The organism is Vibrio sp. YT-18 (assembly GCF_033337345.1).
In the GTDB taxonomy this organism is placed as follows: domain Bacteria; phylum Pseudomonadota; class Gammaproteobacteria; order Enterobacterales; family Vibrionaceae; genus Vibrio; species Vibrio alginolyticus.
Genome location: NZ_JAWOQO010000018.1, coordinates 1 through 89,562 on the forward strand (window position 1 = coordinate 1; position 89,562 = coordinate 89,562).

The window sequence follows — 89,562 nt, forward strand, 5'->3', positions numbered from 1 at the left end:
TGGGTGTTTTTTATTCTAAAAGGCGAGTTTTCACTACTATTCTACCTCCATACACCCTGTAATCGCCCTGAATAAGGAAAAAAGATGAGCTCAATGAGAAGCTACAAAGGTATAAAGCCTGAACTTGGTGAGCGTGTTTACGTTGACCCAACCTCTGTTTTAGTCGGTGATATCCGAATTGGCGATGATTCTAGCATTTGGCCACTGGTAGCAGCGCGAGGTGATGTAAACCACATTCACATTGGTGATCGAACGAATATTCAAGATGGCAGTGTTTTGCATGTCACCCATAAGAACGCCGAAAACCCAAACGGCTACCCATTGATTATTGGTAATGACGTTACGATTGGCCACAAAGTGATGCTGCACGGTTGTGAGATCCACGATCGTGTTTTGGTTGGTATGGGAGCTATTGTTTTAGATGCTGTTGTAATTGAGTCAGAGGTGATGATCGGAGCAGGCAGTTTAGTGCCACCTGGGAAAGTATTAGAAAGTGGCTACTTATATGTTGGAAGCCCAGTAAAACAAGCTCGCCCTCTATCAGAAAAAGAACGAGCTTTCTTGCAAAAGTCTGCCAATAACTATGTGCAGAACAAAAACGACTACTTAAATGAAGTAAAAGACTTGAACTAAAACCCTGTTAACCGATGATGATATGGCCTTCTTCGTTGAAGGCTTCATCTTCTATTAGCTCTTCAGCCATTTCTTCTAGGTCGAATCTGTAATCAGTAAACACTTTAATTGCCGCTTGCTCAGTTTCAATCAGTGAACCACTGAGCTTTTCTAACTTTTGTTTCGTCACAAAGCACTCTATTAGTGCGCCTGATTGTTGCGCCGAAAAGTTTACCGATTGTGATACTTCATCCCATGATTGAATATCTGGGAATAAGATGGATTGATTCATCGCTTATTGACCTTCAAGATTCTTTCTTAGTTCTCTGAGAACTTGTTTAGCACCAGGACGTAAGCCACGCCAAAGCATAAAGCTTTCCGCAGCCTGCCCAACTAACATTCCAAGACCGTCATACGCATGAGCGGCACCATTCTCTTTTGCCCATAAGTTAAAGCTCGTCACCCCTTTGCCATAAATCATGTCATAGCTTGTACTGTTAGCGGCAAAGATGGAGGATGAAATAGTCGGCAGTTCACCACTTAGAGAAGCGGATGTGGAGTTAATGATGACATCATACTCTTCATCAATACTTGCCATCTCTTTGGCGCGGATAGGACCGTGAGAGACAAACAGCTCTGCAAGCTCCTGTGCTTTACTAAAGGTACGGTTGGTAATGGTTAAAGAGGTCGGCTTTTGATCGAGTAGTGGCTTAATAACACCACGAGCTGCACCACCAGCGCCAATAATTAGGATTCGCGCGCCTTCCAATACAACCTGATGCTGAAGCAGATCTTGCACTAAACCTGCACCATCAGTGTTGTCACCGATGATTTCACCATCGTCTAACTTCTTGAGGGTATTTACCGCGCCTGCTAACTGAGCCCGTTCTGTCAATCGACTAGCAAATTGATAAGCATCTTCTTTAAATGGCATAGTGATGTTGCACCCCTTGCCACCTTCAGCAAAAAACACCTTCGCCGCGTCAATAAAACCATCAACAGGTGCACTTTCTGCGGTATACACCAAAGATTGATTAGTTTGACGAGCAAACAAGGTGTGAATGAATGGCGACTTACTGTGTCCGATAGGATTACCAAACACGGCATAGCGATCGATTTGCTGGGTCATTTCCTTACCTTTGTTCCTTACTTAGATATAGAGAAAACAGGGCCACCTGATTACAGATGACCCTATCACTATCTATCTATATAGAAAAGGAGATTCCGTGCTTACCACTCTCGGGGCGTTAGGTATCGCTCGTAAAGTTCAGCTTCTGGCGATCCCGCTTCTGGCTCGTAGCAGTACTCCCAGCGAGCGAGCGGCGGCATTGACATCAGAATCGACTCAGTACGCCCACCACTTTGTAAACCAAATAAGGTGCCACGGTCATACACTAAGTTGAACTCTACGTAACGGCCGCGACGATATAGTTGGAATTCACGCTCACGCTCACCATACTTGATCTCTTTACGACGAGAAACGATCGGCAAGTAAGCCTGGCAATAGCCTTCACCCACTGCTTTGATGTAAGCAAAACACTTATCAAATTCCCACTGGTTTAGATCATCAAAGAACAAACCGCCAACACCGCGAGTTTCATTACGATGTGGTAGGAAGAAGTATTTGTCACACCATGCTTTATGCTCTTGGTAAACATCGTCACCAAATGGTGCACAAAGCTGTTTTGCAGTGTCGTGCCATGATTGGCAATCTTCTTCAAATGGGTAGAACGGTGTTAGGTCAAAACCACCACCAAACCACCAAATTGGGTCTTCGCCATCTTTTTCTGCAATAAAGAAGCGGACATTGGCGTGTGAAGTCGGTACGTAAGGGTTTTTAGGGTGAATAACCAAAGAAACACCCATCGCTTCAAAACGACGACCCGCTAGCTCTGGGCGATGCGCTGTCGCAGATGCTGGCATTTCTTTCCCTTCCACATGCGAGAAGTTCACGCCTCCCTGCTCGAAAACAAGGCCATCACGCAAAACACGTGAGCGACCACCGCCACCCAGACGCTCTCCTTTTTCACGTTGCCATGCATCTTCGACAAAGACGGCCTTTCCATCTTCTTGTTCTAACTGCTGACAAATGGAGTCCTGAAGTGACATCAAGAACTGCTTTACGGCGTGCTTATCGATCGCTGACATACGTTATTACCTATTACGTGAAACCTAATGATGGCTGGCTAGCAGGGTTAACCCTGTCTTAATATTTGTGAAGTTTTGGCGTCACGAATCTCGCTGGGTTTATCACGACCGCTGGTCTCGCCACGAAGAATGGCGACCAGCTTATCACCCAACTGCTCTTCGACTTCTTCCGTGGTCATACACGGTGGTAAGCCGGAAAGATTCGCGCTGGTAGAGGTTAACGGCTTTCCGAATGCATTACACATTTTTTGCACCAAAGGATGATCAGTCACACGAACCGCAATTGAATCAAACTGCCCTGAAACCCAGTTGGATACTTTATCGCTCGCTGGCATGATCCAGGTGTATGGGCCTGGCCAAGTGGCATGAACAGTCTGTAATTGTTCTTCAGTCAACTGAGATTCATCAATATAAGGCAAGAGCTGATCATAACTTGCCGCGATGAGAATCAGCCCTTTTTCTACCGGACGCTGCTTGAGCTCTAATAGCTTTTGAATTGCTTCTGGGTTATCTGGATCACATCCGACACCAAAAACCCCTTCTGTTGGATAGGCAATCACTTCGCCTTGCTTGAGTGCGTTGAGCACTTGTTCAAAGTTATCCACCGATTACTTCCTATTTGTTTGACTGTGTTGTTTTCACTAAGTGTACAAATATTCATTCTCAGACACTAAAGCAATTTTTTTATAAAATGTATCAATAGCGCCAACAACAAGACGCAAACGTTTGCTTGAGATAAAAATCCCCGTATAATGCGCACAAATTTATAGCTCACCTAATTTTTGCAGCTTAAAGGAGTTTGAGATGAAAGTCGGTATCATCATGGGTTCTAAATCCGATTGGCCAACCATGAAACTAGCAGCGGACATGCTAGACCAATTTGGCGTGCCTTACGAAACAAAAGTCGTGTCAGCACACCGAACTCCTCAATTACTGGCTGACTACGCTAGTGGCGCAAAAGAACGCGGCATCAAAGTTATCATCGCAGGCGCAGGTGGTGCAGCCCACCTACCAGGTATGGCGGCGGCGTTTACTAGTTTGCCAGTGCTTGGGGTTCCCGTTCAGTCTCGTGCACTGAAAGGTATGGATTCACTGCTTTCTATTGTACAGATGCCAAAGGGAATTGCGGTTGGTACATTGGCGATTGGCGAAGCGGGCGCAGCAAACGCCGGTATCCTAGCAGCGCAAATCCTAGGCACTCATGATGAAAACATCATGGCGAAGGTAGAAGCATTCCGTAATGAGCAAACGGAAACAGTTCTCGCAAATCCAAACCCTGCAGAGGATTAATCAGATGCATGTACTGGTTCTTGGTGCGGGTCAGTTGGCTCGTATGATGTCTCTGGCTGGTGCGCCACTGAATATTCAAATTTCAGCTTACGATATCAGCAGCGGTGATGTCGTTCACCCTTTAACTCAACAGGTACTTGGCCATGGCTTGGAAAATGCGATTACGCAAGTTGATGTGATTACTGCCGAGTTCGAGCATATTCCACATGACGTGCTCAAGGTTTGCGAAGCGAGCGGCAAGTTTCTACCAAGTACGCAAGCCATCAAAGCAGGTGGTGATCGCCGTATTGAAAAAGCACTGCTTGATGATGCTGGCGTGCGCAACGCGAAATACTACGTCATTGAAACTCGTGAAGACTTTGACCGCGCAATTGAACACGTTGGTATGCCAATGGTTCTGAAAAGTGCATTAGGTGGTTACGATGGTAAAGGCCAATGGCGCTTAAAAGAAGCTTCTCAAGTCGACGACATTTGGACTGAGATGGCAGAGTGCATCGCGGCAACACCAACTCAAGCGATTGTTGCTGAAGAGTTTGTTCCTTTTAACCGCGAAGTATCACTGGTTGGTGCTCGAAGCAAAGATGGCAGTGTGGAAGTGTATCCTCTGGCAGAGAACGTCCACACCAACGGTGTATTGAGTCTTTCTACTGCGATTGATGCGCCAGGGTTACAGGAACAAGCAAAGCAAATGTTCACGGCAGTCGCAGATAGCCTAGATTACGTTGGCGTATTAGCGCTTGAGTTCTTTGATGTCGATGGGGCACTTTTAGTGAATGAGATTGCTCCACGCGTGCACAACTCTGGTCACTGGACACAGCAAGGTGCAGAAACGTGTCAGTTTGAAAACCATCTGCGCGCAGTGTGCGGCTTACCATTAGGCAGTACGAAATTGGTTCGTGAAACCTCAATGATTAATATTCTTGGTGAAGACACACTACCAGAAGCATTGTTATTAATGGATGGTTGCCACATTCATTGGTATGGCAAAGAGAAACGTGCAGGTCGCAAGATGGGACACATCAACGTGTGTGGCGACTACCCAGGAGAATTGCACCGTAGGTTGTGCGCTCTGGCAGACATCTTAGACCCAATAGCTTTCCCAGCCGTGCAAGCGTTCGCTAAACAGCCTCAACACTAACGTTTGGCAGCAAAAAATAAAAAAAGGGTCGCACGATGCGACCCTTTTTAATTCCTTTGATGTATTTACCCTTGTTGGGTGTGCTGGCACTTACGGTTGGCACATTGCAATTTCACACCACTGGCGAGTTTCTTCTCCACCAACAAAGTAAAACCACATTCTTCGCATCGCCCCTTGACCGGAGCAAGGTTCACAGCAAATTTGCATTTAGGGTAGTTATCACACGCGTAGAATGTTTTGCCAAATCGGGTTTTACGCTCAACCAAATGTCCTTTGCCACATTCAGGGCAAGCGTGTTGCTCTTGTGACTGCGCCTCTGGCTCTGGTTGATTAATCGACTCAATATGATGACAAGCCGGGTAATGGCTACAACCAACGAACATACCGTAGCGCCCTTGGCGGAGAACCAACTCATTGCCACACTCAGGACAAGGCACACCCAACTCTTTCACGATGTGACCATCATTGCTGTGTAGCGGTTTAATGTAATCACAGCTTGGGTAATGGTTACAGCCGAGAAATGGGCCATGTTTTCCGTGCTTGAGAGTCAGCTCACCACCACATTTTGGACACGGCTCGTGCTCCAAAGCGTGTTCATGGGCAGAGAAAAGGGTGTTGTCGATTTTACTACTCATACTTACCGTTTCGTGAAAAACACACAAAAAGACAAGCTCGCGTTTATTCTGGCTAAACTCGAACTTGCCCAGATGGTTAGTGAAGAATCCCTTGTTCCTTGGTGTACAACAGCTCTTCCATTAGCGTGTAAGCGTTTTCGTTGCCAGGCACATTAAACAGCACCATCAGAATGATCCATTTGAGGTCTTCAAGCTCAAACTCACTCGTTTCTAATCCCATCACTCGGTCAATCACCATTTCGCGAGTTTCTGTGGTTAACACATTGATTTGCTCGAGAAACAATAGAAATCCTCGGCATTCCAAATCTAAACGCTGCATCTCTTTCGCTGTGTAGATACGAGTTGATGACGAAGCCATGCAAGTCGAGATTGCAGAAGAGGTGTCACTTTGCTGCAATGCGGCAAGCTCTTCTAACCAGACAAGGGCTTTGTAGATATCTTTTTGTTGGAAGCCTGCACGGAGCAATTCTTCTTCCAACTCGTCTTGTTCGACCTGTAACTCTGCATCGCTATGGATGTAGGTTTCGAATAGATACATCAGTATATCCATCATCATAGCTAGCCCCTCCCCTTTCGAATATAGCCACCTGAAACCGCAACGACATGCCCAGAGAGTTCTAACTCTAAGAGCTGCATCATGACTTCTTGGACAGGTATATTGGTCCTGTTTGCAAGAATATCAACCGGTGTAGCTTCACTTCCTACGTTAGCTAACAGCTGAGGAAATGGCAATTCTTCTTCATCATTTAACGTAGAAAATAAATCGGTACTCTGATTAATAGACCAATCAAGCAAGGACTGTATTTCATCTAAGACATCTTTCGTCTTTTCTACGAGGCAAGCACCATGACGTATCAACTGGTTTCCACCGCAGGCATTGGGGGCATTGATTGACGCTGGCAGCGCAAATACTTCTCGACCTTGCTCAAGCGCGTAACGAGCTGTAATTAACGAGCCGCTCTTTTTCGCCGCCTCGACGACCAGTACACCAAGCGATAATCCACTAATAATACGATTACGACGCGGGAAGTTTTCTGGGCGCGGCTTGGCATTAGGCCGAAACTCAGACACCAAAGCCCCGTGTTCAATAACACGTTGCGCTAAACTACGATGACGTGCTGGATAAATATTTGCTAAACCAGATCCTAGCACCGCAATCGTCTTACCACCCGCTTGCAACGCACCATCATGCGCATGACCATCAATGCCTAAAGCGAGACCACTGGTGACAATAAAATCGTGCTGAACAAACTCTGCAGCAAACTGACGTGCATGCTGTAATCCATCAATACTCGCATTTCGACTGCCAACCATCGCGATTTGTGGCTGAGAGAGACAAGTAGGGTTTCCTTGAACAAAAAGTAGAGGTGGCGGTGCAACGATTTGTTTGAGTTGAGGTGGATAACACGGGTCAGTCAGTGTCAGGATATGATGATTTGTAGAAGCCTCAAGCCAGCTTAAACAAGCATCGACTTCTTTATCTGTTGAAGCCCAAGCTTGAATTTGCTTAGTTGTTAACCCAAGTTGTTGTAGCTGTTCAGGAGAGAAGTTTACGATGTTACGTGGCGTGTCTCTTGCCAGTAGCTTATTCATTTTGACGCCGCCAATGCCTGGTAAACAACTCAGTTTTAACCAGGCAGCGAGATCATCGTTATTTCGTCGATTCATCGATGGTTAATTCGTCCGCCAACGGTGACACCACCGAAATATCTTGGTTAATGGGTTTCGTACTGTTAGTGATCAGTGCCAAGCTAAAGTACTCATAAGGGCGAATGACCAGCAACTCACCAACTTTGCTTTGAGGCAAAGTAATTTTCTTATCAAGCACGCCAAACTCTTTCTTGAACTCATCGCCATCTTTGTAAACTGGGTGCGCGTCTTCTTTTAAATCAAACACACTGCCTTGCTTGAGATTATCTGACGTGCCTTTATCAATCACCACGACTTGGTTAGTTGAACTAAAGCGAATACCTTCGATATTACCTAGCAACTTTGCAGAACTGCCTTGTGGCGACGGCAGCGGATAGAACGTAGTCGTGAAGTCAGTATTCTCAACCGATTGATTTGGCAACGCGATATCGTTACGTAGGATTTCTTGCATTTGCGATGTAAGCTTCAAACCTGAATAATCACTCGAAGCTTCAACGAGCTCGCCTTTGGCAATCAAACGCAGCGCGGTAATCTCTTCGGACACATCGTCACGCGAAAAGGTAGCTACTGGTCGGTAAATAGCCCAACCTGTCGCGGTCTGATTGCCATTGATATACAGCACATCTTCTGTAGTCAGATACTTACTGCCTTTGCTGCTACCCATCACTTTTGCAGCATTGTTCAACGAATCTTTATCTAGCAACCGATCCGATTTGAGGTAAGGCATCACCAAACCTTCCGCGACCGTTGGTACGGCTTTCTTTTCTGTGATGCGAGCTTTCGGGCTCAGCTTCTTAACCGGTTTTAGGCTCAACACGGGCTGACCGTTAATCCATACCAAAGACAGCTTGTCTCCGGGATAAATTAAATGAGGGTTATCGATTTCCGGGTTTACTTGCCATAAACGAGGCCACAACCACGGGCTATCCAAGTACATGGCCGAAATATCCCATAGCGTATCGCCCTTCACAACTACATATGTTTGTGGCGCATCATCTTTAACAGTCAGTGGGTTCGCATCCACATTTGCTACAGCGTTGAAAGAGAAAAGTAACGGCAACGTAACACTGGCAACGTTGCGGAAAATTCGATTCATGACCCTCGTCCTTGGTCTATTAAGCAGGAACCAGAATGGAAATTGGTGCAAGGATGCTGTCATTTAGGCTATAAAATGTCTAGAATTGAGCCAACAAGGTTTGTGCTGTTTCGGCACAGTTCAATATTTCGAGTGAATATGTCTGTATTACAAGTATTAACATTCCCGGATGATCGCCTGCGCACAGTCGCAAAGCCTGTTGAAGCGGTGACACCTGAGATTCAAAAAATCGTCGATGACATGATTGAAACCATGTACGACGAAGAAGGTATTGGCCTTGCTGCAACGCAGGTTGATATTCACAAACGTATCGTAGTGATTGATATTTCAGAAACTCGCGATGAGCCGATGGTGCTAATCAACCCTGAGATTCTGGAAAAGCGTGGCGAAGATGGCATCGAAGAAGGCTGTCTGTCGGTACCAGGTGCGCGCGCACTTGTGCCTCGCGCTGCAGAAGTTACCGTTAAAGCACTGGATCGTGATGGCAAAGAGTTCACCTTTGAAGCCGACGACCTGCTAGCGATTTGTGTTCAACACGAGCTTGATCACCTACAAGGTAAGCTGTTCGTGGATTACCTATCGCCACTGAAACGCAAACGCATTCAGGACAAGCTAGCGAAAATCAAACGCTTTAACGAGAAGCAGCAAAACGCTTAATCTCGAACCATACCAATTAGAAGGAAGTCTACCTTGAGTCAGTCTTTACGAATTGTCTTTGCAGGTACTCCGGATTTCGCCGCCCGTCACTTGGCGGCGTTGTTGTCTTCGGAGCATGAAGTCATCGCGGTTTACACAAACCCAGATCGTCCAGCGGGTCGTGGCAAAAAATTGGCTGCGCCACCGGTAAAACAACTGGCGCTAGAACACAACATCCCGGTTTACCAACCTGAAAGCTTTAAGTCCGACGAAGCGAAACAAGAACTTGCCGATCTGAACGCCGATCTCATGGTTGTCGTGGCGTACGGTATGCTGCTGCCACAAGCGGTTCTTGATACCCCTAAACTGGGTTGTATCAACGTACATGGTTCTATCCTACCTCGTTGGCGTGGTGCGGCTCCAATCCAACGCTCTATTTGGGCGGGCGATGCAGAAACTGGCGTGACCATCATGCAGATGGACATCGGTCTCGACACTGGTGATATGCTGAAGATTGCAACTCTGCCAATCGAAGCGACAGATACCAGCGCTTCAATGTACGAAAAATTGGCTGAGCTTGGTCCAGAAGCCCTGATTGACTGCCTAGTAGACATTGCTGCGGGTAAAGCAGTGCCAGTGAAGCAAGACGATGAGCTAGCGAACTATGCGAAAAAGCTCAGCAAAGAAGAAGCACGCATCAACTGGAACGACGATGCGGCGCACATTGAGCGCTGCGTTCGTGCATTTAACCCATGGCCAATGAGCCACTTTGAGGCGGCAGAAAACAGCATCAAAGTATGGCAAAGCCGTGTGGCAGAGCAAACCAGTGACAAGCCAGCCGGCACCATCGTACAAGCAGATAAAACCGGTATTTATGTTGCGACAGGCAACGGCGTACTGGTGCTAGAGCAACTGCAAGTTCCTGGCAAAAAAGCCATGTCAGTTCAGGATATTCTGAACTCGCGTGCGGCTTGGTTTGAAGTCGGCACTCTGCTGGTTTAAGCCATACTAGGGGTTATTATCCCCAATTATACGAACTTTTAGAGGGCAGAGATGCCCTCCTTTACTTTAAGGTACTCATCATGAATGTTCGCGCTGCGGCTGCTAACGTCCTGTATCTTGTCGTCGACAAGGGCCACTCACTTTCAAGCGCTCTTCCAGCGGCTCAACAAACGGTACGACCTCGTGACCACGCTCTGTTACAAGAGATCTGTTACGGTGCGCTACGTTACCTCCCTCGCCTAGAAATGATCGCAAACCAGTTGATGGATAAGCCGCTCAAAGGCAAACAACGTGTATTCCATCACCTAATTCTGGTTGGTATTTACCAACTGAGCTTCATGCGTATTCCTGCGCACGCAGCAGTCGGTGAAACGGTTGAAGGCACTAAAGAGCTGAAAGGTCCTCGTCTGCGTGGTTTGATTAACGCGGTATTGCGTAACTACCAGCGCAACCAAGAAGAACTCGACCAAATGGTCGTCAGCAACAACGCTGGCAAGTACGGTCACCCAAGCTGGTTACTAAAACTGCTGCAAGAGGCCTACCCACAGCAATGGGAAAGCATTGTTGATGCGAACAACCAAAAAGCACCAATGTGGCTGCGTGTGAACCATCAACACCACACTCGTGATGAATACCTTGCGCTGCTCAAAAATGAAAACATTGATAGCACGCCACACACAGAAGCAATGGACGCCATAAAATTGGCCGCACCATGTGATGTGATGAAGCTACCTGGTTTTGAAAAAGGTTGGGTTTCGGTCCAAGATGCGGCGGCGCAGCTCTCGATCAACTACCTAAAACCACAAGACGGCGAACTGATTTTAGATTGCTGTGCTGCGCCAGGTGGCAAGACTGCGCATATTCTAGAGCGCACGTCGGGCAGTGAAGTGGTCGCGATTGACTGCGACGACACACGCCTGAAACGTGTGCATGAAAACCTGAAGCGTCTCAACCTTCAGGCAAAAGTGGTTTGCGGTGATGCGCGTAATCCACAAGAATGGTGGCAAGGCGAGCAATTTGATCGCATTTTGCTGGATGCCCCATGTTCTGCGACTGGCGTGATTCGTCGTCACCCAGACATCAAATGGCTACGTCGTGCAGACGACATCGCCGCATTAGCAGAGCTACAGAGTGAAATTTTTGATGCCATGTGGACGCAACTGAAACCCGGCGGCACAATGGTTTACGCGACTTGTTCAATCACACCGCAAGAAAACGTGGAGCAAGTAAAAGCGTTTTTAGCACGTACCGCGGATGCGCAACTGCTGGATTCTGATCCCGACCAGCCTGGTCGTCAAATTCTACCAGGCGAAGAAGATATGGATGGTTTCTACTACGCAGTGCTAACTAAAACACACGCGTAACAGCATGCTAAATAGGGCGATTGGAGTGATTTCAATCGCCTTTTTCAGATACGAGAAAAGAGTATGAAGATCATTATTCTTGGTGCAGGTCAGGTTGGCGGCACACTGGCAGAAAACCTAGTGGGTGAAAACAACGACATCACCATCGTCGACAATAATGCCGACCGACTGCGTGAATTGCAGGACAAATACGACCTACGTGTGGTCAATGGCCATGCGAGCCATCCAGACGTGCTACACGAAGCTGGCGCGCAAGACGCCGATATGCTCGTCGCAGTAACCAACACTGATGAAACCAACATGGCCGCCTGTCAGGTCGCGTTCACTCTATTCAATACCCCAAACCGCGTTGCGCGTATTCGCTCTCCAGAATATCTGGCCGAAAAAGAAGCCCTGTTTAAATCTGGTGCTATTCCTGTTGATCACCTTATCGCACCAGAAGAACTCGTCACGAGCTACATCGAACGTCTGATCCAATACCCAGGCGCGCTGCAAGTGGTGAGCTTTGCTGAACAGAAAGTCAGCCTAGTGGCGGTGAAAGCCTACTATGGTGGCCCGCTGGTGGGTAATGCGCTGTCTGCTTTGCGTGAGCACATGCCGCACATCGATACCCGTGTGGCGGCTATTTTCCGCCAGGGTCGCCCGATTCGCCCACAAGGCACCACGATTATTGAAGCCGACGATGAAGTGTTCTTCGTTGCAGCAAGTAATCATATTCGCTCAGTGATGAGTGAGCTTCAGCGTCTAGAAAAACCGTACCGCCGCATCATGATTGTTGGCGGGGGTAACATCGGCGCAAGCTTGGCTAAACGCCTAGAGCAAACTTACAGCGTGAAGCTGATTGAGCGTAACTACCAGCGTGCAGAAAAGCTCTCTGAGCAACTAGAAAACACCATCGTGTTCTGCGGTGATGCGGCAGACCAAGAGCTTCTCTCGGAAGAGAACATCGACCAAGTCGACGTCTTCATCGCGCTGACCAACGAAGATGAAACCAACATCATGTCTGCAATGTTGGCAAAACGCATGGGCGCTAAAAAAGTGATGGTGCTGATCCAACGTGGCGCTTATGTAGACCTGGTACAAGGCGGCGTAATTGATGTAGCAATCTCACCTCAGCAAGCCACTATTTCAGCCTTGCTAACGCACGTTCGTCGCGCTGATATCGTAAACGTATCCTCACTTCGCCGCGGCGCTGCGGAAGCGATTGAAGCCGTCGCTCACGGTGATGAAAGTACATCTAAAGTGGTTGGACGTGCGATTGGAGATATAAAGCTTCCACCTGGGACCACCATTGGTGCTATCGTTCGTGGCGAAGAAGTTCTTATTGCCCACGACCGTACGGTCATCGAGCAGGATGACCATGTGGTGATGTTCCTGGTCAACAAAAAATACGTATCAGACGTCGAAGCGCTATTCCAGCCGAGTCCATTCTTCCTCTAGGATTTTCCTATGGTCAACTTACGTCCCGTACTGTTTGTTATCGGGCTGGTTTTATCCAAACTGGCCCTGTTTATGTACGTGCCGACTTTGGTCGCTTTCTTTACCGGTACGGGGGGATTCCTCGATTTCGCCCAAGCCGTTGTGATCACGCACCTTGCCGCCTTCATCTGCCTAACGATAGGTCGAACCGCCAAGTTCAAACTCAGCGTACGCGATATGTTCCTCATCACCAGTTTGGTTTGGACCATCGCGAGTGCGTTTGCCGCCTTGCCATTTGTGTTTATCAACCACATCAGCTTCACCGACGCCTACTTCGAAACGATGTCGGGTATCACCACGACGGGCTCAACGGTGCTCAGTGGCCTAGACAACATGGCGCCGAGCATATTGCTGTGGCGCTCTATTTTACAATGGCTTGGTGGCATTGGTTTTATCGTGATGGCGGTAGCAGTGTTACCTATGCTGAATGTCGGTGGTATGAAGCTATTCCAAACCGAATCATCAGATTGGTCGGATAAAAGTAGTCCAAGAGCGAAAACGGTCGCCAAAAACATCGTAGCGGTATATTTAATGCTAACGGGCCTATGTATTTTGGGCTACTTGATCACCGGCATGAACCTGTTCGAAGCAATCAACCATGCCTTTACTACGCTATCGACGGGTGGATACTCTACATCTGATGGGTCAATGAACCACTTCTCTAATGGCGCACACTGGGTGGCCACTACCTTTATGTTCTTAGGTGGTTTGCCGTTTTTGCTCTTTATCGCCGCGTTACGTAAACGCCGTATTGATGTGTTGGTTAACGACGCTCAAGTTAGAGGATTTGCGTACCTGTTCGTATTCTCAAGCTTAGTGATTTCAGCTTGGTTAGTGATTCGAGATGGGTACACCATTTTGGATGCCCTGCGAGTGTCGATGTTTAATATTGTCTCTGTCGTCACCACAACTGGCTTTGGCTTAGAAGACTTCACCGCATGGGGCGCATTACCCACCACTCTTTTCGCATTCTTAATGATGGCGGGGGCATGCTCAGGATCAACGTCTGGCGGGATCAAAATCTTCCGCTTCCAAATTGCAATGACGCTGCTAAACAAACAAATGATGAAGTTGATTCACCCTTCAGGAGTGTTTGTACAGCGTTATAACCAGCGACCGGTGAATGATGATATTGTTCGCTCAGTGGTGGCATTTGGCTTGATGTTTTTTATCACTATTATCTTTATCGCGGGTTGTTTAAGTGCACTAGGCCTCGACCCTGTGACCAGTATTTCTGGCTCAATCACCGCCGTTGCCAATGTTGGCCCTGGTATGGGCAGTGTGATTGGCCCAACAGGCAACTTCGCGCCTCTGCCCGATACTGCCAAATGGCTCTTAAGCTTTGGGATGTTAATGGGCCGCTTGGAAATTCTGACTATTCTTGTACTGTTCTTTCCTGCGTTTTGGCGCCGCTAAGCAGACTCTAATTAAAAGGTATAACAATGAAAACATGGATTACTCTGGCGACCCTACTTGCCGCCTCATCCACATACGCCGCCGAGGTCATCACTTTAGCTGATGGTCGAGAAGTGAAGTTGAACGATGACTTTACCTGGGAATACGTCATGAAAAAACCGGCGCAGCAAGCGACGGAGACACAAACAACAGCAAGCGTAGTTGAAACAATCGCAGCTCCTGCGATTGCGACAATTCCAGTGGTAACGAAAACCGTTGGCACGACCGTGGTGGTAAACGCCAAAAAGCCAACCATGCAGCTATCAGATTCAGGTGTGGATGTATTGATTGGTTCAGCAAGCTATCAAAGCGGTGAGCTTATTTTACCTACATCAATCACTAACCAAAGCTCTCAATCTGTCATTCAAGTGGAAGTTGAGGTGCAAGTGTTTGATATGTCTGGTCAGCAACTGGCAAAAGAAAACGTGACGGTTTGGCAATCCATCAAGCGCATGGCGGATACCTACCTGCGACCACAGCAAGCGGAACAAGGTAAGAGCATTAAATTGGCTGTACCGCAATCACAGCAATACCAGTTTTCTGCCAAAGTGCTAGAGGTAAAAACTCGCTAATACGTGTTTAATATTCTTTGTTGAGCCTATCGGCTAGATAGGCTCAACAAAGTAATAAATCGCAAAGAAATGGCACACGCAGCCAGCCAAAACAAAGCCGTGCCAAATCGCATGGTTAAAGGGAATGCGCTTCGCGACGTAGAAAATTACCCCTAGTGAATACACAATTCCACCAGCAGCAAGCAGTGTAAGTCCGCCGACATCCAAGTTAATAGCTAATTGATAAATCACAATCAACGATAACCATCCCATCACCAAGTACGTCATCAAAGAAAGCTTTTTAAATCGATAGACGAACGCAACTTTCATGATGATGCCGATCAACGCAATGCTCCAAATAACGATCATCAACCCAAATGCTAGAGGTGTTCTTAAGCTGACTAACAAGAAAGGGGTATAGCTGCCTGCTATCAAAAGATAAATAGCACAGTGGTCGAAGGTTTTTAGCCAACGTTTCGCTTTGGGATAAGGGATCGCATGATAGAGCGTCGAGGCCAAAAATAGCACGATAATACTCGCACCATAAATCGCCATACTGGTAAGCGTTAAAGTGTCAGCTTGATGGTCTATGGCTTTAACTAACAGCAGTATCAAGCCAACAATACCAAAAATCATCCCTATACCGTGGGTGATGGTATTGGCCAGTTCTTCACGTTGACTGTATTGAGGTTTCTGCAGCTCGGACATCAATGCGCCTATACTAGAGTTTGAAATTTGCTCTAGTATGGCACATTAGGCTTACACGTGTAAGCTTAAATTAAGACTCATGAACGGCAGTAGTTTGATCGAGATAATTGAGTACCAGTTCGCCAACTTGATCTGGCTTAGTCGTGGCAGGGATGGTCAGCTCTCGCTTGAGTTTGCCACTACCCAGTAAGCTCGCGAGCATGCCACCTTGCCCCTTGCGTGTGCGGTCAACTTCAAACCATAACTTGAGTTCTTGCTCACTTCGGTGGGCAACAAATTCTAATTCGCGCCACACGCCGTGGTAAGGTCCGTCGGTTGGCACCAGTTCAAACTCTTGCACAAATGGTAGATCGAATCCTTTCACTTCCTCGCATTCCACCTGGCGAATTCGTAAACCTTGCGCTTCAAATGCAGATAGTACCGCATCCATCAGTGGATCAGGTCGAACGGTGAGGATGTCTTTATCAGTCGGATCCAAAGCAGCGGCAACGTCTAAGCCGGTTTCTAACCATACTTTGGCATCACCAATGGTGATAGGCGTGTTCCAAGGCACATCGAGCTTAACATCGAAGGTACGCTCTTCGCCGGAATGGATGGTAAATGCGTAAGGGAGACTCCACTTAGCAAGCACATGAGTTTGAGGTACTCGGCGCATGCTGTGTCCTTCTCGCGCACCACGGTCATCAGGGGCTTCTGCGATGTAGCGGCAACAGAGTTTTAAATCAATGTTGTCGATCGCTTGTTCAGTCGCACCACCATATACATGGATAGACACATCCACACTTTGACCTGGGTATAGCACGTCTTGGTTTAAGATTGAGTCGACGTTCGCGCTCCCAATCCCAAAACTGGCAAGTGTCTTCTTCAAAAATGACATAGGCACCTCCTTCATCGAGATCTCATACTACTACTGCTGATCGTGGGATCAAACAAAAATTGCCTCGAACATCGCGACAAAATGACAAAATCTAAACAATTCAATTGCTCAACTATCGACCAATTATTACAAGGATGCTAATCTTACACTTGATATGCATGCATATCGGTATTCCTGACTCATTAACTGGATTGGCGAGAGCCAGAAGAGTGATTCTTCAATCTTGTTGGAGCCTAGCTCATAATGATTCAGGCCATTACATCGGCAATGGATATGCCTGACAGTTAGGTAAATTAATGCGCCCAACAACAGTCAGGTTCGCACACACTAATACTAGTGCAATGCGCCGCCGCAGTGGCTTTACTACTGCACCAAAGGCAAAGCAAGTTGCGCCAGCAATGACATTGGTTGAGAAGACAGCAATGATGTCGAGTGTTCCGGCCAAAGTTATCAAAGCAGCTTAATCAAAAGCGCGGCGCCAGCTGCGCTTTTTTCTTTGCACGCAACTCATAAAACTTCAAAGACTTAGAACAAACCACGGTGAAAGAGATCGTTTTTCCTATTTGGTCTTAGCAAAGCAATTTGGTACCTTTACTGCTAATTACACCTATAAATTCTGTGGAGAAAGAAATGAAGTGTCATCGCATTGAAGAGCTGCTTGAGCTACTAGAGCCTGAATGGCATAAAGAGCAAGAGCTGAACCTATTGCAGTTCATCGTTAAGCTGGCAAAAGAAGCAGGCTATGAAGGAAAGCTAGAAGATCTGACCGACGATGTACTGATCTACCACCTTAAAATGCGTAATAGCAGCAAAGATGAAATGATCCCTGGACTCAAAAAAGACCAAGAGGACGATTTTAAAACGGCGATCCTACGCGCTCGTGGCATCATCAAATAACCAGCTCAACAGCCAGTATTCTTTAAGCGACTCTCCTGTGAGTCGCTTTTTTATAACCAAAGTTTTTAGTCCCACAATTGGTTATAACTGTTCAGCCAATTATCAGGTTAACTGTACTGATTTTTGTTGTTAAACATTGACTGCGTTAAAGAAACGGAATTGTTATTGATTGTATAATCGCCGTTCATCAGTATTTACTAAAATAATTATGTTCGGTCATCTTTATGACGGAACGAGCAGCAATGTCATCGAGCGACATCAATAGAAATGACGCCGTACATTATAAAAGCCTAAGAAGGATGAGTGCATGAGTCAGGACAAGATCGATATCAAAGATGTGACTCCTAAAACCTATAATCCCAAAACCCATAAAGGAAACGGGGATCGGTTCAACCCAAGTAATCGCATCTATGTACGCGAAAGCAAAGGGACTTACCAGAAACTGCGTCGTTACGGTGGTTGGTTCTTACTGCTTCTCTTCGCTTTGATACCGTGGATCCCTTACGGTGAACGTCAAGCGATCTTGCTTGATATTGGCAACCAGCAGTTCAACTTTTTCGGTACCACCCTGTACCCACAAGATCTTACCCTACTCGCCTTGCTGTTTGTGATCGCGGCGTTTGGGTTGTTCTTTATTACCACCTTCTTGGGTCGGGTTTGGTGTGGCTATCTCTGCCCACAAACCGTCTGGACCTTCATGTATATCTGGTTTGAAGAGAAGCTGGAAGGTAGTGCCAATAAACGCCGCAAACAAGACTCCAATAAGCTGACGGCGAATTTAGCGATGCGTAAAACCGTCAAACATATAGCTTGGTTTGCCATTGCACTCGCCACTGGTTTTACTTTTGTTGGCTACTTCGTACCAATGAAGCAATTGGTTATCGACTTTTTCACCTTTAACGCCAACTTCTGGCCCGTCTTTTGGGTAATGTTCTTTGCCATTTGTACTTATGGTAATGCTGGTTGGATGCGTTCCATCATGTGTATTCACATGTGTCCTTACGCGCGCTTCCAGTCTGCCATGTTTGATAAAGACACCTTCATCGTTGGCTACGATGCAAAACGTGGGGAAAAACGTGGCCCACGTCCGCGTAAAGCCGATCCAAAGCAGCTTGGTTTGGGTGATTGTATTGATTGTGATTTGTGTGTGCAGGTGTGCCCAACAGGTATCGATATTCGTGACGGCTTGCAGTATGAATGTATCAACTGTGGCGCCTGTATTGATGCGTGTGACAACACCATGGATCGCATGGGCTACGAGAAAGGCCTAATTAGTTACACTACCGAGCATCGCTTATCGGGTAAGAGTACCAAAGTCATGCGTCCGAAGCTGCTAGGCTATGGTGCCGTACTACTCGTCATGGTCGGTCTTTTCTTTGCCCAAATTGCAGCGGTAGACCCAGCCGGCATGAGTGTTATTCGCGACCGTAACCAACTGTTCCGCGTTAATAGCTCGGGAGAAGTAGAAAACACCTACACCCTCAAAGTGATCAACAAAACTCAGCAAGTGCAAGAGTACTCGTTGGATGTTGAAGGGCTATCCAATGTAAGCTGGTATGGTAAGCAGACAATTCAGGTCCAGCCAGGTGAGGTATTGAACCTGCCAATGAGTCTTGGTGCCGATCCTGACAAGCTAAACTCTGCGATTACGACAATTCAGTTTATACTCACCGATAAGAGCAACGAATTCACCATTGAAGTAGAAAGCCGTTTTATTAAAAAACTATAGCGCTACTTCAGTGACTAACGGAAAAAGGCTCAGTAATGAGCCTTTTTGTTTATATGTCCCAAAGTATGTTTAACTTTGACGCCCTTACCCCAGACTTTATGTGGTACGCGTTAGAAAGCATCGGCGTTCGCGCAGAATCAGGCTTTCTTCCCCTCAATAGCTACGAAAACCGTGTTTATCAATTTACTGACGAAGAGCGTCGTCGTTATGTCGTCAAGTTTTACCGTCCTGAACGTTGGAGCAATGAACAGATCCAAGAGGAGCACGACTTTACTTTAGAGCTGATTGGCAATGAGATACCCGTCGCACCACCTGTGCGCATCAACGGTGAAACCCTGCATCACTATCAAGGCTATGCTTTTGCGCTGTTTGATAGCGTGGGTGGTCGCCAATACGAGGTTGACAATTTAGATCAGCTCGAAGGTGTAGGGCGTTTCCTTGGCCGAATCCATAAAGTCGGCAGCCGCCAAGCCTTCCAACATCGCCCTACGATCGGCTTACAAGAATACCTGTATCAACCAAGAGAGATTCTGCAAAACGCCAATATGATTCCAATGCACTTGGAGAACAGCTTCTTCAATGACTTGGATATGCTGATCAAATCAATTGAAAGCCACTGGCACGAAGGCTTCAATATCATTCGTTTGCATGGCGATTGCCACCCAGGCAATATTTTGTGGCGAGATGGCCCTATGTTTGTTGATTTGGATGACGCTCGTAACGGCCCTGCAGTACAAGACTTATGGATGCTACTGAACGGTGAACGCCAAGACAAACTGATGCAGTTGGATATTGTTTTAGAGGCTTACCAAGAGTTTTGCGACTTTAATCCTGCAGAATTGAAACTAATCGAGCCACTTCGCGGTCTACGAATGGTGCACTATATGGCATGGCTAGCAAAACGTTGGCATGACCCTGCATTTCCTCTCGCTTTTCCATGGTTTAATGAGCCAAAATACTGGGAAGGTCAGGTCCTTGCATTTAAAGAGCAGATCGCCGCTTTAGAAGAAGCACCGCTGTCTTTAATGCCTCAATGGTAAGTCAGGCCAAAAATTCAAAAATGGAGATATTTCGATGAAAAAACTGTTCGCACTGTTTTCTATGCTGATGTTAAGCCTGTCGGCACATGCAGCGCAATTCAAAGAAGGTGAACATTACAAAGTATTGGATCTTGAGGCATCAAAAAAACCTCTTGTGACGGAGTTTTTCTCTTTCTACTGCCCGCACTGTAATAGCTTTGAACCAGTTATCCAGCAACTGAAAAAACAGTTGCCAGAAGGTACTAAGCTATTAAAAAACCACGTTTCTTTCATGGGTGGCAACATGGGCCCATCAATGAGCAAAGCCTACGCAACGATGGTTGCATTAAAAGTGGAAGACAAAATGGTGCCAGTGATGTTTAACCGCATCCACAATCTAAAGAAAGCACCACGTAATGATGAAGAACTTCGTCAAATCTTCCTTGATGAAGGTGTAGACGCGAAAAAGTTCGATTCTGCATTCAAAGGCTTCGCGGTTGATTCAATGGTTCGCCGTATGGACAAGCAATTTGAAAACAGCGGTCTAACCGGCGTTCCTGCGGTTATCGTTAACAACAAATACCTAGTTCAAGCACAAAGCATCAAAACGATGGATGAGTACTTCTCTCTGGTGAACTACTTGCTGACACTAAAATAAGCACATCGATATCAATCAAAAGGGGAGCACGTCGCTCCCCTTTTGTTTATTTGTAAATCTCTTGTAGTAACCGATCTTTTTCTTGCCACACATCACCCAGCCATTGCTGAAATTGCCGCTTATAGGGCTTATCGTTGAAGTAATCACCGAGCACTCGTTCATCAACGGGTAACACATTCACACGCACAACCACCTTGCCCATTCGACCCATCAATAAATCCTTGAACGGTTTATGCGTATTTTTTGGGTACGCCAACGTCACGTCGATAATGCTCTCGAACTGTTCCCCCATCGCCGCTAACGTGTACGCAATCCCGCCCGATTTTGGTTGCAGCAAATATTGATAGTTTGCTTTACTCTTACGCTGCTTTTCTTCGGTAAATCGGGTTCCTTCGACATAGTTAACCACTGTGGTTGGAGTGTGTTTGAATTTAGCGCACGAGCGACGTGTCGTCTCTAAATCTTGACCTCGCTTATGAGGGTTGCGGATCAGATACTCTCGCGAATAGCGACGCATAAATGGCATGTCGAGCGCCCAACACGCCATCCCGATGAAAGGCACATACAGCAGTTGTTGCTTGAGAAAAAACTTCGGCATGGGAATACGGTCTTTAAACACGCAGCAAAGCACAACAATATCTGTCCAACTGAGATGGTTACTGATCAGCAGATACCACCCGTCTTTTTTAAGCGCTTCACCGCCCTGAACATCCCACTCAACACGGTTAGATACCGCCAGAATGCACGCATTAACGGTAGCCCATAACCACATCACCTTATTGGCACAAGCGGTCGCTATCGCTTTTAGCTTTACGCCAGGAAGCAATATTTTAAATACAGCGATAACACAAATTGCGAGTGAACAAACCGCAGAATTGAGAATCACAAAAGAAGCGTTAAAAAAAAATAACAAATATGCCAACATGATAGTCAAACAACAGTAATAATGTGTGAAGAATAAAACAGCGTGTAATTATACTGCGCCTTTGCCACATTGGAACATGCGTGGGAATGGTCAGATTTGTTACCGCAACCAATATGTGCACCACTCATTCGACAACAAGGAGATAACGAATGAAACCAAGGCTACTTCTCTTGCCTTTGGCCTTTGTCGTCAGTTCTGCTCAGGCTCAACTCGCTGAAACCGCAGGTTTTGGCGGTGAAATTTCGCTGAATGCCGGATTCATATCATCAGAATCCAATTTCAATACAGAAAATAGTAACACCATCGATTCTCTCGATAAGCGTGCCGATAGTGACAGTTCCGTTATCGCTGCACCGCTAGGGAGTGTGACATACACCTTTGGTAGCCGACTCAACCACCAAGTTTACGCCGGTACCACACGCTCAGATGTCGCGGTAGGTACACTCGCTTTTCAGTTGGGCTATCAACACGAGCTACAATCTGGCACCGTGCTCGATGTTTCCTATCTGCCGACGGTACTCAAAGGCGAAACTTGGCGCAACCCTTATCAAGTAGGAACCGCACGTAAAGAGACGGATGTTGACGGCAATGCATATCGCTTTCAGATCAAAGGGTTAATTGATAAGAACTTCAACCTTGATCTTGCTTATGCTGATAAAGACATCGAGCAGGAGGAAGTGACAGACCGCTCACTTGCTCGCGATGCTAACCTTTACTATGTCAAAGGCGACTATCGCATTCCACTCAACCAAACGTCTATGTTGCAACCCGCTTTCACCTACATCAATCAAGATGCCGACGGTAAGGCGGAATCATTTGATTCGTACGGGTTTGACATCAGCTGGTTTAAATTTATCAATCGCCATCGATTGGCTCTCACCGCGGGTTACGCATGGAAAGACTATCAAGCCGCTAGCCAAACTTTTGCTAAAACACGAAATGACGACACCATCAGCCTATTTGCGGCCTACGAATATCAAAACGTATTTGACTGGCAAGACTGGTCGTTCATTTCTTTAGCCGGCTATAGCCAAACTGACTCGAATATCACGTTTTATGAGGAGAAAGAGTACCTATTGTCGCTTGGTCTCAACTACACCTTCTAACGTCCTTCATCGCAACAAGGCGCTCACAACACTTGTTGCGATGACATTTTGCATGTCTCTATACCGCTTGCGCCGTAAGCTGTTTCAGTAAACGGTCCATCGCTCGATACCCAAGCGCCTCGGCCAAGTGCGTTCGTTCAATTTGCTCCGCCCCATCCAGATCGGCGATTGTTCGCGCCACTTTGATAATACGATGATATGCACGAATCGAGAGCCCTAAACGGTGCAAAGCGGTTTCAAGAAACTCAGCATCACTCTTGTGCAAGGGACAAAACGCCTCAATTTCTCGACTACCTAGCAGTGCATTGACCTTACCACTGCGGTTTAGCATATTGTTACGCGCATGGCTCACACGCGCTTTTACGATAGCAGTCGGCTCACCGCGATCACCACCTTCTGCTAATGTCCCTTTGGGCAAAGCTGGGATTTCTAAAGACATATCAAAGCGATCTAACAGTGGTCCAGATAATCGACCAAGGTAGCGCAAAATAGCTTGTGGATTGGTGCGCGCTTGATTGCCTTCGTAATATCCTGTCGGGCTTGGGTTCAATGCTCCAACTAATTGGAAACGAGCCGGAAAGCGTGTTTTACCTTGCGCTCGAGAGATAATGATCTCGCCAGATTCGAGCGGTTCGCGTAACGAGTCCAGAACTTTACGATCAAATTCGGGCATTTCATCGAGAAACAATAACCCGTTGTGGGCTAAAGAGATCTCCCCTGGTCTGGGTACCGAACCACCGCCGACTAATGCCGCCATTGAACTTGAATGATGCGGAGAACGAAACGGACGCGACTTCCAGTTATGCTCATTAATTTCACTCTGAGTCAACGATGCCACCGAAGCGGTTTCCATTGCTTCTTCGTCACTCATTTCCGGTAATAAGTCACACAAACGCGAAGCCAACATCGTTTTTCCAGTACCTGGCGGGCCAAGGAAAAGGAATCTTAGATATAATAGACCCACGTTATTTTTAGGAGTAAATAAGTTAGTTTTTTAGTAATGACAAAAGCATACAGTTACATTCGTTTCAGTACTAAAGGGCAAATAGAAGGTCGTAGCTTACAGAGACAGTTAGAAACTGCTCGGAAGTACGCAGAGGAAAATGGGCTAGAATTGCAGAGCCTTTCTTTTCAAGATTTGGGTGTTAGTGGGTTTAAAGGGCGTAATAGTGAACAAGGGGCTCTTTCCCAGTTTATAGAAGCGGTTAAAGAAGGGACTATTCCTGAAGGAAGTTGGTTACTCCTAGAAAGCTTTGACCGTATGAGCCGTCAACCAGTCGAAAAGTCCATGCGTCTTCTCATGGAGCTTGTCGAGCTTGGTATCACCGTCGTAACTCTCATGGATAAACAGGTATATAGAAGAGGTCAGCTTGATATGACAAAGTTGATTATTTCACTTGTAATCATGAGCAGAGCACATGAGGAATCGGCTGCGAAAAGTAAACGCCTAGCTGATGTATGGCATGCAAAGCAAGCAGTTGCTCATCTAAAGCCACTGGGAACTCACCTACCTGCATGGCTCGAATACAACGAAGACAAAACTAAAATACAGATTAACTATGAGAAAGCAGTGGTTGTTCGTTATATCTTTGAGCTTTCAGCAAATGGGTATGGACGGTCTGCTTTAATAAGAAAGCTAAATTCGCAGGGGATTGCTCCTATAGGCTCAAGAGCTAAACGCTGGCACCTCTCTTATGTGACTAAGCTACTCAATAATACTGCTGTTCTAGGCGAATACATCCCACATGTTACAGACAAGCTTGGTCAAAGAGTTCCTACAGGGGAAGTCATAGAAAACTACTATCCTCCTATTATAGAAAAAGACTTATGGCTCAGAGCTAAGGCAGCGGCTCAAAGTAGAAAAATTAGAGGGACTGGAGCAATTCGTAGAGGTCACACACGCAATATTCTATCAGGGATGGTTTCTTGTGAATGTGGTTCTTCGATGCAATTTGTTAACAAGGGCTCTTCAGACAAAGGAGGTTATTACCTTGTTTGTAGTACTGCGAGACACGGTGCTGGATGTCAGTATATAGGTCATCGTTATTATTCTGTTCAGTGGGTTGTTCTAATAGCTCTTCAAAAGCTTCTCCATACATTTGCAAACAAAGCAGATAACCACGAAAAAGAAATGCAGCTAGAGGGTGAGCTTGTCGAGCTAGACAGGAAACTAAACAACCTTATCAATGATTTAGAAGAAAATGGGTCTAGTAATTACATTAGCGCAGCTATACGTAAAACTGAGCAGCGTATGGATATAGTTAAGAACGAGCTGTTGATTCTTCAAAGTTCTAAGGCAGTAGAAAATGATGAGGTTGACTTACAAGAGATAACGCTACGCCTTAATGAAAACTTCGAACGCCTGCGTTTACACCAATACTTGAAGAGACATATTGCCAACATAGTGGTCTACAAAAATAAAGAACGTTTGGAGATAAGCCTAAAGACTGGGGAAGATATTACACTGACCTTCAATACTTCAGATAGCTTATGGCAGACTAATACCGGAATATCTTTTAGAGTTACTTTTGATACACGCTGGGGTTAGATATAGATTCAGATCTGGTAGGGTGAGCTATCAGATCTGAACATAGTTAATATTAGATAGCTATAAGATCACCCTTGATATTTGTTCAACTCTATCGTTGTTGTTTTCAACAAGTGCTATGTAACTAGCATTACCATTTTCTAGATAACCAATATGAATTTCTTCAAGAGACTTTTGATATGCTTCATCATCGACTCGCATACCATCAACCTGAATTTTAAAATTGTCCGACCTTTTTGATAAAAATATATAATCAAAACTGAACAAGCTAGCTTTTCCAAGCTCTTCTAGTTTACGAATATAGAGTTCATCATCATTGCTACTTTTAGTGAGGATTTTTGTATGGGCTATAATATCCGGAATACCTCGATCAAAAATCACGTAGTCATAATCATGATTTTCTTTTGAAAACAAAATCTCATTTTCTATTTGAGCCATAACAAGCCATGATGTTGAAATCATTGTTTGTTCTTTATTTAAATTAAATGGACAGATCCTAGCAACCTCACTGACAACCTTAACTCTCTTACCTAGGCTATTAAGTTTATTGCTTAACTGTTCAATAAGAGATGTTTTACCTGTACCAAACACGCCCGTAATTAAAATTCTTTTCACTTTACCCTCTAAGCAACTCTTACAGTATCTTTACTTTTCCATATGCTATTAAAGTAGTCACTATAATATTTAAACCCTAAACCTTTCTTTTCATATTGATAAGCCATAGTTGTTTGACTGCCTTTATAAACCATAAATGGCCCTGTAAAGATCTGGTCATCAATTCGCATTATAGATTCAATAGGGAGATTAGGATATTCTCTCACCTCAATACATTCCTGCGCGAGGTTTAACTCATTTTTTGTGTTTTCAACCCAGGAAATTAAATCCTCAATAGCTTTGGTAATTGAACCAGAGTGAGCATTTTCATCAAGTTCACGTTGTGCTATATATTCAGAGTCTTTTTGGGGAACTAAAAATCTAATTTTCAATCCTTTCTTTAACCCCTCTTTCAGTACTTCTCCTTGAAAGTCTATTAATCCTCTAGATCCTAAAGCTGCAATATCTAACTCTCGAGCATCTTTAATTAATTTGTTTGTGGTAGCATTCATTTCTTGTCGAGTTTCAAAAATAGAAACCAACCTCCAAGAATTAACAACCTTTATAAGATTAACTTCAGGCAAAGTTATATGGTATTCAACAAAATTTATAATAACAACTGCGATAATAGAACAGCCTATACTTAAAAATATTGTATTGAGATTCATATTATAAGAACCGTCTTCAGTAACTTCTGGGGAATAAATGATAGCCCCTAGAATTAAAATTACACCAACAGCCAATATTAGAATTTGTACGATTTTTTGCCTTTTCATTTTTACCCTTTGATATGATGGTTAAACTAGGTTTAAAGTCCCTTCAGCTTAACTACTGTATAATAGGTTGAAGTTTATGTATCTTCTTCACCAACTCACGCTATAAAAGCTAATAACCTATGATTATTAACATTAATAGTTTAGTCAAGTTTTTAATATATTCAATAAGTTAAATGAATACATACTCACAATTCTTTAAGTAAAAAATAAATTAGAAATGAGTATAAGTCACCTCTGCCTAAACACTCTTGTTTTGTAGCCTCAGATTACAAACTGTACGTATGCATACCTGTGTAAAATGAAGTATACTGCCCACCTTAACTTGTGTGTTTTCTTAGAGGATTGTGGTTGTGCATGTATACGGCACTGATAAGAGGCTGTTTTTAAACTCGACTTTGGGATGTAGATCTAAGTGCTCATACTGTTATCTCCCTTCTCTAGATTACCAAATAGATGCTCCTAGCTTGGTAACGGTTCCCAGTGAGGAGATAATCCAAACGGTAGCGTCGAGAGCTGACTACATCCCGGGGAAGCATGGAACAATCATTTCTCTGGGTTGTTACTCAGAATGCTGGGATGAGTCTGTTAGGAGTTTAACTATTGAGTTAATTGAACATTTTTTAAGAAGTGGAAACCCTGTTCAGTTTGCTACCAAACGCGAAGTTAAATACGAGGACTTAGAAGAGATTAGAAATTATATTTCTTGGTATGGTCAGCTGTCTATTTTTGTATCGTCAACTACGTTAACACACTGGAATAAAATTGAAAAAAACACTGACTCGCCGATTATGAGGTTTAATAACTTTAAACTGACAAAAAAACTTGGAATACCAGTATATCTCTACATTAAGCCTGTTTTAGAATCTATTACAATTAAAGATTTAGATAATTATTTAAATTTGATTGAAGAACGCGATATTTCTGGAGTAGTCGTTGGTCGAAAGTTTGTAAAAGATAGTCAGAAAAATACTAATGATTATGCACCTATTAGCAATAAAGCACTAAAGTATTCTAATACAAACAAAGAAGTAAATCTTATCTATAATACTTTTAATAAAAAATTACCCACCTTTACCGAAAGTGTACAGGCCATTGAATTCTGGAGGAATCATGTTGAAAAGTAAAATTGATGAGTTAAAGTTATTTATTGAAAGTTCTGATTTTTTAAGCAAATCTTTTAATGACATTTTAACATCTAAAAATAATTTCAAATTAATTGAAGACCTAATATTTCTAATCGGTTATAATTATATAAGCGTTGAAAGAAAACAAGGCGATGAATTTATATTTAAAGCTGGAATGTTTCCTAGTTCATTAGAAGAAGTCTTGACTCTGAAATGCAATATTATAACTGGCTCTCTTGTTGATGCTGTTCAAATAACTTTCAACACTATATTAGACATTAATCGTCAATCTAATATACTAGAGTTATATCCAAGAGAAATGAGAAAAAGCATTAATGATGAAATAATAAAGAAGAATAATATTGACTCAAATTTTTTAAATCAATTGAATTCTCGCCTTAATTATTGAAAAATTAATGAGATTAATATTGACGCTAATAAATTATCTAGTTCAACATATAATATATGTTTTTTTAAAATTTATAGAAACTCGAGTAATTAATAGAGAATATTAAGAATGATTATAGCAATTGAAGGGATTGATGGTAGTGGTAAAAACACACAAGCTAGTCTTTTGGCAAGAAACTTGTCAGAGCGGGGCTATAATGTCGTCCTTATGGGTTTCCCTTGCTATTCTGAGACCTTTTTTGGTAAAGAGGTAGGGCACTATTTAAATGGCAACTTTGGCGGTCTTAACGAAGTTGATCCTAAGTTAGCATCCATTCTATATGCTGGTGATAGATATGAGAAGAAAAGTGACATTCTACAAGCACTGAGAAATGGCTCTGTCGTTATTATCGATAGATATGTTTCGTCAAATGTAGCACATCAATCAGCTAAGGTTTCGGATGAAACGCAAGAAGAACTGCAACGATGGATTGAAAAATTAGAGTATGATGTTTTTGGACTACCGAGAGCAACAATAAATATCCTACTAAACCTAGATGCTTCTCACTCAGCAGAATTAGTTCAAAAGAAAAATACTAGAGATTACACGACCAAAAGCCATGATCTGCATGAAGAAGATTCAAGCTACTTGGAAAAAGTTGCTAAGGTATATTACTCATTAGCACGCAATTCTAATAACTGGACACTAGTTGATTGCCTAGATAATAATATACTGAGAACTATTGATGACATATCAGAGGATGTACTAGCCGCAGCACTTAAGGCAATGTAAAACACAATGAGTTTGTACTAAATTTAGACTTTAAGATACGTTAGCATATATGAAAGCTAACGTTCTCTTCTCGTAGAGAATACAGCTTATTGTGTTACTAATCTTACTACGAATACTTAAAATAAAGTATTGATAAATAATAAAAAAAACAAACAGCCTTGTGTATTTCTCCTCTGGGGTGACCACCTAGAGTTCCAAGCGGTCACGGGTGACCACGCTAGCGAGTTCTCAAAGATTTCAACTATCTTGCGGCTACTGCTAAGACTTCTCTGTAGAGTTTCTGCTGTAGCCGCTAAGCGTTCATTATGAGTCGTTAGAATAGCTCTTCTTCAGTAGCACCACCTTCACAGTATTTAAGTACTACTTTGTCTTCGTCCCACTTACGTTTAACCGCTATTCCTAAAGCTTTCTTATCTAGAGTGCTTAAAGCTTTCCTAAAGGCTATAGGATTTCTTTTGATTAGCTCCATAAGGGTACTTTGCTGGTGCAATATTTCTCTAAGCTCTAGTTCTTCTTCAGATAAATCAGCATCAAACCTATTACCCTTATAAGCTTTTGATAATCTGCTGATAATTGGGAATCCGTCCTTATCGAAATCGTCAGGTGTTACCTCAAACCTCTTCAATAGCTTTTTTCTAAGCTTTTCTGCTGCCTTTTGATAATCACCCAACCACTCTTTCACACTAGGTAAACCAACTTCTGTACAGGCTTTCTGAGCGTTCACAATGTGTAGTCCTTGAGAATGGCTACAATCAAATAACTTAGCGGTTTCTCTCTTCGAAAGAATCTTTAGGTTCTCCCCCTGCATCAAAGATTGCTTAAACTTGTTTTGCCACATTTCAGACTGATCTAAGGCTGTACCGTGTTCTAAGTTCTTAGTGAGAGAATCCAGATAGGCTTCGGCTTCTGTATAACCTCGATAGACCTTTACTGGCACTGAAAGGATTTTGCTTGGGTTGTCTTTAAGGAACTTGTGGCATGCCTCTGTGCGGTGGAAGCCACTCACTACATACAACTCACCGTAAATATCATAGGCTTCTATTGGTTCCCTAATGCCATTACCATTCTCTAGGCTTGTAAGAATATTCCTGAGTTGCCTTTGTCTACTGTTTTCTGAAGCTGCTCTATCTGCTCTTTTAGCTATTAACTGTGTTTGTCTACTTTGAAACCTTTCATCGAGAACAAGCTGTCTAGGGTCAATTTGCTCTAAAGTGCACTGTTTCATCATCGTTTACTACTGGTGTAACTCTATCTTGTGGTTGGTTAGTATGATTGAACCTCACAAACACTCTACCACCTGATAATCATGGGTAGGCGGGGAGGGGTTGGACGATATGGTTTTTCCTTCGATTGCACCGCCTAGTTACGTACACACAAAGTGTGTTCTATTTTTGGCTGAATTTGTGGGTGGAAAATAACCAAATAACGGTAAAAAAAATTAATTGAATTTTTTATGTGTGCTTGCTGTTTCATTTTTTTAATAGCAAAGCAATCTCAGAGAGGTCTAAAGCTTCTTAGCTTCTGCTGTTAGCCTCTTAACTGTCGAAATAGAAACATTAAGCTTTTCCGCTGTTTTCGAAATAGAAAGTCCTTGAGAGCGTATTTCAGCTACTCTTTGAGGTGTAGCCTTAACAGGGCGTCCTATCGTTTTTCCTTGTGATCTAGCTCTAGCCTGCCCTTCAATTGTTCTTTCTCTGATTCGGTCTCGCTCAAACTCAGCAAAAGCCGTGAACATTCTCAACATAAGCTTACCTTCAGAAGTCGTTAGATCTTTTGTAGGTAAGTCTAGGCTATGAACATTAACCCCTTTCTCACACAGAAGTTTTATTGTCTGCTGCACATCAATGTTGTCACGCCCTAAACGGTCAAGCTTTAAGACAACTAATGTGTCCCCTTTCATCAGCTTATGCTCTACCATCGTCTTAAAGCCTTTACGCTCCATTGCGCATACGGCTCCTGAAACAGTCTCTTCCACTACAAATGCTTCATCGACTTCATAGCCTCTGTCTTTAAATGCTTGCACTTGGTTTTCTGTGGTCTGTTCAGTTTTGGATACACGGCAGTAGAAGTACGTTCTGCAACTCACCTTGCCTTACTCCTAAAGATTCAAAAGTAGGGGTATTTTATAGGCTAGGCTTAAATCAATCAACACCCTACTTTTAAAACAATCCAGATTGAGTTCATCTTAGGTGGTCTAAAAACGAATGTTTTTGAGCCTATGTGCTCTTGTGGGCTTATGGTTCTCTCGTGTGAAAAGTCTTCATATCGATGCTCAGCTTGTACTTTGAGTTTAGCCGTATGTATCGTGTATAACTAATGACCACAAGGTTATCTACTGGGTATCCTGTTTTCTCCAGTTGATTTAAAAACCAGCGCATAACATTAGGTACGTCCGCACCTCTCCAGTCACCGTTTGCTGGCATTGAACTTTTCCTGTTGTATTCAGCGTCAAATTCTACATCTGCGTGGAGTGCCAGAGGCTCGTCATAGTTCAACTTCCATCTCCTCTCTTCATCAAAGCAGTCAGGATATCGCTTTGTTAGATAGTCTAGAGTGATAGGTTGGCGTAGATCTTTGACTTGTATATCAACTAGTTTCATTACCATGATTAACTCTCCGTAGTAACAAGAACTCATTAAGATTAGTGTTCAATATTGAAGGATTTATTAATAGGTCTTTTAGGTTCCAAAAGTAGTAAGTTGTGGTTTCCAGCGGCAGCAATCTCCAGTGCTCGCTTACCTTGTTGTTGGCCAATAATATCTTGTAAGTCTCGACCATGTTTTTCGATCGTTTTTCGCTTAGGCGTTTGAAAAAGATTCAGTCGATGTTGACCACAAAGCTCGGCACATACTTCCAGTAATGATTGGGCCGATTTATGTTGTTCCTTCCCCACCAGCGCCGCCTGATCGCCATTCACATGTGGGACGACCAAATGACGTTCAATCTTACTGGCTTCCAGCGCAGCAGGCAGCACACCTTTTACAGGTCTCAGACCACCAGATAACGCTAACTCACCAACAAATTCGTAGTTTTTGAGCTTATCTGTCGCGATTTGCTCCGAAGCGGCCAAAATTCCCAATGCAATAGGAAGATCAAAACGCCCTCCCTCCTTGGGTAGATCTGCCGGAGCCAAGTTCACGGTGATCCGCTTAGCAGGAAATTGAAAGTTAGAATTAATGATCGCACTGCGTACGCGATCTTTGGACTCTTTTACCGTTGTCTCTGGCAAGCCTACTAAGGTAAACCCTGGCATGCCGTTGCTGATATGAACTTCTACACTAACCGATGGCGCTTGCACCCCGACGCTTGCTCGACTATGAATGATTGCCAGCCCCATACGTTCCTCAATTTTTTTGAACACTCTGTAAACAAATGTTTTATCTAGTTGGTTATGTTATATACCGCGTCCCAATTGAGAGTTAATGTGAAAAAAGAATGACTTTTTGCTTGTCATGCAGCGGAATTGTGTGATACCACTAATGACGCAAACAATTTCGTAGAACATTACACAACATTTTTTAACGAAAAAAGAACGACAGACAGATGAACCTTTTCGCTAATATCAACGCACTGCTAGCCCTGATTATCGTGGTCATTATTGGCACCGCGCGGGGTATTGTGGGCGAAAGGTAACCACAAATTACAAAAAACCCCCGCACTGAAAAGTCCGGGGGTTTTTTTACAACTACAAGTTGTCATCTGTCTAACCCTCGGACAGTTTAACGGGAAGAATGGGAGTGCACATGAAGTGCAATAAATATGGCAATCGCTACGAGCCACAACGTAGCAAAGGAGGTTTACGATGACTGGTGCACAACTTGTCGTAGCCGCTTTAAGACAGCAAGGCATCGAAACCGTTTTTGGCTACCCCGGCGGGGCCATCATGCCAATCTATGATGCTTTGTATGACGGTGGGGTGGAACACATCCTATGCCGTCACGAGCAAGGGGCCGCTATGGCAGCTATCGGGATGGCTCGTTCCACTCAAGACGTTGCTGTGTGCATGGCAACTTCTGGCCCAGGAGCCACTAACCTTGTTACCGGCCTTGCCGACGCTTTCCTTGACTCCGTACCTCTAGTTGCCATCACAGGCCAGGTTGCTAGCTCTCATATCGGTACCGATGCATTCCAAGAAATGGATGTGATCGGAATGTCCCTAGCCTGTACTAAGCACAGCTATCTCGTGACCGAAATTGAAGATCTAGCTCCGACACTTGCCGAAGCCTTTGAGGTCGCAAAAACCGGTCGTCCGGGTCCTGTCATTGTCGATATCGCCAAAGACGTTCAACTCGCTCAAGCACCTACAGACCTTCTTCCTCCATACATAGCACCAGCAATCGAAGATGTCAGCGCTGAAGATATCAAACGTGCGCAAGATGTGCTGGCAGCATCTACTCGCCCAGTGTTGTATGTTGGTGGTGGCGTGCAACTTGCGAAAGCAACCGATGCAGTACGCGAATTTCTTCGCTTAAACCCAATGCCTGCAGTTAGCACATTAAAAGGCCTCGGTACCATTGAACGCCATGATCCTCACTATCTTGGTATGTTGGGTATGCATGGCACCAAAGCCGCCAACCTAGTGGTTCAAGAAGCCGATCTATTGATCGTGGTTGGCGCGCGTTTTGATGACCGTGTGACGGGTAAGCTCGATACGTTTGCACCAAATGCGAAAGTGATTCACATCGACATTGATGCTGCGGAGATTCATAAACTGCGCCACGCCAACGCACCATTACGTGGCGACATCAACACCATTCTTCCTCAGCTAGAGCTGACTCAAGATATCTCACCGTGGGTTCATCACAGTGAAAGTCTGCGCAGCGGCTTTAAGTGGCGTTACGACCACCCAGGCGAGTTAATCTACGCACCGCTATTGCTTAAACAACTGTCTGACATGATGCCAGATAGCTCAATTGTCTCGACCGACGTCGGTCAGCATCAGATGTGGGCAGCGCAACATATCCAGCCACGCGAACCACAAAATTTTATCACTTCTGCTGGCCTTGGCACCATGGGCTTTGGCTTGCCAGCAGCGATGGGCGCTGCAGTCGCACGTCCTGATGATCAGTCTATCCTTATTACAGGTGACGGTTCATTTATGATGAACGTTCAGGAATTGGGCACGCTGAAGCGTCGGCAGATTCCAGTGAAGATTGTCCTTCTTAATAACCAACGTCTTGGCATGGTTCGCCAATGGCAGTCATTGTTCTTTGACGGTCGCCATAGTGAAACCATTCTTGATGACAACCCAGATTTCGTGATGTTAGCAAAAGCGTTCGATATCCCGGGCAAAACCATCACCAAGAAAGAAGAAGTCGAACCTGCTCTCAAAGAGATGCTAGCGAGTGAAACTTCTTACATGCTTCACGTTTTGATTGATGAAGAAGAAAACGTGTGGCCATTGGTGCCACCTGGCGCATCAAACAGTGATATGTTGGAAAATACATAGGAGACAATCGCATGGACAGATATTTACTCGACATCAAAGCCGATGACAAACCGGTACTGTTGGAGCGCGTTCTACGTGTGATTCGTCACCGAGGCTTCGTGATCAAACAAGTCGCTGCTACGCAAAACCACGAAAGCAAAGTAGCTAGCGTCGAGATCATCGTCGACAGCGATCGACCAATCTCGTTTTTGATCAATCAAATAGAGAAGTTGTGGGACGTTCGTAAGGTTGAGGTGCTAAAAATCCGCAACGATGAACTGCCAAATCACAACTTACAACAACACGTAAGTGCATAAGGAAGGCAACAAATGGCAACGAAAACTGCAGATTTCATTTGGTTTAATGGTGAGATGGTTCCATGGGCAGAGGCGAACGTTCACGTTCTGACTCACGCAATGCACTATGGTACATCCGTGTTTGAAGGCGTGCGCTGTTACAACACACCAAAAGGCCCAATTGTCTTCCGTCACCGTGAGCATGCACAACGTCTAAAAGATTCTGCCAAGATTTACCGCTTTCCGATCCCTTTCTCTGTAGAAGAAATCATGGAAGCGACCCGCGAAACGCTGCGCCAAAACAAACTCGACAGCGCTTACATTCGTCCATTGGGTTTTGTCGGTAATGTTGGCTTAGGCGTATGTCCACCAGTTGGCACTGAGATGGATCTAATCATTGCAGCATTTCCTTGGGGCTCTTACTTAGGCGAAGAAGCGCTAGAAAAAGGTGTCGATGCGATGATTTCAAGCTGGAATCGCGCTGCGCCAAACACCATCCCAACAGCGGCTAAAGCAGGCGGTAACTACCTATCTTCACTACTGGTTGGGGGTGAAGCGCGTCGTCACGGTTACGACGAAGGTATTGCGCTAAGCGTAGATGGTTACCTATCGGAAGGGGCTGGTGAAAACATCTTCGTTATCAAAGATGGCGTGCTCACCACACCACCAGCAACTAGCGCGATTCTACCGGGCATCACTCGTGACTCGATCATGACAATTGCTCGCGATAAAGGCTACGAAGTACGTGAAGCGAACATTGCTCGTGAAGCCCTTTACCTTGCGGATGAAGTATTCATGACCGGTACCGCAGCAGAAGTTGTGCCTGTGGCAACCATCGACAAGATTGAAGTGGGCACTGGTAAGCGCGGCCCTATCACTAAAGAACTACAAGCAGCCTACTTTGGCCTATTTGACGGCACCACGGAAGATAAGTGGGGCTGGTTAGACTATGTGTACCCAGAACAGAAGTAAGAAGGATTAGGAAATGCCAAAATATAGATCAGCTACCACCACACATGGTCGTAACATGGCGGGTGCACGAGCACTGTGGCGTGCAACGGGTGTGAAAGAAGAAGACTTCGGTAAACCAATCATCGCCGTTGTAAACTCGTTTACTCAATTTGTTCCGGGTCACGTACACCTGAAAGACATGGGCCAGCTTGTAGCGCGTGAAATCGAAAAAGCCGGCGGCATCGCAAAAGAATTCAACACCATCGCGGTTGATGATGGTATCGCAATGGGTCACGGCGGCATGCTGTACTCACTGCCTTCACGCGAACTGATCGCAGACTCTGTGGAGTACATGGTCAACGCGCACTGTGCCGATGCCATGGTATGTATCTCTAACTGTGACAAAATCACTCCGGGAATGTTGATGGCATCTATGCGCCTCAACATCCCGGTTATCTTTGTTTCTGGTGGTCCAATGGAAGCGGGTAAAACCAAGCTTTCTGATCAGATCATCAAACTAGACCTTGTAGATGCGATGATCCAAGGCGCGGACCCAAAAGTGTCTGATGAGCAAAGCGAGCAGATCGAACGCAGCGCATGTCCAACGTGTGGATCGTGTTCAGGCATGTTCACTGCAAACTCGATGAACTGTCTAACAGAAGCACTGGGTCTTTCTCAGCCGGGCAACGGTTCTATGCTGGCAACGCACGCTGACCGTGAACAACTGTTCCTTAATGCAGGCCGTCGTATCGTTGAACTGACTCGTCGTTACTACGAGCAAGATGACGAATCAGCACTGCCGCGCAACATCGCTACGTTTGATGCGTTCGAAAACGCAATGGCATTGGACATCGCAATGGGCGGTTCAACCAACACCATTCTGCACCTACTTGCCGCGGCGCAAGAAGGTGAAGTGGATTTCGATATGGAAGATATCGATCGCCTATCACGTCAAGTACCACACCTATGTAAAGTGGCACCATCTACCCAGAAATATCACATGGAAGACGTACACCGCGCAGGTGGCGTCATGGCGATTCTTGGTGAGTTAGATCGTGCAGGTCTTCTACACAATGATGCGCGCACCGTGCTTGGCCTTTCGATGAAAGAGCAGCTGGCGAAATACGACATCATCCAAACTGAAGACGAAGAAGTACTTAAGTTCTACCGCGCAGGTCCTGCGGGTATTCGTACTACTCAAGCGTTCTCACAAGATTGCCGCTGGGATCGCCTTGATGACGACCGTGCGGAAGGTTGTATTCGTACTATCGATCATGCCTTTAGCCAAGAAGGTGGCCTAGCCGTTCTATCAGGCAACATCGCATTAGATGGTTGTATCGTTAAGACTGCTGGTGTGGATGAGAGCATTCATAAATTCACTGGCCCAGCCGTAGTTTTCGAAAGCCAAGAAGACGCCGTAGAAGGCATCTTAGGCGGCAAAGTAAAAGCAGGCGACGTGGTTGTTATCCGTTACGAAGGCCCTAAAGGTGGTCCGGGCATGCAAGAAATGCTTTACCCAACCACTTATCTAAAATCGATGGGCCTTGGCAAAGAGTGTGCACTTCTAACTGACGGCCGTTTCTCTGGCGGCACATCAGGTCTTTCTATCGGCCACGCCTCTCCTGAAGCAGCAAACGGCGGTGCAATTGGTCTGGTAAAAGAAGGTGATATGATCGCAATTGATATTCCAAACCGTTCAATTTCACTCCAAGTGTCTGAACAAGAACTTGCTGAGCGCCGTGCAAAACAAGACGAACTAGGCTGGAAACCAGTTGACCGCCAACGTGAAGTTTCATTTGCACTCAAAGCGTACGCGAGTATGGCAACCAGTGCTGACAAGGGTGCAGTACGAGACAAGTCGAAGCTAGAGGGCTAGCAATGATGGAAGCTCAACCCGAAAAACAAGTGAACCAAACTGGCGCAGATTATCTGCGCCAGATCTTGCGTGCTCCTGTGTATGAAGTCGCGACTGTCACACCTTTGCAAGAGATGCCTCGCCTTGCTGCTCGTATTGGCAACAATGTGCAAATCAAGCGTGAAGATCGCCAACCCGTACACTCGTTCAAATTGCGCGGTGCATACAACATGGTGGCGAGTTTATCTGAAGCACAAAAAGCCGCTGGTGTCATTGCAGCATCGGCAGGTAACCACGCACAAGGCATGGCGCTTTCTGGTACTAAGCTTGGCATTAAGACCACTATCGTGATGCCAAAAACCACACCAGACATCAAAGTCGATGCGGTACGCAGCTTTGGTGGCAATGTGGTGCTGCACGGCAGTAACTTTGATGAGGCCAAAGCCGAGGCAGAGCGTCTATCCGAGTTAAACGGGTACACCTTTGTCCCACCGTTCGATCATCCACTGGTGATTGCTGGTCAAGGCACCATCGGCATGGAAATGCTGCAACAAAATGGTCACCTTGACTACATCTTCGTTCCTGTCGGTGGTGGCGGTTTGGCTGCGGGTGTTGCAGTACTCGTGAAGCAGCTCATGCCAGAAATCAAAGTGATTGCGGTCGAGCCAGAAGATTCTTCATGCCTCAAAGCGGCATTGGATGCAGGTGAACCAGTAGTATTAGACCAGGTCAGCATGTTTGCCGATGGCGTTGCAGTAAAACGCATTGGTGAAGAGACGTTTCGTCTATGCCAAAAGTACATTGATGGCCATATTGCAGTCTCTAGCGATGAAATCTGCGCAGCAGTAAAAGACATCTTTGAAGACACCCGTGCGATTGCAGAGCCTTCTGGCGCGCTTGCTCTGGCGGGCTTGAAGAAGTTTGCTGAACAGAACAAGCTGAAAGACAAAAACCTAGGTACGGTATTGTCTGGCGCAAACACCAACTTCCACGGTCTGCGTTATGTTTCTGAACGCTGCGAGCTTGGTGAAAAACGTGAAGGTCTGCTTGCCGTCACCATCCCTGAGCGTCAAGGTGCTTTCTTTGAGTTCTGTAATCTCATTGGCGGCCGTGCCGTGACAGAGTTTAACTACCGCTACAACGATGACTCATTGGCAAATATCTTTGTCGGTGTGCGTTTGCAAGGCGGTCAGGAAGAGCTAGAACATATCATTCGCGACTTACGTGATGGTGGCTACCCAGTGGTTGATTTGTCTGATGATGAAATGGCGAAGCTGCACGTGCGCTACATGATTGGTGGTAAGCCGTCTAAGCCGCTTAAAGAGCGCCTCTACAGCTTTGAATTCCCAGAGTATCCTGGAGCGCTACTTAAGTTCTTAAGCACACTCGGTACTCATTGGAATATCAGCTTGTTCAACTACCGTAACCACGGCGCTGACTACGGACGCGTTTTATGTGGTTTCGAGTTAGATGAAAGCGATTTAGCTCAGTTTTCTGCACATTTACGTGAACTTGGCTATCAATGCAAAGACGAGACAGACAACCCATCGTATAAGTTTTTCTTGTCATAAAACGCCACATTTTAAACATATCAATGAAAACACCTCGCTAATGCGAGGTGTTTTTTATGACTGTAACCAATCTTTATGTAGCTGATTAGGCGACCCAAGATAGTCCACCATCCACTGGATCAATTTATGATTATCATCTTTGCGCCATACTAAGCAGCAGTGACTGAGCGGTTTATCATCCGGCATGACCTTCTCCACCAGCACACCATCATTGATTAAGGGTGTTGCAATATGACGTGGCATGTAACCCACGCCCACCCCATTTTTTAAACATTCAATCGCACTATACCAATTGGGCAATAATAATCGGCGCTGTTGCGGATAATGGCCAGTATGGCGTTTTGGCAGCACGTTCGAAGTATCATCAAGACAGATCGCCGGAAATTGACTCACAAACGCTTCAGTAAGCACTTGTTGTCGAACGCAAGGATGAGCGGGTGACATTACAAATGCCCAATCTAATACGCCCATATCTTTGACTTCAAAATCTCCCCCAACGGGAACCGCAGATGTCGCGCCAACGACAATGTCGGCTCGACCTTGTGCTATGGCTTCCCAAGAACCATTGAAGACCTCCATATTGATCTGCAATTCAGCAAATTCAAACTCGCGATAGAAATCTTCCACCAAAGGTTTGAGTTTTTCTAACTTCACCACGTTATCTAAGGTCAGCTTTAACGTGCTTTTCCATCCTTGAGCCGCTCGCCGCGTTTGTGCTTTCACCTCTTCCATTTGACGCAGCAAAGAGCGCGCCTCGGCCATAAAAAGTTCACCCGCTGGAGTTAGCTCGACTTTCCTTGGTAAACGTCGAAACAGCACCACATCTAAATCTTGCTCGACCTGCCTTACTCCATAGCTGATGGCTGAGGGGACTTTATGCAATACCTCAGCCGCAGCGGTGAAACTGCCTAAACGGGCAACCGTATCCAGCATTTCCAAAGACGCTTTAGAGAACATGATTTAACCTTTCAAAAAATTTGATTGATAACCAACAATTTTAGCGTTTTATTTTCTCAAAATCGAAAAATAGAATAATAAGGTAAATAAATCAGGGTTGGCGCCAACTGATGTTGATTAAAGAATGATTAAATAATTTGACTGGTTGAATCATGAAAATCTCAAAACTACAGCTCATTTATCTGGCAGCATTATCGATGCTTGGCTTCGTTGCTACCGATATGTATCTGCCAGCATTCAAAGCGATGGAAATCGACTTTGCAACAGGCCCTGAGCAAATTGCGCTCTCTTTAACGGTATTCCTCGTTGGTATGGCGATTGGCCAACTAATGTGGGGATTGGCATCCGATAAATTTGGCCATCGTAATACACTCGCAGCCGGGTTGGTGCTATTTACTATCGCGTCATTCGGTTTGGCTTTCTGTGATCAAGTATGGCAACTACTCACACTGCGCTTTATCCAAGCTATCGGTGTGTGTGCACCAGCCGTGATCTGGCAGGCTATGGTCATTAAGCGCTACTCAAGCAGTAGCCAACAAATTTTTGCGACAATCATGCCACTCGTCGCGCTATCACCAGCACTAGCACCTCAATTAGGGGTTGTGTTGGCAGATAACTTCGGCTGGCACAGTATCTTTATTACGCTAACACTGGTTGGTGTCTTTTTGGTCTTTGCGACCATGGCACAAAAAGACGAGAAAGCAGAAATCAAACAAACCAGTATGTCTGCCGACATCAAAGCGCTGCTGAGTTCTAAAAAATACCTTGGCAACGTGTTTATGTTTGCGACGGCTTCAGCTGCATTCTTTGCTTACCTAACTGGGATGCCAGAAATCATGGCGCAACTGGGCTACGAAGCAAAAGATATTGGTTTGAGCTTTATCCCACAAACCATCGCGTTTATGGCTGGTGGCTACTTAGGTAAAGTAGGCGTTCGAAAATTTGGTGATGAAAAGGTTCTGCGCCAACTGATTGGCCTATTTAGTGTCGCGGCATTAATGATTTTCATTGCTTCACAGTGGGATCTGTCATCGATTTGGCCTATTCTTGCGCCATTCTGTTTGATTGCCGTTGCTAACGGCGCGCTGTACCCAATAGTGGTAAACCGTGCATTGGCCAGCGCACAACAGAGCCCTGCAACAGCAGCAGGTCTGCAAAACAGCCTGCAAATCTGTGTAAGTAGCTTCTCAAGTGCATTGGTAGCCGCAATGGCAAGCCAAGCTCAGATGGTTACTGGCATCGCAATCATCATCTGTATGGGTGGGCTGTGGATGGGATACATTCTGTCGAATCGCGAATTATCCAAGCACTTTACGACTCCTGACAACGCCCGAGTCGTGAGTGAAGACGAACTTTAATCGTTCAGATAATAAAAAGAGCCGCGCAATGCGGCTCTTTCTGTTTATAAGCTTTTCAACCCCCATTTCTTGGCAGTCTGCTTAAAAAAGCCTTGAGTCTTTTTCAACTCTACCCAGTGATTGATGTAATTAATCCATACTTGATCGTCTTGCGGCAACAACATAGCAATTGGGGTTGGTTTACGCGGTGCGGTCACTGGCACTATCGCCAATTGTTTAAACTTATCCACCAACGTCGCTGCTTCCACATTGGACGTCACCGATACATCGGCCCTGCGAGCTAGTAGTTCTTGGAAGTCGCGCGCTGGCGCTTCAATAACAATATGCTGAGCAGACGGGAAGAACTCTTTCACCATTTTTTCTTGTACCGTACCTAACGTCGCCGCGACTTTTACTTCTGGTTTATTAAAATCCGCCCAATCAGAGAATTTGGCGAGATCTTTCTTTTGCACCACAGGTACAAAGGCAAGGTAGAAATATGGCTGGCTATATCCAGCTACTTTCGCGCGAGACATGTTCAGAGATGCGCTGCCAGTAATATCGTATTTGTTGGCGGTAATGCCATTAACTAGCGTCTTCCAATCCGTGGGCACATACTCCACTTTTACACCGAGATCTTTAGCAAGTTCTGTTGTTACATCGATATCGAAGCCACGATAACTGTTTGTCGCGGGGTCTTTCATCGTCATCGGATTCCAATCTCCCGTCGTTCCAACTCGGAGTACGCCATTGTCTAAAATGGATTGAAGACGGCTTTCAGCGTGAGCGACTTGAGTCGCAGCAAGCAAACACATTCCTAGCACTAGTAAAATCTTTCTCATTTTTATTCCCTTAAAAATAATGACCTTATACGGTTTAATAATTAACCTTTATTAGAGCTCTACTGATAACATAGCAGCAACAAAGGAAGTTTTTTAGTTAATTCAGGGAGTAAATGTGACGTTTCGAACTATATGGCTGTTTTCACTGCTATTACTCACTGGTTGTTCAGATTATCAATGGGGCTGGTATGTACTTGACCCTTCGACGGATCAAGGACTCACCAATCTAAAGTTTTTAATCGCTGGGTTTAATGACACCATTCAGGTATCACTCCTCAGTATGTTGTTTGCGATGAGCTTGGGTCTGATCGTTGCGTTACCCGCTCTGTCGGACTCAGCCTCTCTGAAGTGGATAAACCGTATTTATGTCGAGGTGATCCGTTCAGTGCCAGTTTTAGTCTTACTACTTTGGGTGTATTACGGCATGCCTACGCTATTGGATGTCTCACTCAATCACTTTTGGGCGGGTGTTATTGCACTGACTATCGCTGAGAGCGCGTTTATGGCGGAAGTATTTCGCGGTGGAATACAAGCTATCAGCCGTGGCCAGCATGAAGCGGCTGAATCTTTGGGCTTAAGCTATTGGCAAAAGATGCGCTTGGTAATTCTTCCCCAAGCGTTTCGGCAAATTCTCCCACCACTGGGCAATCAATTTGTCTACATCCTCAAGATGAGTTCTTTAGTCAGCGTGATTGGTTTAAGCGATCTCACTCGCCGTGCTAATGAGCTGGTGGTGAATGAGTACTTACCCTTAGAGATTTATACCTTCCTCGTTTTGGAGTACTTGTTACTCATCCTATTTGTATCTCAAGCCGTTCGTTGGCTCGAAAAACGTATTGCCATTCCTAGCTACTAGCGATGAAGCCTTAGCTAGAAACAACAAAGCCGCTCTTGTTGAGCGGCTTTGACAATATAGAGACAGAGTGTAGGTAATGCTTATTTCTGTTTTACAGGACGCTGCCAGCCAGTAATTTTGCGTTCTTTGACGCGAGTAATTACTAACTCACCTTCTTCAACATCTTTTGTTAGTGTCGTGCCAGCACCGATGGTTGCGCCATCAGCGATAGTGACAGGCGCCACCAGCTGGCTATCAGAACCAACAAAAACATCATTACCGATGATGGTTTTAAACTTGTTCGCACCATCGTAGTTACAAGTGATAGTACCTGCGCCGATGTTAGTACGTTGACCGATCTCTGCATCACCTAAGTAAGTTAGGTGGTTCGCTTTTGAACCTTCTCCGATGCGCGCATTTTTCACTTCAACGAAGTTACCCACATGGGAATCGTTACGCATTTCAGCACCAGGACGAAGGCGAGTAAATGGACCAACCGTACATTCTTCACCAACCGTTGCACCTTCAATCACACTGTAAGGGCGAACGATGGTGTTGTCGTCGATTTCACAATCTTTCAGTACACAACCCGCACCGATAACCACGTTATCACCCAGTGAAACATTACCTTCGATGATAACATTCACGTCGATTTCACAGTCCATACCGCACTGTAACTCACCACGCAAATCAAAGCGTGCTGGATCGCGTAGCATGACACCTTGCTCTAGTAGCTTCTGAGCTTGCATTGACTGGAAAGCACGCTCTAGACGAGCAAGCTGTGCGCGGTCATTGACCCCTTCCACTTCAATGGCATTGACTGGGTGTACAGCCTCAACGGCACGACCTTCATCGTGTGCAGCTGCAATAACGTCAGTTAGGTAGTATTCGCCTTGTGCGTTGTTGTTGTTTAAGCCAGACAACCAACGCTTAAGATCCCCACCAGTCGCAACCATCACGCCAGTATTGATCTCTTTAATTTGTTTTTGTTCTTCTGTTGCATCTTTTTGCTCAACGATCGCCACAACAGGACCATTCTTACGGATAATACGACCGTAGCCTGTCGGGTTATCTAGAATCACTGTTAGTAGTGCAATACCGCCTGTTGGCTGTGCATCTAATAGGTTTTCAATCGTTTCAGCTGAAATCAGTGGAACATCACCGTAAAGCACCAGTACTTTTTCATCGTCTTCAAACTTCGGAGACGCTTGATCAACCGCATGACCTGTACCTAGTTGCTCCGCTTGCAGTACCCAGTTTACAGGCTCTTCTGCTAGCGTTTGCTGCATTTGATCACCACCGTGACCATATACTAAGTGGATGTTTTGTGCGCCAAGACCTGTACATGTATCAATCACATGTTTTGCCATTGGCTTCCCTGCCAAAGTGTGTAGCACTTTAGGCATGTTTGAATACATACGGGTACCTTTACCCGCAGCAAGGATCACAGCACTGAATTTCATTAATAACCTATTGACGTTCTATTTTAATTGGGCGTTATTTTAAACACCTTGGAAGGATTAGTTAATGGTGGGATGTAAATTTCCAACTAAAATTAATCAAAAAGGCGACCAATTGGCCGCCTTTTTTCATGCAACGTTGCTAATTGAGCTTAGCGACGCTTTTTTGTCAGCTCGATAACTCGTAGCTGAGCAATGGCTTTAGCCAGTTCACTGGCCGCTTGTGCGAAGTCCATGTCACCATGCTGATTCTGGATTTGCTCCTCAGCGCGGCGTTTGGCTTCTTCTGCCTTCGCTGCGTCTAGCTCTTCACCACGGATAGCTGTATCAGCTAGTACAGTCGCTGTACCAGGCTGAATCTCTACCATACCACCAGAAACATAAATAATTTCTTCGTGGCCGTGCTGTTTCACAATACGCACCATACCAGGCTTGATAGCGGTCAGCAGCGGTGTGTGACCATGGAAAATACCAAGTTCACCTTCGCTACCGGTCACCTGAAACGTTTCAACACGACCAGAGAAGATTTTCTTCTCAGCGCTTACTACGTCTAGGTGAAAGGTTATTGCTGCCATATCGCCTCCTAGTTAGCCTTATAGCTTCTTCGCATTCTCAATAGCATCGTCGATGCTACCGCAGTACATAAATGCCTGCTCAGGAATGTCGTCGTATTCACCAGCTAGTAGGCCTTTAAAGCCACGTAGAGTCTCTTTTAGAGGTACGTAAATACCAGGGTCACCTGTAAATACTTCTGCTACGTGGTAAGGCTGAGTTAGGAAACGCTCAATCTTACGTGCACGAGATACAACTTGCTTATCTTCTTCAGATAGCTCGTCCATACCTAGGATAGCAATGATATCTTTCAGCTCTTTGTAGCGCTGAAGAGTCTGCTGAACACCACGAGCAACTTCGTAGTGATCTTGACCAACGACTAGTGGATCAAGCATACGAGATGTTGAATCTAGCGGGTCGATCGCAGGGTATAGACCCATTGCAGCGATGTTACGGTTAAGTACAACCGTTGCATCCAAGTGCGCGAACGTTGTTGCTGGAGACGGGTCAGTCAAGTCATCCGCTGGTACGTATACCGCCTGTACAGACGTGATAGAACCTGATTTCGTTGACGTGATACGCTCCTGGAGTACACCCATCTCTTCTGCAAGAGTTGGCTGGTAACCTACCGCAGAAGGCATACGACCTAGTAGTGCTGATACCTCTGTACCTGCAAGTGTGTAACGGTAGATGTTATCAATGAACAGTAGTACGTCACGACCTTCGTCACGGAAACGCTCTGCCATTGTTAGACCAGTCAGTGCAACACGTAGACGGTTACCTGGTGGCTCGTTCATCTGACCGTAAACCATCGCTACTTTTGATTCTTCAGGCTTCTCAACGTTTACAACGCCCGCTTCCTGCATCTCGTAGTAGAAATCGTTACCTTCACGAGTACGCTCACCAACACCAGCAAATACTGATAGACCTGAGTGCTGTAGTGCGATGTTGTTGATAAGTTCCATCATGTTAACGGTCTTACCTACACCTGCACCACCGAATAGACCGATTTTACCACCCTTAGCGAATGGACAAATTAGGTCGATTACTTTAACGCCCGTTTCTAGAAGTGCAATTTCGTTTGATTGCTCTTCGTAGCTTGGTGCACTACGGTGGATAGAGTAAACCTCTTCCGCACCCACTTCACCACGCTCGTCAATCGCGTCACCTAGGACGTTCATGATACGACCTAGAGTTTTAGTACCTACTGGTACTGAAATTGGAGCGCCAGTGTTAACCACTTCTACTCCACGACGTAAACCATCAGAGCTACCCATTACGATACAACGAACTACGCCACCGCCTAGCTGTTGTTGAACTTCAAGAACTAGACGCTCTTTTGAGTCCGTTACGTTTAGAGCGTCATATACACTAGGTACATTGCTCTGTGGGAACTCTACGTCGACTACCGCACCGATGATCTGTACGATCTTACCTGTAGCCATCGTTAATCCTCTAAACTATTTCGTTTTACCTAAGCTTAAACCGCAGCTGCACCACCAACGATTTCTGATAGTTCTTGTGTAATCGCAGCCTGACGGGCTTTGTTGTACACAAGTTCCAAATCGTCAATCAAACTGGTTGCGTTATCCGTTGCAGCCTTCATCGCAATCATTCGAGCCGCTTGCTCACAAGCAAGGTTCTCAACCACACCTTGGTATACCTGAGACTCTACGTAACGCACTAATAGCGTATCCAGTAGAGGTTTTGGTTCAGGCTCATAGATGTAGTCCCATGAATGCTCACGCTGCATCTCTTCGCTGTCCGATTTAGGCAAAGGTAGCAATTGATCGATCGTTGGTTGCTGAACCATAGTATTTACAAACTTGTTGAATACTACATATAGACGGTCCAGTTCACCTTCATCGTATTTCTTCAGCATTACGCCAACAGAGCCGATTAGGTCTTGTAGGCTTGGATTATCTCCAAGACCAGAAACCTGTGCCGCAACTTTTGCGCCACCATGTTTAAAGAAAGCTGTTGCTTTTGAGCCAACAACGGCTAGCTCAATCTCAGCACCTTTCTCTCTCCATGCTTGCATGTCTGTAACGGCTTTTTTGAACACGTTAATATTCAAACCACCACACAGACCACGGTCTGTCGAAACGATGATGTAACCAACACGTTTAGCTTCACGCTCTTCTAGGTACGGATGACGGTACTCTAGGTTTGCGTTAGCCACATGACCGATCACTTTACGCATTGTTTCAGCGTATGGACGAGAAGCTTCCATTGCATCTTGAGAACGACGCATTTTTGAAGCTGCTACCATTTCCATCGCTTTCGTAATTTTCTGAGTGCTTTTAACACTACCGATTTTATTACGTATCTCTTTTGCGCCGGCCATCGTTACTCTCCGTTAGTTGGTGGCAGAAACTGCCACCGACCTAATTACCAAGTTTGGGTTGCTTTGAAGTCGTCAGTCAGTTTCTTCAACTGAGCTTCGATTTCATCGTTGTAAGCGCCAGACTTGTCGATCTCAGCTGCTAGTTCAGCGTATTGACCGCGAGCGTACGATAGTAGAGCCGCCTCGAAATCTAGAACTTTGTTAAGTTCTACATCATCAAGGTAACCGCGCTCTGCCGCGAAGATAGTTAGAGCTTGGTCAAATACAGACATTGGAGCGTACTGCTTCTGCTTCATTAGTTCTGTAACTTTTTGACCATGGTCTAGCTGTTTCTTCGTTGCGTCATCAAGGTCAGAAGAGAACTGAGCAAATGCCGCTAGTTCACGGTATGCAGCTAGTGCTGTACGGATACCACCTGATAGTTTCTTGATGATTTTCGTCTGAGCTGAACCACCTACACGAGATACTGAGATACCAGGGTCAACAGCAGGACGAACACCAGCGTTGAATAGCTCAGTTTGTAGGAAGATCTGACCATCGGTAATCGAGATTACGTTAGTCGGTACGAATGCTGAAACGTCACCTGCTTGAGTTTCGATGATAGGAAGAGCAGTCAAAGAACCAGTCTTACCTTTCACTTCACCGTTAGTGAAACGCTCTACGTACTCTTCGTTTACACGAGCTGCACGCTCTAGTAGACGCGAGTGTAAGTAGAATACGTCACCTGGGAATGCCTCACGGCCTGGTGGACGTTTAAGTAGTAGAGAGATCTGACGGTAAGCTACCGCTTGCTTAGATAGATCATCGTAAACAATCAGTGCGTCTTCACCGCGATCGCGGAAGTATTCACCCATCGCACAACCTGCGTAAGGCGCTAGGTATTGAAGCGCTGCAGATTCAGAAGCTGATGCAACTACAACGATAGTATTTTGTAGTGCGCCGTGCTCTTCTAGTTTGCGAACAACGTTAGCGATAGTCGATGCTTTCTGACCGATTGCTACGTAGATAGAGAAAATACCAGAGTCTTTCTGGTTGATGATCGCGTCGATCGCCAGTGCTGTTTTACCAATCTGACGGTCACCGATGATAAGCTCACGCTGACCACGACCGATTGGGATCATTGAGTCAACTGACTTATAACCAGTTTGCACAGGTTGGTCTACCGATTTACGGTCGATTACACCTGGTGCGATCACTTCTACAGGCGAAGTCATTTTCGCTTCGATTGGACCTTTACCGTCGATAGGCTCACCCAGCGTATTTACTACGCGGCCTAGCAGTTCTGGACCAACTGGCACTTCAAGAATGCGGCCAGTACCTGTAACTTTCATGCCTTCCTTAAGGTCAGCATATGGGCCCATTACAACCGCACCAACCGAGTCACGCTCAAGGTTAAGTGCCAGTGCATAACGGCCACCCGGTAATTCAATCATTTCACCTTGCATCACGTCCGCTAGGCCGTGGATGCGGATGATACCATCGCTTACCGATACGATAGTACCCTCGTTGCGAGCTTCACTAACAACTTCGAAAGATTCGATACGTTGTTTGATCAGATCGCTAATTTCCGTGGAATTAAGTTGCATGCTCCAATCCCCATTAAGACTGCAATGCATCGCTCAGGCGGTTCAAACGACCACGCGCTGAGTCATCGATGACTAGGTCTCCGGCTCGAATAATAACCCCACCAAGTAGGGTCTCATCTACACTGCAATTCAGCTTCACTTTGCGTTCAAGACGCTTTTCAAGTTTGCTGCCAATGTTTGCAAGTTGTTCATCAGAAAGCTCTGTTGCTGAAATTACTTCAACATCAATTTCTTTCTCATGTTCTTTTTTCAGAGTAAAAAACTCCGTGCAAACATCAGGAAGGGCCGCTAAACGACCATTCTCAGCCATTACCTTCAAAAGGTTTTGACCGTGCGCATCAACTTGTTCGCCGCAAACTGCAACAAAAATTTCTGCCATTTTGTCAGCAGAAACCGAACCCGTTAGTAGTTCGTTCATTTGTTCGTTTTTGGCCACTTCAGCAGCAAAAGATAACATTTGGCCCCATTGGTCCAACTGGTCTTTCTCTAAAGCAAAGTCGAAGGCTGCTTTAGCATAGGGGCGTGCGATAGTAGTCAAATCAGACATATGCGCCCCCAGACTTAAAGTTTTGCAGTAATGTTGTCGAGAATATCTTTTTGCGCATCTTTATCGATAGAACGCTCAAGGATTTTCTCAGCACCAGCTACAGCCAGAGTAGCAACTTGTTTGCGCAGCTCATCGCGTGCACGATTGCGTTCAGCTTCAAGTTCTGCTTCTGCTTGCGCTAGGATTTTCTGGCGTTCTGCCTGAGCTTCCTCGCGAGCTTCATCAAGAATTTGAGACTTACGCTTGTTCGCTTGTTCGATGATCTCAGTTGCTGTGCGCTTCGCTTCTTTCAATTGATCAGAAGCGTTGGCTTGTGCTAGATCCAAGTCTTTCGCAGCACGTTCTGCTGCTTGAAGACCATCAGCAATTTTCTTCTGACGCTCTTCGATCGCTTGCATCAATGGTGGCCATACATACTTCATGCAGAACCACACAAATAGTGCGAACGAGATTGCTTGACCTAGCAGAGTTGCGTTTATGTTCACAACAGCTACCCCTCTATTTGGACTTAGTGTTAATCAGTGACAAGCGATAATCGCCCGTCCCGAGTTAAAGGTGATTAACCTAGTTGACCAACGAATGGGTTTGCGAAAGTGAATAGTAGCGCGATTACGATACCGATCATTGGAACCGCATCAAGTAGACCCGCGATGATGAACATCTTAACTTGTAGCATAGGAGCCATTTCTGGTTGACGTGCAGCACCTTCTAGGAATTTACCACCTAGCAGTGCGAAACCAATCGCTGTACCAAGAGAAGCAAGACCGACGATAATACCTACGGCGATTGCAGAAAAGCTCAGTAAAGTTTCCATTACTATCTCCAATTTATAGTTGTTGGCTTAGTGCCCAAATAAAAAGCTTTAAAAAAATTAATGATCAGGATCTTCGTGTGCCATTGACAGGTAAACAATTGTCAACATCATGAATACGAAGGCTTGAATCGTAATAACCAAGATATGGAAGATTGCCCACGGTAGTGAACCCATCCATTGTAAGTACCATGGTAGCATTGCCGCACAAAGAATGAATACAACCTCACCCGCGAACATGTTACCGAATAGACGCATACCAAGTGATAGAGGTTTCGCTAATAGCGATACCACTTCAATTAGTAGGTTAAACGGAATCATCAGTGGGTGATTGAATGGATGTAGTGCAAGTTCTTTTGCGAATCCACCTAGACCTTTTACTTTGATGCTGTAGTAAATCATCAATGCAAAAACGCCTAGAGCCATAGCCATGGTGATATTCACATCAGCAGACGGTACAACCTTAAGGTAAGGAATACCTAGCCAATGCTCTGCTGGGTATGGTAAGAAGTCGATAGGAACTAAGTCCATCACGTTCATCAAAAATACCCAACAAAAGATAGTCAGTGCTAAAGGCGCGATCAGTGGGTTGCGTCCATGGAACGTGTCTTTGACGTTATCGGCGACAAATTCAACGATCATTTCTACAGCACACTGAAGCTTACCCGGTACACCCGCTGTTGTTCTCTTTGCTACTTTGTAAAAAATTCCGAGGAAAATTAAACCAGTAAACCAAGAAAAAAACAGGCTATCGATATGTACGTTCCAGAAACTTGTCTCCGACCCTACTAAACCCAACTTGTATAGCGATAGGTTAGAAAGGTGGTGGGCAATGTAACCGGACGATGTTAGCGCTTCACCTGGCGCAGCCATAACTCATCCTATTTTTTGTTGTTAATGAATAGCACTGGTGCACAGATATTAATACCTAGTACCAGCAAATAGGTTAGTTTGAGGGGAACAAGTTCCACCTGCATATACATGTAGGCAACATAGAACAGTGCAACCGTGATGAGAATTTTCAGTACTTCACCCGTATAGAAGGAAGCAGCGATGCGCTTGGCAGCGCGAGCTCCACTAAACATGAAAGCACACAGCGCGAATACTGCATTGGCAACAACAAAAATGCCTCCGCCAATCAGCGCTGAAAATCCCCAGTCAGGATTTATGGCTACCGCCATTCCTGCTGCCACAAAAATAACCGCGCCAGACTGGATCATTAACAATTGCCTTGCGAGCTCTCGTCCTGGTCTAGCTAACGCAGCTACCATGTATTCGTACCTCTAGTAATATCCACTTCGCACTTAACTCTCTGTGCTGGGAAATTGGCGAAAATTATACGTTCAGTTCAACGTAAAGCAATTCGATTGCATCAAAAACTTACAGTTTTGTTTACAAAACGACAACTTTCGCACAAAATTCGATTAATTAGATTAATTGACCTAAATCAATTATCTCATCTAGGCCTCAAGCTTGGCAATTAGTTGGTCCAATTTGTGAGGCTCATCAAGACTTATCGTCAATTTCGCTTTTCCGTTTGCAGAACGGGTAAGAGAAACTTTTGCATCAAGCAGCTGACTCAATTTATGCGACATTTGCTCGGCTTCGGTATCCTCTTGTTGCCCTTTTTGCTCATTTTGTGGGGCTAAGCACTTTTTTACTAACTGTTCGGTTTGGCGAACAGTCATTTGCTTCTTAGCCACTTGTTGAGCTACTTCGACTTGCTGTTCGCCTTCTAACGCTAACAGAGCTCGAGCATGACCCATTTCCAATTTTTTATCTGCAACCAGACCTTTTACATCAACTTCCAACTGATTCAGACGTAATAGGTTACTCACCGTCGTTCTTGATTTACCAATCACATCGGCCACTTGCTGATGTGTCAGCGTGAATTCATCTTGTAGACGCTCAAGCGCTTGGGCTTCCTCAATCACATTCAAGTCTTCACGTTGAATGTTTTCAATCAACGCCATGGCGATGGCGGCACGATCTTCAACTTTTTTCACCAAACACGGCACGCGTTTTAAACCCGCCTGCCTTGCAGCACGCCAGCGGCGTTCACCTGCGATGATCTCAAACTGACCACTTTCGACCTGGCGAACCACGATTGGTTGAATAATGCCTTGTGATTGAATCGAAGCCGCTAGTTCTTCTAGCGCTTCAGGCGCCATATCTTTACGCGGTTGGTATACGCCCGGCTGCAATTGACCAATCGCTAAATCGGTTAACTCACCGTCTGCCGATAATTCTTGGCTATGCGATGCAATATGCTGTTTTTCACGAGCAAACGAACTGGTCGACAATAACGCATCCAGTCCTTTTCCGAGACCACGCTTAGACATGGGATTGAATTCCTTAGGTTAGAGTTAAACTGGGATTTCTTCGCGGCGGAGCATTTCGCCCGCTAGAGCAAGATACGCTTTGGCACCTGCGGAGTACTTATCGTAGTACATTGCAGGCTTACCGTGACTTGGTGCTTCAGCCAAACGAACATTACGCGGAATGACAGTACGGTAAACTTTATTCCCAAAGTGTTTTTTAAGTTGATCGGATACTTCATTCGATAAGCGGTTGCGTGGGTCGTACATGGTACGCAATAAACCTTCGATTTTTAGGTTTTCATTCACAACAGCCGCTAACTTGCTGATTGTATCCATAAGAGCAGTTAAACCTTCTAACGCAAAGTATTCACATTGCATCGGCACCAGCACAGAGTCTGCTGCCGCCATCGCATTGATTGTAAGAAGGTTTAGAGAAGGAGGACAATCAATAAAGATGAAATCATAGTTATCGCGAACTGACGACAATGCATTTTTTAGACGCACTTCACGAGCGAAAACTTCCATCAATTTGATTTCTGCCGCGGTGACGTCTCCGTTCGCCGCGATCAAATCATACTTCCCTGTTGTTTGGGTACAAACGACTTGATCGAACGGTGTATCTTCGACCAAAAGATCGTATGCGGTGGCGTCGACCATATACTTATCCACGCCACTGGCCATCGTAGCATTGCCTTGCGGGTCGAGATCGATCACCAAAACCTTGCGCTTTGTTGCCGCCATCGAAGCCGCTAAGTTAATGCACGTTGTTGTTTTGCCGACCCCACCTTTCTGGTTGGCGATTGCTACAATTTTACCCACGATTACCTCGCTAATTTTCCTTGCGCGATAAGATTACTAGATGACGATCACCTTCCAACTCAGGAACAGCCAAAGATATGATCTCTGTCACACTGCACCATTCAGGAAGCTGATCCATTTCATCTTTAGGGTGCTGTCCTTTCAGCGCTAGAAACACCCCGTGCTCTTGTTTCGGCAAATGGTGGCACCATTCCACCATGTCTGTCATTGAAGCAAAAGCTCGACTCAAAACGCCATCAAATTTTTCTTCAGGTTGGAATTCTTCGACGCGACTTTGAATTGGTGTCACGTTTTTCAGCCCTAATGTGTGCACGACTTGCTTGATAAAACGAATGCGTTTGCCAAGACTGTCGAGCAAAAAGAAGGTTTTCTCAGGGTTCATGATTGCCAAAGGGATGCCCGGCAACCCCGGACCAGTACCAACATCAATGAAGCGCTCACCGGGCAGGTGTGCGCTTACAACGATACTATCAAGAATATGTTTCACTAACATATCAAGCGGATCACGTACCGATGTTAAATTGTACGCTTTGTTCCATTTATCGAGCAGTTCGACATAACCAACTAACTGCTCTCGTTGCTGTTCTGACACTTCCAGGTCGGTTTTCGCGATCAGTGAATCCAGCTTTGTTCGCAATGCGCTCATTATTCTTCCTCACCTTTCTTCAGCAAACCATGCTTTTTCAAGTGAACAAGTAGAATAGAAATTGCAGCAGGCGTAATACCAGAAATGCGTGATGCAATACCGATGCTCTCTGGTTTGGCCTCGCTCAGTTTAGCAACGACTTCGTTTGATAAACCTTTTACATCGCGGTAATCCAAATCAGCAGGTAACTTGGTATTTTCGTGACGCAGTGATTTTTCGATCTCTTCCTGCTGACGCTTGATGTAACCATCGTATTTCACTTGAATTTCAACTTGCTCAGCCGCTTGCTGATCTTCAAGAGCAGGAGCAAACGCTTCAAGTTGCGTCAGTTGTGAATAAGTGATCTCTGGACGACGCAGAAGATCCTCACCACTCGCTTCACGGGCCATTGGGGTTTTCAGCAGCTTGTTCAACTCATCAACACCCTCTGACTTCGGATTCATCCACGTTGCTTTCAAACGCTGACGCTCCGTTTCCATATTGTTGATTTTCTCGTTAAAGCGAGCCCAACGAACATCATCAATCAAGCCTAGCTCGCGCGCTTTTTCCGTTAAACGTAAATCGGCGTTATCTTCACGAAGTAGCAGGCGGTATTCCGCACGAGAAGTGAACATGCGGTACGGCTCTTTGGTACCCATGGTCGATAAGTCATCAATCAACACGCCCATGTAAGCTTGGTCACGACGTGGGCTCCAGCCTTCTTTGTTTTGGCTAAACAAGCTTGCGTTTAGACCGGCCATCAAGCCTTGCGCTGCGGCTTCTTCGTAGCCAGTCGTACCATTAATCTGGCCAGCAAAGAACAAACCATGGATGAACTTCGTCTCGTACGTTTGCTTCAAATCACGTGGATCGAAGAAATCGTATTCAATCGCATAACCTGGGCGAACGATGTGTGCATTTTCAAACCCTTTCATTGAGCGCACGATTTGTACTTGCACATCAAATGGCAAGCTGGTCGAGATACCATTAGGGTATAACTCGTGCGTGGTTAGGCCTTCTGGCTCAATGAAGATTTGGTGGCTGTTTTTGTCAGCGAAACGCATCACTTTGTCTTCAATAGACGGACAGTAACGCGGACCAATACCTTCAATCACACCTGCGTACATTGGACTGCGATCCAAGTTACTACGGATCACATCGTGAGTTTGTTCATTGGTGTGGGTGATGAAACATGGAATCTGACGCGGATGCTGTTCACGTTTGCCCATGAACGAGAATACAGGCGTTGGGTTATCACCATGCTGAGCTTCTAGCACTGAAAAATCAACAGTACGAGCATCAATGCGCGGTGGAGTACCTGTTTTTAAACGATCCACACGGAACGGCAGTTCACGCAGTCGATCCGCTAATGCGATCGATGGTGGATCCCCGGCACGACCACCAGACGAGCTTTCCATACCTATGTGGATCTTACCACCAAGGAAGGTACCCACGGTTAGCACAACGGCTTTCGCATGGAAGCGAAGTCCCATTTGAGTTACCACACCAACTGCGCGATCTTGTTCAACAATCAGATCATCAACTGATTGCTGGAACAACGTTAAGTTAGGCGCATTTTCTAATGCATTACGAACGTACGCTTTGTACAGAGCGCGATCGGCTTGAGCTCGAGTTGCTCGTACTGCAGGACCTTTGGAGGCATTTAGTGTACGAAACTGAATACCTGCATGGTCGATGGCTTCAGCCATCAAACCGCCCATAGCATCTACTTCTTTTACTAAGTGACCTTTACCAATACCACCGATCGCCGGATTACAAGACATCTGGCCTAATGTATCGATGTTATGGGTAAGGAGAAGCGTTTTTTGTCCTGTGCGTGCAGATGCGAGCGCGGCTTCCGTTCCTGCGTGTCCGCCACCGACAACAATGACGTCAAAGTTTTCGTGATAAAGCATGAACTGACCTCAGGTATTCAAAGGGATTTAATGGACAGATAAAGGAGCCGTATTTTACCTGCTTTATGCCAGAGAGAAAAACGTTTTCTCGTTTTATCCGTTTTAAGCTTCAAGATAAATATATATAAGATCTATATATATGATCTCTTATTAGATCTACTATTAGGATCGACCGTTTCTGTGGATAACCTAAAAATGATCAACAAGATCATGGATCTTCTTTGGATCATATCTTGTGATCATGATTGGATCAGATCGAGGATTACCTGGGATCAAAAGTGGTGGTTATACACAGGGGGTAAAATTGATCAAAGTTGTTATTGGGATAACTAAAGGAAAATCACTGGATCTTATTGTAGTTATCCACAGTCTGTTTGGTTGGTTTTTGAGCGATTAAACAAAATAATTTGGTGGGAGTTATTCACATGGGAGAAAACAGAGCCGAATTTCGACTCTGTTGAAGGGAAAGTCGTGAGTTTAAAAACGTTCGATATTCTCTTTTAACCACATCTCTGCGGCGTCTTCTGGCACATCATGGCTCAGTACATCGATTTTAAAGCAATCTGCGAGAGGGGTTGCACCAATATCCTCTAATAAATCATAAGCGTGTTGACCAGCGGCACAGAACGTATCGTAGCTAGAGTCACCAATCGCAATCACCGCAAATTTTACATCAGTCATTTTTGGCGGTGTATTTTGTAATGCTGCGATAAAAGGTTGGATATTATCAGGATACTCACCAGCTCCATGTGTAGAGGTGATCACCAACCACGTACCTTGATTTTCGATATCACTGAGGGAAGGCTGGTTGTGGATCGTTGTTTCAAATCCATTCGCGTTGAGTAGATCACTCAGGTGATCCCCTACGTATTCTGCGCCACCTAACGTGCTGCCTGTAATAATGTGGATCATACTTCTTCCTTATTGAATGCGACGGCTAAAGCTCATGGATGGCTTGCCGTACAAAAAGAAACGCGGTGTGAGTTAAGCTCAGCACCGCGCGTTCGATTATTTACTTCCCGATACAGAATGAAGAGAAGATTCGTCCCAGTAAGTCGTCAGAACTGAACTCACCGGTAATCTCATTGAGATGTTGTTGGGTGATGCGTAGCTCTTCAGCCAATATTTCACCTGCCATATAGCCTTCAAGCTGCTCCTGGCCTATTTGAAGGTGCTGTGCGGCACGTTCTAATGCATCGAGATGACGACGACGAGCCATAAACCCACCTTCACTGTTGCCAGAGAAGCCCATACACTCCTTGAGATGATCGCGCAGAGCTTCAACCCCTGCACCAGTCTTCGCTGACAAACGGATAAGGGTAGGGTTATTGACGTGGCAGATCCCCATATCTTCACCCGTTTGATCCGCTTTATTACGGATCACAGTTATACCAATGTTGTCTGGTAGGCGATCCACAAAATCTGGCCAGATATCTTTCGGATCGGTGGCATCGGTTGTCGTGCCATCCACCATGAACAACACGCGGTCTGCTTGGGCTATTTCATCCCACGCGCGTTCGATACCGATTTTCTCTACTTCATCGGAAGCATCACGCAAACCTGCTGTATCAATGATGTGTAGTGGCATGCCATCAATATGGATGTGCTCACGCAGTACATCACGCGTGGTTCCTGCGATGTCGGTTACGATTGCAGACTCTTTACCCGATAGTGCGTTCAGCAGGCTTGATTTGCCCGCATTTGGACGACCCGCAATCACGACTTTCATCCCTTCACGCATAATAGCGCCTTGGTTAGCTTCTTTGCGCACCGCATCTAGGTTGTCGATGATGGCTTGTAGGTCACCAGCCACTTTACCGTCGGCCAAAAAGTCGATCTCTTCTTCAGGGAAGTCGATGGCTGCTTCAACATAGATACGCAAATGAATCAGCGACTCAACTAAGGTATTAATACGGCCTGAAAATGCGCCCTGTAAGGATTGCAGCGCCGATTTTGCTGCTTCTTCAGAACTGGCATCAATGAGGTCTGCAATCGCTTCGGCTTGAGCGAGGTCGAGTTTATCGTTCAGAAATGCGCGTTCAGAGAACTCACCAGGGCGAGCAGCTCGAATACCATCTATACCTAGAATGCGTTTTATCAGCATATCCATCACGACAGGGCCGCCATGGCCTTGCAGCTCAAGTACGTCTTCACCGGTAAATGAGTGCGGGTTAGGGAAGTACAGTGCGATGCCCTGATCAAGCACAGTGCCATCTTCTGACTTAAACGGCAGGTACTCTGCGTAGCGGGGCTTTAGTGTTTTGCCAGTGACTTCTAACGCCACTTGGTTGGCTTTAGGGCCAGAAACTCGAATAATACCGACACCGCCACGACCAGGCGCGGTCGCTTGAGCGACAATCGTATCTGTAGTCATAATTTTGCCTTTTGAGCTGGGCTATAGGGAAGATACCTAGGGAGCCATCACAATTAATTAGCTGAATTGTAATCAGCCAAAAACAAAAAGGCGACCTTTTGGCCGCCTTTCTCAATCATTTCCTAAAAGGTTACTTGCTGTGTAAGCCTTTTTTCTCTAATCCTTTGTAGATCAGAGTTTGCTGGATAAGCGTTACGATGTTTGACACCAACCAGTACAGAACGAGACCTGATGGGAAGAACAAGAAGAAGAAGGTAAACATAACCGGCATAAAGGTCATGATCTTCTGCTGCATTGGATCCGTTACTGTTGTCGGGCTCATCTTCTGGATTAGGAACATTGACGCACCCATCAGTAGAGGCAGGATGTAGTAAGGGTCCTGCGCTGAAAGGTCATGAATCCAACCGAAGAATGGAGAGTGACGTAGCTCAACCGATTCCATTAGTGCCCAGTAAAGCGCGATGAAGATAGGCATCTGTAGGATAAGAGGTAAACAGCCACCTAGTGGGTTCACTTTCTCTTTCTTGTACAGTTCCATCATTTCTTGGCTCATGCGCTGACGGTCATCACCGATACGCTCACGCATTGCTTGCAGCTTAGGCTGTAGCATGCGCATTTTCGCCATAGACGTGTATTGCGCTTTTGTTAGTGGGTACATTGCACCACGAACGATGAAGGTCAGACAGATGATTGCCACACCCCAGTTGCCAACAAAGCTCTGGATGAATGAAAGCAACATATGAAGAGGCTTCGCAATGAACCATAACCAGCCGTAGTCCACTACTAGGTCTAGGTTAGGTGCCACTTCTGCCATTTCATCTTGCAGTTTTGGACCAACCCAAAGTGTTGCTTCAAACTTAGCCTGATCGCCTGTTGCGATAGTTTTGTTCGGCATACGAACGCCGATGTCGCCGAGGTTGCCAATTACACGAGTGTATAGGTTAGTACCTGGTTCGTTACGTGGGATCCAAGCTGCGGCAAAGTAGTGCTGAATCATTGCTGCCCAACCTTGGCCATCGGCTAGGTTAAGAGACAGGTTGCGATCCTGCATATCATCAAAGCTGTACTTCTTGTAACGCGTATCTTCTGTTGAGTATGCGCCACCACGGTAAGTAGGCATTGTGATGCTACCACCATCGTCCATTAGGTTTTGACGTAGGTGAGCGTACATACCAAATGTTGCGTTGTTGCCTGAGTTGTTCACTACATCGTATTCAACATTAAGCGCGTAGCTGCCGCGTTTAAAGATGTAAGTTTTGGTGTATTCGATGCCGTTTGCAGTGAATGTCATCGGAACGCGAAGTTCATCTTGACCGTCAGCCATTGTGAAGCTGTCTGCACTTACGTTGTAGTGAGGGCGATTTGTGCTGCTCAAGTCGATACCTTGAGGACCCACTAGACCGCTTTGAGCGATAAATTGGTGACCTTGAGCGTCTTTAAGCAGAACAAAGGAATCTGATGAATCTAACTCAGCAGAGTATTCGTTAAGGTTGGCATGTACCACATCGCCACCAACGGTGTCGATCGACAGAGTTAAAACATCAGTCGTTACTGTGATAGTTTTTGCAGAAGCTTGCTGTTGACCGGGAACTGGGTCAAGTTCATCAGCAAAAGATGGTGCAGGTAGAGTGCTGCTTGATTGAGCCTGTTCAACTGCTTGAGGTTCTGGATTCTTTGCAACTTGCCATTGTTGAAACAGCAAAAAAGAAACCAGGGCCAAACCGATGAGCAGGATATTACGTTGAGAATCCATCGTTAGTTATCTCTGTCTTGTTTTTGGACTGGTGGAACGGGGTCATACCCCCCTTCATTCAAAGGGTGGCATTTTAATAGACGTTTGCCTGATAACCAACATCCTTTTACAAAACCGTGAGCTCTCAAAGCTTCTAGCGCGTAAGTGGAACAGGTTGGTGTGAACCGGCAACGAGGACCAATCAAAGGGCTGATAAACCAGCGATACAGATAAACGAGCCCAATGGCTATCCACGTGAAGGGCGAGACAGGCGTTGCCATAGCTTATCAAACAACTTAAAAATTTCCTCATTGCTTAAATCTTGCGCGCTTTTCTTCGCAATCACAACAAAATCTTTGTTTGGAAGCTGATGTTGATTGTTACGAAAGCTTTCACGAGCCAAACGCTTAAATCGGTTACGACCGACAGCCGTTTTGATTTGCTTTTTGGGAACCGCTAAACCTAATCGTGGGTGAGAAAGTTTGTTATTGCGAGCAATGATGGTGAAATGAGGCGAGCCAGCTCGATGAGCTTGCTGGAAGACGTTTTGATAATGCTCGGGAGTTAACAAACGTAACTCCCGATTAAACGCGTACGTGTTCAAAATAAACTAGCGATTATTTTGATAGGCGCGCACGGCCTTTTGCACGACGTGCGTTGATAACTTTACGACCGTTCTTAGTTGCCATGCGAGCACGGAAGCCGTGAGTACGCTTGCGCTTTAGAACTGTAGGTTGAAAAGTGCGTTTCATGATAATTACCTTTACTGATCAGTAGTTTTAGGTTCTTGTTAAACCCGGCGTGGGTATTTGCTTTCTTATATAAAGAAGCTCTTTATATAGAGAAGGACAACCGACGCCTCTCAACAAAGAGGCGGAATTGTAATCACACTCACATAATGTGTCAATGACTCAATGAGTACGAAATTCCGGCCGGGCGATTATACGTAGTGTGAGTAAAATCTCAAGGATCAATCGATCCTGATGCTTGATCGTTACTCTATTCCTACTTGGTTAAGGAATTTTTTCAAACGAGGATCTTGTGGATTATCGAAGATATCCTGTGGAGAACCTTGCTCAACGATATTGCCTTCCGCCATGAAGATCACTCTATCAGCGACTTCTTTCGCGAATTGCATCTCGTGCGTCACCACCAGCATGGTTTGATGCTGATTAGCTAACTTCTTCATTAATGAGAGAACTTCACCGACCCATTCAGGATCCAGCGCAGAAGTTGGTTCGTCAAACAACAGCAGTTCTGGTTGCAGCGCCATCGCTCGGCCGATACCCACACGTTGTTGTTGGCCGCCAGATAATGACGCTGGATAACTATCGCCTTTATCCCCAAGGCCGATGTCATCCAGAATTTGTTGCGCTCGTTTGAGAGCATCGGCTTTTTTCCAACCTCGAACGGTCACTAGACCTTCGGCAATGTTCTGGCGCGCATTCATGTGGGCAAACAGGGCATAGTTTTGGAACACAAAGCCAGTTCGACGACGCAGCGCTAATACTTCGGCTTTAGTGTGTTTTTGAGTATCAACGGAGATGTCATCTATCGTGATACGACCTTCATCTGCTTGTTCTAGAAAGTTCACCGTACGCAGCAAGGTTGATTTACCCGTACCACTTGAGCCGATAATCACGATGATCTCACCTTGCTTAATATCGAGGTCGATGCCTTTCAGCACTTCAGTCTCACCAAAACGTTTGTGAATATTTTCTAACTTAATCATCGTACGTACGCCTTATTCAGTTTTGCTTCTGCCCAGATTTGTACGCGAGTCAGAATCACCACCACGCCCCAGTAAATAAGAGCAACCGCAAGGAAAGCTTCAAAGAAACGGAAACTTGATGAGGCTTCCATCTGTGCTTTCGCCATGATTTCGGCCACACCAAGCGTGAAAGCAAGAGACGTTGACTTGATCATATCGATGAAATAGTTCATCAATGAAGGCAGTGCGACACGCGTTGCTTGAGGTAAAATCACTCGGCGCATTGCTTGGGATGTCGTCATACCGACCGATAAGCTCGCTTCCATTTGGCTGCGATCAATGCCAATAATGGCGGCACGAATACTTTCCGCCATATAAGCGGCAAAGTGCAGCGTTAAACCGATAACCGCTGCTGAAAAGGCGTCGATACCGACCATCAATGGAAAAATTTGCGGTAAGCCGTAATAGAGCAGGAAAAGCTGAACCAACAGTGGGGTGCCACGGAAGAAGCTGATGTACAGTTGGCTTAATTGATCCAGAACTGGCAGTTTAAATACGCGAATATTGGCTAAAATGACGGATAAAATCAGCGAAAACACCAATCCCCATGTCGCCATTTCCATGGTTGTGCCAAGATATTTCAGCAATATCGGCAGCAGTTCCAACATGTAATTAAAGTCAAATCCCATACGGCTTACCTAAAGGCTAGAGAAAAGAAAAGGTGGAAAACAAGTTCCACCTTTACGTAAGTTTATTTTAGTCCGAGAGTGATACCACTTTGCGGCCTAAAGTACAAAGAGTTCTTATTTCGTGATGTCAGCGCCAAACCACTTCACGGAAATTTTCTCTACTGTACCATCTGCGCGCATCTCAGCCAGTGCTTTGTTTACTTCTTCTTGCAGCTTACGACCTTTCTCGTTGTCAACGAAAGGCCATGCGTTTTGAATGGTCTCAAACGGTTCGCCTGCCAATTCCAGAGGAAGGCCAGTTTTCTTAATCAGCTCTAACGCAGAAAGACGATCCATTACAAACGCGTCTGCACGACCGAGCGCCACGTCATGTTCGATACCTGTGTCGTACGTTTTAATGTTGATCTTGCCGTCTTTGTCGTATTGACGCAGCAGTTGCTCAAAGTTAGAGCCTAGGTTCACCGCAACGGTCTTGCCCGCAAGATCGTCAACACCTTTGATGCTGTCGTTGCCTTTACGCACGGTAATTTGTGCGCCATCTACAACGTAAGGGTCAGCAAATAGGTATTTAGCTTTACGCTCGTCAGTCATGGTGATTTGGTTGGAGATCGTATCGATACGACCAGTTTCTAAAAGACCAAATAAACCAGAGAAGTTGGCTGTTACGTATTCGATTTTGTAATCGTTACGTTTACCGATTTCATCCCACATGTCGACTTCAAAGCCTTGTAGCTTGTCTTGCTTTACAAAAGTAAACGGGAAGTAGCGACCTGACATACCAACTTTGACTTCAGTAGCGGCTTGTACGGTTGCTGCCGACAGTGCAATGGCTGCAACGGCAACCTTAATCCAGTTTTTCATAATACATCTCCATAATTTTATGGTTGGAAATACTACTGTTAGTTAGCTCAATTAAATAAATAACCAAGAGCAATAACCTAGACCTGTGAGTTATTAGATAATAGAAGAAGAATGTTAAATGTGACGAAAATGCGAACTGAACCTAGCGAAATGATCGACAAAATCAACATTGGGAATAAAATAATACACAGACTTATCACCAATCGCTCGATCTTGTGAATTTTGCCCAATTGTGGATCGTTGTGTGGGCAAATTTGGGGCAAGGTGTGTTGATCTCATCAAGTTTGCAGAAATAATTGTGAATAACTTGGATCTTATTCACTGGATCGTCGATCAATCGCTGGCGATCTTGGTTATCAACAGGTAAAATTGCCAGTCTTTTCCGATAATTCAATTACTCAGTGGGGGCACCGTGTCATCTTCGCTTTGGCTGCAATGTTTGCAGCAGCTTCAAGAAGAGCTACCAGCTACAGAATTCAGCATGTGGGTTCGTCCGCTACAAGCGGAGCTCAATGACAATACTCTCACTCTATTCGCGCCAAACCGCTTTGTGTTGGACTGGGTGCGTGATAAGTATCTGAACAATATTACTCGCTTACTGCAGGAATACTGCGGTGGCGATATTCCTAACTTACGCTTTGAAGTGGGGAGCCGACCTGTCTCTGCTCCAAAACCAGCGCCGACACGTACGCCTGCAGATGTGGCTGCCGAGTCATCTGCACCTGCACAATTACAAGCGCGTAAGCCAGTACACAAAACCTGGGATGACGACGCTCAAGCGATTGCGGCTATCAATCACCGCTCAAACATGAACCCAAAACACAAGTTCGACAACTTTGTTGAAGGTAAGTCGAACCAACTGGGTTTGGCTGCGGCGCGTCAGGTATCGGATAATCCTGGAGCTGCTTACAACCCGCTGTTCCTATACGGCGGCACGGGCTTGGGTAAAACGCACTTGTTGCATGCGGTGGGCAACGCGATTGTGGATAACAACCCGAACGCAAAAGTGGTCTACATGCACTCAGAACGTTTTGTGCAAGACATGGTAAAAGCGCTGCAAAACAATGCGATTGAAGAATTCAAACGCTACTACCGCAGCGTTGATGCGCTCCTTATCGATGACATCCAATTCTTTGCTAATAAAGAACGTTCACAAGAAGAATTCTTCCATACCTTCAACGCACTATTGGAAGGTAATCAGCAGATCATTCTAACGTCTGACCGTTATCCTAAAGAAATTAATGGCGTTGAAGATCGTCTTAAATCTCGCTTTGGTTGGGGGCTTACTGTTGCGATCGAGCCGCCTGAGCTTGAAACGCGTGTGGCGATCTTGATGAAAAAAGCCGAAGATCACCAAATCCACCTTGCTGATGAAGTGGCATTCTTCATTGCCAAGCGTCTGCGTTCGAACGTTCGTGAGCTCGAAGGTGCACTGAACCGTGTTATCGCGAACGCGAACTTTACTGGTCGTCCAATTACGATTGATTTTGTTCGTGAAGCGCTGCGCGATCTGCTTGCTCTACAAGAGAAGCTGGTGACGATCGATAACATTCAAAAGACCGTGGCGGAATATTACAAGATTAAAGTAGCGGACTTGCTGTCTAAGCGTCGCTCTCGTTCTGTTGCGCGTCCTCGTCAGCTGGCCATGGCGTTAGCAAAAGAACTAACCAACCATAGCTTGCCTGAAATTGGCGATGCGTTTGGGGGCCGCGATCATACGACCGTACTTCATGCTTGTCGCAAGATTGAGCAGCTGCGTGAAGAGAGCCACGACATTAAAGAAGATTACTCTAACTTGATTCGCACCCTGTCTTCGTAATCGGTTAGAATAACGGTATTCTAAGCAAATCATTTATTGAGCTGACAGCGTAAAGAGCCAAGCATGAAATTTACCATTGAACGTAGTCATTTAATCAAACCGCTACAGCAGGTTTCGGGCGCTTTAGGTGGCCGACCAACTCTGCCAATCTTGGGTAACCTACTTCTTAAAGTAGAAGAGAACGTATTGTCGATGACGGCAACCGATCTTGAAGTAGAGTTAGTAAGCAAAGTGACGCTAGAAGGTGATTTTGAAGCGGGCAGCATTACCGTTCCTTCGCGTAAGTTTCTCGATATCTGCCGTGGTTTACCGGACGATGCGATCATCACATTTGTATTAGAAGGTGATCGCGTACAAGTTCGCTCTGGTCGCAGCCGTTTCTCATTGGCAACACTTCCTGCGAACGATTTCCCTAATATTGAAGACTGGCAAAGCGAAGTGGAAGTATCACTGAGCCAAGCCGATCTACGTACGCTGATCGACAAAACTCAGTTCTCGATGGCGAATCAAGACGTTCGTTACTACCTCAACGGCATGTTGTTTGAAATTGACGGCACCACGTTACGCAGCGTGGCGACGGACGGCCACCGTATGGCGGTATCGCAAACTCAGCTAGGTGCAGACTTTGCGCAGAAGCAAATCATCGTGCCACGCAAAGGTGTGCAAGAATTAGTAAAGTTGATGGATGCGCCAGAGCAGCCTGTAGTACTTCAGATCGGTAGCTCCAATGTTCGTGCTGAGGTGAATAACTTTACTTTTACCTCTAAGTTGGTTGATGGTCGTTTCCCTGACTACCGCCGTGTATTGCCTCAGAGCACCAATAAGACCCTAATAGCAAGTTGTGACGAGTTGCGCCAAGCCTTCTCTCGTGCTGCGATTCTTTCCAACGAAAAATTCCGTGGCGTGCGTGTGAATCTGGCTGATACTGAAATGCGCATAACCGCGAATAACCCAGAACAAGAAGAAGCGGAAGAGATGCTTGATGTAACCTTTGAAGGTGACGCTATCGAAATCGGCTTTAACGTAAGCTATGTGCTTGATGTTCTGAACACGTTGCGTTGTGAAAATGTACGTGTGTCGATGTCGGATGCTAACGCTAGCGCGTTGATTGAAAATGCCGACGATGACAGTGCCATGTACGTGGTGATGCCAATTCGTCTATAAGCCAACTGAATGCCTCTTTCTCGTCTCATCATTCAGCAGTTTCGAAACATTAAAGCCTGTGATATTGAGTTATCAGCAGGCTTTAACTTTCTTATCGGGCCGAACGGCAGCGGTAAAACCAGTGTCTTAGAAGCGGTTTATCTGCTCGGGCATGGCCGCTCATTCAAGAGCTCTCTCACCGGACGAGTGATACAAAATGAGTGTGACGAACTGTTTGTTCATGGTCGTTTTTTGAACTCGGATCAATTTGAGCTACCTATCGGCATTAATAAGCAGCGTGATGGCTCAACAGAGGTTAAAATAGGCGGTCAATCTGGACAAAAATTAGCGCAGTTGGCACAAGTTCTGCCTCTGCAGTTGATACACCCAGAAGGGTTTGATTTACTGACAGATGGCCCTAAACATCGTCGTGCGTTTATTGATTGGGGCGTGTTTCATACCGAGCCCGCTTTTTATCAAGCATGGGGAAGGTTCAAGCGCCTGAACAAGCAGCGCAACGCGTTGTTGAAAACCGCCAATAGTTATCGTGAGCTCAGTTATTGGGATCAGGAAATGGCAGGATTGGCTGAAAACATCAGCCAATGGCGAGCAAGTTACATCGAGCAGATGAAAACCGTCGCAGAAACTATCTGTCAGACATTTTTGCCAGAATTTGAGATCCAATTGAAGTATTATCGTGGCTGGGATAAAGACACTCCATACCACGAGATACTAGAAAAGAATTTTGAGCGTGATCAGGCTTTGGGATACACCTTTAGTGGCCCAAACAAAGCTGATTTGCGCATTAAAGTGAACGGAACGCCCGTTGAAGATGTTCTGTCACGCGGTCAATTAAAACTCATGGTGTGTGCATTGCGTGTAGCGCAAGGGCAACACCTGACAGAGATGGCCGGTAAACAATGCATTTACCTAATTGATGACTTCGCGTCGGAATTAGATAGCCAACGTCGCAAGCGTCTTGCTGACTGCTTAAAAGAGACGGGCGCACAAGTATTTGTAAGCTCTATCACTGAAAGCCAAATCGCCGATATGTTGGACGATAACGGTAAATTGTTTCATGTGGAACATGGCAGGATAGAGTCAAACTAGAAGAGAGAAACTCATGTCTGAAAATTACGATTCATCGAGTATTAAGGTACTGAAGGGTCTGGATGCGGTACGTAAGCGTCCAGGAATGTACATCGGCGATACGGACGACGGCACCGGCCTTCACCACATGGTTTTCGAGGTGGTGGATAACTCAATTGATGAAGCGTTGGCAGGTCACTGTAAAGACATCGTTGTGACAATTCATGAGGATAACTCGGTTTCCGTTAGCGATGATGGTCGTGGCATTCCAACAGAAATCCACTCAGAGGAAAATGTCTCTGCAGCAGAAGTAATCATGACGGTTCTTCACGCGGGTGGTAAGTTCGACGATAACTCATACAAAGTATCGGGTGGTCTTCACGGGGTAGGTGTTTCAGTAGTAAACGCACTATCAGAGAAAGTTGAGCTAACGATTCATCGTGGTGGCCATATCCATACGCAAACCTACCGACATGGTGAGCCTCAAGCGCCACTAGCCGTTGTGGGTGATACGGATAAAACCGGTACACAAATTCGTTTCTGGCCAAGTGCCGAAACGTTCTCTAACACTGAGTTCCACTATGACATTCTGGCGAAACGCCTGCGTGAACTGTCATTCCTGAACTCTGGTGTGTCGATCAAATTGGTTGATGAACGTGAAGCGGACAAACATGATCACTTCATGTATGAAGGTGGTATTCAAGCGTTCGTTGATCACCTAAACACCAACAAAACGCCAATCATCGAAAAAATCTTCCACTTTAACTCTGAGCGTGAAGACGGCATTTCAGTTGAAGTGGCGATGCAATGGAACGATGGTTTCCAAGAGAACATCTTCTGCTTTACCAACAATATCCCACAGCGTGATGGTGGTACTCACCTTGCTGGTTTCCGTGCTGCGCTAACACGTACATTGAACAGCTTTATGGATAAAGAAGGTTTCTCGAAGAAAGCGAAAACAGCGACTTCAGGCGACGATGCGCGTGAAGGTCTAACTGCGGTTGTTTCGGTGAAAGTGCCTGATCCTAAGTTCTCAAGCCAAACAAAAGACAAACTAGTTTCTTCTGAAGTGAAATCAGCTGTTGAGTCTGCAATGGGTGAAAAACTGTCTGAGTTCCTGATTGAGAACCCGACAGAAGCGAAGATGGTTTGTTCGAAAATCATCGATGCAGCACGTGCACGTGAAGCTGCGCGTAAAGCTCGTGAAATGACGCGCCGTAAAGGTGCACTAGACCTAGCTGGCCTTCCAGGTAAACTTGCAGACTGTCAGGAAAAAGACCCGGCACTCTCTGAACTATACATAGTGGAGGGTGATTCGGCAGGCGGCTCCGCAAAACAAGGCCGTAACCGTAAGAACCAAGCGATCCTACCGCTAAAAGGTAAGATTCTTAACGTAGAAAAAGCACGTTTCGACAAGATGCTATCTTCTCAAGAAGTAGCAACACTGATCACCGCACTAGGTTGTGGTATCGGTCGTGACGAGTACAACCCGGACAAGCTTCGTTACCACAACATCATCATCATGACCGATGCCGATGTCGATGGTTCGCACATCCGTACGCTACTGTTGACCTTCTTCTACCGTCAAATGCCAGAGCTTATCGAGCGTGGTTACGTGTACATCGCTCAGCCACCACTATACAAAGTGAAAAAAGGCAAACAAGAGCAGTACATCAAAGATGAAGAAGCGATGAACCAATACCAAGTATCATTAGCTCTGGATAATGCATCGCTACACGTAAACGCAGAAGCACCTGCACTGGCTGGTGAAGCACTAGAGAAGCTTGTTCAACAGTACAATGCGGGTATTAAACTGGCGGAACGTATGAGCCGTCGCTACCCAAGTGCTTTGGTAAACGAGTTGATTTACACTCCTCGCCTAACGCCAGAGCAATGCCATGACGCATCAGTTGTGGAAGCTTGGACGAAGCAGCTTATTGAACAGCTGAATGCGAAAGAAGTGGGTGCAAGCCAGTACAGCTACGAAGTTGAGCAGCACGAAGAGCTAGGCTTAAACTTGCCTAAGATTGTGGTTCGTACTCACGGCGTGACGCACGAACATGCAATTAGCATCGACTTCCTAAACTCGAAAGAGTACGGCAAGTTGGCTGATCTATCAGAAGCACTTGATGGACTTCTGGAAGAAGGCGCGTACATCAAACGTGGTGAGCGTACTATGCCAGTGGCAAACTTTGCAGAAGCGCTTGACTGGTTAGTGAAAGAGTCAATGCGTGGCTTAAGCCGTCAGCGCTACAAAGGTCTAGGTGAGATGAACCCAGACCAACTTTGGGAAACCACCATGGACCCAGAAACTCGTCGTATGATGCAGGTAACGATTGAAGATGCGGTAGGTGCAGATCAACTGTTCACTACGCTAATGGGTGACCAAGTAGAACCTCGTCGTAACTTCATCGAAGAGAACGCACTGAAAGTAGCGAACCTAGACGTATAACGACACTGTTCGTGATAGTAAAAAGCAGCGAGAAATCGCTGCTTTTTTTGTTGTACCACCAGCTAAAATCGCCACTTTCTGCTAAAGCGGATGTTTTTCTGGTACTAACTGCCAACAACCCGATCAAGCCTGCCATTTTATTTCTGTTTTCTTTTTTTCTCGCCATTTTGTTCGCTTGAGCGTTTTTGCTTTCTTTTTTCTGCTCGCTATAGTGCTGAAGAGCTGATGAATAAGGAGACTAAGAAAATGGTGATGACTTTCCTGAACTAAGCCGGAAGTGATGCACTTCCGGTTCAATGCACTGAATTTATTTGTAAGACAAGGCATTAAGAAGGAAATAATCATGTTTGAACGCTGGTTCTCAGCGTACTGCTTGGCGCTGCGAACTTGGTGGTTAACCAGTCGCTTTTTAACCTATCAATCACCACTAAGGTTGTTATCGCTATTTGAAACCTGCGAGCAACAAGCCCATTGCCGTAACCGAGCTCGTATTGCGGTTGGAGACACGGTTCGCTTAGTGGATGTTGAACGCGCCTATCAATATCGCATGACATTGGTCAGCTCGCGTAAGGGGCAACCCATGACAGGTATGCTCGCGGTCGATTCTTATTTGGGGTCTCGACTGTTAGGTCGAGCTAAAAATGATGCGCTCGAAGTGGAAATTTTTAATCAGCGACGCTGCTTTGTGATTACTGAAATTGTTCATCAATCGCAGCCACCAGCTCAGAAAATGCTGTGTGGTTGTCTGTTGTGCCAATAAATAGAGGTGAAGTCATGAGTAAGAAAGAAAAGAAACAACCGCAGTTGAGTCTAAAAGAAAAGCGCAAACTAAAGCAGGAAAAGGCGGCAGAAAAGGGCGTTGTAAAAGCGCGTAAATCCTCCCGCAAGTAAAGTGTAGATTGAGCCCTCCAGAACGGCGGGCTTTTTATCACTGATCGTGAAGTGATGAGGAACTAAGCTGTTCAAGGGGATAGTGGATGCTTTAAAAATTTTTTATTTTTTCCCTTGAAAGTCATTTTTGACGACCTTATATCTAGTTATGAAGAGGGTGACTGGCTTGCTAGAGACTAGAAGACCAGCCCTCTGAAATCGCTAAAACGAGATCGCTCAGAAGAGGATATGGCGTTTTAGCACACAACTTAAACCTTTAGATTCAATATCATGTCTCCGAGCCAAACCAAGGCCAGTGGAATGATAAGAATCTCTTAGTTCGGCGTTGGTTTTTGCATAAACACGCCAGTAGGATGGAACTCATCTGAACTAAGACTATTGCTTAATTAAGAGGATAGATTTATGCGTAATGTAGATTTCTCACCACTATACCGTAATGCAATTGGCTTTGATCGTCTGCTAAACCTGATGGAAGCGAATACAGCGAAAAATACTTCTGGCGGTTACCCTCCATACAACATTGAGCAAAAAGACGAGCACAACTACCGTATTACTATGGCCGTTGCTGGCTTTGCTGAAGAACAGCTCGATCTGACTCAAAACGAAAACATGTTGATTGTGAAGGGCGAACGTAAAGCAGAAGAAGGCAAAAACTACGTTTACCAAGGTATTGCAGAACGTGATTTTGAACGTAAATTCCAGCTAGCGGATTACGTAAAAGTCGTGGGTGCATCAATGGAAAACGGTCTGCTTCATATCGATTTAGTTCGTGAAATCCCTGAAGCCATGCAACCACGTAAGATTGCTATCGGTGGCAACAACCTGATTGAGAACAACTAATCAGTTAACCACCCGGTTATAGAATGAGAAAGAGCGCCATATGGGCGCTCTTTTTAGTTTGGGGGTTTTCAAATCCGCTATTTCAAAGCCGTAATTTCAAAGAGAAGAACGGCTGAGTTCAATCCGTCTATTTACCTTCGCGGTAAGCCTTTTCCACTTCTTCAGCGATAATCGCAATGCCTTTTTGCATCATCTCATCATCTTGAACGTAGTTCATACGCAGGCATTGGTGCGCGTGATCCCACTCGTCTTGCTGACCAATAAAGAAATATTCACCAGGGACAATCAATACGCCACGCGCTTTCAAGCGTTGGTACAGTTCCATTGTTGTGATTGGCAGTTCATCAAACCATAACCACAAGAAGATAGCGCCTTCCGGCTTGTGGATGCGGAATCGCTCATCGGTAATTGCTTGTTGGAGCAGTTCAACCGCACGTTGTGATTTTTGCTTGTAGAACGGCTTAATCACCTCTGAACTCAGTTTAAGCAGATCACCTTTGCCAATTATATGGTTTGCCAGCGCTGGACCAACACTGCCCGGCGCTAGGCTGATGATGCCGTTCATATTGGTTAACGCTTGAGTGATTTCTTCACTCGCAATCACAATGCCACAACGCACGCCCGGTAAACCAAGCTTAGATAGGCTCATGCATAGGATGGTGTTTTCATTCCAGAACGGTTCGACATCTTCAAAGATGATGTTCGGGAAAGGTAGACCGTAGGCGTTATCGATGATCAGTGGGATGTTGTTCTCACGTGCTAGCTTGTCCAGCTTACGTACTTCTTTATCTGTCAGTACATTACCCGTTGGGTTAGTTGGGCGAGACGCGCAGATTGCCGCAACAGAGTCGTCGACGGCGAGTTGCTCAAAATCGACGTGGTATTTAAACAGGCCGTTATCTAACAGCTCGATTTCTGGGTGGTAAGAGATAAAGATATCTTCATCAATGCCAGCATCACCATAACCGATGTATTCAGGCGCGATAGGCAGTAGCACTTTCTTGTGCGAACCGTCTGGCTGTTTACCTGCCAACAAGTTGAACAAGTAGAAGAAGCCACTCTGGCTACCGTTAGTTAGGCTGATGTTCTTTTCGGAAATATCCCAGCCGTAAGTTTCACGGAATAACTGAGCTAGCGCTTTGACGAACGCGTCTTTACCCTGCGGGCCATCGTAGTTGGCGAGGGCGGCGACGAGCTCCCCACTGGCGAGCATTTCCTCACTGGCTTGGTGAAAGTAATCGAGCATGGCAGGAATGGCGGCAGGATTACCTCCACCGAGCATGATGGCACCTGGTGTGCGCAGACCATCATTCAAATCGTCCATTAACAGCGTAATACCTGAATACTGATTAAATTTTTCACCAAACTTTGAGAACTGCATGCTGACTTATACCTAATTCATTGTGATTGCTTTGTGTATGTTTATGCCGATGTTTTATCGGCTTATCGAGTAATCCTTGACCTTACCTCAATGTGTAATTAACGCAAAGTGTGAATTAAGCCGAAAAAGAAAAAAGTGCGTCATCAGACCAGAGGAACGAGACAAAAGGGCAAAAAGAACAATAAAAAAGGGAAGCTTATGCTTCCCTTGCTGGTGGAGAGAGTGTGATTTACTCACCGGTGTAAACAATCAGCACCTTGTCGTCTTGGTATTGGCGTTCGAACGCGTAGTAACCTTCTTGGTTGCGAGTGATGTGCTTACCTTGAGCTACCGCTGGGTGGCGTTTACGGAATTCGCCCAACTTTTGCCAATGTTGCAGTAGATCTTCTCGCTCGCCATGAATCTTATCCCATGGCATATCTGAGCGTGTGCCTTGGTGGGTGTCTGAACCAGTAATGCCAAAATCACGAGCTATCTCATCACCGTAATAGATCTGTACTGCACCGGGAGCCAGCATCAGTGCATTCGCGGCACGAGCTTGGTCATCAAAACTGCGGCTGCGAGCCGACCAAAACAGCTGTGTATCGTGTGAAGACAGGTAGCTCAACACATTGAACTCAGGATCGGTATTGATGCGTTCTGCATAACGGCGGTAATCATTATCAAGTTGAGCGAAACACTTCAGCGCTTTTGGTGCTACATCAGATTGGAACTCGAAGTTGATGATGGAGTCGAAGCCGTTATCGAAATACGGGCTTTTCACCACGCTGTGTGCCCATACTTCACCTGTCATCCAGAAAGGTAGGTCATCCAAGGCTTTGTCCGGGTTGTTTTGTTTCCATTGAGCAAGCGCTTGGGTGGTGCTGGCTTTCAACTCTGCCCACGCTTCCATTTCAACGTGTTTGGCAGTGTCGACACGGAAGCCGTCAATGCCATAGTCGCGCACCCAATCGGATAACCACGTAATCAGATGTTCACGTGGGGTTTGCAGCTCATCTTGCGCATTGGTGTCTTTATTGCGGAAGAAGTTTGGTAATCCGGTTTTCTGAGTCGATTCGGTTTTGAGATCCGGTAGGTAGTTCAAAGACATGGTGATGTCGTTGTAGCCCGGAGCATCGTAGTCACCAATGTCAGTGCGAATCCAGTCTTTGCCCCACCATTTATCCCACGCTTCGCTATCACCGTATTTGATGTAGTCGTTGAAGCTGTGCCAGCTTTGTCCTGATTTTGGCTGCCAGTCGGTCCATTTTTCACCAAAGACTTCTTTGGCTTCTTGGTCATCAAGGTAAAGCTGACCAAATCCGAATTCCTGCATGTCTGCTAATGTCGCATAACCTGTGTGGTTCATGACCACATCCCAAATCACGCGGATACCTTTCTTATGGGCAGTATCGACGAAGGTTCTGAGTTCATCTTCGGTACCCATGTTGGCATCAAGCTTGGTCCAATCTTGGTGATAGTAGCCGTGGTAGCCGTAGTGCTTAAAGTCGCCTTTATCGCCGCCGCCAACCCAGCCGTGGATTTGTTCCAGTGGTGAGGTTATCCAGATAGCATTGACACCAAGTGATTCGATGTAATCGAGTTTTTTCGTTAGACCCGATAAGTCACCACCGTGGAAGGTACCAATCTCATATTTTCCGTCTTTGCTGCGACCGTAGCTGTTGTCGTTGTCTGGGTTGCCATTATAGAAGCGGTCGGTCATGACGAAGTACACCGTCGCATTGTCCCAACTGAACGGTTTGTCGGCTTGCTGTTCAACTTCTTCTAGCAGCAATAGACCTTGGCTCATAGGACCCGGTTGCATGGTGACGCTGCCATTGGCGACAGTGGTTTCTTGTCCGGTTAAGGCATCACGAACGACAGTGCCATCATTAAAGGTTTGGGCAACGTTGATGGTTTTTGGCGTGTCAGTTGCGACAGGGCAAGAGTAGGTGATGTCCTGACTCTGTTTTGGTTTGATTTTTACCGTCAGCTCATTGGTGGTTGGATTGAGCGTAAATTGATAGGTATTGGCTTTGAAGATGCGCAGCGGCATTTCTGCGTCAGTGGCGCAGTTATCCATTTTTAATGGACGATTGAATTTGATGCGATCTTCTTCTGCTAGGGCAAAGCTACTGCCACAGCTTTGATTACTGTCGGCAATGGTAAAGGTGTAGCTGCCTTTTTCGAGTTTTTGCTCAGCGACAAGTAAGCCTTGTGAGTTTTCCTCAAAAACAGCAGTGTCATCACCAACGTTTAATACGATGGCATTTTCTGGTATCTGGCTGCAGGCGCTCAGTAGACCGATAGAGAGTGCGAGAATTGTTTTTTTCATTGTGTCCTTCCCCCGAATAAACAGTCCAGTTATAGCAAAACTGTGCCTCTACAATCCGAGCTCTACACCAACAAGTTAAACGCGTCTCACCCTACAAATTTTAGTCTTGTTCACAAAATGAATAATAAGCGTCACCTTCATCGGTTTGAAGGCAACAAAAAAGGGAAGCATCAGCTTCCCTTTTAGTTATTTCTTAATCACTTCGAAGAGTAATGAATTACTTTTGAAGCAAAGAAATGTCTGCGATCTGTAGGAACAGGTTACGCAGGTTGCTCAGTAGTGTCAGACGGTTCTTTTTAAGTGCTTCGTCGTCTGCCATTACCATTACGTTATCAAAGAACGCATCAACTGGTTCACGTAGGTCAGCTAGCTTGCTTAGGGCTTCTTGGTAGTTACCAGTTGCAAACGCTGGCTCTAGCGCTTCTGTCATTACTTCAACGCTTTCTGCTAGTGCTTTCTCTGCGTCTTCTTGTAGAAGTGCTAGGTCGATGTCTGCTGCTAGTTCGCCGTCGAATTTCGCTAGGATATTACCTACACGTTTGTTCGCTGCTGCTAGAGACTCTGCTGCTTCTAGTTCACGGAAGTGAGAAACCGCTTTAACTCGTTGGTCGAAGTCTGCTGGTTTCGTCGGACGACGAGCTAGAACCGCTTGAATGATGTCTACGCTGAAGCCTTCGTCTTGGTACCAAGCACGGAAACGACCAAGCATGAACTCGATAACGTCTTGTTCAACGTTGTCGTTGGTTAGGCGGTCGCCAAACAGTGACTTCGCTTTCGCTACTAGGTCAACAAGATCTAGGTTGTAGCCGTATTCAACGATGATACGTAGTACACCTAGAGATGCGCGGCGTAGTGCGAATGGGTCGCTGCCTTTAGGCGCTTGACCAATACCGAAGATACCTACGATAGTGTCTAGCTTGTCTGCCATTGCAACTGCAGTTGAAACACCGTTTGATGGCAGTTCATCACCTGCGAAACGAGGCATGTATTGCTCGTTCAGTGCTACTGCAACTTCTTCTGCTTCACCGTCGTGGCGAGCGTAGTGCATACCCATAACGCCTTGAGTATCCGTGAATTCGAATACCATTGAGGTCATTAGGTCACATTTTGCTAGTAGACCAGCACGCTTTGATTTCTCAACGTCAGCACCGATTTGCTCAGCAATGTAGCCAGCAAGCTCTGTGATGCGGTCTGTTTTGTCTTTGATCGTGCCCAGTTGCTTTTGGAAGATCGCTTGTTCTAGTTCTGGCAGACGGTCGATAAGCGGACGCTTACGGTCTGTGTTGAAGAAGAACTCTGCGTCAGCAAGACGAGGGCGAACTACTTTCTCGTTACCTTCGATTACGTAACGAGGCTCTTTTGATTCGATGTTCGATACGAAGATGAAGTTAGGTAGTAGCTTCTTGTTTTCATCGTAAACAGGGAAGTATTTTTGATCACCTTTCATGGTGTATACCAACGCTTCAGAAGGCACTTTTAGGAACTCTTCTTCAAACTTCGCTGTTAGTACCACTGGCCATTCAACCAGAGACGTTACTTCTTCTACTAGGTCATCTTCTAGGTCAGCGATACCGCCAACCGCTGCTGCCGCTTTTTGTGCGTCAGCTAGGATGATTGCTTTACGCGCTTCGTAATCTGCCATTACTTTACCGCGCTCTTCTAGGATCGCAGGGTATTGTTCAGCAGAATCGATAGTGAACTCTTGCTCACCCATGAAGCGGTGACCACGGATAGTGCGGTCTGAAGCGACACCAAGGATCTCGCCTTCGATTAGATCGCTGCCCATTAGCATGGTTAGCGTCTTAACTGGACGGATAAATTGAGTCGTTTTGTTACCCCAGCGCATTGGTTTTGCGATAGGTAGGTTTGCTAGTGCTTTCGCTGCAAGTTCAACTACGATCTCAGACGTTGGCTGACCTTTCACTTCTTGTTTGAACAGTAGCCATTCACCTTTGTCTGTAACCATGCGCTCTGCTTGGTCAACCGTGATGCCACAACCGCGTGCCCAGCCTTGAGCCGCTTTTGTTGGGTTGCCTTCCGCGTCAAACGCTGCAGAAACCGCAGGACCACGCTTTTCAACAACTTTGTCAGACTGGCTGTCTGCTAGTGCTGCGACTTTAAGTGCAAGACGACGAGGTGCCGCGAACCATTTCACGCCTTCGTGAGCAAGCTCAGCGCCTTTTAGTTCTGCTTCGAAGTTTGCTGCGAATGCTTCAGCTAGAGTGCGAAGTTGCGTTGGTGGTAGCTCTTCTGTACCTAGCTCGATTAGAAATTCTTTTGCCATGTTACTCTACCCCTTACGCTTGTTCTTTCTTACACATTGGGAAGCCAAGAGCTTCACGCGATGCGTAGTATGCTTCTGCAACTGCTTTCGTCAGGTTGCGGATGCGTAGGATGTAACGTTGGCGTTCAGTTACTGAGATCGCTTTACGCGCGTCTAGTAGGTTGAATGCGTGACCAGCTTTTAGAATGCGCTCGTAAGCAGGTAGTGGCAGTGGCTTTTCAAGCTCAAGCAGCTCTTTACACTCTTTCTCACACTGTTCGAAGAAACCAAATAGGAAATCAACGTCTGCGTGCTCGAAGTTGTAAGTTGATTGCTCTACTTCGTTTTGGTGGAAGATGTCACCGTAAGTCACTTTGCTGCCGTCTGGCGCGATGTTCCAAACTAGGTCGTAAACAGAGTCTACTTCTTGGATGTACATTGCTAGACGTTCGATACCGTAAGTGATCTCACCAGTTACTGGCTTACACTCAAGACCACCAACTTGCTGGAAGTAAGTAAACTGAGTCACTTCCATGCCGTTTAGCCAAACTTCCCAGCCCAGACCCCATGCGCCTAGTGTTGGGTTTTCCCAGTTGTCTTCTACGAAACGGATGTCGTGTACAAGAGGGTCAATACCAAGAACTTCAAGGGAGCCAAGGTACAACTCTTGAATATTGTCAGGCGATGGTTTTAGCGCTACTTGGAATTGGTAGTAGTGCTGAAGACGGTTAGGGTTTTCACCGTAACGGCCATCAGTAGGACGACGTGAAGGTTGTACGTAAGCTGTCGACATTGGCTCTGGGCCAAGCGCTCGTAGACAGGTCATTGGGTGAGAGGTACCCGCACCCACTTCCATATCTAGCGGTTGAACAATGGTACAACCATTTTGAGCCCAATAATCCTGCAGCGCGAGGATCATTCCCTGGAAGGTTTTGATATCGTATTTTTGCATAAGTCAGGTTCGCGCGATTCTCTTGTTACTCGTTAATTCGTCATCTATGCCGAGTTTTTCAACTCTAACAACGGCGATAAAGAGTAATTACGGTTGAATAAATTAACAATCTAGTATAACCAGATATTGAGCATGGGAGTAGAGCTAATCTTGATTAATTCGTGGGCGATTTTCTCCTTTAATGAATTTTTACCGCGTTATCTGCTGTATTTTTCCTAAAAGGGAGTTTTTGCCTGCTTTGGCTCTTGAGAAGCGCAACAAAGGTGGCTAGAATTGCGCCTGTCTTTGGGGAGTAGCTTACCTGATGAAGTTTCTGTTTCATCTGGTTCGTCCGTCAACATAATTGGTGCAAAATCACCATGGCGTTCGAGACTTGAAGCCTTTCAAGTTTAGCAAGACCTTAGACAAATCATCACGAACCGGGGTAGGGGCGTGAGGTTTGTCTTCGGTTAAAAATAATAATCCCTGCCCCAATGAGCATGTCGTGAGCGTTTTAGCTATTTCAATTACTACTGTAGCGTTAGCAGAAATTGGCGATAAGACCCAATTGCTATCTCTATTACTCGCAAGTCGTTACCGAAAACCAATCCCAATTATTGCAGCAATCTTTTTGGCAACTATTGCCAACCACGCTTTGGCTGCATGGTTAGGTGTGGTTGTCGCAGACTATCTATCACCTGAGATTTTAAAGTGGGTGCTGGTGGTCAGTTTTGTCGCGATGGCGGCTTGGGTTCTGATCCCGGACAAACTGGATGATGACGAACAGATTTCTAATCGAGGCCCATTTATTGCCAGCTTTATCGCGTTCTTCGTTGCGGAGATAGGCGATAAAACTCAGATCGCCACTTCCATCTTAGGGGCGCAATACGCGGATGCGTTAAGTTTGGTGATTATCGGTACCACAATCGGTATGCTGCTGGCGAATGTTCCTGTGGTCCTGATTGGTAAATTGTCGGCCGACAAGATGCCTTTAGGGCTGATCCGTAAAATCACCGCATTTTTGTTTATTGCTCTGGCAATAGGGGCTGCACTGTTCTGATTTTTTGCACGTGAAATGATGTGAGTTATCAATCATTAGTGGCGTGCTGCGCGAGTTCAAACTCTGACTCTAAATCGTTCCGTTGCGTGACGGATGACATATAAGTGTCATACTTGTCATGGTAGTTTAATGGTGTGAATGATAGCGAGAGGGCAAGTTTATGCTTACACGTTACATGGGGATGTCCCCGAAGAGTCAGAGTTATTTATTCACTTTTGGTTTAGCGCTGTGTTTACTAGCGATGGTGCTAACTGATATGTGGTTACCGATTGTAGCAGGATCGTTCGTTCTTACTGGATTGACAGTAGAAGCGTGGATTCGTGTCGCTCACATCATTCCTATGCATGAAGAGATGCGGGCAATGAAGAAACAACTTAACAAGCTCCAATCAGAAGTTCGCACACTCGAATACGATGAATAAACAAACGGCAGCCAATATTGGCTGCCGTTTTTAGTTCGACCAGATTATTCCAATCCTTTCTTGATCAGGTACTGATACGGAACTTGCTCCGTTTGTGCCGCAACTAATTGGTGGTCCATAAAGCGGCAGAAACTCGGAATGTCTCGAGTTGTGGATGGATCGTCTGCTTTGACCAGCAAAATCTCACCATCTTGCATGTTGCGAATTGTCTTCCTGACCATCATCACTGGCTCTGGGCAGCGCAGTCCTTCCGCCTCTAATGTCTTGTTTGCCAGTTCAGGATTAAAGCTCATAGTGTGATTCTCGTAACTAACTGAGCGTTGAATTTTACTTTCGTTGAAAAAATATTCAATAACCACTTGGCAAACCGAATTTTTTGTTTTACCTTAAATTAACAATTTGGTAACAACTGGCAAGGGAGAGGCAATGTTAACAGCGTTAGACAGACTTACGATTTACTCAGTGCTGTGTTTTATCTCGTTTTGTGCATTGGTACTCAGGACGCCAGCTGACACCTCTTTGACGCCTCTAGTAGGCATGGTTGCCACTATTATTGGGATTTGGATCGAGATGCGCAGATGGTCTGGCGCATCTGAGCAAGAAAATTAGCGCTTCTTGCTTGGATCAGAATGCTTTTAATAACGCTCACCTATTTTTTACCGACACTTCATTCCGACACTATCCCCATTTTTCTTGGGCTTCCCCGCTGAAAGGCGGGATTTTTTTTGCCTAAAGAGTACAATTTACCCAAACACATACAAAATAAGTGGCTAATTCGTGGAACTGGAAGACATCTATCGCCGAGATTTAAATTTACTGGTTGCGTTGCGAGTACTGATAGAAGAAAACAGTGTCAGTAAGGCGGCAACACGTCTGAACTTGAGTCAATCGGCAATGAGTCGTGTGCTTGGTCGTCTACGTGACTTGTTGGGAGACCCGCTGTTTACTCGTCAGGGACAGCATTTGATCCCAACTCAGAAAGCGTTAGAGATCGATCGCTCATTGGGCGAGCCATTAGAGTCTTTACGTCAGTTGTTATCTCCGGTTGAGTTTGACCCATTGCAATGCGTACAGACTTTCAACATCGTGACCACCGACTATGCCATGCAAACGATCTTACCGTTCGCTTTGCCGAGAATTTACCAAGAAGCGCCAAACGTGTCTTTCAACTTCTTACCACTGCAACACGACCGTTTATCAGATCAGCTCACTTATGAAGGTGCAGACTTAGCGATTTGTCGTCCGACTGGCCCGGTGGAGCCTCTACGCAGTGAAGTGTTGGGGCGAGTGGGGGTGCTGTGTATGCTTTCAAAACAGCATCCATTAGCGGATAAAGAAATGAGCTTGGATGATTATCTGAGTCATCCACATGCCATGATCGCCATCAGTGATGGTGTTAAGGCACTGATCGAACAAGCTTTGATGGAGAAACCTAAGCGTAAAATGGTTCTGCGGGCGTACCATTTAGAAGCCGCATTGGCGATCATGGATACCTTGCCAATTATCATCACAGTGCCAGCGGACTTGGCGTATCTGGTTGCTGAGCGTTATGACTTGGTGGTGAAACCGTTACCATTCCAATTCACGCCGTTTGAATACTCGATGATTTGGCATGCGCGTTGCGAGCATTCTCCCGCTCAAGAATGGTTAAGAACGATTGTGCGTGAAGAGTGTAGCCGTCTGATAGCTAAACGTATCGAAGATATGGGACTGAACTGCTAACAAAAAAGAGCCAGCAATGCCGGCTCTTCGTCTGTTTACACTGAGTCAGTGTTTATAGCTTGATAACCACACGACCCGTTACTTGACCGTTGGTGATGTCTTCTGCATATTTCGGTGCTTCAGCAAGAGCAACTTCAGTACACGCTTGCTCGAAGTAGCTGTCTGGTAGTAGCTCGACCAGCTTTTCCCATGCAGCGATACGTTTCTCTGTTGGGCACATTACTGAGTCCACACCTTGTAGGCGAACATTACGTAGGATGAACGGCATCACTGTGGTTGGTAGATCAAAACCACCTGCAAGACCACAAGCTGCAACTGCACTGTTGTAATCCATTTGCGCCAATACTTTAGCCAGTACTTTGCTGCCTACAGTATCAACCGCACCTGCCCATACTTGCTTTTCAAGTGGACGTGCTGGTTCTTCAAATTCAGTACGGTCGATGATGCGGCTAGCACCTAGTTTTTCAAGTAGCGGGCCATTTTTTTCTACACGACCTGTCACTGCAGCAACTTTGTAGCCAAGCTGTGCTAGAAGCGTTACTGCGACTGAGCCTACACCGCCACTTGCGCCAGTTACAAGGATTTCACCATTTTCAGGTTTGATGCCTGCATCAAGCAGTGCTTGAACACATAGCATGCCTGTGAAACCAGCAGTACCAACCATCATTGCTTTCTTGCTGTCTAGACCTTTTGGTAGTGGTACTAGCCAATCTGCTTTTAGACGAGCACGCTGAGACATACCACCCCAGTGGTTTTCACCCACGCCCCAGCCAGTAAGGACAACTTTGTCACCAGCTTGGTAGCGGTCGTCTTCTGAGCTTACTACCGTACCTGCTAGGTCAATACCTGGCACCATCGGGAAGTTACGGATGATTTTACCTTTACCTGTGATCGCAAGACCGTCTTTGTAGTTTAACGATGAGTAATCAACGTCAATCAGAACGTCGCCTTCAGGCAGTTGTGTTTCATCGATTTGCTCGATGTTAGCGATAGTACGTTTGTCTTCTTGATTTAGAACTAGAGCATTAAACATAAGGTTCTCCGATTGTGCGGTAGCATGACTCTGGGTCACATGCAGCAAGATATCAACTGGTCTAAGTGTATGTCTTCTTTGTCTATGAATAAAATGAAACTTGAGCATTTAATGTATGCTCTTCATGCATGTTTGATGTAAAACAAAAAGGGCGACATCAATTGTCGCCCTTAAGTGTAATACTAAAAATTTTATTATTAGTTCATTTGCTTATGATTGTTGGCTCGATCACTACAACAACGTCTTGAACTGTTATGGTCGTTCAAATACTGTCGCAATGCCCTGACCCAAACCGATACACATGGTGGCCAGACCGTATTTCGCGTCTTTCGCTTCCATTAGGTTGATCAACGTTGTTGAGATACGTGAACCAGAACAGCCGAGTGGATGACCCAATGCTATCGCACCACCGTTAAGGTTGACCTTCTCATCCATAACATCAAGCAGGCCTAAGTCTTTAGCACACGGCAGAGACTGCGCGGCAAATGCTTCGTTTAGCTCAACCACATCCATGTCTTCAATTGAAAGACCGGCACGCTTGAGCGCTTTTTTCGTCGCAGGTACAGGACCGTAACCCATAATAGAAGGATCGCAGCCCGCAATGGCCATGCCTTTAATACGTGCACGAATCTTCAAGCCAAGTTCATTAGCTTTCTCTTCACTCATGATCAACATCGCTGATGCACCATCGGACAGAGCCGATGATGTACCGGCTGTTACTGTACCGTTTGCAGGGTCGAACACTGGGCGAAGTTGAGATAGACCTTCAACGGATGTTTCAGGGCGAATCACTTCGTCGTAATCCAGAGTGAACAGTGTGCCGTCTGCTGCGTGGCCTTCAATTGGTAGAATTTCGTTTTTAAAACGACCCTCTACGGTTGCTGCGTGCGCACGAGCGTGAGAGCGAGCGGCAAACTCGTCTTGTTGCTCACGGCTAATACCATGTAATTTACCAAGCATTTCAGCCGTTAAGCCCATCATGCCCGCAGCTTTTGCTACGTTCTTTGACATACCTGGGTGAAAGTCTACACCGTGGTTCATTGGCACATGCCCCATGTGCTCAACACCACCAATTAGGCAGATTTCAGCATCGCCAGTCATGATGGCACGTGTACCATCGTGAAGTGCTTGCATTGATGAGCCACACAAGCGGTTCACCGTCACGGCGCCAATTTCAATCGGCAGACCAGCAAGCAGCGCCGCATTACGTGCAACGTTAAAGCCTTGCTCTAGTGTTTGCTGTACACAGCCCCAGTAGATGTCTTCAATCTCGCTTGGGTTCACTTGTGGGTTACGCGCAAGAATGCCTGTCATTAGGCGCGCAGATAGATCTTCTGCTCGTGTATGACGGAAAGCACCACCTTTAGAGCGACCCATTGGAGTACGTAGACAATCGACTACGACAACATTTCTTGTTTGATTAGTCATTTTAGAATCCCTCCTTAGATAGAACCTTGCTGTTGTGCACCGTAAAAGCTTTCACCTTTCGCCGCCATATCAATCAGCATTTGCGGTACTTGGTACATCGCACCTAGCTCGGCGTGTTGTTTTGCCATTTCAACGTATTCAGCAATACCCACGCTGTCTAGATAGCGGAATACGCCACCGCGGAATGGAGGGAAACCAAGACCATAAACCAGTGCCATATCCGCTTCTTGTGGAGTGGCAATGATGCCTTCTTGTAGGCACAGCACCACTTCGTTGATCATTGGAATCATCATACGTTGAATGATGGTCTGATCGTCAAAGTCCTGCTTATCGGCACAAACGTCAGCAAGTACCGGTAAGATCGCTTCGGAGAAGGTTTTCTTCGGCTTACCTTTTTTATCTATGGTGTAGCTGTAGAAGCCATTACCATTTTTCTGACCATATTTGTCTGCTTCGAACAGTGCATCAATCGCATCACGACCTTGTTTACCCATACGCTCAGGGAAACCGTCAGCCATCACAGCTTGTGCGTGGTGCGCGGTATCAATGCCGACTACGTCAAGCAAGTACGCCGGTCCCATCGGCCAGCCAAATTTACGCTCCATGACTTTGTCGATTTTCGTAAAGTCAGCACCATCACGAAGTAGCATGCTGAAGCCGCCAAAGTATGGGAACAATACGCGGTTAACGAAGAACCCTGGGCAGTCATTAACGACAATTGGTGATTTGCCCATTTTCGCAGCATACGCCACAACACGATTGATGGTTTCATCAGAGGTATGCTCACCACGGATGATCTCAACAAGAGGCATACGATGCACTGGGTTGAAGAAGTGCATACCACAGAAGTTTTCTGGGCGTTTTAGTGATTTTGCCAATAGGTTGATAGGAATCGTCGAGGTGTTTGAGGTGATAACGGTGTCGTCACCGACATGGGATTCAACTTCACTTAAAACTGCTGCTTTTACTTTCGGGTTTTCAACGACAGCTTCAACAATCACATCAGAGTTTTCAATACCTGCGTAATGTAGGCTCGGTGTGATTGACGCTAAAATACCCGCCATCTTAAAGCCATCAATGCGACCGCGAGATAAGCGTTTATTCAGCAGCTTAGATGCTTCAGTCATGCCTAGGTCGAGCGACGCTTGCGCGATGTCTTTCATTAAGACAGGCACACCTTTTAGCGCTGATTGGTAAGCAATGCCGCCACCCATGATACCTGCACCTAACACGGCTGCACGTTGCGTGTCTTTACTTGCTGACTTCGCTGCTTTTTTCGCAATGCCTTTGATGTATTGATCATTAAGGAATAGGCCAACGAGTGATTTTGCTTCTTCCGATTTAGCCAATTTCACGAAGTGCTTACGTTCAATGTCTAACGCTTCATTACGTGCAAAGCGAGCACCTTCTTCAATCGTGATAACGGCTGTCATTGGGGCAGGGTAGTGAGGGCCTGCTTTTTGTGCCACCAGACCCTTCGCCATGGTGAAACTCATCATTGATTCAAGCTTACTCAGCGTTAGCGGAGATGTTTTCTGTGCTCGGCGTGCTTGCCAGTCAAGTTTCTCGTTAATTGCAGAGTTAAGAGTTTGTAGTGCTGATTCGTATAAAGCATCAGTCTCTACAACTGCATCGAGTAAGCCAATTTTCAATGCTTCATCCGCACGGCATGCTTTACCTTGGGTGATGATTTCCATTGCGCTGTCTGCGCCAATAACGCGAGGTAAGCGTACACAACCACCAAAGCCAGGCATGATTCCCAGTTTCGTTTCTGGTAGGCCGATGCTGGTGGTTTTGTCACCAATACGCATGTCTGTTGCTAGCACACATTCACAACCGCCACCAAGAGCGTGGCCTTTGATCACTGAGATGGTCGGAACGGGTAAGTCTTCTAATTTGTTAAAGATGCTATTAGCAAATTGCAGCCATTGGTCGAGCTCGGCATCCGTTTTAGCAAACAGACCTAAAAACTCGGTAATGTCTGCGCCTACAATGAATGCGTCTTTATCTGAAGTGAGCAACAACCCCTTGAGGCCTTGATGGGCAATGAGCGCATCAAGAGCTTTATCTAGCGATTCCAATGTCGCTAGGTCGAGTTTGTTGACGGATTTTGGAGAGCAGAAGCTTAGCTCTGCAATACCATCTTGTATTTCCTTTACCTGTAGGGTTTCGGCTTGGTAAATCATTGTCTATCTCCATGACATACAATCGTGGATTGTCTGTATACCTATTTCAACGACGCCGTGTACCTCGGCAAATAGGTATCGAGGAAGTCGTTTTATTTTTGTTCTGGTTTGACCAGTAAAGTTAGTTTGGATCGTGGATTGTCTAATTTCAATACATTTTTTAAACAAGTGTTTAACATTGTGCGCTGTGGCAGATCTTATGCGACGGGTAAATCACACTCGTGATAGACTTCAGGCAAATAAACCTGAATCCATAATCCTATGAATGACAAGCCTTATCTGATTCCAGCAGAGCCCGCTCAATTTGAAGAAGAAATTAAAAAGAGCGTCTTCATTACTTATTTGGCACACACGCCAAGTATCGAAGCTGCAAAAGCATTTGTTGATCAAATCAAAGCTAAACACGCTGATGCTAGACATAACTGTTGGGGCTTTGTTGCTAGTCGACCAGAAGATTCGATGCAGTGGGGCTTTAGTGATGATGGAGAACCTTCAGGGACGGCAGGTAAACCGATCCTTGCTCAGCTGTCTGGATCTGGTGTGGGGGAGATCACGGCTGTGGTCACGCGATACTCTGGTGGAATCAAGTTAGGTACAGGCGGCTTGGTTAAAGCGTATGGGGGTGGGGTACAACAAGCGCTCAAGCTGCTTCAAACTATTGAGAAAAAAATAACCACAAAGCTCAGACTAACGTTAGACTATGGGTTTATGCCGATCGCACAGTCAATCATGCCGCAATTTGGTGCAATAGAAGTCGAGGCTGAATACAGCGATCAGGTGGTATTAGTGGTGGAAATTGAGCTTCGAGAAGTGAGCGCGTTTACCCAAGCAATCATCAATAAAAGCGGGGCAAAGGCAATTGTCACTCCGCTAGACGGACAATAATGAAAAACAGGAAGCAACAGGGACAGCTTCGCTAGTCAATTTATCCATGCAATTTCGTTCAATTATTCGAATCGTCGGGCTACTGCTCGCACTCTTTAGTGTCACTATGCTTGCGCCAGCACTCGTTGCGCTGATCTATCGAGATGGTGCTGGTGTGCCTTTTGTCACGACATTTTTTGTTCTGCTGTTTTGTGGGGCCGTTTGTTGGTACCCAAACCGCAGGTATAAGCACGAGCTTAAAGCTCGAGATGGCTTTCTTATTGTCGTCTTATTCTGGACAGTACTTGGCAGTGCAGGCTCGATCCCCTTTCTCATTGCTGACAACCCGAACGTCTCAGTGACAGATGCGTTTTTTGAATCGTTTTCTGCTCTCACGACGACCGGGGCGACCGTTATTGTTGGTTTGGATGAGTTACCTAAAGCGATTCTATTCTATCGACAGTTACTGCAGTGGTTCGGCGGTATGGGAATCATCGTATTAGCGGTGGCGATTTTGCCAGTACTTGGCATTGGTGGTATGCAGCTTTACCGCGCCGAGATCCCAGGTCCAGTCAAGGACACTAAAGTGACGCCGCGCATAGCAGAAACGGCTAAGGCGCTTTGGTACATCTATTTGAGCCTGACTATCGCCTGTGCTTCGGCTTTTTGGTTAGCTGGTATGACGCCATTTGATGCCATCAGTCACAGCTTTTCCACCATTGCTATTGGCGGCTTCTCTACCCACGATGCCAGCATCGGATATTTTGATAGTTACGCGATTAACCTGATTACTGTGGTTTTTCTGCTTATATCTGCATGTAACTACACGCTGCACTTTGCTGCATTTGCATCAGGTGGCGTACATCCCAAGTATTACTGGAAAGATCCTGAGTTTCGTGCCTTCTTGTTTATTCAAGTGCTGCTATTTATCATTTGCTTTCTATTATTACTGAAACATCACTCTTACACATCGACATACGATGCTTTCGATCAGGCTCTGTTCCAAACCGTATCAATATCCACAACAGCGGGCTTTACGACAACAGGTTTTGCGGATTGGCCGCTCTTCTTACCTGTGCTGTTATTGTTCTCTTCCTTTATAGGTGGTTGTGCTGGTTCAACAGGCGGCGGCATGAAAGTGATCCGTATCCTGCTTCTTACCTTACAAGGTGCGCGTGAACTAAAACGTTTAGTCCATCCACGCGCGGTTTACACCATCAAAGTAGGTGGCAGTGCCCTACCGCAACGTGTTGTCGATGCGGTTTGGGGTTTCTTCTCCGCATACGCATTGGTATTTGTGGTTTGTATGTTGGGGTTGATTGCAACAGGAATGGATGAGCTCAGTGCGTTCTCGGCGGTGGCTGCGACTCTGAACAACCTCGGTCCTGGCTTGGGAGAAGTGGCGCTTCACTTTGGTGATGTTAACGACAAAGCAAAATGGGTATTAATAGTTTCTATGCTGTTTGGTCGTTTGGAAATCTTTACCTTACTTATTCTACTTACGCCGACGTTTTGGCGTAGCTAAGGGGAAATCGTGGCAAAAGCATTATTTCTATACTCTTCCCGCGAAGGGCAGACTAAAAAAATTCTCCACTATATAGATGAACAACTTCCAGATTTCGATTGTGAGCTGGTGGATTTACATAATGTCGAGACGATTGACTTCAGCCAATACGACAGAGTATTGATAGGCGCCTCTATTCGCTATGGCCATCTTAATAAAAAGCTATACCAGTTTATTGAGCGAAACCTCAATCAATTGGAGCAAAATAAAGTGGCATTTTTCTGCGTAAACCTAACCGCTCGTAAAGAGGACCAAGGAAAGGATACACCTGAAGGTAGTGCCTACATTCGCAAGTTCCTAATTAAGTCGCCTTGGAAACCAACGCTAATCGGTGTTTTTGCTGGTGCACTTTATTACCCACGTTATAGCTGGTTCGACAGAACTATGATTAGGTTCATTATGTCGATGACGGGTGGCGAAACCGATACGACCAAAGAGGTGGAGTACACCAATTGGGAAAAAGTGGCTCTTTTCGCAGATAAATTTAGAGAACTGTAGAAATAACGTGCTCTTTTGACCGCTTTTGATGCAAATTTATCCG

88 protein-coding genes and 2 pseudogenes are annotated in these 89,562 nt (G+C 45.7%); 39 read left to right on the top strand and 51 right to left on the bottom strand.

Annotated features, from left to right (window positions below):
• The first annotated feature begins 84 nt into the window (after window positions 1-84).
• Window positions 85-633: a gamma carbonic anhydrase family protein gene (locus R7M72_RS19540; protein WP_005379096.1), complete on the top strand. Its 549-nt coding sequence runs from the start codon at window positions 85-87 to the stop codon at window positions 631-633.
• Window positions 634-640: 7 nt separating this feature from the next.
• Here the strand turns inward: R7M72_RS19540 and R7M72_RS19545 are convergent, their stop codons facing one another.
• The 4 genes from R7M72_RS19545 to R7M72_RS19560 all read right to left on the bottom strand — a co-directional run bounded on the left by R7M72_RS19545 (window position 641) and on the right by R7M72_RS19560 (window position 3,365).
• Entirely contained in the window at window positions 641-904 is a 264-nt protein-coding gene (locus R7M72_RS19545; RefSeq protein ID WP_005379090.1) for a DUF1488 domain-containing protein, read from the bottom strand.
• A 3-nt stretch (window positions 905-907) separates the two neighbouring features.
• Complete coding sequence (aroE, locus tag R7M72_RS19550; RefSeq protein WP_065274968.1) at window positions 908-1,741, bottom strand: shikimate dehydrogenase; 834 nt, start codon at window positions 1,739-1,741, stop codon at window positions 908-910.
• Between the two features lie 101 nt (window positions 1,742-1,842).
• Window positions 1,843-2,760 carry an oxygen-dependent coproporphyrinogen oxidase gene (gene hemF / locus R7M72_RS19555; protein ID WP_017635615.1) on the bottom strand — a complete coding sequence of 306 codons (918 nt, stop codon included), beginning with the start codon at window positions 2,758-2,760 and terminating at the stop codon, window positions 1,843-1,845.
• Between the two features lie 47 nt (window positions 2,761-2,807).
• Window positions 2,808-3,365, bottom strand: a complete 558-nt coding sequence (locus tag R7M72_RS19560; protein WP_005379084.1) for an L-threonylcarbamoyladenylate synthase — start codon at window positions 3,363-3,365, stop codon at window positions 2,808-2,810.
• Window positions 3,366-3,564: 199 nt separating this feature from the next.
• On the opposite strand from R7M72_RS19560, the gene purE reads away from it, so the two are divergent.
• Together purE and R7M72_RS19570 are read left to right on the top strand one after the other, a co-directional pair.
• Window positions 3,565-4,050, top strand: a complete 486-nt coding sequence (gene purE / locus R7M72_RS19565) for a 5-(carboxyamino)imidazole ribonucleotide mutase (RefSeq protein ID WP_005379082.1) — start codon at window positions 3,565-3,567, stop codon at window positions 4,048-4,050.
• Window positions 4,051-4,054: 4 nt separating this feature from the next.
• Window positions 4,055-5,188 (top strand): 5-(carboxyamino)imidazole ribonucleotide synthase, encoded by a 1,134-nt coding sequence (locus R7M72_RS19570; protein WP_315956713.1) that lies wholly within the window; start codon window positions 4,055-4,057, stop codon window positions 5,186-5,188.
• A 65-nt stretch (window positions 5,189-5,253) separates the two neighbouring features.
• Here R7M72_RS19570 and R7M72_RS19575 read toward each other — a convergent pair whose 3' ends face one another.
• The 4 genes from R7M72_RS19575 to R7M72_RS19590 form a co-directional block, all read right to left on the bottom strand.
• Window positions 5,254-5,823: a type I DNA topoisomerase gene (locus tag R7M72_RS19575; RefSeq protein WP_017821580.1), complete on the bottom strand. Its 570-nt coding sequence runs from the start codon at window positions 5,821-5,823 to the stop codon at window positions 5,254-5,256.
• A gap of 76 nt (window positions 5,824-5,899) precedes the next feature.
• A complete protein-coding gene (locus tag R7M72_RS19580; RefSeq protein ID WP_005379074.1) occupies window positions 5,900-6,379 on the bottom strand; it encodes a DUF494 family protein in 480 nt (159 codons plus the stop codon).
• Window positions 6,380-6,381: 2 nt separating this feature from the next.
• A complete protein-coding gene (gene dprA, locus R7M72_RS19585) occupies window positions 6,382-7,491 on the bottom strand; it encodes a DNA-processing protein DprA (protein ID WP_213867301.1) in 1,110 nt (369 codons plus the stop codon).
• Window positions 7,475-8,569 carry a LysM peptidoglycan-binding domain-containing protein gene (locus tag R7M72_RS19590; RefSeq protein ID WP_206959990.1) on the bottom strand — a complete coding sequence of 365 codons (1,095 nt, stop codon included), beginning with the start codon at window positions 8,567-8,569 and terminating at the stop codon, window positions 7,475-7,477. The genes dprA and R7M72_RS19590 overlap by 17 nt, the downstream gene beginning before the upstream one ends.
• 138 nt (window positions 8,570-8,707) lie before the next feature.
• Here R7M72_RS19590 and def point away from each other — a divergent pair, with 138 nt between their 5' ends.
• The 6 genes from def to R7M72_RS19620 all read left to right on the top strand — a co-directional run bounded on the left by def (window position 8,708) and on the right by R7M72_RS19620 (window position 15,077).
• A complete protein-coding gene (gene def / locus R7M72_RS19595) occupies window positions 8,708-9,226 on the top strand; it encodes a peptide deformylase (RefSeq protein ID WP_005379068.1) in 519 nt (172 codons plus the stop codon).
• Window positions 9,227-9,259: 33 nt separating this feature from the next.
• On the top strand, window positions 9,260-10,207 hold the full coding sequence (gene fmt, locus R7M72_RS19600; protein ID WP_005379066.1) for a methionyl-tRNA formyltransferase: 948 nt from the start codon (window positions 9,260-9,262) through the stop codon (window positions 10,205-10,207).
• A gap of 80 nt (window positions 10,208-10,287) precedes the next feature.
• Window positions 10,288-11,571 carry a 16S rRNA (cytosine(967)-C(5))-methyltransferase RsmB gene (rsmB, locus tag R7M72_RS19605; RefSeq protein WP_318056297.1) on the top strand — a complete coding sequence of 428 codons (1,284 nt, stop codon included), beginning with the start codon at window positions 10,288-10,290 and terminating at the stop codon, window positions 11,569-11,571.
• A gap of 63 nt (window positions 11,572-11,634) precedes the next feature.
• Entirely contained in the window at window positions 11,635-13,011 is a 1,377-nt protein-coding gene (gene trkA / locus R7M72_RS19610) for a Trk system potassium transporter TrkA (protein WP_005379062.1), read from the top strand.
• Between the two features lie 9 nt (window positions 13,012-13,020).
• Entirely contained in the window at window positions 13,021-14,466 is a 1,446-nt protein-coding gene (locus R7M72_RS19615) for a TrkH family potassium uptake protein (protein ID WP_017821575.1), read from the top strand.
• A 26-nt stretch (window positions 14,467-14,492) separates the two neighbouring features.
• On the top strand, window positions 14,493-15,077 hold the full coding sequence (locus R7M72_RS19620) for a DUF3157 family protein (RefSeq protein WP_005379050.1): 585 nt from the start codon (window positions 14,493-14,495) through the stop codon (window positions 15,075-15,077).
• 33 nt (window positions 15,078-15,110) lie between these two features.
• Here the strand turns inward: R7M72_RS19620 and trhA are convergent, their stop codons facing one another.
• Entirely contained in the window at window positions 15,111-15,764 is a 654-nt protein-coding gene (gene trhA, locus R7M72_RS19625; RefSeq protein ID WP_005386658.1) for a PAQR family membrane homeostasis protein TrhA, read from the bottom strand.
• A gap of 70 nt (window positions 15,765-15,834) precedes the next feature.
• Window positions 15,835-16,641 (bottom strand): sporulation protein, encoded by an 807-nt coding sequence (locus R7M72_RS19630; protein ID WP_017635607.1) that lies wholly within the window; start codon window positions 16,639-16,641, stop codon window positions 15,835-15,837.
• A 296-nt stretch (window positions 16,642-16,937) separates the two neighbouring features.
• Between R7M72_RS19630 and R7M72_RS19635 the strand changes: the two genes are divergently transcribed.
• The 5 genes from R7M72_RS19635 to R7M72_RS19655 all read left to right on the top strand — a co-directional run bounded on the left by R7M72_RS19635 (window position 16,938) and on the right by R7M72_RS19655 (window position 20,944).
• On the top strand, window positions 16,938-17,105 hold the full coding sequence (locus tag R7M72_RS19635) for a hypothetical protein (protein WP_005379043.1): 168 nt from the start codon (window positions 16,938-16,940) through the stop codon (window positions 17,103-17,105).
• Window positions 17,106-17,271: 166 nt separating this feature from the next.
• Window positions 17,272-17,538 carry a YihD family protein gene (locus R7M72_RS19640; RefSeq protein ID WP_033906580.1) on the top strand — a complete coding sequence of 89 codons (267 nt, stop codon included), beginning with the start codon at window positions 17,272-17,274 and terminating at the stop codon, window positions 17,536-17,538.
• 307 nt (window positions 17,539-17,845) lie between these two features.
• On the top strand, window positions 17,846-19,267 hold the full coding sequence (ccoG, locus tag R7M72_RS19645; RefSeq protein ID WP_315956717.1) for a cytochrome c oxidase accessory protein CcoG: 1,422 nt from the start codon (window positions 17,846-17,848) through the stop codon (window positions 19,265-19,267).
• 53 nt (window positions 19,268-19,320) lie between these two features.
• Window positions 19,321-20,307: a serine/threonine protein kinase gene (locus R7M72_RS19650; protein WP_170890928.1), complete on the top strand. Its 987-nt coding sequence runs from the start codon at window positions 19,321-19,323 to the stop codon at window positions 20,305-20,307.
• Window positions 20,308-20,341: 34 nt separating this feature from the next.
• On the top strand, window positions 20,342-20,944 hold the full coding sequence (locus R7M72_RS19655; RefSeq protein WP_005379036.1) for a thiol:disulfide interchange protein DsbA/DsbL: 603 nt from the start codon (window positions 20,342-20,344) through the stop codon (window positions 20,942-20,944).
• A 46-nt stretch (window positions 20,945-20,990) separates the two neighbouring features.
• Here the strand turns inward: R7M72_RS19655 and R7M72_RS19660 are convergent, their stop codons facing one another.
• On the bottom strand, window positions 20,991-21,869 hold the full coding sequence (locus tag R7M72_RS19660) for an acyltransferase (protein ID WP_065274973.1): 879 nt from the start codon (window positions 21,867-21,869) through the stop codon (window positions 20,991-20,993).
• Between the two features lie 149 nt (window positions 21,870-22,018).
• On the opposite strand from R7M72_RS19660, the gene R7M72_RS19665 reads away from it, so the two are divergent.
• Window positions 22,019-22,975 (top strand): DUF2860 domain-containing protein, encoded by a 957-nt coding sequence (locus R7M72_RS19665; protein WP_005379034.1) that lies wholly within the window; start codon window positions 22,019-22,021, stop codon window positions 22,973-22,975.
• Window positions 22,976-23,033: 58 nt separating this feature from the next.
• Here R7M72_RS19665 and R7M72_RS19670 read toward each other — a convergent pair.
• A pseudogene (locus R7M72_RS19670) lies at window positions 23,034-23,915 on the bottom strand (YifB family Mg chelatase-like AAA ATPase); the annotation flags it as partial.
• Between the two features lie 60 nt (window positions 23,916-23,975).
• Between R7M72_RS19670 and R7M72_RS19675 the strand changes: the two are divergent.
• Window positions 23,976-25,523: a recombinase family protein gene (locus R7M72_RS19675; protein ID WP_262631880.1), complete on the top strand. Its 1,548-nt coding sequence runs from the start codon at window positions 23,976-23,978 to the stop codon at window positions 25,521-25,523.
• A 60-nt stretch (window positions 25,524-25,583) separates the two neighbouring features.
• On the opposite strand, the gene R7M72_RS19680 is transcribed toward R7M72_RS19675, so the two are convergent.
• The gene (locus R7M72_RS19680; protein ID WP_213896914.1) at window positions 25,584-26,138 is read right to left on the bottom strand and encodes an AAA family ATPase; all 555 of its coding nucleotides are present in this window, start codon (window positions 26,136-26,138) and stop codon (window positions 25,584-25,586) included.
• A gap of 8 nt (window positions 26,139-26,146) precedes the next feature.
• Entirely contained in the window at window positions 26,147-26,893 is a 747-nt protein-coding gene (locus R7M72_RS19685; protein WP_213896915.1) for a hypothetical protein, read from the bottom strand.
• A 350-nt stretch (window positions 26,894-27,243) separates the two neighbouring features.
• Between R7M72_RS19685 and R7M72_RS19690 the strand changes: the two genes are divergently transcribed.
• The 3 genes from R7M72_RS19690 (at window position 27,244) to tmk (ending at window position 29,197) form a co-directional block, all read left to right on the top strand.
• A complete protein-coding gene (locus tag R7M72_RS19690) occupies window positions 27,244-28,017 on the top strand; it encodes a radical SAM protein (RefSeq protein ID WP_213896916.1) in 774 nt (257 codons plus the stop codon).
• Window positions 28,004-28,426, top strand: a complete 423-nt coding sequence (locus tag R7M72_RS19695; RefSeq protein WP_213896917.1) for a hypothetical protein — start codon at window positions 28,004-28,006, stop codon at window positions 28,424-28,426. Before R7M72_RS19690 ends, R7M72_RS19695 begins: the two co-directional genes overlap by 14 nt.
• Before the next feature lie 108 nt (window positions 28,427-28,534).
• Entirely contained in the window at window positions 28,535-29,197 is a 663-nt protein-coding gene (tmk, locus tag R7M72_RS19700) for a dTMP kinase (RefSeq protein ID WP_213896918.1), read from the top strand.
• A gap of 313 nt (window positions 29,198-29,510) precedes the next feature.
• Here the strand turns inward: tmk and R7M72_RS19705 are convergent, their stop codons facing one another.
• From R7M72_RS19705 to R7M72_RS19720, 4 genes and pseudogenes are all read right to left on the bottom strand, one after another.
• Window positions 29,511-30,425 carry a hypothetical protein gene (locus R7M72_RS19705; RefSeq protein WP_262589966.1) on the bottom strand — a complete coding sequence of 305 codons (915 nt, stop codon included), beginning with the start codon at window positions 30,423-30,425 and terminating at the stop codon, window positions 29,511-29,513.
• A gap of 276 nt (window positions 30,426-30,701) precedes the next feature.
• Complete coding sequence (locus R7M72_RS19710) at window positions 30,702-31,283, bottom strand: recombinase family protein (RefSeq protein ID WP_213896920.1); 582 nt, start codon at window positions 31,281-31,283, stop codon at window positions 30,702-30,704.
• 148 nt (window positions 31,284-31,431) lie between these two features.
• Complete coding sequence (locus tag R7M72_RS19715) at window positions 31,432-31,803, bottom strand: hypothetical protein (protein ID WP_213896921.1); 372 nt, start codon at window positions 31,801-31,803, stop codon at window positions 31,432-31,434.
• A gap of 74 nt (window positions 31,804-31,877) precedes the next feature.
• Window positions 31,878-32,534: pseudogene (locus R7M72_RS19720) on the bottom strand (magnesium chelatase domain-containing protein); the annotation flags it as partial.
• Window positions 32,535-32,999: 465 nt separating this feature from the next.
• Here R7M72_RS19720 and ilvG point away from each other — a divergent pair.
• The 5 genes from ilvG to ilvA are packed head-to-tail and all read left to right on the top strand — an operon-like array spanning window position 33,000 to window position 39,298.
• On the top strand, window positions 33,000-34,646 hold the full coding sequence (gene ilvG, locus R7M72_RS19725) for an acetolactate synthase 2 catalytic subunit (protein WP_005378960.1): 1,647 nt from the start codon (window positions 33,000-33,002) through the stop codon (window positions 34,644-34,646).
• An 11-nt stretch (window positions 34,647-34,657) separates the two neighbouring features.
• The gene (gene ilvM, locus R7M72_RS19730; protein ID WP_005378958.1) at window positions 34,658-34,942 is read left to right on the top strand and encodes an acetolactate synthase 2 small subunit; all 285 of its coding nucleotides are present in this window, start codon (window positions 34,658-34,660) and stop codon (window positions 34,940-34,942) included.
• 12 nt (window positions 34,943-34,954) lie between these two features.
• The gene (gene ilvE / locus R7M72_RS19735) at window positions 34,955-35,893 is read left to right on the top strand and encodes a branched-chain-amino-acid transaminase (RefSeq protein WP_318056298.1); all 939 of its coding nucleotides are present in this window, start codon (window positions 34,955-34,957) and stop codon (window positions 35,891-35,893) included.
• A 13-nt stretch (window positions 35,894-35,906) separates the two neighbouring features.
• Window positions 35,907-37,748 carry a dihydroxy-acid dehydratase gene (gene ilvD / locus R7M72_RS19740; RefSeq protein ID WP_005383859.1) on the top strand — a complete coding sequence of 614 codons (1,842 nt, stop codon included), beginning with the start codon at window positions 35,907-35,909 and terminating at the stop codon, window positions 37,746-37,748.
• Window positions 37,749-37,750: 2 nt separating this feature from the next.
• Window positions 37,751-39,298: a threonine ammonia-lyase, biosynthetic gene (gene ilvA, locus R7M72_RS19745; protein WP_054579444.1), complete on the top strand. Its 1,548-nt coding sequence runs from the start codon at window positions 37,751-37,753 to the stop codon at window positions 39,296-39,298.
• A 54-nt stretch (window positions 39,299-39,352) separates the two neighbouring features.
• Here ilvA and punR read toward each other — a convergent pair whose 3' ends face one another.
• On the bottom strand, window positions 39,353-40,255 hold the full coding sequence (gene punR, locus R7M72_RS19750; RefSeq protein WP_005378948.1) for a DNA-binding transcriptional activator PunR: 903 nt from the start codon (window positions 40,253-40,255) through the stop codon (window positions 39,353-39,355).
• 152 nt (window positions 40,256-40,407) lie between these two features.
• On the opposite strand from punR, the gene punC reads away from it, so the two are divergent.
• Window positions 40,408-41,613, top strand: a complete 1,206-nt coding sequence (gene punC / locus R7M72_RS19755) for a purine nucleoside transporter PunC (RefSeq protein ID WP_054579443.1) — start codon at window positions 40,408-40,410, stop codon at window positions 41,611-41,613.
• 44 nt (window positions 41,614-41,657) lie between these two features.
• Here the strand turns inward: punC and R7M72_RS19760 are convergent, their stop codons facing one another.
• Window positions 41,658-42,434, bottom strand: coding sequence for a transporter substrate-binding domain-containing protein (locus R7M72_RS19760; RefSeq protein WP_005378944.1), 777 nt, complete (start codon window positions 42,432-42,434; stop codon window positions 41,658-41,660).
• 115 nt (window positions 42,435-42,549) lie between these two features.
• On the opposite strand from R7M72_RS19760, the gene R7M72_RS19765 reads away from it, so the two are divergent.
• Complete coding sequence (locus tag R7M72_RS19765; protein WP_005378941.1) at window positions 42,550-43,290, top strand: amino acid ABC transporter permease; 741 nt, start codon at window positions 42,550-42,552, stop codon at window positions 43,288-43,290.
• Between the two features lie 80 nt (window positions 43,291-43,370).
• On the opposite strand, the gene glmU is transcribed toward R7M72_RS19765, so the two are convergent.
• From glmU to R7M72_RS19880, 23 genes are all read right to left on the bottom strand, one after another.
• Complete coding sequence (gene glmU / locus R7M72_RS19770; protein WP_005378938.1) at window positions 43,371-44,732, bottom strand: bifunctional UDP-N-acetylglucosamine diphosphorylase/glucosamine-1-phosphate N-acetyltransferase GlmU; 1,362 nt, start codon at window positions 44,730-44,732, stop codon at window positions 43,371-43,373.
• A 149-nt stretch (window positions 44,733-44,881) separates the two neighbouring features.
• Window positions 44,882-45,304, bottom strand: a complete 423-nt coding sequence (locus tag R7M72_RS19775; RefSeq protein ID WP_005378937.1) for a F0F1 ATP synthase subunit epsilon — start codon at window positions 45,302-45,304, stop codon at window positions 44,882-44,884.
• Between the two features lie 18 nt (window positions 45,305-45,322).
• A complete protein-coding gene (gene atpD / locus R7M72_RS19780; RefSeq protein WP_005383849.1) occupies window positions 45,323-46,726 on the bottom strand; it encodes a F0F1 ATP synthase subunit beta in 1,404 nt (467 codons plus the stop codon).
• Window positions 46,727-46,761: 35 nt separating this feature from the next.
• Window positions 46,762-47,628 carry a F0F1 ATP synthase subunit gamma gene (gene atpG / locus R7M72_RS19785; RefSeq protein WP_005378932.1) on the bottom strand — a complete coding sequence of 289 codons (867 nt, stop codon included), beginning with the start codon at window positions 47,626-47,628 and terminating at the stop codon, window positions 46,762-46,764.
• Window positions 47,629-47,672: 44 nt separating this feature from the next.
• Entirely contained in the window at window positions 47,673-49,214 is a 1,542-nt protein-coding gene (gene atpA, locus R7M72_RS19790) for a F0F1 ATP synthase subunit alpha (RefSeq protein WP_005378931.1), read from the bottom strand.
• Between the two features lie 13 nt (window positions 49,215-49,227).
• Window positions 49,228-49,761 (bottom strand): F0F1 ATP synthase subunit delta, encoded by a 534-nt coding sequence (atpH, locus tag R7M72_RS19795; RefSeq protein ID WP_017635596.1) that lies wholly within the window; start codon window positions 49,759-49,761, stop codon window positions 49,228-49,230.
• A 14-nt stretch (window positions 49,762-49,775) separates the two neighbouring features.
• Window positions 49,776-50,246 carry a F0F1 ATP synthase subunit B gene (atpF, locus tag R7M72_RS19800; RefSeq protein ID WP_005378929.1) on the bottom strand — a complete coding sequence of 157 codons (471 nt, stop codon included), beginning with the start codon at window positions 50,244-50,246 and terminating at the stop codon, window positions 49,776-49,778.
• Window positions 50,247-50,320: 74 nt separating this feature from the next.
• A complete protein-coding gene (gene atpE, locus R7M72_RS19805) occupies window positions 50,321-50,575 on the bottom strand; it encodes a F0F1 ATP synthase subunit C (protein ID WP_002540812.1) in 255 nt (84 codons plus the stop codon).
• Between the two features lie 57 nt (window positions 50,576-50,632).
• A complete protein-coding gene (atpB, locus tag R7M72_RS19810; protein ID WP_005378922.1) occupies window positions 50,633-51,445 on the bottom strand; it encodes a F0F1 ATP synthase subunit A in 813 nt (270 codons plus the stop codon).
• A gap of 8 nt (window positions 51,446-51,453) precedes the next feature.
• Window positions 51,454-51,843: a F0F1 ATP synthase subunit I gene (locus R7M72_RS19815; protein WP_005378921.1), complete on the bottom strand. Its 390-nt coding sequence runs from the start codon at window positions 51,841-51,843 to the stop codon at window positions 51,454-51,456.
• A 189-nt stretch (window positions 51,844-52,032) separates the two neighbouring features.
• A complete protein-coding gene (locus R7M72_RS19820) occupies window positions 52,033-52,914 on the bottom strand; it encodes a ParB/RepB/Spo0J family partition protein (protein ID WP_017821562.1) in 882 nt (293 codons plus the stop codon).
• Between the two features lie 24 nt (window positions 52,915-52,938).
• The gene (locus R7M72_RS19825) at window positions 52,939-53,712 is read right to left on the bottom strand and encodes a ParA family protein (protein ID WP_005383838.1); all 774 of its coding nucleotides are present in this window, start codon (window positions 53,710-53,712) and stop codon (window positions 52,939-52,941) included.
• A gap of 10 nt (window positions 53,713-53,722) precedes the next feature.
• The gene (gene rsmG / locus R7M72_RS19830; RefSeq protein WP_005378902.1) at window positions 53,723-54,358 is read right to left on the bottom strand and encodes a 16S rRNA (guanine(527)-N(7))-methyltransferase RsmG; all 636 of its coding nucleotides are present in this window, start codon (window positions 54,356-54,358) and stop codon (window positions 53,723-53,725) included.
• Window positions 54,358-56,253, bottom strand: a complete 1,896-nt coding sequence (gene mnmG, locus R7M72_RS19835; protein WP_315956725.1) for a tRNA uridine-5-carboxymethylaminomethyl(34) synthesis enzyme MnmG — start codon at window positions 56,251-56,253, stop codon at window positions 54,358-54,360. Before mnmG ends, rsmG begins: the two co-directional genes overlap by 1 nt.
• Before the next feature lie 477 nt (window positions 56,254-56,730).
• Window positions 56,731-57,165, bottom strand: coding sequence for an FMN-binding protein MioC (gene mioC / locus R7M72_RS19840; RefSeq protein ID WP_315956726.1), 435 nt, complete (start codon window positions 57,163-57,165; stop codon window positions 56,731-56,733).
• A 100-nt stretch (window positions 57,166-57,265) separates the two neighbouring features.
• On the bottom strand, window positions 57,266-58,627 hold the full coding sequence (gene mnmE / locus R7M72_RS19845; RefSeq protein ID WP_005383836.1) for a tRNA uridine-5-carboxymethylaminomethyl(34) synthesis GTPase MnmE: 1,362 nt from the start codon (window positions 58,625-58,627) through the stop codon (window positions 57,266-57,268).
• A 130-nt stretch (window positions 58,628-58,757) separates the two neighbouring features.
• A complete protein-coding gene (gene yidC, locus R7M72_RS19850) occupies window positions 58,758-60,380 on the bottom strand; it encodes a membrane protein insertase YidC (protein WP_005383834.1) in 1,623 nt (540 codons plus the stop codon).
• A 2-nt stretch (window positions 60,381-60,382) separates the two neighbouring features.
• Window positions 60,383-60,640, bottom strand: coding sequence for a membrane protein insertion efficiency factor YidD (gene yidD / locus R7M72_RS19855; RefSeq protein ID WP_005378822.1), 258 nt, complete (start codon window positions 60,638-60,640; stop codon window positions 60,383-60,385).
• Window positions 60,607-60,930, bottom strand: a complete 324-nt coding sequence (rnpA, locus tag R7M72_RS19860; protein ID WP_005394102.1) for a ribonuclease P protein component — start codon at window positions 60,928-60,930, stop codon at window positions 60,607-60,609. Before rnpA ends, yidD begins: the two co-directional genes overlap by 34 nt.
• A gap of 46 nt (window positions 60,931-60,976) precedes the next feature.
• A complete protein-coding gene (gene rpmH, locus R7M72_RS19865; RefSeq protein WP_005378825.1) occupies window positions 60,977-61,111 on the bottom strand; it encodes a 50S ribosomal protein L34 in 135 nt (44 codons plus the stop codon).
• A gap of 242 nt (window positions 61,112-61,353) precedes the next feature.
• The gene (locus R7M72_RS19870) at window positions 61,354-62,091 is read right to left on the bottom strand and encodes an amino acid ABC transporter ATP-binding protein (protein ID WP_054730019.1); all 738 of its coding nucleotides are present in this window, start codon (window positions 62,089-62,091) and stop codon (window positions 61,354-61,356) included.
• The gene (locus tag R7M72_RS19875; protein WP_005378829.1) at window positions 62,088-62,759 is read right to left on the bottom strand and encodes an amino acid ABC transporter permease; all 672 of its coding nucleotides are present in this window, start codon (window positions 62,757-62,759) and stop codon (window positions 62,088-62,090) included. The genes R7M72_RS19870 and R7M72_RS19875 overlap by 4 nt, the downstream gene beginning before the upstream one ends.
• Before the next feature lie 114 nt (window positions 62,760-62,873).
• Window positions 62,874-63,620 (bottom strand): amino acid ABC transporter substrate-binding protein, encoded by a 747-nt coding sequence (locus tag R7M72_RS19880; RefSeq protein WP_005378831.1) that lies wholly within the window; start codon window positions 63,618-63,620, stop codon window positions 62,874-62,876.
• Between the two features lie 412 nt (window positions 63,621-64,032).
• On the opposite strand from R7M72_RS19880, the gene dnaA reads away from it, so the two are divergent.
• The 6 genes from dnaA (at window position 64,033) to R7M72_RS19910 (ending at window position 71,854) form a co-directional block, all read left to right on the top strand.
• Window positions 64,033-65,439, top strand: coding sequence for a chromosomal replication initiator protein DnaA (gene dnaA / locus R7M72_RS19885; RefSeq protein ID WP_005378835.1), 1,407 nt, complete (start codon window positions 64,033-64,035; stop codon window positions 65,437-65,439).
• 63 nt (window positions 65,440-65,502) lie between these two features.
• Complete coding sequence (gene dnaN, locus R7M72_RS19890; protein ID WP_005394106.1) at window positions 65,503-66,603, top strand: DNA polymerase III subunit beta; 1,101 nt, start codon at window positions 65,503-65,505, stop codon at window positions 66,601-66,603.
• A gap of 9 nt (window positions 66,604-66,612) precedes the next feature.
• Entirely contained in the window at window positions 66,613-67,692 is a 1,080-nt protein-coding gene (gene recF, locus R7M72_RS19895; RefSeq protein WP_005378839.1) for a DNA replication/repair protein RecF, read from the top strand.
• 13 nt (window positions 67,693-67,705) lie between these two features.
• Window positions 67,706-70,123, top strand: a complete 2,418-nt coding sequence (gyrB, locus tag R7M72_RS19900) for a DNA topoisomerase (ATP-hydrolyzing) subunit B (RefSeq protein ID WP_005378841.1) — start codon at window positions 67,706-67,708, stop codon at window positions 70,121-70,123.
• A 343-nt stretch (window positions 70,124-70,466) separates the two neighbouring features.
• On the top strand, window positions 70,467-70,883 hold the full coding sequence (locus tag R7M72_RS19905) for a GreA/GreB family elongation factor (RefSeq protein WP_025768940.1): 417 nt from the start codon (window positions 70,467-70,469) through the stop codon (window positions 70,881-70,883).
• Between the two features lie 533 nt (window positions 70,884-71,416).
• The gene (locus tag R7M72_RS19910; protein WP_005378857.1) at window positions 71,417-71,854 is read left to right on the top strand and encodes an Hsp20 family protein; all 438 of its coding nucleotides are present in this window, start codon (window positions 71,417-71,419) and stop codon (window positions 71,852-71,854) included.
• 127 nt (window positions 71,855-71,981) lie between these two features.
• Here R7M72_RS19910 and R7M72_RS19915 read toward each other — a convergent pair whose 3' ends face one another.
• The 4 genes from R7M72_RS19915 to glyQ form a co-directional block, all read right to left on the bottom strand.
• On the bottom strand, window positions 71,982-73,235 hold the full coding sequence (locus tag R7M72_RS19915; protein ID WP_315956737.1) for a valine--pyruvate transaminase: 1,254 nt from the start codon (window positions 73,233-73,235) through the stop codon (window positions 71,982-71,984).
• Between the two features lie 229 nt (window positions 73,236-73,464).
• A complete protein-coding gene (locus R7M72_RS19920) occupies window positions 73,465-75,549 on the bottom strand; it encodes an alpha-amylase (RefSeq protein ID WP_213962124.1) in 2,085 nt (694 codons plus the stop codon).
• A gap of 217 nt (window positions 75,550-75,766) precedes the next feature.
• Window positions 75,767-77,833 carry a glycine--tRNA ligase subunit beta gene (gene glyS / locus R7M72_RS19925; protein ID WP_262602156.1) on the bottom strand — a complete coding sequence of 689 codons (2,067 nt, stop codon included), beginning with the start codon at window positions 77,831-77,833 and terminating at the stop codon, window positions 75,767-75,769.
• A 13-nt stretch (window positions 77,834-77,846) separates the two neighbouring features.
• Window positions 77,847-78,764 (bottom strand): glycine--tRNA ligase subunit alpha, encoded by a 918-nt coding sequence (glyQ, locus tag R7M72_RS19930; RefSeq protein ID WP_005451074.1) that lies wholly within the window; start codon window positions 78,762-78,764, stop codon window positions 77,847-77,849.
• Between the two features lie 484 nt (window positions 78,765-79,248).
• On the opposite strand from glyQ, the gene R7M72_RS19935 reads away from it, so the two are divergent.
• On the top strand, window positions 79,249-79,803 hold the full coding sequence (locus R7M72_RS19935; protein ID WP_005378877.1) for a TMEM165/GDT1 family protein: 555 nt from the start codon (window positions 79,249-79,251) through the stop codon (window positions 79,801-79,803).
• Window positions 79,804-79,963: 160 nt separating this feature from the next.
• Window positions 79,964-80,224 carry a hypothetical protein gene (locus tag R7M72_RS19940; protein WP_005378878.1) on the top strand — a complete coding sequence of 87 codons (261 nt, stop codon included), beginning with the start codon at window positions 79,964-79,966 and terminating at the stop codon, window positions 80,222-80,224.
• A 44-nt stretch (window positions 80,225-80,268) separates the two neighbouring features.
• Here R7M72_RS19940 and tusA read toward each other — a convergent pair whose 3' ends face one another.
• Window positions 80,269-80,517 carry a sulfurtransferase TusA gene (gene tusA / locus R7M72_RS19945; protein WP_005378879.1) on the bottom strand — a complete coding sequence of 83 codons (249 nt, stop codon included), beginning with the start codon at window positions 80,515-80,517 and terminating at the stop codon, window positions 80,269-80,271.
• A 133-nt stretch (window positions 80,518-80,650) separates the two neighbouring features.
• Between tusA and R7M72_RS19950 the strand changes: the two genes are divergently transcribed.
• Both R7M72_RS19950 and R7M72_RS19955 read left to right on the top strand, forming a co-directional pair.
• Complete coding sequence (locus R7M72_RS19950; RefSeq protein ID WP_005378880.1) at window positions 80,651-80,833, top strand: hypothetical protein; 183 nt, start codon at window positions 80,651-80,653, stop codon at window positions 80,831-80,833.
• Between the two features lie 168 nt (window positions 80,834-81,001).
• A complete protein-coding gene (locus tag R7M72_RS19955) occupies window positions 81,002-81,946 on the top strand; it encodes a LysR family transcriptional regulator (RefSeq protein WP_005378881.1) in 945 nt (314 codons plus the stop codon).
• A 52-nt stretch (window positions 81,947-81,998) separates the two neighbouring features.
• Here R7M72_RS19955 and R7M72_RS19960 read toward each other — a convergent pair whose 3' ends face one another.
• The 3 genes from R7M72_RS19960 to fadB form a co-directional block, all read right to left on the bottom strand.
• The gene (locus R7M72_RS19960) at window positions 81,999-82,979 is read right to left on the bottom strand and encodes an MDR family oxidoreductase (RefSeq protein WP_005378882.1); all 981 of its coding nucleotides are present in this window, start codon (window positions 82,977-82,979) and stop codon (window positions 81,999-82,001) included.
• 252 nt (window positions 82,980-83,231) lie between these two features.
• On the bottom strand, window positions 83,232-84,407 hold the full coding sequence (gene fadA, locus R7M72_RS19965; RefSeq protein ID WP_005378883.1) for an acetyl-CoA C-acyltransferase FadA: 1,176 nt from the start codon (window positions 84,405-84,407) through the stop codon (window positions 83,232-83,234).
• Between the two features lie 14 nt (window positions 84,408-84,421).
• Entirely contained in the window at window positions 84,422-86,593 is a 2,172-nt protein-coding gene (gene fadB / locus R7M72_RS19970; protein ID WP_054579435.1) for a fatty acid oxidation complex subunit alpha FadB, read from the bottom strand.
• A gap of 261 nt (window positions 86,594-86,854) precedes the next feature.
• Between fadB and R7M72_RS19975 the strand changes: the two genes are divergently transcribed.
• The 3 genes from R7M72_RS19975 to hemG are packed head-to-tail and all read left to right on the top strand — an operon-like array spanning window position 86,855 to window position 89,519.
• Window positions 86,855-87,478: a YigZ family protein gene (locus R7M72_RS19975; protein ID WP_025768945.1), complete on the top strand. Its 624-nt coding sequence runs from the start codon at window positions 86,855-86,857 to the stop codon at window positions 87,476-87,478.
• A gap of 46 nt (window positions 87,479-87,524) precedes the next feature.
• Complete coding sequence (locus tag R7M72_RS19980) at window positions 87,525-88,982, top strand: TrkH family potassium uptake protein (protein ID WP_005378893.1); 1,458 nt, start codon at window positions 87,525-87,527, stop codon at window positions 88,980-88,982.
• A gap of 9 nt (window positions 88,983-88,991) precedes the next feature.
• Window positions 88,992-89,519: a menaquinone-dependent protoporphyrinogen IX dehydrogenase gene (gene hemG / locus R7M72_RS19985; RefSeq protein WP_005378894.1), complete on the top strand. Its 528-nt coding sequence runs from the start codon at window positions 88,992-88,994 to the stop codon at window positions 89,517-89,519.
• The last annotated feature ends 43 nt before the right edge of the window (window positions 89,520-89,562 follow it).

Coding starts and splice junctions, on each gene's coding strand:
- R7M72_RS19540 (WP_005379096.1), top strand. CDS start 85: ATGAGCTCAATGAGAAGCTACAAAGGTATAAAGCCTGAACTTGGTGAG.
- R7M72_RS19545 (WP_005379090.1), bottom strand. CDS start 904: ATGAATCAATCCATCTTATTCCCAGATATTCAATCATGGGATGAAGTA.
- aroE (WP_065274968.1), bottom strand. CDS start 1,741: ATGACCCAGCAAATCGATCGCTATGCCGTGTTTGGTAATCCTATCGGA.
- hemF (WP_017635615.1), bottom strand. CDS start 2,760: ATGTCAGCGATCGATAAGCACGCCGTAAAGCAGTTCTTGATGTCACTT.
- purE (WP_005379082.1), top strand. CDS start 3,565: ATGAAAGTCGGTATCATCATGGGTTCTAAATCCGATTGGCCAACCATG.
- R7M72_RS19570 (WP_315956713.1), top strand. CDS start 4,055: ATGCATGTACTGGTTCTTGGTGCGGGTCAGTTGGCTCGTATGATGTCT.
- R7M72_RS19575 (WP_017821580.1), bottom strand. CDS start 5,823: ATGAGTAGTAAAATCGACAACACCCTTTTCTCTGCCCATGAACACGCT.
- R7M72_RS19580 (WP_005379074.1), bottom strand. CDS start 6,379: ATGATGATGGATATACTGATGTATCTATTCGAAACCTACATCCATAGC.
- dprA (WP_213867301.1), bottom strand. CDS start 7,491: ATGAATCGACGAAATAACGATGATCTCGCTGCCTGGTTAAAACTGAGT.
- R7M72_RS19590 (WP_206959990.1), bottom strand. CDS start 8,569: ATGAATCGAATTTTCCGCAACGTTGCCAGTGTTACGTTGCCGTTACTT.
- def (WP_005379068.1), top strand. CDS start 8,708: ATGTCTGTATTACAAGTATTAACATTCCCGGATGATCGCCTGCGCACA.
- rsmB (WP_318056297.1), top strand. CDS start 10,288: ATGAATGTTCGCGCTGCGGCTGCTAACGTCCTGTATCTTGTCGTCGAC.
- trkA (WP_005379062.1), top strand. CDS start 11,635: ATGAAGATCATTATTCTTGGTGCAGGTCAGGTTGGCGGCACACTGGCA.
- R7M72_RS19615 (WP_017821575.1), top strand. CDS start 13,021: ATGGTCAACTTACGTCCCGTACTGTTTGTTATCGGGCTGGTTTTATCC.
- R7M72_RS19620 (WP_005379050.1), top strand. CDS start 14,493: ATGAAAACATGGATTACTCTGGCGACCCTACTTGCCGCCTCATCCACA.
- trhA (WP_005386658.1), bottom strand. CDS start 15,764: ATGTCCGAGCTGCAGAAACCTCAATACAGTCAACGTGAAGAACTGGCC.
- R7M72_RS19630 (WP_017635607.1), bottom strand. CDS start 16,641: ATGTCATTTTTGAAGAAGACACTTGCCAGTTTTGGGATTGGGAGCGCG.
- R7M72_RS19635 (WP_005379043.1), top strand. CDS start 16,938: ATGCGCCCAACAACAGTCAGGTTCGCACACACTAATACTAGTGCAATG.
- R7M72_RS19640 (WP_033906580.1), top strand. CDS start 17,272: ATGAAGTGTCATCGCATTGAAGAGCTGCTTGAGCTACTAGAGCCTGAA.
- ccoG (WP_315956717.1), top strand. CDS start 17,846: ATGAGTCAGGACAAGATCGATATCAAAGATGTGACTCCTAAAACCTAT.
- R7M72_RS19650 (WP_170890928.1), top strand. CDS start 19,321: ATGTCCCAAAGTATGTTTAACTTTGACGCCCTTACCCCAGACTTTATG.
- R7M72_RS19655 (WP_005379036.1), top strand. CDS start 20,342: ATGAAAAAACTGTTCGCACTGTTTTCTATGCTGATGTTAAGCCTGTCG.
- R7M72_RS19660 (WP_065274973.1), bottom strand. CDS start 21,869: ATGTTGGCATATTTGTTATTTTTTTTTAACGCTTCTTTTGTGATTCTC.
- R7M72_RS19665 (WP_005379034.1), top strand. CDS start 22,019: ATGAAACCAAGGCTACTTCTCTTGCCTTTGGCCTTTGTCGTCAGTTCT.
- R7M72_RS19675 (WP_262631880.1), top strand. CDS start 23,976: ATGACAAAAGCATACAGTTACATTCGTTTCAGTACTAAAGGGCAAATA.
- R7M72_RS19685 (WP_213896915.1), bottom strand. CDS start 26,893: ATGAAAAGGCAAAAAATCGTACAAATTCTAATATTGGCTGTTGGTGTA.
- R7M72_RS19695 (WP_213896917.1), top strand. CDS start 28,004: ATGTTGAAAAGTAAAATTGATGAGTTAAAGTTATTTATTGAAAGTTCT.
- tmk (WP_213896918.1), top strand. CDS start 28,535: ATGATTATAGCAATTGAAGGGATTGATGGTAGTGGTAAAAACACACAA.
- R7M72_RS19705 (WP_262589966.1), bottom strand. CDS start 30,425: ATGATGAAACAGTGCACTTTAGAGCAAATTGACCCTAGACAGCTTGTT.
- R7M72_RS19715 (WP_213896921.1), bottom strand. CDS start 31,803: ATGGTAATGAAACTAGTTGATATACAAGTCAAAGATCTACGCCAACCT.
- ilvG (WP_005378960.1), top strand. CDS start 33,000: ATGACTGGTGCACAACTTGTCGTAGCCGCTTTAAGACAGCAAGGCATC.
- ilvM (WP_005378958.1), top strand. CDS start 34,658: ATGGACAGATATTTACTCGACATCAAAGCCGATGACAAACCGGTACTG.
- ilvE (WP_318056298.1), top strand. CDS start 34,955: ATGGCAACGAAAACTGCAGATTTCATTTGGTTTAATGGTGAGATGGTT.
- ilvD (WP_005383859.1), top strand. CDS start 35,907: ATGCCAAAATATAGATCAGCTACCACCACACATGGTCGTAACATGGCG.
- ilvA (WP_054579444.1), top strand. CDS start 37,751: ATGATGGAAGCTCAACCCGAAAAACAAGTGAACCAAACTGGCGCAGAT.
- punR (WP_005378948.1), bottom strand. CDS start 40,255: ATGTTCTCTAAAGCGTCTTTGGAAATGCTGGATACGGTTGCCCGTTTA.
- punC (WP_054579443.1), top strand. CDS start 40,408: ATGAAAATCTCAAAACTACAGCTCATTTATCTGGCAGCATTATCGATG.
- R7M72_RS19760 (WP_005378944.1), bottom strand. CDS start 42,434: ATGAGAAAGATTTTACTAGTGCTAGGAATGTGTTTGCTTGCTGCGACT.
- glmU (WP_005378938.1), bottom strand. CDS start 44,732: ATGAAATTCAGTGCTGTGATCCTTGCTGCGGGTAAAGGTACCCGTATG.
- R7M72_RS19775 (WP_005378937.1), bottom strand. CDS start 45,304: ATGGCAGCAATAACCTTTCACCTAGACGTAGTAAGCGCTGAGAAGAAA.
- atpD (WP_005383849.1), bottom strand. CDS start 46,726: ATGGCTACAGGTAAGATCGTACAGATCATCGGTGCGGTAGTCGACGTA.
- atpG (WP_005378932.1), bottom strand. CDS start 47,628: ATGGCCGGCGCAAAAGAGATACGTAATAAAATCGGTAGTGTTAAAAGC.
- atpA (WP_005378931.1), bottom strand. CDS start 49,214: ATGCAACTTAATTCCACGGAAATTAGCGATCTGATCAAACAACGTATC.
- atpH (WP_017635596.1), bottom strand. CDS start 49,761: ATGTCTGATTTGACTACTATCGCACGCCCCTATGCTAAAGCAGCCTTC.
- atpE (WP_002540812.1), bottom strand. CDS start 50,575: ATGGAAACTTTACTGAGCTTTTCTGCAATCGCCGTAGGTATTATCGTC.
- atpB (WP_005378922.1), bottom strand. CDS start 51,445: ATGGCTGCGCCAGGTGAAGCGCTAACATCGTCCGGTTACATTGCCCAC.
- R7M72_RS19815 (WP_005378921.1), bottom strand. CDS start 51,843: ATGGTAGCTGCGTTAGCTAGACCAGGACGAGAGCTCGCAAGGCAATTG.
- R7M72_RS19820 (WP_017821562.1), bottom strand. CDS start 52,914: ATGTCTAAGCGTGGTCTCGGAAAAGGACTGGATGCGTTATTGTCGACC.
- rsmG (WP_005378902.1), bottom strand. CDS start 54,358: ATGAGCGCATTGCGAACAAAGCTGGATTCACTGATCGCGAAAACCGAC.
- mnmG (WP_315956725.1), bottom strand. CDS start 56,253: ATGCTTTATCACGAAAACTTTGACGTCATTGTTGTCGGTGGCGGACAC.
- mioC (WP_315956726.1), bottom strand. CDS start 57,165: ATGATCCACATTATTACAGGCAGCACGTTAGGTGGCGCAGAATACGTA.
- mnmE (WP_005383836.1), bottom strand. CDS start 58,627: ATGACTACAGATACGATTGTCGCTCAAGCGACCGCGCCTGGTCGTGGC.
- yidC (WP_005383834.1), bottom strand. CDS start 60,380: ATGGATTCTCAACGTAATATCCTGCTCATCGGTTTGGCCCTGGTTTCT.
- yidD (WP_005378822.1), bottom strand. CDS start 60,640: ATGGCAACGCCTGTCTCGCCCTTCACGTGGATAGCCATTGGGCTCGTT.
- rpmH (WP_005378825.1), bottom strand. CDS start 61,111: ATGAAACGCACTTTTCAACCTACAGTTCTAAAGCGCAAGCGTACTCAC.
- R7M72_RS19870 (WP_054730019.1), bottom strand. CDS start 62,091: ATGATTAAGTTAGAAAATATTCACAAACGTTTTGGTGAGACTGAAGTG.
- R7M72_RS19875 (WP_005378829.1), bottom strand. CDS start 62,759: ATGGGATTTGACTTTAATTACATGTTGGAACTGCTGCCGATATTGCTG.
- R7M72_RS19880 (WP_005378831.1), bottom strand. CDS start 63,620: ATGAAAAACTGGATTAAGGTTGCCGTTGCAGCCATTGCACTGTCGGCA.
- dnaN (WP_005394106.1), top strand. CDS start 65,503: ATGAAATTTACCATTGAACGTAGTCATTTAATCAAACCGCTACAGCAG.
- recF (WP_005378839.1), top strand. CDS start 66,613: ATGCCTCTTTCTCGTCTCATCATTCAGCAGTTTCGAAACATTAAAGCC.
- gyrB (WP_005378841.1), top strand. CDS start 67,706: ATGTCTGAAAATTACGATTCATCGAGTATTAAGGTACTGAAGGGTCTG.
- R7M72_RS19905 (WP_025768940.1), top strand. CDS start 70,467: ATGTTTGAACGCTGGTTCTCAGCGTACTGCTTGGCGCTGCGAACTTGG.
- R7M72_RS19910 (WP_005378857.1), top strand. CDS start 71,417: ATGCGTAATGTAGATTTCTCACCACTATACCGTAATGCAATTGGCTTT.
- R7M72_RS19915 (WP_315956737.1), bottom strand. CDS start 73,235: ATGCAGTTCTCAAAGTTTGGTGAAAAATTTAATCAGTATTCAGGTATT.
- R7M72_RS19920 (WP_213962124.1), bottom strand. CDS start 75,549: ATGAAAAAAACAATTCTCGCACTCTCTATCGGTCTACTGAGCGCCTGC.
- glyS (WP_262602156.1), bottom strand. CDS start 77,833: ATGGCAAAAGAATTTCTAATCGAGCTAGGTACAGAAGAGCTACCACCA.
- glyQ (WP_005451074.1), bottom strand. CDS start 78,764: ATGCAAAAATACGATATCAAAACCTTCCAGGGAATGATCCTCGCGCTG.
- R7M72_RS19940 (WP_005378878.1), top strand. CDS start 79,964: ATGCTTACACGTTACATGGGGATGTCCCCGAAGAGTCAGAGTTATTTA.
- tusA (WP_005378879.1), bottom strand. CDS start 80,517: ATGAGCTTTAATCCTGAACTGGCAAACAAGACATTAGAGGCGGAAGGA.
- R7M72_RS19950 (WP_005378880.1), top strand. CDS start 80,651: ATGTTAACAGCGTTAGACAGACTTACGATTTACTCAGTGCTGTGTTTT.
- R7M72_RS19960 (WP_005378882.1), bottom strand. CDS start 82,979: ATGTTTAATGCTCTAGTTCTAAATCAAGAAGACAAACGTACTATCGCT.
- fadA (WP_005378883.1), bottom strand. CDS start 84,407: ATGACTAATCAAACAAGAAATGTTGTCGTAGTCGATTGTCTACGTACT.
- fadB (WP_054579435.1), bottom strand. CDS start 86,593: ATGATTTACCAAGCCGAAACCCTACAGGTAAAGGAAATACAAGATGGT.
- R7M72_RS19975 (WP_025768945.1), top strand. CDS start 86,855: ATGAATGACAAGCCTTATCTGATTCCAGCAGAGCCCGCTCAATTTGAA.
- R7M72_RS19980 (WP_005378893.1), top strand. CDS start 87,525: ATGCAATTTCGTTCAATTATTCGAATCGTCGGGCTACTGCTCGCACTC.